At 59.1% G+C, this 112915-nt stretch carries 101 protein-coding genes, 5 tRNA genes and 1 pseudogene (2 of these 107 only partly in view); 50 read left to right on the top strand and 57 right to left on the bottom strand.

What is annotated here, in order from left to right; genetic code table 11:
- Together FJD34_RS21660 and FJD34_RS21655 are read left to right on the top strand one after the other, a co-directional pair.
- Window positions 1–103: the final stretch of a zinc-binding alcohol dehydrogenase family protein gene (locus tag FJD34_RS21660; RefSeq protein ID WP_090290696.1), read on the top strand. The gene continues 884 nt to the left of window position 1, outside the view; only the last 103 of its 987 coding nucleotides appear in the window; the start codon falls outside the window, past its left edge; its stop codon occupies window positions 101–103.
- A gap of 16 nt (window positions 104–119) precedes the next feature.
- Entirely contained in the window at window positions 120–602 is a 483-nt protein-coding gene (locus tag FJD34_RS21655; RefSeq protein WP_032859262.1) for a YybH family protein, read from the top strand.
- A gap of 131 nt (window positions 603–733) precedes the next feature.
- Here the strand turns inward: FJD34_RS21655 and FJD34_RS21650 are convergent, their stop codons facing one another.
- On the bottom strand, window positions 734–2473 hold the full coding sequence (locus tag FJD34_RS21650; protein ID WP_090290697.1) for a dipeptidase: 1740 nt from the start codon (window positions 2471–2473) through the stop codon (window positions 734–736).
- Between the two features lie 178 nt (window positions 2474–2651).
- Window positions 2652–3278, bottom strand: a complete 627-nt coding sequence (locus FJD34_RS21645; protein ID WP_090290698.1) for an alanyl-tRNA editing protein — start codon at window positions 3276–3278, stop codon at window positions 2652–2654.
- Between the two features lie 90 nt (window positions 3279–3368).
- Here FJD34_RS21645 and FJD34_RS21640 point away from each other — a divergent pair, with 90 nt between their 5' ends.
- On the top strand, window positions 3369–4301 hold the full coding sequence (locus FJD34_RS21640; protein ID WP_090290699.1) for a LysR family transcriptional regulator: 933 nt from the start codon (window positions 3369–3371) through the stop codon (window positions 4299–4301).
- 166 nt (window positions 4302–4467) lie between these two features.
- Here FJD34_RS21640 and FJD34_RS21635 read toward each other — a convergent pair whose 3' ends face one another.
- A complete protein-coding gene (locus FJD34_RS21635; RefSeq protein ID WP_032859267.1) occupies window positions 4468–4875 on the bottom strand; it encodes a PA2817 family protein in 408 nt (135 codons plus the stop codon).
- Window positions 4876–4950: 75 nt separating this feature from the next.
- On the bottom strand, window positions 4951–7398 hold the full coding sequence (locus FJD34_RS21630; RefSeq protein ID WP_032859269.1) for an acyl-CoA dehydrogenase: 2448 nt from the start codon (window positions 7396–7398) through the stop codon (window positions 4951–4953).
- A gap of 201 nt (window positions 7399–7599) precedes the next feature.
- Between FJD34_RS21630 and FJD34_RS21625 the strand changes: the two genes are divergently transcribed.
- From FJD34_RS21625 to FJD34_RS21610, 4 genes are all read left to right on the top strand, one after another.
- The gene (locus FJD34_RS21625) at window positions 7600–8259 is read left to right on the top strand and encodes a transglutaminase-like domain-containing protein (protein WP_032859270.1); all 660 of its coding nucleotides are present in this window, start codon (window positions 7600–7602) and stop codon (window positions 8257–8259) included.
- A gap of 44 nt (window positions 8260–8303) precedes the next feature.
- Window positions 8304–8921 (top strand): glutathione S-transferase family protein, encoded by a 618-nt coding sequence (locus FJD34_RS21620; protein WP_032859271.1) that lies wholly within the window; start codon window positions 8304–8306, stop codon window positions 8919–8921.
- A gap of 134 nt (window positions 8922–9055) precedes the next feature.
- A complete protein-coding gene (locus FJD34_RS21615; protein WP_032859273.1) occupies window positions 9056–9988 on the top strand; it encodes an ABC transporter ATP-binding protein in 933 nt (310 codons plus the stop codon).
- Complete coding sequence (locus FJD34_RS21610; RefSeq protein ID WP_032859275.1) at window positions 9985–10764, top strand: ABC transporter permease; 780 nt, start codon at window positions 9985–9987, stop codon at window positions 10762–10764. The genes FJD34_RS21615 and FJD34_RS21610 overlap by 4 nt, the downstream gene beginning before the upstream one ends.
- Before the next feature lie 206 nt (window positions 10765–10970).
- Here the strand turns inward: FJD34_RS21610 and FJD34_RS21605 are convergent, their stop codons facing one another.
- Complete coding sequence (locus FJD34_RS21605; RefSeq protein ID WP_032859276.1) at window positions 10971–11516, bottom strand: TetR/AcrR family transcriptional regulator; 546 nt, start codon at window positions 11514–11516, stop codon at window positions 10971–10973.
- A gap of 90 nt (window positions 11517–11606) precedes the next feature.
- Here FJD34_RS21605 and FJD34_RS21600 point away from each other — a divergent pair, with 90 nt between their 5' ends.
- The 3 genes from FJD34_RS21600 to FJD34_RS21590 all read left to right on the top strand — a co-directional run bounded on the left by FJD34_RS21600 (window position 11607) and on the right by FJD34_RS21590 (window position 15979).
- Window positions 11607–12791, top strand: a complete 1185-nt coding sequence (locus FJD34_RS21600; protein ID WP_090290700.1) for an MFS transporter — start codon at window positions 11607–11609, stop codon at window positions 12789–12791.
- A 92-nt stretch (window positions 12792–12883) separates the two neighbouring features.
- Window positions 12884–14038, top strand: coding sequence for a TDT family transporter (locus FJD34_RS21595; protein ID WP_090290701.1), 1155 nt, complete (start codon window positions 12884–12886; stop codon window positions 14036–14038).
- A 66-nt stretch (window positions 14039–14104) separates the two neighbouring features.
- Entirely contained in the window at window positions 14105–15979 is a 1875-nt protein-coding gene (locus tag FJD34_RS21590; protein WP_032859282.1) for an MFS transporter, read from the top strand.
- Window positions 15980–16065: 86 nt separating this feature from the next.
- Here FJD34_RS21590 and sugE read toward each other — a convergent pair whose 3' ends face one another.
- The 3 genes from sugE to rdgC form a co-directional block, all read right to left on the bottom strand.
- Window positions 16066–16380 (bottom strand): quaternary ammonium compound efflux SMR transporter SugE, encoded by a 315-nt coding sequence (gene sugE, locus FJD34_RS21585; protein ID WP_065943540.1) that lies wholly within the window; start codon window positions 16378–16380, stop codon window positions 16066–16068.
- A gap of 106 nt (window positions 16381–16486) precedes the next feature.
- On the bottom strand, window positions 16487–17443 hold the full coding sequence (locus tag FJD34_RS21580; protein WP_032859285.1) for a bile acid:sodium symporter family protein: 957 nt from the start codon (window positions 17441–17443) through the stop codon (window positions 16487–16489).
- An 89-nt stretch (window positions 17444–17532) separates the two neighbouring features.
- Window positions 17533–18453 (bottom strand): recombination-associated protein RdgC, encoded by a 921-nt coding sequence (gene rdgC / locus FJD34_RS21575; RefSeq protein ID WP_032859287.1) that lies wholly within the window; start codon window positions 18451–18453, stop codon window positions 17533–17535.
- A gap of 159 nt (window positions 18454–18612) precedes the next feature.
- On the opposite strand from rdgC, the gene FJD34_RS21570 reads away from it, so the two are divergent.
- The 4 genes from FJD34_RS21570 to FJD34_RS21555 all read left to right on the top strand — a co-directional run bounded on the left by FJD34_RS21570 (window position 18613) and on the right by FJD34_RS21555 (window position 20854).
- A tRNA-Val gene (locus FJD34_RS21570) sits at window positions 18613–18688 on the top strand.
- A gap of 19 nt (window positions 18689–18707) precedes the next feature.
- Window positions 18708–18784: transfer RNA gene (locus FJD34_RS21565), tRNA-Asp, on the top strand.
- Window positions 18785–18993: 209 nt separating this feature from the next.
- Window positions 18994–20361, top strand: a complete 1368-nt coding sequence (locus tag FJD34_RS21560) for a tyrosine-type recombinase/integrase (protein WP_090290702.1) — start codon at window positions 18994–18996, stop codon at window positions 20359–20361.
- Between the two features lie 127 nt (window positions 20362–20488).
- Window positions 20489–20854, top strand: a complete 366-nt coding sequence (locus FJD34_RS21555) for a histone-like nucleoid-structuring protein, MvaT/MvaU family (RefSeq protein ID WP_090290703.1) — start codon at window positions 20489–20491, stop codon at window positions 20852–20854.
- A gap of 149 nt (window positions 20855–21003) precedes the next feature.
- Here the strand turns inward: FJD34_RS21555 and FJD34_RS21550 are convergent, their stop codons facing one another.
- Window positions 21004–21867 (bottom strand): phage integrase N-terminal domain-containing protein, encoded by an 864-nt coding sequence (locus tag FJD34_RS21550; RefSeq protein WP_090290704.1) that lies wholly within the window; start codon window positions 21865–21867, stop codon window positions 21004–21006.
- Between the two features lie 1049 nt (window positions 21868–22916).
- Between FJD34_RS21550 and FJD34_RS21545 the strand changes: the two are divergent.
- From FJD34_RS21545 to FJD34_RS21490, 11 genes and pseudogenes are all read left to right on the top strand, one after another.
- Window positions 22917–23895 (top strand): annotated as a pseudogene (locus FJD34_RS21545) (IS5 family transposase).
- Between the two features lie 593 nt (window positions 23896–24488).
- Entirely contained in the window at window positions 24489–25073 is a 585-nt protein-coding gene (locus FJD34_RS21540; protein WP_090290705.1) for a hypothetical protein, read from the top strand.
- A 12-nt stretch (window positions 25074–25085) separates the two neighbouring features.
- The gene (locus FJD34_RS21535) at window positions 25086–32378 is read left to right on the top strand and encodes a S8 family serine peptidase (RefSeq protein WP_090290706.1); all 7293 of its coding nucleotides are present in this window, start codon (window positions 25086–25088) and stop codon (window positions 32376–32378) included.
- Between the two features lie 26 nt (window positions 32379–32404).
- Window positions 32405–34564 carry a type I secretion system permease/ATPase gene (locus FJD34_RS21530; protein ID WP_090290707.1) on the top strand — a complete coding sequence of 720 codons (2160 nt, stop codon included), beginning with the start codon at window positions 32405–32407 and terminating at the stop codon, window positions 34562–34564.
- 3 nt (window positions 34565–34567) lie between these two features.
- Window positions 34568–35992, top strand: a complete 1425-nt coding sequence (locus tag FJD34_RS21525) for an HlyD family type I secretion periplasmic adaptor subunit (protein ID WP_090290708.1) — start codon at window positions 34568–34570, stop codon at window positions 35990–35992.
- A gap of 56 nt (window positions 35993–36048) precedes the next feature.
- On the top strand, window positions 36049–37404 hold the full coding sequence (locus FJD34_RS21520; RefSeq protein WP_090290709.1) for a TolC family outer membrane protein: 1356 nt from the start codon (window positions 36049–36051) through the stop codon (window positions 37402–37404).
- A 373-nt stretch (window positions 37405–37777) separates the two neighbouring features.
- Window positions 37778–39052: a hypothetical protein gene (locus FJD34_RS21515; protein WP_090290710.1), complete on the top strand. Its 1275-nt coding sequence runs from the start codon at window positions 37778–37780 to the stop codon at window positions 39050–39052.
- 137 nt (window positions 39053–39189) lie between these two features.
- Window positions 39190–39834: a hypothetical protein gene (locus FJD34_RS21510; RefSeq protein ID WP_090290711.1), complete on the top strand. Its 645-nt coding sequence runs from the start codon at window positions 39190–39192 to the stop codon at window positions 39832–39834.
- Between the two features lie 53 nt (window positions 39835–39887).
- The gene (locus tag FJD34_RS21505) at window positions 39888–41366 is read left to right on the top strand and encodes a formylglycine-generating enzyme family protein (protein ID WP_157695974.1); all 1479 of its coding nucleotides are present in this window, start codon (window positions 39888–39890) and stop codon (window positions 41364–41366) included.
- A gap of 1243 nt (window positions 41367–42609) precedes the next feature.
- Window positions 42610–42685: transfer RNA gene (locus FJD34_RS21495), tRNA-Val, on the top strand.
- A 19-nt stretch (window positions 42686–42704) separates the two neighbouring features.
- A tRNA-Asp gene (locus tag FJD34_RS21490) sits at window positions 42705–42781 on the top strand.
- A gap of 87 nt (window positions 42782–42868) precedes the next feature.
- Here FJD34_RS21490 and FJD34_RS21485 read toward each other — a convergent pair.
- From FJD34_RS21485 to FJD34_RS21440, 10 genes are all read right to left on the bottom strand, one after another.
- Window positions 42869–43561: a response regulator gene (locus FJD34_RS21485; protein WP_032859288.1), complete on the bottom strand. Its 693-nt coding sequence runs from the start codon at window positions 43559–43561 to the stop codon at window positions 42869–42871.
- Complete coding sequence (locus FJD34_RS21480; RefSeq protein WP_032859289.1) at window positions 43561–46209, bottom strand: sensor histidine kinase; 2649 nt, start codon at window positions 46207–46209, stop codon at window positions 43561–43563. The genes FJD34_RS21485 and FJD34_RS21480 overlap by 1 nt, the downstream gene beginning before the upstream one ends.
- A 130-nt stretch (window positions 46210–46339) precedes the next feature.
- A complete protein-coding gene (gene kdpB / locus FJD34_RS21475) occupies window positions 46340–48409 on the bottom strand; it encodes a potassium-transporting ATPase subunit KdpB (RefSeq protein WP_090290714.1) in 2070 nt (689 codons plus the stop codon).
- Window positions 48410–48421: 12 nt separating this feature from the next.
- A complete protein-coding gene (gene kdpC / locus FJD34_RS21470) occupies window positions 48422–49075 on the bottom strand; it encodes a K(+)-transporting ATPase subunit C (RefSeq protein WP_090290715.1) in 654 nt (217 codons plus the stop codon).
- Window positions 49076–49085: 10 nt separating this feature from the next.
- A complete protein-coding gene (kdpA, locus tag FJD34_RS21465; RefSeq protein WP_090290716.1) occupies window positions 49086–50792 on the bottom strand; it encodes a potassium-transporting ATPase subunit KdpA in 1707 nt (568 codons plus the stop codon).
- A gap of 107 nt (window positions 50793–50899) precedes the next feature.
- On the bottom strand, window positions 50900–50998 hold the full coding sequence (gene kdpF, locus FJD34_RS28645) for a K(+)-transporting ATPase subunit F (protein ID WP_076964610.1): 99 nt from the start codon (window positions 50996–50998) through the stop codon (window positions 50900–50902).
- A 496-nt stretch (window positions 50999–51494) separates the two neighbouring features.
- Window positions 51495–52487: a tRNA dihydrouridine(20/20a) synthase DusA gene (dusA, locus tag FJD34_RS21455; protein ID WP_090290717.1), complete on the bottom strand. Its 993-nt coding sequence runs from the start codon at window positions 52485–52487 to the stop codon at window positions 51495–51497.
- Between the two features lie 91 nt (window positions 52488–52578).
- Window positions 52579–53127 carry a cytochrome b gene (locus FJD34_RS21450; protein WP_090290718.1) on the bottom strand — a complete coding sequence of 183 codons (549 nt, stop codon included), beginning with the start codon at window positions 53125–53127 and terminating at the stop codon, window positions 52579–52581.
- Window positions 53128–53270: 143 nt separating this feature from the next.
- Entirely contained in the window at window positions 53271–54161 is an 891-nt protein-coding gene (locus FJD34_RS21445) for an alpha/beta fold hydrolase (protein ID WP_090290719.1), read from the bottom strand.
- Entirely contained in the window at window positions 54158–55228 is a 1071-nt protein-coding gene (locus FJD34_RS21440; protein ID WP_090290720.1) for a sugar phosphate isomerase/epimerase family protein, read from the bottom strand. The genes FJD34_RS21445 and FJD34_RS21440 overlap by 4 nt, the downstream gene beginning before the upstream one ends.
- A gap of 109 nt (window positions 55229–55337) precedes the next feature.
- Here FJD34_RS21440 and FJD34_RS21435 point away from each other — a divergent pair, with 109 nt between their 5' ends.
- Together FJD34_RS21435 and mqo are read left to right on the top strand one after the other, a co-directional pair.
- Window positions 55338–55964 (top strand): TetR/AcrR family transcriptional regulator, encoded by a 627-nt coding sequence (locus tag FJD34_RS21435; RefSeq protein ID WP_090290721.1) that lies wholly within the window; start codon window positions 55338–55340, stop codon window positions 55962–55964.
- 275 nt (window positions 55965–56239) lie between these two features.
- A complete protein-coding gene (mqo, locus tag FJD34_RS21430; protein ID WP_065942544.1) occupies window positions 56240–57886 on the top strand; it encodes a malate dehydrogenase (quinone) in 1647 nt (548 codons plus the stop codon).
- Between the two features lie 116 nt (window positions 57887–58002).
- Here mqo and FJD34_RS21425 read toward each other — a convergent pair whose 3' ends face one another.
- The 4 genes from FJD34_RS21425 to ppnN all read right to left on the bottom strand — a co-directional run bounded on the left by FJD34_RS21425 (window position 58003) and on the right by ppnN (window position 60647).
- Window positions 58003–58377, bottom strand: coding sequence for a hypothetical protein (locus FJD34_RS21425; protein WP_065942543.1), 375 nt, complete (start codon window positions 58375–58377; stop codon window positions 58003–58005).
- A gap of 72 nt (window positions 58378–58449) precedes the next feature.
- On the bottom strand, window positions 58450–58845 hold the full coding sequence (locus FJD34_RS21420) for a PIN domain-containing protein (RefSeq protein WP_065942542.1): 396 nt from the start codon (window positions 58843–58845) through the stop codon (window positions 58450–58452).
- Window positions 58842–59099 (bottom strand): AbrB/MazE/SpoVT family DNA-binding domain-containing protein, encoded by a 258-nt coding sequence (locus FJD34_RS21415; protein ID WP_032859669.1) that lies wholly within the window; start codon window positions 59097–59099, stop codon window positions 58842–58844. Before FJD34_RS21415 ends, FJD34_RS21420 begins: the two co-directional genes overlap by 4 nt.
- 174 nt (window positions 59100–59273) lie before the next feature.
- Entirely contained in the window at window positions 59274–60647 is a 1374-nt protein-coding gene (gene ppnN, locus FJD34_RS21410) for a nucleotide 5'-monophosphate nucleosidase PpnN (RefSeq protein ID WP_032859320.1), read from the bottom strand.
- Window positions 60648–60975: 328 nt separating this feature from the next.
- Between ppnN and fabV the strand changes: the two genes are divergently transcribed.
- Together fabV and FJD34_RS21395 are read left to right on the top strand one after the other, a co-directional pair.
- Window positions 60976–62169, top strand: a complete 1194-nt coding sequence (gene fabV / locus FJD34_RS21405; protein WP_032859321.1) for an enoyl-ACP reductase FabV — start codon at window positions 60976–60978, stop codon at window positions 62167–62169.
- 210 nt (window positions 62170–62379) lie between these two features.
- Window positions 62380–63003: an HAD family hydrolase gene (locus FJD34_RS21395; protein WP_032859323.1), complete on the top strand. Its 624-nt coding sequence runs from the start codon at window positions 62380–62382 to the stop codon at window positions 63001–63003.
- Here FJD34_RS21395 and FJD34_RS21390 read toward each other — a convergent pair.
- Window positions 63000–63905 carry a LysR family transcriptional regulator gene (locus tag FJD34_RS21390; protein WP_090290723.1) on the bottom strand — a complete coding sequence of 302 codons (906 nt, stop codon included), beginning with the start codon at window positions 63903–63905 and terminating at the stop codon, window positions 63000–63002. The two genes, FJD34_RS21395 and FJD34_RS21390, sit on opposite strands and share 4 nt — an antisense overlap.
- A 98-nt stretch (window positions 63906–64003) precedes the next feature.
- Here FJD34_RS21390 and FJD34_RS21385 point away from each other — a divergent pair, with 98 nt between their 5' ends.
- Window positions 64004–65170: an aspartate aminotransferase family protein gene (locus FJD34_RS21385; RefSeq protein ID WP_065942539.1), complete on the top strand. Its 1167-nt coding sequence runs from the start codon at window positions 64004–64006 to the stop codon at window positions 65168–65170.
- On the opposite strand, the gene punR is transcribed toward FJD34_RS21385, so the two are convergent.
- Window positions 65162–66079 (bottom strand): DNA-binding transcriptional activator PunR, encoded by a 918-nt coding sequence (gene punR / locus FJD34_RS21380; protein ID WP_032859329.1) that lies wholly within the window; start codon window positions 66077–66079, stop codon window positions 65162–65164. The genes FJD34_RS21385 and punR overlap by 9 nt on opposite strands.
- Window positions 66080–66201: 122 nt before the next feature.
- Between punR and punC the strand changes: the two genes are divergently transcribed.
- A complete protein-coding gene (punC, locus tag FJD34_RS21375) occupies window positions 66202–67386 on the top strand; it encodes a purine nucleoside transporter PunC (protein WP_032859332.1) in 1185 nt (394 codons plus the stop codon).
- On the opposite strand, the gene FJD34_RS21370 is transcribed toward punC, so the two are convergent.
- Together FJD34_RS21370 and FJD34_RS21365 are read right to left on the bottom strand one after the other, a co-directional pair.
- On the bottom strand, window positions 67383–68216 hold the full coding sequence (locus FJD34_RS21370; RefSeq protein WP_032859335.1) for a hypothetical protein: 834 nt from the start codon (window positions 68214–68216) through the stop codon (window positions 67383–67385). The two genes, punC and FJD34_RS21370, sit on opposite strands and share 4 nt — an antisense overlap.
- A gap of 144 nt (window positions 68217–68360) precedes the next feature.
- Complete coding sequence (locus FJD34_RS21365; protein ID WP_090290724.1) at window positions 68361–69311, bottom strand: LysR family transcriptional regulator; 951 nt, start codon at window positions 69309–69311, stop codon at window positions 68361–68363.
- Window positions 69312–69483: 172 nt separating this feature from the next.
- Here FJD34_RS21365 and FJD34_RS21360 point away from each other — a divergent pair, with 172 nt between their 5' ends.
- A complete protein-coding gene (locus FJD34_RS21360; protein ID WP_090290725.1) occupies window positions 69484–70995 on the top strand; it encodes a nucleobase:cation symporter-2 family protein in 1512 nt (503 codons plus the stop codon).
- A gap of 141 nt (window positions 70996–71136) precedes the next feature.
- On the opposite strand, the gene FJD34_RS21355 is transcribed toward FJD34_RS21360, so the two are convergent.
- From FJD34_RS21355 to FJD34_RS21335, 4 genes are all read right to left on the bottom strand, one after another.
- A complete protein-coding gene (locus FJD34_RS21355) occupies window positions 71137–71886 on the bottom strand; it encodes an alpha/beta fold hydrolase (protein WP_090290726.1) in 750 nt (249 codons plus the stop codon).
- 132 nt (window positions 71887–72018) lie between these two features.
- Complete coding sequence (locus tag FJD34_RS21350) at window positions 72019–73293, bottom strand: MFS transporter (RefSeq protein ID WP_032859347.1); 1275 nt, start codon at window positions 73291–73293, stop codon at window positions 72019–72021.
- A 187-nt stretch (window positions 73294–73480) separates the two neighbouring features.
- Window positions 73481–74635: an acyl-CoA dehydrogenase family protein gene (locus FJD34_RS21340; protein WP_090290727.1), complete on the bottom strand. Its 1155-nt coding sequence runs from the start codon at window positions 74633–74635 to the stop codon at window positions 73481–73483.
- A 69-nt stretch (window positions 74636–74704) separates the two neighbouring features.
- On the bottom strand, window positions 74705–75562 hold the full coding sequence (locus tag FJD34_RS21335; protein WP_032859351.1) for an IclR family transcriptional regulator: 858 nt from the start codon (window positions 75560–75562) through the stop codon (window positions 74705–74707).
- Between the two features lie 282 nt (window positions 75563–75844).
- On the opposite strand from FJD34_RS21335, the gene FJD34_RS21330 reads away from it, so the two are divergent.
- Entirely contained in the window at window positions 75845–77077 is a 1233-nt protein-coding gene (locus FJD34_RS21330) for a CaiB/BaiF CoA transferase family protein (protein WP_090290728.1), read from the top strand.
- Window positions 77078–77092: 15 nt separating this feature from the next.
- On the opposite strand, the gene FJD34_RS21325 is transcribed toward FJD34_RS21330, so the two are convergent.
- Window positions 77093–77716: a hypothetical protein gene (locus tag FJD34_RS21325; protein WP_032859356.1), complete on the bottom strand. Its 624-nt coding sequence runs from the start codon at window positions 77714–77716 to the stop codon at window positions 77093–77095.
- An 82-nt stretch (window positions 77717–77798) separates the two neighbouring features.
- Window positions 77799–77874: transfer RNA gene (locus tag FJD34_RS21320), tRNA-Asn, on the bottom strand.
- 132 nt (window positions 77875–78006) lie between these two features.
- On the opposite strand from FJD34_RS21320, the gene FJD34_RS21315 reads away from it, so the two are divergent.
- The gene (locus FJD34_RS21315; RefSeq protein WP_050593321.1) at window positions 78007–78510 is read left to right on the top strand and encodes a hypothetical protein; all 504 of its coding nucleotides are present in this window, start codon (window positions 78007–78009) and stop codon (window positions 78508–78510) included.
- A gap of 10 nt (window positions 78511–78520) precedes the next feature.
- Here FJD34_RS21315 and FJD34_RS21310 read toward each other — a convergent pair whose 3' ends face one another.
- The 3 genes from FJD34_RS21310 to FJD34_RS21300 all read right to left on the bottom strand — a co-directional run bounded on the left by FJD34_RS21310 (window position 78521) and on the right by FJD34_RS21300 (window position 82271).
- On the bottom strand, window positions 78521–80728 hold the full coding sequence (locus FJD34_RS21310; protein ID WP_090290729.1) for a TonB-dependent receptor: 2208 nt from the start codon (window positions 80726–80728) through the stop codon (window positions 78521–78523).
- 165 nt (window positions 80729–80893) lie between these two features.
- Window positions 80894–81406 carry a G/U mismatch-specific DNA glycosylase gene (gene mug, locus FJD34_RS21305; RefSeq protein ID WP_090290730.1) on the bottom strand — a complete coding sequence of 171 codons (513 nt, stop codon included), beginning with the start codon at window positions 81404–81406 and terminating at the stop codon, window positions 80894–80896.
- Window positions 81399–82271 carry a LysR substrate-binding domain-containing protein gene (locus FJD34_RS21300; protein WP_090290731.1) on the bottom strand — a complete coding sequence of 291 codons (873 nt, stop codon included), beginning with the start codon at window positions 82269–82271 and terminating at the stop codon, window positions 81399–81401. The genes mug and FJD34_RS21300 overlap by 8 nt, the downstream gene beginning before the upstream one ends.
- A gap of 135 nt (window positions 82272–82406) precedes the next feature.
- Between FJD34_RS21300 and FJD34_RS21295 the strand changes: the two genes are divergently transcribed.
- The 4 genes from FJD34_RS21295 to FJD34_RS21280 are packed head-to-tail and all read left to right on the top strand — an operon-like array spanning window position 82407 to window position 86589.
- Window positions 82407–83459: an agmatine deiminase family protein gene (locus FJD34_RS21295; protein ID WP_032859365.1), complete on the top strand. Its 1053-nt coding sequence runs from the start codon at window positions 82407–82409 to the stop codon at window positions 83457–83459.
- A 4-nt stretch (window positions 83460–83463) separates the two neighbouring features.
- Window positions 83464–84372 carry an N-carbamoylputrescine amidase gene (gene aguB, locus FJD34_RS21290; RefSeq protein WP_090290732.1) on the top strand — a complete coding sequence of 303 codons (909 nt, stop codon included), beginning with the start codon at window positions 83464–83466 and terminating at the stop codon, window positions 84370–84372.
- 1 nt (window position 84373) lies between these two features.
- Complete coding sequence (locus tag FJD34_RS21285; RefSeq protein ID WP_032859367.1) at window positions 84374–85459, top strand: extracellular solute-binding protein; 1086 nt, start codon at window positions 84374–84376, stop codon at window positions 85457–85459.
- Window positions 85460–85479: 20 nt separating this feature from the next.
- Window positions 85480–86589, top strand: a complete 1110-nt coding sequence (locus tag FJD34_RS21280; protein ID WP_032859369.1) for an agmatine deiminase family protein — start codon at window positions 85480–85482, stop codon at window positions 86587–86589.
- On the opposite strand, the gene FJD34_RS21275 is transcribed toward FJD34_RS21280, so the two are convergent.
- From FJD34_RS21275 to FJD34_RS21265, 3 genes are all read right to left on the bottom strand, one after another.
- Entirely contained in the window at window positions 86586–87647 is a 1062-nt protein-coding gene (locus FJD34_RS21275) for a YkvI family membrane protein (protein WP_032859371.1), read from the bottom strand. The genes FJD34_RS21280 and FJD34_RS21275 overlap by 4 nt on opposite strands.
- 96 nt (window positions 87648–87743) lie before the next feature.
- Window positions 87744–88127: a RidA family protein gene (locus FJD34_RS21270; RefSeq protein ID WP_032859372.1), complete on the bottom strand. Its 384-nt coding sequence runs from the start codon at window positions 88125–88127 to the stop codon at window positions 87744–87746.
- 27 nt (window positions 88128–88154) lie between these two features.
- Entirely contained in the window at window positions 88155–89291 is a 1137-nt protein-coding gene (locus tag FJD34_RS21265) for an NAD(P)/FAD-dependent oxidoreductase (protein ID WP_090290733.1), read from the bottom strand.
- A 159-nt stretch (window positions 89292–89450) separates the two neighbouring features.
- Here FJD34_RS21265 and FJD34_RS21260 point away from each other — a divergent pair, with 159 nt between their 5' ends.
- Window positions 89451–90068: a helix-turn-helix domain-containing protein gene (locus tag FJD34_RS21260; RefSeq protein WP_050593322.1), complete on the top strand. Its 618-nt coding sequence runs from the start codon at window positions 89451–89453 to the stop codon at window positions 90066–90068.
- Here the strand turns inward: FJD34_RS21260 and FJD34_RS21255 are convergent.
- Window positions 90062–90499 (bottom strand): N-acetyltransferase, encoded by a 438-nt coding sequence (locus tag FJD34_RS21255; protein WP_032859375.1) that lies wholly within the window; start codon window positions 90497–90499, stop codon window positions 90062–90064. The two genes, FJD34_RS21260 and FJD34_RS21255, sit on opposite strands and share 7 nt — an antisense overlap.
- The gene (locus tag FJD34_RS21250; RefSeq protein WP_090290734.1) at window positions 90496–91182 is read right to left on the bottom strand and encodes an ArsR/SmtB family transcription factor; all 687 of its coding nucleotides are present in this window, start codon (window positions 91180–91182) and stop codon (window positions 90496–90498) included. Before FJD34_RS21250 ends, FJD34_RS21255 begins: the two co-directional genes overlap by 4 nt.
- A gap of 112 nt (window positions 91183–91294) precedes the next feature.
- On the opposite strand from FJD34_RS21250, the gene FJD34_RS21245 reads away from it, so the two are divergent.
- Window positions 91295–91795 carry a DUF2938 domain-containing protein gene (locus tag FJD34_RS21245; protein ID WP_065942527.1) on the top strand — a complete coding sequence of 167 codons (501 nt, stop codon included), beginning with the start codon at window positions 91295–91297 and terminating at the stop codon, window positions 91793–91795.
- On the opposite strand, the gene FJD34_RS21240 is transcribed toward FJD34_RS21245, so the two are convergent.
- From FJD34_RS21240 to soxR, 4 genes are all read right to left on the bottom strand, one after another.
- Entirely contained in the window at window positions 91776–93635 is a 1860-nt protein-coding gene (locus FJD34_RS21240; protein WP_032859381.1) for a DUF3857 domain-containing transglutaminase family protein, read from the bottom strand. The genes FJD34_RS21245 and FJD34_RS21240 overlap by 20 nt on opposite strands.
- 106 nt (window positions 93636–93741) lie before the next feature.
- Window positions 93742–94635: a bestrophin family protein gene (locus FJD34_RS21235; RefSeq protein WP_032859382.1), complete on the bottom strand. Its 894-nt coding sequence runs from the start codon at window positions 94633–94635 to the stop codon at window positions 93742–93744.
- 77 nt (window positions 94636–94712) lie between these two features.
- Window positions 94713–96011: an MFS transporter gene (locus FJD34_RS21230; protein WP_090290735.1), complete on the bottom strand. Its 1299-nt coding sequence runs from the start codon at window positions 96009–96011 to the stop codon at window positions 94713–94715.
- Window positions 96012–96151: 140 nt separating this feature from the next.
- Window positions 96152–96634 carry a redox-sensitive transcriptional activator SoxR gene (gene soxR, locus FJD34_RS21225; protein ID WP_090290736.1) on the bottom strand — a complete coding sequence of 161 codons (483 nt, stop codon included), beginning with the start codon at window positions 96632–96634 and terminating at the stop codon, window positions 96152–96154.
- A gap of 240 nt (window positions 96635–96874) precedes the next feature.
- Between soxR and FJD34_RS21220 the strand changes: the two genes are divergently transcribed.
- Both FJD34_RS21220 and FJD34_RS21215 read left to right on the top strand, forming a co-directional pair.
- Window positions 96875–97570 carry a tRNA (adenine(22)-N(1))-methyltransferase gene (locus tag FJD34_RS21220; protein WP_289345521.1) on the top strand — a complete coding sequence of 232 codons (696 nt, stop codon included), beginning with the start codon at window positions 96875–96877 and terminating at the stop codon, window positions 97568–97570.
- 54 nt (window positions 97571–97624) lie between these two features.
- Window positions 97625–97924: a DUF3144 domain-containing protein gene (locus FJD34_RS21215; protein ID WP_032859386.1), complete on the top strand. Its 300-nt coding sequence runs from the start codon at window positions 97625–97627 to the stop codon at window positions 97922–97924.
- A gap of 92 nt (window positions 97925–98016) precedes the next feature.
- Here the strand turns inward: FJD34_RS21215 and FJD34_RS21210 are convergent, their stop codons facing one another.
- From FJD34_RS21210 to FJD34_RS21190, 5 genes are all read right to left on the bottom strand, one after another.
- Entirely contained in the window at window positions 98017–98556 is a 540-nt protein-coding gene (locus FJD34_RS21210) for a P-loop NTPase family protein (protein ID WP_065942523.1), read from the bottom strand.
- A gap of 65 nt (window positions 98557–98621) precedes the next feature.
- Window positions 98622–99248: a glutathione S-transferase family protein gene (locus tag FJD34_RS21205; protein WP_090290737.1), complete on the bottom strand. Its 627-nt coding sequence runs from the start codon at window positions 99246–99248 to the stop codon at window positions 98622–98624.
- A 69-nt stretch (window positions 99249–99317) separates the two neighbouring features.
- A complete protein-coding gene (locus FJD34_RS21200) occupies window positions 99318–99485 on the bottom strand; it encodes a DUF2986 domain-containing protein (RefSeq protein WP_065942521.1) in 168 nt (55 codons plus the stop codon).
- Window positions 99486–99540: 55 nt separating this feature from the next.
- A complete protein-coding gene (locus FJD34_RS21195) occupies window positions 99541–100227 on the bottom strand; it encodes an MOSC domain-containing protein (RefSeq protein WP_032859391.1) in 687 nt (228 codons plus the stop codon).
- The gene (locus tag FJD34_RS21190; protein WP_032859393.1) at window positions 100224–100793 is read right to left on the bottom strand and encodes a MarR family winged helix-turn-helix transcriptional regulator; all 570 of its coding nucleotides are present in this window, start codon (window positions 100791–100793) and stop codon (window positions 100224–100226) included. Before FJD34_RS21190 ends, FJD34_RS21195 begins: the two co-directional genes overlap by 4 nt.
- 115 nt (window positions 100794–100908) lie before the next feature.
- On the opposite strand from FJD34_RS21190, the gene FJD34_RS21185 reads away from it, so the two are divergent.
- From FJD34_RS21185 to FJD34_RS21175, 3 genes are read left to right on the top strand one after another with little or no spacing between them, the layout of a single operon-like run.
- Window positions 100909–101139: a thioredoxin gene (locus FJD34_RS21185; RefSeq protein WP_032859394.1), complete on the top strand. Its 231-nt coding sequence runs from the start codon at window positions 100909–100911 to the stop codon at window positions 101137–101139.
- A 25-nt stretch (window positions 101140–101164) separates the two neighbouring features.
- Window positions 101165–101425 (top strand): Rho-binding antiterminator, encoded by a 261-nt coding sequence (locus tag FJD34_RS21180; RefSeq protein ID WP_032859395.1) that lies wholly within the window; start codon window positions 101165–101167, stop codon window positions 101423–101425.
- 10 nt (window positions 101426–101435) lie between these two features.
- Complete coding sequence (locus FJD34_RS21175; RefSeq protein ID WP_032859396.1) at window positions 101436–101669, top strand: hypothetical protein; 234 nt, start codon at window positions 101436–101438, stop codon at window positions 101667–101669.
- Window positions 101670–101820: 151 nt separating this feature from the next.
- Here the strand turns inward: FJD34_RS21175 and FJD34_RS21170 are convergent, their stop codons facing one another.
- From FJD34_RS21170 to FJD34_RS21155, 4 genes are all read right to left on the bottom strand, one after another.
- Window positions 101821–102819 (bottom strand): NADP-dependent oxidoreductase, encoded by a 999-nt coding sequence (locus FJD34_RS21170; protein WP_032859397.1) that lies wholly within the window; start codon window positions 102817–102819, stop codon window positions 101821–101823.
- Window positions 102820–102895: 76 nt separating this feature from the next.
- Window positions 102896–103765 carry an alpha/beta fold hydrolase gene (locus FJD34_RS21165; RefSeq protein WP_090290738.1) on the bottom strand — a complete coding sequence of 290 codons (870 nt, stop codon included), beginning with the start codon at window positions 103763–103765 and terminating at the stop codon, window positions 102896–102898.
- 47 nt (window positions 103766–103812) lie between these two features.
- Window positions 103813–104601: an SDR family NAD(P)-dependent oxidoreductase gene (locus FJD34_RS21160; RefSeq protein ID WP_032859399.1), complete on the bottom strand. Its 789-nt coding sequence runs from the start codon at window positions 104599–104601 to the stop codon at window positions 103813–103815.
- Between the two features lie 72 nt (window positions 104602–104673).
- The gene (locus tag FJD34_RS21155; RefSeq protein ID WP_090290739.1) at window positions 104674–105774 is read right to left on the bottom strand and encodes an alkene reductase; all 1101 of its coding nucleotides are present in this window, start codon (window positions 105772–105774) and stop codon (window positions 104674–104676) included.
- Between the two features lie 145 nt (window positions 105775–105919).
- On the opposite strand from FJD34_RS21155, the gene FJD34_RS21150 reads away from it, so the two are divergent.
- Window positions 105920–106495 carry a TetR/AcrR family transcriptional regulator gene (locus FJD34_RS21150; RefSeq protein ID WP_090290740.1) on the top strand — a complete coding sequence of 192 codons (576 nt, stop codon included), beginning with the start codon at window positions 105920–105922 and terminating at the stop codon, window positions 106493–106495.
- A 93-nt stretch (window positions 106496–106588) separates the two neighbouring features.
- On the opposite strand, the gene FJD34_RS21145 is transcribed toward FJD34_RS21150, so the two are convergent.
- The gene (locus tag FJD34_RS21145; RefSeq protein ID WP_090290741.1) at window positions 106589–107731 is read right to left on the bottom strand and encodes a pentapeptide repeat-containing protein; all 1143 of its coding nucleotides are present in this window, start codon (window positions 107729–107731) and stop codon (window positions 106589–106591) included.
- Between the two features lie 226 nt (window positions 107732–107957).
- Here FJD34_RS21145 and FJD34_RS21140 point away from each other — a divergent pair, with 226 nt between their 5' ends.
- Together FJD34_RS21140 and FJD34_RS21135 are read left to right on the top strand one after the other, a co-directional pair.
- Window positions 107958–108368 (top strand): VOC family protein, encoded by a 411-nt coding sequence (locus tag FJD34_RS21140; protein ID WP_032859404.1) that lies wholly within the window; start codon window positions 107958–107960, stop codon window positions 108366–108368.
- Window positions 108369–108455: 87 nt separating this feature from the next.
- On the top strand, window positions 108456–109448 hold the full coding sequence (locus FJD34_RS21135; RefSeq protein WP_090290742.1) for a transposase: 993 nt from the start codon (window positions 108456–108458) through the stop codon (window positions 109446–109448).
- Window positions 109449–109688: 240 nt separating this feature from the next.
- Here the strand turns inward: FJD34_RS21135 and FJD34_RS21130 are convergent, their stop codons facing one another.
- Together FJD34_RS21130 and FJD34_RS21125 are read right to left on the bottom strand one after the other, a co-directional pair.
- Window positions 109689–110483 (bottom strand): aminoglycoside phosphotransferase family protein, encoded by a 795-nt coding sequence (locus FJD34_RS21130; protein WP_032859407.1) that lies wholly within the window; start codon window positions 110481–110483, stop codon window positions 109689–109691.
- A 188-nt stretch (window positions 110484–110671) separates the two neighbouring features.
- Window positions 110672–111604, bottom strand: coding sequence for a LysR family transcriptional regulator (locus tag FJD34_RS21125; RefSeq protein ID WP_090290743.1), 933 nt, complete (start codon window positions 111602–111604; stop codon window positions 110672–110674).
- 109 nt (window positions 111605–111713) lie between these two features.
- On the opposite strand from FJD34_RS21125, the gene FJD34_RS21120 reads away from it, so the two are divergent.
- Window positions 111714–112799 (top strand): TauD/TfdA family dioxygenase, encoded by a 1086-nt coding sequence (locus FJD34_RS21120; RefSeq protein WP_032859410.1) that lies wholly within the window; start codon window positions 111714–111716, stop codon window positions 112797–112799.
- 4 nt (window positions 112800–112803) lie between these two features.
- Window positions 112804–112915, top strand: the 5' portion of a protein-coding gene (locus FJD34_RS21115) for a sulfite exporter TauE/SafE family protein (RefSeq protein WP_032859412.1). The gene runs 647 nt beyond the window's last position; 112 of the gene's 759 nt are visible here — the first part of the coding sequence; its start codon is at window positions 112804–112806; its stop codon lies beyond the right edge, outside the window.

Raw genomic sequence — 112915 nt, 5'->3', positions numbered from 1 at the left:
ACCGTCGATCCGCACGAAAACCTTCGATTTCGAACAGATCCCTGATGCTCATCGCCTGATGGAAAGCGATGGGGCCCTGGGCAAACTGGTTGTAAAACTCTGACATTAAGGAGTACATCATGCGGACTTCATTCCTGGCGCTGACCTTGGGCGCCTTGCTCCTCCCCGCCCTTGCCCTGGCCGCTCAACCGGCCCCTGAAAAAGAGGATGTGAAAGAGGCGGTCACAGCCCAACTGAACCATTATCAGGCGGCGCTGAACGCTTCTGACCTGGATCAGGTGATGGCGCTTTATGCACAGGACGCGGTGTTCATGCCGCAAAACAGTTTGCCGGCGGTCGGGCGTGACGCCGTACGCCAGGCCTACCAGCAGGTCTTCGCCGCGATCAAACTCAACATACGCTTTACGATTGACGAGATTCGACCGCTGTCACGGGATTGGGCTTTTGCCCGCACGCGCTCCAATGGCACCGCCACGCCACTGGCAAGTGCTCAACCTGGTGGTGCTGAAGGGAATCAGGAAATCTTCTTGCTGCATCGGGAGGCCGATGGGAAATGGCGTTTTGCGCGTTACATTTTCTCTTCTACCAACGCTCCCAGGTAGTTGCAAATGGAGGCCATGCCTCGGATGGCAGGCACACAAAAACGCCGCTCGGTTATGAGCGGCGTTTTTGTGTGTCAGCGATTCAAACTCGGGGAAATGGACCCGCCAACAGAGCGGATCCAGACAATCAGTCAGAGTTTCGGCAACTGCCCGATACGCCCCATCATTTCGGTGACGATCTGCAGGTCCAGCAGGAACTGCTCGGTGGTCTTGAACTCGTTGTCGGTGTGGCCGGTGTATTTGACTTCAGGTCGTGCCAGGCCGAATTGCACGCCGTTGGGCAGGTCATGCACGGATGTCGCGCCGGCTGAGCTGCGGAACTTGTGTTCCATGCCCAGGTTTTCCGCAGCTACGATCAGCAACGTCTTGACCCATTCGCCCTCGGGGTTACGGTACATCGGCGCGGCAATCGAGTAATCGAAGGCCGGTATGATGCGGTTCTTGATGCTCCAGGCGCTTAGTTTGTCGGCGATTTCTTTCTTGAGTTTTTCCGGCGACTTGCCTTTGGGCACTCGCAGATTTACCGCCAATCTGAAGGTTTTTTCATCCATTGCGACAAGGGTCAGGGATGCGGTCAGTGGGCCCATGAAGTCATCGGAGAAACCCACACCCAATTTGTTGCCCAGGTAGTCCAGGCCCCAGTTATCGGCGGAGTAGCGGGCGGCGTCGGTAATCTCGTTATGTTTGAGCGCAACTTTGCCGTTCAGGCTGTTGATGAAGTCCAGCATTCGCGCCACCGGGTTGATGCCCGACTCTGGCGTGGAAGAGTGAGCGGATACGCCTGTCACGGTCAGCTTGACTTCTTTGTCGACCACCTTGGCTTCGACCGTGAAATCATTGCCATTGGCCTTGACATAAGCAGTGCCGGCTTGCTGCAGGCTGGTGGCCAATTCGGCGGGTGTGTCGCTGTGCAGTATCGCGACTGACGTCGAAGGAATCTGGTTGGTTGCAAGGCCGCCGGTCATCGAGAGGATTTCGGCGCCATTGCCCTCGCCCTTACGCCGGGTGAAGGTGGCCATTACGGTGCCATAGCCTTTCTCGGCGATCACTACCGGGTAGCTGCCATCCAGCGCCAGGTTATAGGTGGGTGTCGGGTTGCGTTCTAGGTAGTAGGGGATCGCGTCGCCGGTGGTTTCTTCAGTGGTGTCAACCAGCAGCTTGAAGCTGCGTGCCAGCGGCAGTTTTTCTTCCTTGATCACCCTCATGGCATACAGTGTGACCACGATGCCGTTCTTGTCATCTTCGGTGCCCCGGCCATACATGCGGTCACCGACCAGGGTGACGTCGAAGGGGTCGAGTACGGTGCCGTCTTCCAGCACCCAGTTCTCTGGTGTCACCGGCACCACATCCGCGTGGGCATGAAGGCCGACGACTTCATCCCCCGTGCCCTCCAGGGATATTTCATAGACGCGGTTGTCGACATTGCGAAAGCTCAGGTTGAAGGATTGCGCCAAGGCCTTGATCTTTGCGGCAATCTTGAAAAACTCAGGATTTTCATGCTGGGGAACACCCTCGATTTGGACGGTTGGAATGACCACCAGTTCACGTAGGGACTCGGTGGCAGCTGCGCCGTATTTAACCCGTGTATAGAGCCCCAACAGGCGATAGACGTCGTTCTGCTGCTCTGCAGTCAGCACCTTATTGTTGAGAAAAGCCTCGATTGCCGGGCCCAGGTTGGCGGTTTTCGCCACATCGCTCTTAGCCAGGTTGCCGAGGAACGTACGGAAATCCTTGATCGAGGCGTCATTCAGGCTTTTGAGAATAGTCGCACTCTGCTGCGGGTTGATGCTGGCGACGGCAGACACGCTAACCGAAGACAGGCTGGCAATCATCAGAGTGGCAGCGGCCAAGTGTTTGAGGGAAAGGTTCATTGTTGGGGCATTCCTTTGCTGGTGGCTTGTAAGATGTTTCTGAAGTCTGTGTCGGAAACACTTCTAAACACTAGCAGCACTTTTGAGAGGGAGGGGCCTTTGATGGGGTATGTCCTATGGCAATATGCAAATGCCGCCTCTGGCCAATACTGGCATTCTCAGGTTTATCGCGGTTGAGTCAGTCCAGGCTGTAGCGCACCGACAGGGTGCCTTTTTTCTCGGACAGGCCGAGGATGGTGACCTGGCCCACTTGGGCAAGCGCTTGCACATGGGTGCCGCCACACGCGTAGGGCGGCAGGTCGCCAAAGCCGACTTCCCGGCTATCGCCGTCCAGCACCATGTGGCGTGGCAAGTCTGCGGCGATCCACTGGTTGACCTGGTCCTGCAGGGTTTCGGCCTCCATGACTTGCGCCGACTCGCCACGGATAAAGTTGATCTTGCCTTCGCCGGGCCAGTGGTGGGCCTTGATCGGCATCCAACCCAGGGTTTCGCCAGCGTTGCCGATCAAATGCCCGGCCGAATGCAGGCGCGTATGCAAGGCGCGCCGTTGTGCGTCGATGCGGGCCTGGGTGGGGCCCGGCGTGAGGGGGCGGTCGACGTAATGCACGATGCGCCCGGCTTCCTGCACGACTTTCACGACGGTGCTGTCCCCCAGCCAGCCGGTATCAAAGGGCTGGCCGCCGCCCTGGGGGTGGAAAATGGTCGATTGCAGTACCACTGCAAACTGCTGTTCATGGGGCGTGCACTCCAGCACATCGACATCGGCAACCAGGTGGTCGTGGGTAAAAAACAGGCGCTGGGTCATGGTCTACATCCGCATCAGGGTTCTACCGGGCAGTATAAATAGTGCTCGGATGAGTGATAATCCATTCAAATATCAATGGACCTGTGCGTCATGAGCATCAATCTTCCTCTGCCACTGCTGGGCGAAATGGCGATTTTCGTCAAGGTTGTGGAAACCGGCAGTTTCTCCGAAGCGGCGCGCCAACTGGGCGCTTCGCCATCGTCCGTGAGCCGCAGCATCTCGCGCCTGGAACAGGCCCTGGCCACGCGTTTGTTGCAGCGCACCACGCGCAAGTTGCGCCTGAGTGAGGGTGGCGAAGAAGTCTTCAAGCGCTGCCAGGAGATGGTCAACGCGGCGCGCTCGGTGATGGAAATCAGCGGCCAGTACACCCACGAGGCCGAAGGACTGGTGCGGGTCAGCGTGCCCAAGGCGGTGGGGCGGTTTGTGGTGCACCCGCACATGCCGGAGTTTTTGCGGCGTTATCCCAAGGTCGATGTGCAATTGATCCTGGAGGATCGGCAGGTGGATATGATCGATGACAATGTCGACTTGAGCATCCGTATCACCGACAGCCCGCCGCCGGGGTTGGTGGGGCGCCAGCTGTTGCCGATCGAGCATCTGCTCTGTGCCACGCCACAGTATTTGGCTGCGCACTGCACACCGCTGCATCCCCATGACTTGCTGGAACACAGTTGTATTTACCTGGGAGAAACCCCCGGGGACGCACGCTGGAAATTCCGCCAGGCAGGCAAGACGGTGACGGTCGGCGTGCGCGGCCGGTACGCGGCCAACCACACGGGGGTGCGGTTGGATGCGGTGCTGCAGGATGTCGGGATTGGCAGCTTGCCGTACTTCACCGCGCGGCATGCATTGGAGGAGGGGCGCCTGGTGCAGGTCTTGCCGCACTGGGATTTCATTGCCTCGTACCATGGGGATGCCTGGTTGCTGCATTCACCCACGCGGTACCTGCCGCCGAAGCTGCGGGTGTTTATTGATTATCTGGTGGAGTGCATGGCGAAGGAGCCGACGTTGCGCAGGCGGTAGGAACAATGCGGTCGAAAACAATATGGGAGCGGGCTTGTGTGGGAGCGGGCTTGCTCGCGAAAGCGGTGAATCAGTCGCTGGATGTGTTGAATGACACACCGTATTCGCGAGCAAGCCCGCTCCCACACAAGCCCGCTTCCACATTTGATATCCAGTGCTTTCGGGATCAGTGCTTGGACTGGTCGTGGGGCATGGCCAGCAGCTGTTTTTCCTGGTTCCAGTCGAACGGTTCGTCGTTCTGTTCGGCTTCGAAGCGGCGTTCTTCCAGGGCCTGGTACATATCCAGTTCATCGTCGGGCATGAAGTGCAGGCAGTCACCGCCGAAGAACCACAGCAGGTCGCGCGGTACCAGATGGGCAATCTGCGGGTAGCGCAGGATGACCTGGCTCATCATGTCCTGGCCCAGGTATTGGCTTTCGATCGGGTCGATGGGCAGCAGGGCCCGCAGTTCATCAAAGCGTTCCAGGAACAAGACGTGGCTTTCCTCGGGAACCTGTTCGGCTTCGCCGACGGCTACCAGGATGCTGCGCAGGTGGTCGAGCAAGACGAGATGATCGGCAACGACGTTGGACACGAGAGTAAGTCCTCAAAAGCAAAAACGGGCGCGAGAGTATATAGCTCTCGCGCCCGCTTTTATATGACCGCTGGCTTAACGGACCCTGCCGGGGGCCTGGGCCAGCTCCTCCTTGCTGAAGTCATCCACGTCGATCACCTTGCGTCGCGCCGCTTCAGCCTCACGCAGGGTCTGTGCTTCAGCCGCTTGCAATACGCCAGCTTCCAATGCGGCATCGATGGCGTGTTCCCCGGCGCGAGGCTTGACCTGGCCACTCTTGAGCGCGCTGTGGAGTTTTTTCTGCAGCGGGTGGCTGGCACCCAGCAGGTCGTAGGCCTGTTGCAACGCGCCCACCGGGTCTTCGGCTGATTGTGGGCGGTAGCAGCCAGCCAGTAGTTCTTCGAGGGTCGGATCGCCCTTGGCCCGGCCAATCACGGCGGCGACTTCGGCATCCAGTGCATCGGATGGGCCTGTATGGCGACGGCCGAACGGGAACACGATTACCCGCAGCAGGCAGCCCAGCACTTTATTAGGGAAGTTGCTGAGCAGTTCATCCAGCGCACGCTCCGACTGGCCGAGGCTTTCTTCCATGGCCCAGGCAAACAGCGGTTCCAGGTGATCCGGTGAATCCAGGTCGTGGTAGCGCTTGAGTGCCGCCGAGGCCAGGTACATGTGGCTGAGCACATCCCCCAGCCTTGCCGACAGACGTTCGCGACGCTTCAGCTCGCCGCCCAGCAGCATCATGCTCAGGTCAGCCAGCAGGGCAAACGCGGCGGCCTGGCGATTGAGCGCGCGGAAGTAGCCCTGGCTCAAGCGGTTGCCTGGCGCTTTTTCGAAGTGGCCCAGGCCGAGGTTCAACACCAGGGTACTGGCAGCGTTGCTCACGGCAAAGCCGATGTGCTGCATCAACAGGCCATCGAACTCCTTGAGCGCCTGGTCGCGGTCTTCACGACCGGCGAGGGCCATTTCCTTGAGCACGAATGGGTGGCAGCGGATCGCGCCCTGGCCGAAGATCATCAGGTTGCGCGAAAGGATGTTCGCGCCCTCCACGGTGATGAAGATCGGTGCCCCTTGCCAACTGCGCCCCAGGTAGTTGTTGGGCCCCATGATGATGCCCTTGCCGCCGTGTACGTCCATGGCGTGGCTGATGCACTCGCGGCCGCGCTCGGTCAGGTGATACTTGAGAATGGCCGAGAGTACCGAGGGTTTTTCGCCCAGGTCGACGGCGTTGGCGGTGAGCATGCGGGCGCTGTCCATCAGCCAGGCGTTGCCGCCGATGCGGGCCAGGGCCTCCTGGATGCCTTCGAAAGCCGACAGCGGCACATTGAACTGTTCGCGCACCTGGGCATATTGGCCGGTCACCAGGCTGGTGAACTTGGCGGCCCCGGTGCCCACCGCCGGCAGGGAAATCGAACGGCCTACCGACAGGCAGTTCATCAACATCATCCAGCCCTTGCCGAGCATCTCCTGGCCGCCGATCAGGAAGTCCAGGGGAATGAACACGTCCTTGCCGGAGTTGGGGCCGTTCATGAACGCGGCACCGAGTGGCAGGTGACGGCGGCCGATGTCCACGCCCGGGGTGTCGGTGGGGATCAGCGCCAGGCTGATGCCCAGGTCTTCTTCTTCACCCAGCAGGTGGTCCGGGTCATGGGCCTTGAAGGCCAGGCCCAGCAGGGTTGCGACTGGACCGAGGGTTATGTAGCGTTTTTCCCAGTTCAGGCGCAGGCCGAGGGTTTCCTTGCCTTCCCATTCGCCTTTGCAGATCACCCCGGTGTCGGGCATCGCACCAGCATCGGAGCCGGCCAGCGGGCCGGTCAGGGCAAAGCACGGGATGTCATCGCCACGCGCCAGGCGCGGCAGGTAGTGGTTGCGTTGCTCGTCGGTGCCGTAGTGCAGCAGCAGTTCGGCAGGGCCCAGGGAGTTGGGGACCATGACGGTGGAAGCGAGGTCGCCGCTGCGGGTCGCCAGTTTCATCGCTACCTGGGAGTGGGCGTAGGCCGAAAAGCCCTTGCCGCCGTATTCCTTGGGGATGATCAGGGCGAAGAAGCCATGTTGCTTGATATGGTCCCAGGCCGCCGCCGGCAGGTCCATGGCCTGGCCGATTTCCCAGTCGGTGACCATGGCGCACAGTTCTTCGGTCGGGCCGTCGATAAAGGCCTGTTCTTCTTCGGTCAACTGCGCCTTGGGGTAGGCCAGCAGTTTGTCCCAGTCGGGGCGGCCGCTGAACAGCTCTCCGTCCCACCACACGGTGCCGGCGTCGATGGCATCGCGCTCGGTCTCGGACATCGGCGGCAGCACTTTCTGGAACCAGTTGAACAGCGGTGCGGTGAAGTACTGGCGGCGCAGGTCGGGCAACAGCAGCGGCGCGGCGACCACTGCAATCAACACCCAGAAAACCAGTAGCAGCCAGCCCGGTGCATGGCTGAAGGCACCCATTGCCAACAGGTAGACGGCGACCACACCCAGGGCGGGCAGGGGCGCGGTGCGACGGTGTGCCAGGTAGGCAATGCCGAGCACCAGAACCAGTATCCACAACAACAGCATATTCAATCCTCCGTGAAACCAGGGGCAGAAGCACCCTCAGAGCTTAGTCGGCATCCGAAAAAGCGGTGCCTGAGGGTGTTACGTGTGTGGCGGGAAGTGCTCTCCAGTCACAGGCAGCAGGCGCCGACATTTGGCCGAATCGTCGTTATCCCTCGGTCGGGCCTGTGGTTAGACTCCAGGCTCGCCTCGGAGAAAATCCCCATGAATGCGTACTTGAGTCCCAGCCGCTTCATCGATAGTGACCACCCCACGGTGGTGGAGTTCGCCGAAAAACACCGCGGTGCGAGCCGCGACCCCCGTGACCAGGCAGTCAGTCTGTACTACGCCGTGCGTGAAGCGGTGCGCTACAACCCTTACACCTTCAGCCGCGATCCGCAAACCCTGGCGGGCAGTTACGCCCTGGCCACCGGGCAGAGTTATTGCGTGCCCAAGGCCACCCTGCTGGCCGCCTGCGCCCGGCATTGCGGCATACCGTCGCGTATTGGCCTGGCGGACGTGCGCAATCACTTATCGACCCCGCGCCTGATCGAGCTGCTCAAGAGTGATGTGTTCGCCATGCACGGCTACACCGAACTGTATCTGGACGGGCGCTGGGTCAAGGCCACGCCAGCGTTCAACAGTCAGCTGTGCGAATTGTTCGATGTGCCGCCACTGGATTTCGACGGGATCAATGACAGTGTGTTCCACCCCTTCAACCGCCAGGGCAAGCGCTCCATGGAGTACGTGGTGGACCATGGGCAATTTGCCGAGGTGCCCGAGGAATTCTTCTTTGCCCACCTGGAGAAATGTTACCCACACCTGTTTGGCGAGCAGTCGCCGCAGCTGTTAGGCGATATGCAGAGCGATTTGAGTCGCGGCTGAACCGGCGTATGCTGCCCCGGCATTCATCTATTCAGAGGTCGATCATGCTGAAGATCTGGGGTCGTAAAAATTCATCAAACGTCAGGAAAGCACTGTGGTGCGCCGAGGAACTGGGCCTGGACTATGAGGCAATTGATGCGGGCGGGGCTTTTGGCGTGGTCGATACCCCGCAATACCGGGCGCTGAACCCCAATGGCCGGGTGCCGATGATCGAAGATGGCGATTTTGTGTTGTGGGAATCCAACACCATCGTGCGCTACCTCTGCGCCAAACAGGCATCGAGTTGGTACCCAAGCGACCTGCAGGCGCGGGCCAATGCCGAGAAATGGATGGATTGGACCACCTCCACACTGGCCGAGCCGTTCAAGATCGTATTCTGGGGCGTGCTGCGCACCCCCGCCGAGAAACAGAACTGGGACAACATCCATGCCGGTCGCCAGGCCTGCATCGAGGCTCTGGGCACGGTGGAGCAGGCCCTGGCCACGCAGCCCTACCTGTCGGGCAACGAGATCGGCATGGGCGATATTCCCCTGGGCAGCTTTATCTACGCCTGGTTCGAGATGCCTATCGAACGGCCCTCGATGCCTAATCTGGAGGCCTGGTACCAGCGTTTGCAGCAACGCCCGGCCTATCAAAAAGCGGTGATGACCGCGTTGACTTAATACTGACTATTAATACGGGTGACTGTACTTGTGCGGCGCACGCAAGCACCATGCCTGCCGTGCCCCGCAGTTGTATTGCGTGCAGTGCGCCCTTATCTATTGTTTCTATTCCCTTCCTTGGTGCGTAATCCGATATGAGTTCCGCTCTGTCCATCCGGCAGCTAACCAAAACCTACGGCAACGGTTTCCAGGCCCTGAGTGGTATCGATCTGGATGTCGCTGAAGGTGATTTCTTCGCCTTGCTCGGCCCTAACGGCGCCGGCAAGTCCACCACCATTGGCATTCTCTCGACCCTGGTCAACAAAACCAGTGGCACGGTGAATATCTTTGGCCATGACCTGGATAAATCCCCGGCCGCGCTCAAGCGCAGCATTGGTGTGGTGCCCCAGGAGTTCAACTTCAACCAGTTTGAAAAGACCTTCGATATCGTGGTGACCCAGGCCGGTTACTACGGCATCCCGCCGAAAATCGCCAAGGAACGCGCCGAGCAGTACCTGACCCAGTTGGGCCTGTGGGACAAGCGCGACGTGCCATCACGCTCCCTGTCCGGCGGCATGAAGCGCCGCCTGATGATCGCCCGCGCCCTGGTGCACGAGCCGCGCCTGCTGATCCTCGACGAGCCGACGGCCGGGGTGGACATCGAATTGCGTCGCTCGATGTGGACTTTCCTCACCGAGCTGAACCAGAAAGGCATCACGATCATCCTCACCACCCATTACCTGGAAGAGGCTGAACAGTTGTGCCGCAACATCGGCATCATCGACCACGGCACCATCGTCGAAAACACCAGCATGCGTAACCTGCTGGGCCAGTTGCATGTCGAGACGTTCCTGCTCGACCTGAAGAACAACCTGTCCGTGCCGCCCCAACTGATCGGCTACCCAAGCCGCCTGGTGGACAGCCACACCCTGGAAGTGCAGGTCGATAAAGCCATGGGCATCACTGCGCTGTTCAGCCAGTTGGCCACGCAGAACATTGAAGTGCTGAGCCTGCGTAACAAAACCAATCGCCTTGAGGAGTTGTTCGTGTCCCTGGTGGAGAAAAATCTGGCGAAGGTGGCGGTATGAGTTCCGAGTTCCAACCCAACCTGGTAGCGCTTAACACCATCGTCTATCGCGAAGTGAAGCGCTTCATGCGCATCTGGCCGCAGACCCTGCTGCCGCCAGCGATCACCATGGTTTTGTACTTCGTGATCTTCGGCAACCTGATCGGCCGGCAGATTGGCGATATGGGTGGCTTCACCTACATGGAATACATCGTGCCGGGGCTGATCATGATGTCGGTGATCACCAACTCCTACGGCAACGTGGTGTCGAGTTTCTTTGGCAGCAAGTTCCAGCGCTCCATCGAAGAACTGATGGTCTCGCCGGTCTCGCCGCACACCATCCTGATCGGCTACACCCTGGGCGGCGTGCTGCGTGGCCTGATGGTCGGGGCGATTGTGACGGTGCTGTCGATGTTTTTCACCGACCTGCAGGTGCATCACCTGGGGGTGACCATCCTGGTGGTGGTACTGACGGCGACCATCTTCTCGCTGCTGGGTTTTATCAACGCAGTGTTTGCGCGCAACTTCGATGACATCTCGATCATCCCGACGTTTGTGCTGACGCCGTTGACCTACCTGGGCGGGGTGTTTTACTCGATCACCTTGCTGCCGCCGTTCTGGCAGACCGTATCGCTGGCCAACCCGGTGCTGCATATGGTCAACGCCTTCCGCTACGGGATCCTCGGCGTGTCGGATATCAAGATCAGCGTGGCGATCACTTTCATGATCGTGGCCACGGTGGTGTTGTATATCGGGTGCGCGCGGTTGCTGGTGAGTGGGCGTGGGATGCGGACCTAAGCATCCAGCCGGACAGGCTCAAAAATGTTGGGGTAGGCTTGTGTGCGGGCTTGCCCTAATGCCAGTCAGTTAAGCGGTCATCGCCCTCTGTAGGAGCGAGCTTGCTCGCGAAGGACGTCAACGATAACGCGTGTTTGCTAGATAACCGCGGCGCTCTCAAGTTCTTCGCGAGCAAGCTCGCTCCTACATTTGGATTTGTGTGTGGCTCAGGGCTGCAGGGCGATTTCGATTAGTTCATGCAGCTCTTCAATCTGCATCGGCTCGGTAGCAAATAGAATCCGAAATACTGTTGGCGCCGCCAGCAAGTTGATCAGCCGATCTACGCTGGGCAATGCCTGGCCGCTACCCTGGTAACGATCCAGGATCACCTGCAACTGCCCGCCCAGAATCGTCACGCAATACCCCGGCGTCTGGCTGCACTGCACGTCGCGCATCATGTTACGCCCCGGTTCCGAACTCATCTCGTCCAGGTATTGCTCGGCCCAGGCCCGCAGGTCGCCGCGCAAGCTGCCGGTGTTGGCCGGTTCGCTGTCCGGGCGCATGCGCGCCAGGGCGACGTCGGCGAGCAGGGCGGCCAGATCGCCCCAGCGCCGGTAAATCGTCGAAGGTGTCACGCCTGCGCGCGCGGCGATCTGGGGCACGGTCACGCTGGTGCGCTCTTGCTCCTGGAGCAACTGACGCACCGCCGAATGAACCGACTCTTGTACCCGGGCACTGCGGCCCCCCGGGCGGAGGCCTTCTTTTATCGCCATGCCAAAACCTTAACACAAAGAATTTGCTTTAAGCTCGATGCAGTAGCACACTGCGCAAAAGCAAAATATTAGCTTTAGCGGAGCGTGCCCATGTCCAGCGTCACTTCTCACCGTTTCAGCCTGGTGTTCCTGGCGATCACTCTGCTGACGTTTCTCGCGGCCTCCAGCGCGCCGACGCCGTTGTATCACCTTTACCAGGAAGGCCTGCATTTTTCCGCCGGTACCCTGACGCTGATCTTTGGGGTGTATGCCTTGAGCCTGTTGGCGGCGTTGCTGACGGTCGGCTCGTTGTCGGATCACCTGGGGCGCAAACCCGTGATCTTTGTCGCGTTGGTCCTGAATATGCTGGCGATGCTGCTGTTTATCCACGCGGACAGTGTCGCCTGGCTGATCGCTGCCCGTACCTTGCAAGGGTTTGCCACGGGCATGGCCACCGCCGTGCTGGGGGCCGCGTTGCTCGATACCGACCGCCAGCAGGGCCCGTTGGTCAACAGTGTCGCGCCGTTGCTGGGCATGGCCTGTGGCGCCATGGGCAGCAGTTTGCTGGTGGAGTTCGCGCCGCTGCCCACCCAGTTGATCTACTGGGCCTTGTTCGGGCTGATGCTGTTGCAGAGCCTGTCTGTCTGGCGGCTGCCGGAGAGTGTCAGCCGCATGCCGGGTGCGCTGGCTTCGCTATGGCCGACTTTGCACGTGCCGCCCCAGGCGCGCAGGGCCTTGTGGCTGTCGTTGCCGGTGGATATCGCCGTGTGGGCGATGGGCGGTTTCTACTTGTCGCTGGCACCGTCGCTGGTGCGGGCGGCGACCGGATCGACCTCCAACCTGATCGGTGGCGGTCTGGTCGCGGTGCTGACCTTGAGCGGTGCGCTGATGATCTTCAGCCTGCGCAATCGCCCGGCAGACAAGGTGCTGCGCCTGGGGGCAAGCCTGTTGGCTGTGGGTGTCGCGTTGATCCTCGGCGCTGTCCACAGCGCCAGCCTGCCGCTGTTTTTCTTCGCTACGCTGATTGCTGGCAGCGGATTTGGTGCAGGTTTTCTTGGGGCGGTGCGTAGCGTGGTGCCCCTGGCGTTGCCCCATGAGCGGGCCGGGTTGATGTCGGCGTTTTACGTCCTGAGTTACCTGGCGTTTTGCCTGCCGTCTTTGCTGGCAGGCAACCTGACCCGCAGTTTTGGCCTGATCGCGACCACTGACGGCTACGGTGTGGTGCTGATCATATTGGCGCTTGGCGCCTTGATTGGCCTGATGAGGCAAGCACCCGTCAAAGCTGTATATAGGTAAAACAGATAACAGTTAGAGATATTACCCGTTATATAGATATTCGTTCGGCTTCTATCATGGACTCAACCTCATACGAGGAAGAGGATTTAGCCATGACGTGCCCCAATAGCATCACCAGCAGTTACAAACCGTTCAGCCACCTGGCCGGCCCCAGGGAAGTGATTCGCCAGTTCACCCCCAACTGGTTCGCCGCCACCATGGGGACCGGCGTTCTGGCGTTGGCCCTGGCACAATTGCCGGTGCAACTGCCGGGCGTCTATGCCATCGCCGAAGGGCTGTGGCTGCTGACGATTTTCCTGTTTGTGTTGTTCAGCGGCTTATACGCGGCGCGCTGGGTGATGTTCTATGACGAGGCACGGCGGATTTTCGGGCACTCCACGGTCTCGATGTTTTTCGGCACCATCCCCATGGGCCTGGCGACCATCATCAATGGCCTGCTGCTGTTTGGCCTGCCGCGCTGGGGCGAGGGCGTGGTGCAACTGGCTCAAGCCCTGTGGTGGCTGGACGTGGCCATGGCATTGGCGTGCGGGGTGTTGATCCCGTTCATGATGTTTACCCGTCAAGAGCACAGCATCGACCAGATGACGGCCGTCTGGCTGCTGCCGGTGGTGGCCGCCGAAGTCGCCGCCGCCAGTGGTGGCTTGTTGGCGCCGCACCTGGCCGATGCCCATTCGCAACTGGTGATGCTGGTGACCAGCTACGTGCTCTGGGCATTTTCCCTGCCCGTGGCCTTCAGCATTCTGACCATCCTGATGCTGCGCATGGCCCTGCATAAACTGCCCCACGCCAATATGGCGGCGTCGAGCTGGCTGGCTCTTGGCCCGATCGGCACCGGCGCCCTGGGCATGTTGCTGCTGGGCCAGGACGCGCCGGCCATCTTCGCCGCCAATGGTTTTGCCGGGATCGGTGAGATTGCCGCAGGCCTGGGGTTGGTTGCCGGCATCACCCTGTGGGGCCTTGGCTTGTGGTGGATGTTGATCGCAGTGCTGATCACCCTGCGTTACCTGCGCGCCGGTATTCCGTTCAACCTGGGCTGGTGGGGCTTTACCTTCCCGTTGGGGGTGTATGCCCTGACCACGCTGAAACTGGGCAGTACCTTGCACCTGGCATTTTTCAGCGTGACCGGCAGCGTGCTGGTCGCCGCCCTGGCCCTGATGTGGCTGGTTGTCAGCAAGCGCACGGTGCAGGGTGCCTATAAAGGTGAGCTGTTTGTTTCACCGTGCATTGCAGGATTGGGGAATAAGTAAGCAGGATTAGGTAAAGTCGTGGCCTGAAAACCAATAAAGCCTTCAGGCCACGCAGGAACACGGACGATGAGTCACCCCTCGCAATTCACTTTGCTGCGCAAACGGCGCTTTTTGCCGTTCTTCATCACCCAGTCCCTGGGGGCGTTCAACGACAATATCTTCAAGCAGTCGTTGATCCTCGCCATTCTCTACAAGCTGGCCATCGAGGGCGACCGCTCGATCTGGGTCAACCTCTGCGCCTTGCTGTTTATCTTGCCGTTTTTCCTGTTCTCGGCCCTGGCCGGGCAGTTTGGCGAGAAATTCAACAAGGATGCGCTGATCCGCGCGATCAAGATCGGCGAGATCGTGATCATGGCCGTCGGCGCCGTGGGTTTCATGACCAACCACCTGGAACTGATGCTGCTGGCCCTGTTTGCCATGGGTACCCATTCGGCGCTGTTTGGTCCGGTGAAGTACTCGATTATGCCCCAGGCCCTGCGTGAAGAAGAGCTGGTGGGCGGCAACGGCCTGGTGGAAATGGGCACGTTCCTGGCGATCCTCGCCGGGACCATCGGTGCCGGGGTCATGATGTCCTCAACCCACTACGCGCCGGTGGTGTCCACCGCGATTGTCGCCATTGCCGTGCTGGGTTACCTGGCCAGCCGTGGCATCCCTCGCGCGGCGGCATCGAGCCCCGAGATGCGCCTGGACTGGAATATCTTCAGTCAATCCTGGGCCACCTTGCGCCTGGGCCTGGGGCAAACGCCCGCCGTGTCGCGCTCGATTGTCGGCAACTCGTGGTTCTGGTTTGTCGGGGCGATCTACCTCACGCAAATCCCGGCCTACGCCAAAGAGTGGCTGTATGGCGATGAGACCGTGGTCACCCTGATCCTCACCGTATTCTCGGTCGGTATCGCCCTGGGCTCGATGCTCTGCGAAAAACTCTCCGGGCGTAAGGTGGAAATCGGCCTGGTGCCTTTTGGCTCGTTCGGCCTGACGGTATTTGGCCTGTTGCTGTGGTGGCACTCTGGCGGCTTCCCGCAGAACGTCCAGGCCAATGACTGGCTGACGGTCTTGAGCTATGGCCAGGCCTGGTGGGTATTGGCCGATATCCTTGGCCTTGGGGTGTTTGGCGGTTTCTACATCGTGCCGCTGTACGCCCTGATCCAGTCGCGCACCGCCGAGAACGAGCGGGCGCGGGTGATTGCCGCCAATAACATCCTCAATGCGCTGTTCATGGTGGTTTCGGCGATTGTCACGATCCTGCTGCTGAGCGTGGCCAAGCTGTCGATCCCCGAGCTGTTCCTGGTGGTGTCGCTGCTTAACATTGCGGTCAATACCTACATCTTCAGGATTGTCCCCGAGTTCACCATGCGCTTCATGATCTGGCTGCTCGGCCACTCCATGTACCGCGTGCAGCATCGCAACCTGGAACATATCCCGGACGAAGGCGCGGCGTTGCTGGTGTGCAACCATGTGTCGTTTGTCGATGCATTGCTGATTGGCGGTGCGGTGCGTCGGCCGATTCGTTTTGTGATGTATTACAAGATCTACCGTTTGCCGGTGCTCAACTTTATCTTCCGCACGGCCGGGACGATTCCGATTGCCGGGCGCCATGAAGACCTGGAGATCTACGAAAAGGCCTTCCAGCGTATCAGCCAATACCTGAAGGACGGTGAGCTGGTGTGTATCTTCCCGGAAGGCAAATTGACCGCCGACGGTGAGATGAACGAGTTCAAGAGTGGGGTGACGCGGATTCTTGAGGAAACCCCGGTGCCGGTGATTCCCATGGCGTTACAAGGGTTATGGGGGAGCTTTTTCAGCCGCGATCCGAACAAGGGGATCTTTCACCGGATCTGGTCGCGGGTGACGTTGGTGGCGGGGCCGTCGTTGACGGTGGAGCAGGCGACGCCAGAGGCATTACAGGAACAAGTGCTGGCATTGCGTGGCACCACCCTGTAGGTGCCCGGCTTGCCGGCGATGGCGTCCGCAAATCCATTACGGGATTCAAGGGCCTCATCGCCGGCAAGCCGGCTCCTACAACAGCATCAGGCGCTGATCTTGAGACCAATCAACCCGGCAATGATCAACGCCACACTGGCCAACCGGAACAGCGCCATGGACTCGCCAAACAGGATAATCCCGGCGATCACCGTGCCCACGGCACCGACACCGGTCCAGATGGCATAGGCGGTGCCCAGCGGCAACTCCTTCATGGCCAGCCCCAACAGGCCAAGGCTGACGGCCATGGCGGCAATCGTCAGGGCGGTGGGCAGCGGTTTGCTGAAACCATCGGTGTATTTCAGGCCGACGGCCCAGCCAACTTCAAACAGCCCGGCGAAAAACAGAATGACCCAGGACATAAAGACCTTCCTTTTAGAAGTGGGGCCGTCCCCGGATTGAATGCTCAAACGAGTCGCGGGGTCGTCCCCGCGAAGGTGCGTAGAGTGCCGAAAAGCCCGCGTCCTATCAAGTTTCGGCGAGGGCCTTGCGGTCTTCTTTTTCGCTCATCCGGCGGAAATACGTCGACAGCAACGCCCCGGAAATATTGTGCCAGACGCTGAACAAGGCGCTGGGTACCGCCGCCAGCGGCGAAAAGTGCACGCTGGCCAGCGCGGCTCCCAACCCCGAGTTCTGCATGCCCACTTCCAGCGCCAACGACTTGCGTTGCGCCAGCGGCAGTTTGAACACATGGCCGGTGAAGTAACCGAGCAAGTAGCCGAAGCTGTTGTGCAGCATCACCACCGCCATGATCAGCAGGCCCGATTCGGCGATCTTCGCCTGGCTCGCTGCGACTACGGCTGCGACGATCAGCACGATGCTGACCACCGATACCAGTGGCAATACCTCAACGGCGTGCCGCACACGAGCCCCCAGCAGGCGTTGGGCTGCTACGCCAAGGACGATAGGCAGCACCACCACTTGCAGGATCGACCAGAACAACTCCATGAACGACACCGGCAGCCAGGCCGAAGCCAGCAGCCAGATCAGCGCTGGCGTCAGCAACGGGGCGAGGAGGGTGGTGATGGAGGATATGGCCACCGACAGCGCGAGGTCGCCACGGGCCAGCCAGGTCATGACATTGGAGGAGGTGCCGCTTGGGCAACAACCGACCAGGATCACACCGACGGCGATTTCCGGCGGCAGTTGGAAGACCTGGCACAGCAACCAGGCCACGCTGGGCATGATCACAAACTGTGCGGCCACACCCAGTGCCACACGCCATGGGTGGCGAGCGACCTCGGCGAAATCTTCAAGTTTGAGGGTCAGCCCCATGCCAAACATCACCAGACCCAGCAGCGGCACGATGGCGCCTTTGAGGCCGATAAACCAAGTGGGCTGCAGGAACGCAACCACGGCAAAGATCAGCACCCAGTAGGCGAAGGTATTGCCGACGAAGCGGCTCAGGGCGGCGAGTGCACGCATGGGGATGTCCTTATTATTAGAGTGCTGGGAGTGGCAACCCAATCAACTGTAGGAGCTGGCTTGCCAGCTCCTACATTGATCGTGCCTGTTTAGATACCTTGCGGGGTCTCTTCACCGCCGAGTGCTTCCACCAGCGCCGGCAGGAAGTCGCCAAAGGTCAGCATCATCAAGGTAAAGCTGGCATCCAGTTGGCCCAGGGCTTCGTCACCGCCGTCCTGTTCAGCCTGGTCTTGCAGCAGGTCTTCGAACTTCAGGCGCTTGACCGTCATCTTGTCGTCGAGCATGAAGGACAATTTGTCCTGCCAGGCCAGGGACAGTTGGGTCACGACTTTGCCGGTGCTCAGGTGCAGCTGGATTTCTTCGCCAGTCAGGTCCTGGCGCTTGCAGCGCACGATACCGCCGTCTTCGTGGGTGTCGCGCAGTTCGCACTCGTCGAGGACGAAGAAGTCATCGGCCGGTTTCTGGGTGGTGACCCAGTCGGTCATGACGGCGGTTGGCGCGGTTTTCACGGTCAGTGGGCGTACCGGCAGGGTGCCGATCACTTCACGCAGGGTCGACAGCAGGTCTTCGGCGCGCTTGGGGCTGGCCGAATTCACCAGGATCAGCCCCTGTTTCGGCGCGATGGCGGCGAAGGTCGACGAGCGACGGATAAAGGCACGTGGCAGGAACGCCTGGATGATTTCATCCTTGATCTGGTCGCGTTCCTTTTTGTAGACCTTGCGCATTTGCTCGGCTTCGATCTCTTCGACCTTTTCCTTCACCGCATCACGCACCACGCTACCGGGCAGGATACGTTCTTCCTTGCGCGCAGCGATCAGCAGGAAGTCACCGCTGACGTGCACCAGGGGCGCGTCTTCACCTTTACCAAAAGGCGCGACGAAACCGTAAGTGGTCAACTCCTGGCTTGCACAAGGGCGCGCCGGTTTGGTGGCCATTGCAGTTTCCAACGCCTCGGCATCAACAGGCAGATCTTGGGTCAGGCGATAGATAAGCAGGTTCTTGAACCACATGGGGTGAGTCTCTCCTTTATACAAAGTGGGGCATTATTCTCTTGATAGCGTCTGAGGCCAACCCTGCCTAAGCCATTGGAAGGGCTGAAAAAAAAGATTTAAGAAAGTGCTTGCCAGACTTGGGGTCGCTCCGTAGAATGCGCGCCACACCGAAACGAAGGGTGATTAGCTCAGCTGGGAGAGCATCTGCCTTACAAGCAGAGGGTCGGCGGTTCGATCCCGTCATCACCCACCATTCGCTTCATGTGTTACGCGCAGCGGTAGTTCAGTCGGTTAGAATACCGGCCTGTCACGCCGGGGGTCGCGGGTTCGAGTCCCGTCCGCTGCGCCATATTTGCTTCCACTAAGGCCCACTGAACGCCTGGAAGCACCGGAAATAGCGGCCTTTGGCCGCTTTTTTCGTTTATAGCGTTCCATCGGAATCCACCAGCAGCCAAGCATTTCCAGTACGTTAAATAGTACATCGCGAATGCCGGATTGTTTGTTGGTGTACCTCTTCACAAGAGGTATCTCGTTGCTCCAAGCAATGGGAGATTCATCGTGCCACTCACCGATACCGCCGTTCGTCATGCCAAGCCTTCCAGCAAAGACTATTCACTCGCCGATGGTCTTGGCTTGTCGCTGTTCGTCCCGATCCGGGGCAGTAAGCAGTGGCACTTCCGCTACAGCCTGCATGGCAAGCAACTTCGTATCTCCTTTGGAACCTACCCTGAGATCAGCCTAAAACAGGCCCGTGAGCGTCGTGACAGCGCTCGCGCTGCTGTTGCGCAGGATATTGACCCTCGTCAGACGCGCCGTCTGGAGCGGCAGCAGAGGGCGTCGGCTCGAGACAATTCGTTCGAGGCGGTGGCTGCCCGTTGGCATGAGTTTCGTAGCAAGAAGCTGACGCCTGGGCAAAAAGGCAGCTCTGGACAATCGAAGCGCTATCTTGACCGAGATATTCTCCCTGTCCTGGGGAAATTGACCATGGCCGAGATTACACGTCTGGATGTCCTGGGAGTCGTGCGCCGGATTGAAGGGCGGGGCGCTTTGGTGTCGGCAGGAAAATGCCGGACTTGGCTGAACCATATCTTTCGCTATGCAATGGCTGAGGGAATTATTGATGTCAATCCAGCTTCCGACTTAGACATCGTTGCTGAAACTCCGCCGCCGGTTCGTCACAATCCCCACCTGCAGTTGTCGGAGCTTCCTCGGTTTCTCAAGAGGCTGGAGGACTTTAGCGGAGCAACTACGACTAAGCTTGGTGTGCGCCTGTTGTTGCTTACGGGCGTCCGGACGGGGGAGTTGCGAGCTGCAACGCCAGAGCAGTTTGACTTGGAGAACGGGGTTTGGTTTATTCCCGCCGAGGGCGTCAAGCAGTTGCGTAATCGGGTGCGCAACAAGGGAGAAGTGATCCCCTCCTATATTGTTCCGTTATCCAGGCAGGCTTTAGAGATCGTCAGCTGCTTGCTTAAAGGTAAAGGTCGTGGTCGGCGTTATCTGCTGCCTCATCGGGTTGAGCCTCACGAGAAGATCAGTGAAAATACTCTGAATAGTGCTATCAGGCGGATGGGGTTTGTAGGTGAGCTCACTGGCCATGGTTTGCGAGGGACGATTTCCACCGCATTAAACGAACTAAATTTTAATAGCGGTTGGATTGAAGCCCAGCTTTCCCATGCGGACACCAATAAAGTGCGAGCCGCCTATAATCATGCTCAGTATGTCGTGCAGCGTCGCAGCATGATGCAGTATTGGGCGGATTTGCTTGATGCCTTAGAATATGGAACGTCAATGCCTGAGAAGCCCGTTGATGAAGGGGCGGTGTTACAGGTTTCTGTATCTAACATAGGTTCTGAAATGGAGCTCGAGGGATTGTCGAGTAATGAGCGCTTTCGTCACCAAAGCTTCAATCAGCTGGATGAGCGATGAGCTTATGGTGTTAAATATAAATTGATATTTTCCTGCATTTTGTTTTTAACAAGATGATCAGGGCTGGGTTTTTCAGGTCCGGCTGTCAAATCATAAAAGTCATTTATCGAAAAATATGAGGTGCTAAATGTCCCGTCTTGCAGCATTTCGTAAACTTGAGCGGCAGCTTGCTGACCAACTAGCAGAGCTTGAAGCCATGAAGGGCGATTCCGGCCTGAAAAAAGAGATGGAGTTCGAAAGCAAATTACGCGCGCTTTTGGCCGAGTACGGCTACAGCCTCAAAAATATAATCGACTTGCTCGACCCTCAAGCTGTTCGTCATGTACCGGCGCTCACGGCATCAAAGGCTGTCCGCAAAGCACGGGAAGTTAAGATCTACAAAAATCCAAACACCGGTGAGTTGATCGAAGCCAAGGGTGGTAATCACCGCCAGCTGAAGGAATGGAAAAGTGAATTTGGTGCGGATGCTGTGGAGTCGTGGCGCATTCAGTGATCTGACTCAAAAACAAAAAAGGTCCGGCGGGCTTTTTTTGTTTTTGAAATTAGCGATGATACAAATGCGATGTTCCTTTTAGAGTTGAGCTTGACTTAGATCTTCTCCGAGTTGGGTGCGAATATGAATCGCTTTAGTCCAGTCGCTACTTACCTGCCTAAATAAACTGCCGCAATTTCTGGGCGTTCATGGCCTAACTCTCGGCTGATCGTCTGGCGCGCCGTTTGATCTTGAGTACGCATCGTGGACGTCAGAGCTTGTCTGGTCGGCCCGCCTGCTGCCGGTGCTTTCCATCCCGTCAATACTTCATATCGTGCCTGCGCGTAACGATGACGCAAGCCATGCATATGACTTAGGCCGGCAGCCTTGCATTGCCCGTCATAGGTATGGCGCTGCTGAATGAACGTCTTGTGCGCTGGGATCAGTGACCCAGCCCCGGCCAATTGATGCGCCTGGTCAAGCACTGCGCGTTGTTCGGGGGTGGTGATCAAGACCGTGCGCTCGCGTCCACCCTTGGTCCATGAACCCTTGAGCGCAATGTGATCGCCTCGGTCAGCATAGCGTGGCTGAAACTTGATGGCTTCCTCACGGCGTAGCCCGAATACGGCTTGCAGCACCAAACTCATACGGACGTAGGGATCATTCACCTTATCCAATGCACCGCCCAACTCCTGCGCCTTGTTTTCGTTGGTCACATAACGCCGCTCCGGAATGCCGAGCTGGGTGTTGTCGGAAGGAATGATACCCGCTTTACCGATCTTCTCGGCCCACCAGCGCAGATGCGCCAGACGGTTCTTGAGTGTCCCTGCCGACAAGCCCTCAGCCTGCCAGCGCTCAACCAGTGCCTCGACATGTTTGCCCTTGAGTGAGGGCGCACGCATTTGCCTGAACCCCGCTTCGCGCAATTGACGGGCGACTAGGGTCAGACCTCGTTGCCGATCGGCCTGGGTGGCATGGCTGCCATCGCGATTGCGTTGGCAGAGTTGGCGTAGCGTGTAGGTGAGATCGTCCATCCAGTCCTCCTGCCAATGTTCTCTGTACGGGGTGCTGAGTTGAAATCCGGTGAGTGTTATTGCCAACTCGCCAAGGCGAGATCCCCGAAGGGCGAGGGCCAGGTGCTCAGATCACCTGTGGCCTCAAATGAGGCATCTGCCTTGCTTCCTGTGGGAAGGCCGGGCAGGGGAGTTGCTAATGAGCAGATGAAAAAGATGCGATTCGCTGTGATGAAGACCTCCGTGACAGTGAGTGGGATGGACGAGCAGGGGCTGTACCAGGCATTGCGCCAGTAGCCATTGCGGGGACGAAGCGGCGCCCCGTTGGGGCGGTAGGTTGACGTTGGCAGTACTGGACATGCCGAGGATAAAGAAGGCTCCCCCATGGGTAGGGGCGACGCACAGTGATGAGCCGAGTGCGTCTGGGATGGTTCCGCTCGAGGCGAGCTCAGCGCTTGCAGGAACCTGCGCTCTGGGCAACCGAGTGGGTACGGCAACGGCGAAGTGATTCGCACAAAGTAGTGCTTTCTGCCCTGCACCACGGGTTCCGGTGTTTAGACCCACCGGCAGGTCATTGCGGTTTCAGTGTGTCAGGGCATCGTCACGCAGTGCCAACGTAAATACGATGTGCGCCGTATCGTATTGTTGCTGCATTGCGCGGGGCCGTCACTGCGGCGTGCAGTGACGGCCCCGTGCGACGAGCCGAACTGCAGCAGTGGTGAAAAGGCACTTGCTGGCGCAGTCAAAATTGTTCGGGCGCAGAGGTTGTTTCTTTAAGCTAACGCGGCCGGTGGCCTTGTTGGCTGCCCGTTGACGGGCTGCCAGAGGCAGCCTTTCAACAGGCAGCTCCCCAGAGGCACGCGGGCGTGTAGTATCCACCTTGTTTTGAAATCGACTCGTGGCGACCACCGAGTATCAGATGGTGCCTAGTCGATGTGAGCGACGAGCCGCCCAGGCGAAAAAGAGGGGGAGATAGTCCTGCATACCTTGACTGATATATGTCTCGGGGAAACTCTGAAGAAGACTTCCAGATTTGGCAGAACGTCTGATCTCAACCGCCGAGATGCTTGATGAAGCAGATGACCTTCGTCGACACCTAGTATGCTGGCAAACGCAAGCAAACTCCGTAAGGAGTGTTTCCTGATCGAGATGGATCAGGTCGTACCCTGGAAGGAGTTGATCAATCTGATCGAGCCCCATTACCCCAATGGTGAAGGGGGCCGTCCGGCCTATTCGTTGATAGTCGTGCTGCGCATACATCTGATGCAAAACTGGTTCGGCAACGGCTAGCCGACGATGGAAGAAGCGTTGTGCGAGACAACAGTCTTGCGTCAGTTCGCTGGTCTAAATCTGGAACGTATCTCCGACGAAACCACCATCCTCAACCTTCGTCGTCTGTTTGAAAAGTACGGGTTGGTCAGCGGTATCCTGCGGGTCATCAACGGCTGTCTGGGCGACCGTGGGCTGATGTTGCGCCAGGGCATGGTGGTCGATGCAACGATCATTCATGCACCGAGTTCGGCCAAGAATAAGGACGGTAAACGCGCCCCATGAAATGCATCAGACGAAGAAGGGAAACCAACATTTCTTTGAAATGAAAGCACACCCAGCGTCGACGCCGAATCCGGCTTGGTGCATAGCCTAGTGGGCACCGCCGCGAATGTAGCGGACGAGACCCAGGTCGATCAGTTACTGAGAGACGAGGAACTTACGTGTGCGGGGATGCGGGTTGCACCTGAGTGGAAAAACGCCCAGAGCATCTGGACCGCAATATGATCTGGTCGATTGCCGCCCGGCTCAGCAGCTATAAAAAATAATGTGAAAAAGAGTTTGATTGGGCGAATGCAACGCAAGATCGAATACGCAAATGTGCAGATACGGGTCAAGTTTGAATATCCGTTTCGCGTGATCTAGCGTCAGTTTGGCTATCCGAAAGTGCGCTTTCGCGGCTGGTCGAAAAACATTGCTCAACAGGCAACCTTGTTCGCTATGTCGAATCTGCGGATGGAGCGAAAACGGCTGATGAGTATGGACGAGGTGCGTCTGTAATGCGGGCTGGTCGCCCTAAAGCAGCGCGATCAGAGGACGGAGCCATGAATTGCGGGCAAGAAAGGTCTGGTTTTCGATCGACTTATGATTTTTTGAGCCTCAAGTAGCGAGAGCATGAAAAATCGGTGGGTGCTTCAAACCTTCCTCAGCGTCCCTATCCGTCTTATCGAGTTCACCAGCGTCAATGCGTATGCGGTATCTACTCCTTGCGCATCTCTCTTGGATACGCTGGGGCCGTCAGCCGTGTTGCAGAGTTCTGATCATACGCTTGGCCTCTGATCATGGGGGGCCAGAAGACGAGCGTCAGCTAACTCGCTATGTCCGGCATACACTGGGAGGCCTTTCTAAAACAACCTCACGCTAACGGATGCATGTTGGCGCGCCTCAACGCCTCGATCTACAGGTACATGCCTTGGTTTATGAACTTTTTATGTCGAGGGTTCGGTTCGCGGTCTTGAGAGTTGTCTATTTATAGGATCGCGAGTAATCGAGAGGATCCGCTTCAGTTTTCGCCGGCGTGAAGCGTGCTATGGATATTAAGGGGTTGAGTTTTTGAGTAGGTGACAACGACTGATTGAAGTAAGTGGAGCATCATGTCTAAAAAAATTAGCCGTCAGCTCTCGTTTCGGGGGACGTGGGGTCCAATCAATATTGGATTAGTGGTCTATATGTCGCTGGGCTATTGTGTGAGGTATTTTTCTGAATTTGTTTTTGTGATCAGTAATGAAAGTGAATTTATTCGTTCTTTGACAAATACTATTCCGGCGTTGCAGATGGTGGACCGGGTAGCTCAACTTACTGGTGGCAATCCTGCGCCGATGAAGATGCTTGTCGCTTATGCGATTGTCGGCTCTTTGATATTGGCCGTCTGGTGTGTGTTCTGGTCTTTGCAGAAAGACATACTGCATGAAATGGCGTTTCGGTTTGAGTCCGATAGGCCTTCAAACCGGCGTTTGCTAATGTTGGTGCTAGTGATTGTGGTTTTATATGTTGCTTGCTTGCACGTAATGAATATGGAGAGGGTAAATGTTTCGCGGCAGGATGTTTCCTGGTTCTCCAGGTCGCTAAGTTCTGCAACGGTGATTATGTTGCTTAATGGGGGGGCGGCTGCTATATGTGTGATGGTGGCCCCAATATTGTATGTCGTTTTCTTTGTAAAGCCTAAGTTTACTAGTTAAGGAGCCTTCAATATGTCGATTGTGATGGAAGATAGCGAAGCAATTACGGTTGATATTTTTTTTGGAGGCTTAGGTAAAGCGGGAGAGGCCGTCACATCTCCTGCACAGACGGCGCTACTTGATGCATTTCAAGCGGCGGGCAATGTAAATGATCTGGCGGCACGCTTAGGCATCCCTATCCAGTTTCTTGCGGTCACCGGTGTCAAAGTTGTTTCAGCGTATGGATATGATGGCTATAAAATCAGCATTGCGATTAGATCTGATGATCCGAACGCTGTAGCTAAAGAGTTATTTACCACAGCTATCGGGAAAGTTGTTGGTGTGGGGCTTACTCCTTTATCAGCTCCGCTTATGAAACGTGGGTTAGGCGGTATCGCTGCTGGGGTCGCTATTCCTTTGGTCGGTGATGCTGTAGCTTCGAGTTATGCAGGAGGGGTCTGGGATGATCACGTTGCCAATAGCCAGTTTGGCTCATGGTCGACCAGTCAACTGACCGACACTTTTGGCATTGGAGTAAAGGTGACAGCAGGCACTGATGCCAGCAACAACAGGGGAGCCTTTGTGCCCCCCGCAAATCAGGTGCCCAACAGCCTACTTGCGATCAATCCCACTACAAACTCTCAGTCCATCTTTTTCAATCAATCACCCGTCTTGCAATTGCCCCCCATACAGATCACGGGCGACTATATCTACATTGTCCAACCAGGTGATTCGCTGTGGAAAATCGCTCAAAAAAACGGTTGGGACTTCAACGAGTTGAGAGATGTCAACTCCCAGTTGAGCGATCCGAACTTTATCCGCCCCGGTCAGGAAATTTTTGGCTTGCCCCCGGCATCCGTCGACAACAAGGTCGACATTCGCACTAATACGGGCGCAACCAGCTCTGTGTCGACGCAAGATGCTACAGCCGCCTTGAATGCCAATGGGACCTTTAGTTCCAGTGGCAATTATCTGGCAACTATGGACGCCTTTCGTCTTAACTTTGAGTCAACGTATGGCAGCGCACTGATTGGTGGTATCGGCACGGGCGGGTTTCGCCCAGGCGCAATGGGCCTGTCGAACATTGACAGCCAATCCTGGGGGCTTGAGTTTGCAGCACGGTCTCTAGGTGGCTACCAAGGCGGCAGCAGCCAATCTGGGCAAGTAGCACGTGCCGCAGGCGCCCTCACCAACTTCGGCCTTGGCCAACGCTTTATTCCCGCCGACCCAATGATCCTCGATTTGAATGGTGATGGTGTAACCCTGGTCAACTTTTCGGAAAGCACTGCGTTTTTCGATATCGATAACGATGGCGGCAGCCGTGAACAGACCGGCTGGGTCAAAGCGGTCGGCGCCGCTACTGATGGGATTCTGGTACACGACTTAAATAATGATGGGGTGATCAACGGTATCCAGGAAGCCCTGAGTGAGTACTACAACGGCGTTACGGGTACAGGCGGCAACACCGGTACGCGACCCTATGCCGATGGTTTCGTTGCGCTCAAGGCCCTTGATTCCAACGGAGATAATCTGTTTAACAATTTGGACGCAGGATGGTCGCAACTGCGGGTCTGGGTCGACCAGAATGGAGACGGACTCTCATTTATTGATAGCAATGACAATGGCATCAAGGATTCCACCGAACTGTCCGAGCTCAGAACCTTTGCCGAACTGGGCATCACCAGCATCAACTTGACCAAGTCTGCGCAGAGTGGCTTGGTCAATACTGGCAATGAAGTGTTGGCCACCGGCAGTTTTATTCGCAACGGCTTAACCGCAGCGGCGCAGGCCGTGCGATTTATTGCCAATCCGAGCGGAACGCAGTTCAGCAAAGGTTTGAATGGCACCACGCTGATCACGCAAGGATCCTCCGGCGCTTCCTCCGTGCGCTCCTTTGTTAGCGAAAGCAACACGAATCAGACGTTGTCCGTGACAACGTTGAACGTACAAAACATTTACGCCGGTGGCGGCAACGACTCGCTGGTGGGCGACTCCGGAGCGAACTGGCTGGTGGGTGGGTTGGGCAGCGACACATTCAGTGCTGGCGACGGCGATGATGTGCTACTGATCGATGCAGACGATGTACTTCAAAACATCCACGCCGGCGCTGGAACAGACGTGATACAGGTGGTTGGTGAGCGCGGTGTGGCCTTTGATATGGCGCAGGCACAAGCAGAGGTCTTTGTTGGAGGTACAGGGGCTGACATCGTTTATGGCGGTGGTCGACAAACGATGTTTGTCCGCGGTGGCGCAGGTGACGACATCCTCATTGGCGGTGGCGCGAATGATGTGTTGTCTGGCGACGACGGTGATGACCGAATTGAAGGCGGCGCCGGTAATGATCTGATTCGTGGTCATCGAGGTCGCGACCATTTAGCGGGTGATAACGCAGATGACGTGCTGGACGGTGGTCTTGAGGATGACGTTCTCGAAGGTGGTTCGGGTAATGATGTACTCATCGGCGGCGGCGGCGACGATACGTTTGATGGCGGTGACGGCATCGATGTCGCTGAATATTCCGGGTCCTATGCCGATTACCGAATCAGCAAGCTGAACTCCACTACCTGGCGTGTCGTTGATACTCGTAGCGGGCAGGATGGTGCCGACACGCTTTCCAATATTGAAAAACTCAGCTTTTCCGATGTCAGTCGGGTCGACTTGACGATAGGCAGCCCGCTGCCGGTTAAGGATATTCTGACCAGCAACAGTTCAGGGCAATTGCTCAGCCGTACGGTTGCCCAACTGATCAGCAAAGCCCAACTGCTGGGTAATGATCGGGATTGGGACAGTAACCTGAGCCAACTGGTCATTACCGAGGTCCTCGAAGCTCAGGGCGGTACCGTTAGTCTGAACACCAGCGGTGACGTGTTGTTCACACCGGATGCCAATTACACCGGTGTGATGAGTTTCAAGTATCGATTGAGCGACGAGGCCGGCCAGTTCACCAATGTGACTAACACGGCGACAGGCCAGACCGAGGCGATGAAAGCCGTCGTTTACTTGCAAACCCCCGATCTACCCAGTGACCCTCTGGCTGTCGAGCAATGGTATCTGTCCGACATCAACGTCATTCCCGTCTGGAAGGATTATACGGGGCTGGGAGTACGCATTGGTCAGTTCGAACCAGGTAGTCCTTACGCGACGGGCCCGGAGATATTCGACTATCGACACCCGGATCTGCAGCCTAACGCCGACAAGGCCTGGCTCAATACGTTGGACGCGCTGGGCAACAATAATACCCCTCAGACCGCCAGTAACCACGCCACGATGGTGGCGGGTGTAATGGTGGCTGCGCGCAATGGTCAAGGCGGGATCGGTGTAGCCTATAACGCCACGTTGGCCGGCCATTACATTCAGGGCGATGGGCTGGAGCTATCCCAGCTCAGTACGGAGATCAGCGCCGCTCTGGCCAAGTTCAAGGACTACGATGTCGTCAATAATTCCTGGGGCGCCGCGAGCAACTTCCTGATCAATGTGGCCCCTGCGGGTACCTTGCAGACCGGTATTCTCAATGCGGTCAGCCAGGGGCGAAATGGTTTGGGGACTGTAGTGGTCATGGCTGGAGGCAACGACCGTCAAGGTGGAGCCAACACCAACTACAGTGCACTCACCGCCAATCGTGCGGTGATTACCACAGGATCAATCAACGCAGCCAGTGATCTGGGAACGCTGCAACTGGGCATGAAACCCTTTAGCAATCCAGGCGCATCGATTCTGGTATCAGCGCCGGGTAGCAATATCGACAGCACCAGTCGTCAACTGATCGCCGACAACGGTTCTACATTGGGTTCGAACTATGCCACTAGCGAGGGCACCAGCTTCGCTGCACCTATCGTCTCGGGTGTAGTGGCGCTGATGCTGGAAGCCAATTCCCGACTGGGCTATCGAGATATCCAGAGCATCCTGGCAATGACCGCGACCAAGGTCGACGATCCCAATGGCACTGACTGGGTCTACAACAGCGCCAAGAACTGGAACGGTGGCGGCATGCACACCAGCCATGACTATGGTTTTGGTGAAGTGGATGCCCGTGCCGCTGTGCGCCTGGCCGAGACCTGGCACACACAAAGTGTCTACGTGAACGAGGTCAACCGTAGCGCAAGCAGCGGCGCACTCGGTGTAGCTATCCCCGACAACGGCTCTACGCTCTCTCGCACCTTGAGCATGGCATCGGGTCTGACAGTGGAAAGTGCTCAGGTCACGGTAACCTTGACCCATCAACACTGGGGCGACCTGATCATCAAGTTGATCTCACCGTCCGGTACTGAAAGCGTTTTGGTCAATCGTTCGGGCAAGGCCCCGGGAAGTGGGGCGAGCGATCGCGGTGATCCCATCTCAGGCACCATGAACTTCAGTTTCAACAGCACTCATTTGCGTGGTGAGGACAGCGGCGGCGTCTGGACACTTCAAGTAATCGATGCCGTCACCGGCGAGACCGGAACGATGAGTAATTGGAAGTTGGATCTGTACGGCGCGCTGGAGGGTGTTGATGACGTATATGTCTATACCAACGAGTACGCAAGCTTCGCGGGAACAGCGCGTAATACCCTGGCTGATAGCGACGGTGGTGTCGATATTCTCAATGCGAGCGCGGCCACCGGCAACAGTACGATCAATCTGAACGCTGGAGTGCTCAGTACTATCGCCGGCAAGTCGCTGACGATTACCGGAACTCTCGAAAAGGTCTATGCAGGGGATGGCAACGATACCCTTACCGGCAATGCTTTGGACAATGTGCTGGTGGGTGGGCGGGGCAATGACACACTCAATGGTGGCGCAGGCTCGGATCGGTTGGAGGGTGGCCAGGGCAATGATTCCCTGACAGGGGGACTCGCCGATGACCTGTTCATTGTCCGCCGTGAGGTGGGCAGTACCGACACCATTACAGACTTCAGCAGCGCTTCAGGAATCGAGAAAATAGTTCTGGTGGGGTTCACCGATGTGCCGGACTTCACCGCGATAACCCTGACGCAAGTTGGGACGCAGGTGAGGGTCAACCTGGGACAGGGGCAGACGCTGTTAGTGAACAACGCTACGGTGGCCGCGCTATCCGAGCAGAACTTCACCTTCATCACTACACCGCACTTCCTCGAAGAGTACGTCGCACGGTGGGTCAATCCACTACGCACCGCCGGCACTGCGGGGACCGACAACTTGTTGTTACCTGGCGGCGCTGATCTGAGTGCATTTGGTATGGGGGGAGACGATCTCATTTCTGCCATCTCACCTAATGATCTATTAGACGGTGGTGATGGCAATGATCAGCTTTTGGGAGATGAGGCAGGCTATACGCCTTACCCCGGTACTGACTGGATCGAAGGGGGCGCCGGCGATGACTTCCTGGACGGTGGTGACGGCGATGACATGCTCGTTGGAGGAAGCGGTCTCGACTCTATCTACGGCCAGGGCGGCAACGACTATTTGATCGGTGGTAGCGGCGACGATTATCTCGATGGTGGGGCTGGCGATGACATTGTCACTCTGGATGGCGATGCGGGGATGATTGATGGTGCCAGCTACGCATTCCTGGGTAATCGCGTGGGTGGCGCTGGAGGCGACATCTTCAGGGTGCTGACCAATGGTGGCGCGCAAGCAGGGCACGGTTCATCGGGAACTCAAATTGGTGCCTATAACCTGATTGTTGACTTCAACCCAAACCAAGCACGCGAACAGATAGATTTATCAGCGTTTTCGTGGGTGGGCTCTTTCAACGACCTCGCTTTTGAAGACTGGTCGGTGGGCTCAGTATCGATGGTCACGATTTCGTCCGTGCAGGGTACGACGGGGGCATACGTGACCTTGCACGGCATCAGCTCATCGCAGTTGCGCGCCGACCATTTCATCTATGCCAAGGGTATTGCGGGAAGTATCGAGGGAACGCTCGGCAATGACACTCTGACGGGCAACGCCGGGGCCAACACGATCGACGGACTTGCGGGCGCCGATAGCATGACCGGCCGTACCGGCGATGATACTTACATCGTCGATAACATTGGCGACCAGATTTATGAGTTACCCGGCGGCGGATACGACACGGTGCTTTCCAGCGTCGGTCACACGTTGAGTGCCAATGTTGAAGCACTGACATTGATGGGCAGTGCGTCACTCAACGGTACTGGCAACAACCAGCGTAACCGCCTGACCGGCAACGCCGGTAACAATCGTCTGGACGGTGGCGCGGAAGCGGACGAAATGGTGGGTGGTGCTGGTAACGATGTTTATGTCGTGGACAACCAACTGGATAGCGTCACGGAAAACGTCAATTCCGGCACCGATCGCGTTGAGGCATCAGTGTCATGGACGTTGGGCAAAAATATCGAAAACCTGACTTTGACTGGCACTACACATATCAACGCTACCGGTAACGAGGTGAGCAACACACTGATCGGTAATTCCGGCGATAACGTTCTTGATGGTGCGCAAGGCGCCGATACGATGGTCGGTGGGCTCGGCGATGATACTTATTATCTGGACCACACAGGCGACGTCGTGTCGGAAGCACTCAACAGTGGTTACGACACCCTGCATAGCAGCGTAAACGTGACGCTGGGCAACAATGTGGAAAAGGTGATGCTGTTTGGAAGCGCCGTCTCTGCAACCGGCAATTCGCTCGATAATTTCCTGATCGGCAACAGCTTGGCGAATACCCTTTCGGGTGCGGCCGGTGACGACACTCTGGATGGCCGTGAAGGCGCCGATGCGATGAGCGGCGGAGCAGGTAACGACACTTACTTCATCGACAATCTTGGCGATACCGTTACAGAGTTGGCGAGCGAGGGTGTTGACACTGTGGTTTCCAGCATAAGCCTCAACCTGGCCACGCAGGGAGGAGGGCAGTTGGAAAATGCGCTACTGACTGGCACTGCAAACCTCAACCTGGCAGGCAATGCACTGAATAACGTCCTGACGGGCAATGGTGGCAATAACACGCTGTCCGGTGGCGCCGGTAATGACACCTATACCCTGGGACGTGGTGACGGAACCGATCGAATTGTCGAGGCTGATGGAACCACAGGCAACACAGACATTGCATCCTTTGGATCTGGCGTTACCACCGAGCAACTCTGGTTCCGCCAGATCAGCAACGACTTGGAAGTCAGTATCATCGGGACCAACGACAAGCTCTTGGTCAGCAACTGGTACTTGGGTAACCAGAATCAGGTGGAGCAATTCCAGGTTTCGGATGGACAAGCTCTACTCAATACTCAGGTACAGAACCTGGTGCAGGCAATGGCAGCGTTTGCGCCACCTGCAAGTGGGCAGTTCTCACTTCCTTCCAATTATGCTTCGGTGGTGCAGCCGGTGATTGCGGCTAACTGGCAATGAGGGGCGAGCCCGAACATCCACGGCCCATGAAACAAATCGATGAGCAGGCCGGTGCCGGTGGGAGTGCGCCCCCAGACGAGGACGTCGTCGATACCGGCCTTCTCTGCCTGGCCATGCTTGCTCGCTATCACCAGGTGGCGGTCGATGTAGACCAGTTGGCCCATGAGTTTCGCGGCGATGCTCAGCGATTTGGCATGACTGAGGTGTTACTGGCGGCTAAGAAACTCGACCTGCGGGCTCGACGTCTGAGCACCCGAATCGAGCGTCTCGCTACCACGCCGCTGCCGGCGATGGGCTGTGACCGGGATGGCAATTTTTTCATCCTGGCACGGCATGACGCCGACAAGGTGCTGATCCAGGATCCTCGTCAACCAGGCCCCAGTGAATTGAGCCTGGAAGAGTTGCAACAACGCTGGGCAGGCGAATTGATCCTGGTTGCTTCTCGCGCCTCCATCTCCGGCGACCTGGCGAAGTTCGACTTCAGTTGGTTTATTCCCGCCGTCGTCAAGTATCGTCGGTTGCTGCTGGAAGTGTTTATTGTGTCCTTCGTCCTTCAGCTCTTTGCGCTGGTCACACCACTGTTCTTTCAGGTCGTGATGGACAAGGTGTTGGTGCACCGCAGTTTCACGACATTGGATGTGATTGCGGTCGGGTTGTTGGCGGTCGTCACCTTCGAAGTGGTGCTCAACGCGCTTCGCAGTTATGTGTTTGCCCACACCTCCAGCCGCATCGATGTGGAACTGGGTGCCAGGTTGTTCCGACACCTGTTGAATCTGCCGCTGGCTTACTTCCGCGCCCGTCAGGTGGGTGACTCCGTGGCGCGGGTACGTGAGTTGGAAAACATCCGTTCTTTCTTGACTGGCAACGCCATCACGGTGGTACTGGACCTGTTTTTCTCCATTGTGTTCCTGGCCGTCATGACCTACTACAGCGTCTGGCTGACGCTGATCGTGGTGGTCTCGTTGCCCTGTTATTTCCTCTTGTCCGTGGGTTTTACGCCGGCCTTGCGTGTGCGGTTGAACGAGAAATTCAACCGTGGTGCGCAGAACCAGTCCTTCCTGGTGGAGACCATCAGCGGTGTGGAGACACTCAAGGCCAGCGCCGTTGAACCGCAGTGGATACGTAAGTGGGACAACCAGTTGGCCGCTTACGTCAAAGCCGGGTTTCGCACCACCACCATCAGTACCGTTGCCAACGGCGGTGTGACGCTGATCAGCAAGCTGGTCACCGTCGGCACCATGTGGCTGGGTGCGCGCTTGGTAATTGATGGGCAGTTGACTGTCGGCCAACTGATTGCCTTCAACATGCTGTCGGGGAACGTCGCAGGCCCGGTGATGCGTCTGGCGCAACTATGGGCGGACTTCCAGCAGGTGGGCATTTCGATGCAGCGGCTGGGAGATATTTTGAATACCCGTACCGAAGTGCATACCCCCAGGCCGGCATTACCGCCTGTGCGTGGCACGATCGAGTTCGACAAGGTCGAGTTTCGCTACCGGCCAGGTGCACAGCCCGCATTGCGAGGTGTGAGCCTGGCAATCAAGGCCGGGGAAACGGTAGGGATCGTCGGTCGATCCGGTTCGGGTAAGAGCACCCTGACTAAGCTGGTACAGCGCCTGTACCAGCCGGAACAAGGTCGCGTTCTGGTTGATGGAGTGGACATCTCGACCATTGACGCCAGCTCATTGCGCCGCCAGATCGGCGTGGTGCTTCAGGAAAACGTGCTGTTCAGCCGCAGCATTCGCGAGAACATCGCCCTCAACGATCCCGGCACGCCATTGCAACAGGTCATCGCGGCAGCGCAGTTGGCCGGAGCCCACGAATTTATAGCCGAGTTGCCCGAAGGTTACGACACGATGGTTGGCGAGCAGGGTTCAACGCTGTCGGGCGGTCAGCGTCAGCGCATCGCTATTGCGCGGGCGCTGCTGTCCAATCCTCGCATCTTGATCTTCGATGAAGCCACCAGTGCACTGGACTATGAGTCCGAGCGCATCATCCAGCAGAACATGCGCCAGATCAGCCAAGGCCGGACTGTGCTGGTAATAGCCCACCGATTGTCAGCGGTGAAGGATGCTCATCGCATCGTTGTCATGGAACGCGGCGATATTGTCGAGCAAGGCACGCATGCCGAACTTATCCAACGAGAACAGGGGCATTACGCGGCCCTGCATCGCATGCAACAGGGGTAGTGCATGGCTTGGGGACAGACTTTCAGCGCTTGGGGCGATTTGTACAAGCGCTATGTCAGTGTGTGGGCGGCCGCTTGGCGCGAGCGCAAATCCTGGGAGCGCAAGCGGCATTCAGCTGACGAGGCGGAGTTTCTGCCAGCGGCTTTGTCGTTGCAGCAGAAGGCGGTATCGCCAGCGCCCAGAGTGGCAATGTGGTTGCTGATTGCTTTTGCGGTATTGACGGTGTTGTGGTCGGTCTTCGGTCGGGTGGACATCGTGGCGACCGCCCAGGGCAAAATCATTCCCAGCGAAGGGACGCAGGTGGTTCAGCCCATCGGTACGGCGACTGTTAAAGCCATCCATGTGCGCGAAGGGCAGTTCGTGCGGGCGGGGGATTTGCTGATTGAACTCGACAGCACCATCACTGGGGCTGAACAGCAACGCCTCGTCAACGAGTTACAGACCTGGACTCTGCAGGTCGCACGCGCCGAAGCCATGCTCGCGGCGATTAACGCAAAGCGCAAACCCGTGCTGGCGCAGACCAATGTCGATTCTCGGGCATCGGCGGATATGCAGCGCCTGGTAGAAGCGGAGTTCTCGGCAATGCAGGCCAAGCAGTTCGGCATTGATGCAGAACTGGCGCGCCGGCAGGCCGAGCATCGCTCAACGCTGGCTCTGGTGAGTAAACTGGAGAAAACCTCACCCATCGTTCGCCAGCGTGCCGAGGCCATGAAAGATTTGGCTGGCGAGCAATACGTGGCGCGCAATACCTATCTGGAACGTGAGCGCGAAAGTATCGAGCAGGAGTCGGACCTGGCGGTACAACGTAGTCGCTTGAAGGAAATCGAGGCCTCCATTGCGGAGGTCAAACAGCAGCGTGAAACACTCTGGGCAGATGCCCGGCACACCAGCCTCGAACGCTTGAACGAAGGCAGTCAGCATATTTCCTTGTTGGAGCAGGACTTGGTCAAGGCTCGGCAGTCCGAGCATCTGACTAGGTTGACCGCGCCAGTGTCCGGCACTGTTCAGCAGTTGGCCGTGCGAACGCTAGGCGGCGTAGTAACAGAGGCTCAGCCGCTGATGCTGGTGGTGCCGGAAGAAAAGGTGCTGGAGATCGAGGCTTTCCTGGAGAACAAAGATGTCGGCTTCGTGCTGCCAGGGCAGGAAGCCGAGGTCAAGATCGAGACCTTCCCCTACACCAAATACGGCATCGTGCCGGGCACCGTGACCTCGGTCTCCAGCGACGCGATCAATGACGAAAAACGCGGCCTGATCTACTCCATGCGGGTCGCCATGGCGCGCTCAAGCATTACCGTCAAAGGCGCCGACATTCGTTTAGCGCCAGGCATGGCCGTGACTGCTGAGATCAAGACAGGCAGGCGTCGAGTGATTGAGTATTTCCTCGATCCCCTGATGCAGTACGGCAGCGAAAGTATTCGGGAGCGTTAATGACTGACAGGATAGGCGTTAGCGGCAGATGGTGTTGGACGGTTCTGGCGCTTGCCATGTTCTGCCTCGAAAGCCAGGCGAGTAACCACGCGACAGGCCTGATGGAGGTCTACGGGTTGGCTTTGGAGTACGACCCCACTTACCACGCTGCGATGAAGGAGCGTGATGCGGGTCTTGGGGAGCGAGCGATCGGCCGGGCTGCGCTGCTGCCGAAATTGTCGCTCCAGTACCAAAGCGGCCGTAATGAATCCGAAGTCACCCAGCCTGGTTTTTTCGGGTCAACCACAACCGATCGAAGCTACCGTAGTTATTCGTCTTCGTTGACGCTTGAGCAACCGATTATCGACTATGAAGCGATCTCGCGTTACTACCGGGGTGTGGCCCAGGCGCACCATGCCGACGCCCGCTTTCGCAGTCGCAGCCAGGAACTTGCGGTACGCGTCACTCAAGCCTATACCGAGGCACTGTATGCCAATGATCAGATCGAACTGGCCCAGGCCCAGAAGCGTGCGTTTACTGAGCAGATGAAGCTCAATGGACGGCGTTTGCAAGTGGGTGAAGGCACCCGCACCGATATGTTGGAGACGCAGGCGCGCTACGATCTGGCGCAGGCCCAAGAGATCGAGGCACAGGATAATGCCGATGCAGCGATAAGAGATCTGATCGCGATGGTCGGACAACCCCTGAGTGCCCAGGACCTCGCACCTCTGGCCGAGAAGTTCGAAGTGCTGCCGTTGGAACTCAATAGGTTTGAGGCATGGCGCGACATTGCGCTGCTCAACAATCCGGAGCTGGCCTCGTTGCGCTACGCATTGGATGCCGCAGACGAGCAGATCGAACAAGCGCGCGCCGGCCACTTGCCTAAGGTCAGTCTCTATGCGACGGCGGGGCGCCAGAAATCGAGTTCGGAGTCCACTTATGATCAGCGCTATGTCACTAATAGTGTGGGTATTCAGGTCAGCGTACCGATCTTTGCCGGTGGTGGTGTATCGGCGGCGGTGGGACAAGCCGTCGACAACAGTGGCAGGCTGCGCTATGAGAATGACGCCAAGCTTAATGAGGTGATGAATGATTTGCGCAAGCAGTTCAACCTGTACAACAGCAGCTTCGCCAAAATGCGAGCGTTTCAGCTTGCCGTAAACTCGGCTCAGGAATTGACCGTGGCGATGAAGAAGAGCGTAGCAGGCGGGGAGCGCGTCAACTCCGATATTCTGGATGCTGAGCAGCGATACTACGACGCGCTACGCAATCTGGCCCAGGCGCGCTATGCCTACCTGACGTCGTGGCTGAAAGTACGCTTCCTGGCCGGCAAGCTCTCGGATGTGGACATAAGTATCTTGGCACAGTGCTTTGATGTCACACGACAACGCAACGGCGAACGTCGGCACGCCCAGCATCCGAAGTTCGATTGATTCTGACTGTCTGCCTATGAACTGCAGACAGTCAAGGGCCCCGATTTGGCGCCCTTGCTACAGAAATATTTCGGTAAAGAGCCTTAGGGAACGTCTTGCCTGTGAGGCGAGCAGTTTTCAAGGAGTCACTCGATGCCGCACCGAGATCAGCGAGCCATCGCCATGTCTGCCCGCATGCCACCGCTTAAGGTGATGTTGGAATTGAGCTTTGTGGTCGTGGTTCTGCTCGGCGTGAGGACCATGGATTTTTTGTCGAACACGGTCGCTGCAATGACGTGGTCTCTGGCAGGCGTGGCAACTGCGGTCGTGACCCCGTCGCAACGCCGATTGCCTCCAACACCTTTTGAGTTGTTAGAAAGAAAAGGAGAGAGAAATGGAACTGAGGACATTGTTCGCGTTGATCATTGGAGGCTTCTGCGGTCTGGTACATGCCCAGGTCCAAGTGCCATCCCCATCAACCTTCAGTATCACCAAACCCGTCGCCAAGCCCCAGACCAAGTTCACGCTCCTGGACGCCGAAGCACCGGCACCGCCATCAGAAGAGTTGATCGCTAAGTTCCTCACCGTACGCGAGGCCTTGTTCGATGCCCGCGGCATTGACGTGCCACAGTTGACAGACGACATCGTCGCAGCGATGAGTGATGCGGAGCTCTTGGGAAGGCAAGGCAAGTACCAGTTGGCATTGAATCGCTTGCTGACGCTGGAACGCTACATGCCGTTGGAAGAGATGCCCAGCCACCGGGTGCATGGATTCACCGGTTGGCTGTACGCCAGGTTAGGGAACGTAGAGCGGTCGCAGAAGCACGTTGCTTTGGCCAGCGCCTATCAAGCGTTGCTGACACAGCGCATCGGCAAGGGCGATACGCAAGACAATCCGCTTCGCACGGTACTGAGCACCGAGCCTGTTGAATGGTCCATTGCCCGTGGCGTGCGGGCTATGAATTTTAAGAGTTCTCTCTACAAGGGTCAGTTGGTATCTACCATGGACTTCGTGGAGCCGGTACCAAGTACCCAGCCAAAACGGCTTTACAGCGTACTTGACATCCGCACAAAGGCACTTGAACTGAAGCGATCAGAGCATTTCGGGAGCCTGCCACCGGAGAAGTTGAATTCGGAGCAACGCTCTTTGATTGAACTCGTACGGAACAAGCGTGAGCAGTTTCTCAGCGATCCTGGGCTTCGATATGGAGACCTGCGCACCCGTCTCGACGCAGTGCTGACAGAAGCAACCTCCCTGGAGGAGGCAGGTAAGCCGCGGGAAGCGCTGGCTAAACTGCGTGAAATCGAGGCACTACGTCCCATCCAGGACATTCCGACACCGCGACTGTGGAAGGTGTATGGCCGCCTCGCGGGCAAGACAGGTGAAGATGACCAACAGCGCGAAATGAACGGCCTGCTCTTCGGTGTCCAGCAAGCCATCGCCACCAGCGGTGATGCACGTAGTGCAGCAACCGCCATTCCCGTGATGTTCGTCGAAGAAGAGCACGACTGGCTTGTGGCGCGAAGGCTCACGGCAAAACGGCGCGCGCTGCAGGCCCACGGCACGGAGCAGTTCAATGTCTGGGGCGTGGAAGAACATGATGGCACACCGCACGACGTCTACTTCAACATCACCCGCATGACGGCGCTGGCCGGCGAGGAGCTATGAGAACCACGCGGAATGTACCGGGCGCGAAGCCCTGTGTACTAGAGTGCGCTAGCGTCTACGTCGGCGACAAAGTCTTTGCCCCTCACGTTTGGCACTATGTGCCGGAGCTGCCCCCAAGTGGCTTTTTTTGTCTTGGGATGGCCCGGCACTTCACGCTCGACATCTCGAACTTCAAACTGGTGCATCCGATCTCGCACCGTTTTGCTGAGGCTGACATGACGATGGACACTTGGACCGTTTTCAGACGCGGCGGCATGCTGGCGCTGCTCTTGCTGCTGGAAGGCTGCGGCCTAAACAGCGTGCGGCCGCTCCCAGCGGGCAGGCCGATCCGCGACAACAGCGCGGTGCTGGTTTACGGCGTGGGCATCGAAAGCAAGTGGCGTGCACAGCTGTGCTCGCTCCAACTGGACGAATACGACATCGAACGCCAAGTGGCAACTGGCAATTGCTACCGCTTTAACCACGCCGATGCTGTGTTTCCGGGCATGCCTGGACCGATCCACTACTTTGCCTTCGAGGTGCCGGCCGGACGCTATATCTACAGCGCCTTCAACAGTGGCTGCGAAGCCGATGTACGAAGGCAAGCCTATGCCGCGCCCGCGGGTCGCATAGTGTTTGTGGGCAATTTCGTCTACGGCAAAGACAAGCGCCTGGCGCTGCGCCGCGATCTCGCGACGTTTGAGCGCCAGCGGGACACCGTGCTACCTGAGCTCAAGGGCAAAGTCACCCTGGCGCAGGCCATGCAGGTGAAGCCGGCGGGGATGTTCATATGGGCGCCCTGATTCAGGACTTGCCGTCTTGTCCACAGGAACGTCATTTTCCAAGGAGCCGCGCCATGCGGGATCAGCACCATTGGTCTAGCTTCCTGAGAAGCTGGGCCATTCCGCTCATCAGTTGTTTCTTCTTCAGCGCCGCCGTATCGGCACAGACGCCTCTGGGCACACCCTCACTCACAGTCCAGCTAAAGCTCAAGCCTGGCAACTGGATCGATCCGCCATTCGGCGACCCCAAACGCATCGATGAATGGGCATTGAGCGCCATTCGCCGCGTGTCATGGGCATTCACATCCAAACAGTCCTTGACCGAGCCCAACGCCTGTGGTGTGCGCGCCATCCTGATGACGGCCCACGCCAAAACGTTCCGTCATCATGTTACCAACGAATCAGAGGCCAGTACTGCTGCCCGTGTGGTCGGAGGCAAACTTCTCAACGAATTTGCCGTATTTGACATCGATGTTTTTTCCGATGGTAGCAACGGCCGCATCTGGAGCTGGGGGAAAATCGATCAACGCCAAGCCATCCAGCTGTACATCGACGAGAACGATCCCATAGCGTTGACTCCCCGCTGCGCTGTCGATCATAGCAAGGACGTTCTGACTTGCGCCTTGGGCCATACCTTGCAGACCATCACACCACAACTGGCGCAGGCCAAACAGGTTGTGCTGACGGCCTGGATCGTGGACGAAGGCCCCAGGCGGTTCGAACTGAATGCCACGGATTTCAAGTCGAATCACGCGTCATGTGTCGATTTCGTTACCGTCAAACCCCGCAAAGAGGGCCAGCCAGATGCTTCGTTGCCGGCATGGTCGGAACCGGAGATGTTGGCCATTCCTGCCGGCACATTCCTAATGGGCGACCCGCCAGAAGGCAGGCGCTCCGGACGCAGTGAAAGACCGCAACGCGAGATACAGGTTGCCGCATTTGCTCTGGGCAAGAGCGAACTGACCTTCAACGACTGGGATGCCTGCGTGCACGATGGCGCCTGTAGTCACGTGCCCGACGATGAAGGTTGGGGCCGTGGCACACGACCTGTCATCCACGTCAGCTATCAGGACGTGACCGGGCAGTATCTCCCCTGGTTGAACAAAAAAACTGGTAAGCGCTTCCGTTTGCCCAGTGAAGCCGAGTGGGAGTATGCGGCCCGCGCCGGCACTGCGAGCCGGTATCTGACCGGTGCCTGCCTGGATGCATCGGTGACCAATGTGGATGGCCGCCGCCCTGCTAAAGGTTGCCCGTCGAGCCATTACCGCGGTGAAACCACGCCGGTCGGACAGTTCCCACCCAATGCGTTCGGCTTGCATGACATGGTAGGCAACGTTATGGAGTTGACCGAGGGTTGCTGGAATGACAGCCATGCCGATGCGCCGCCCAACGCAATAGCTCGCACTGACGGGGATTGCGGGCTGCGGGCGCAACGCGGTGGTGCATGGATAAGTTACGCGCAATACGCGACAGCCGGCTCGCGCGTACCGATCCTAGTTGCCGCATCGTACAAGACGACCGGCGTGAGGCTGGCGATATCGCCTGTGCAGTGAAACCAAGGGCAATCAGAAAGCGTGCCCGGGGCCTGCGGCAATAACCCATTCATGCCCTAGACATCACAGCCGCAGCAGAGCGTGACCCTGTTCCACTCGCGCACGGTCGAGGCCAACGTGTGCAGGTGATGCGTAGGTACGGTCAGATTGTTATTCTTGCGTCCGTGCGCGCTGCATGCGCGGCGAATACCTTGTTCGCGGCATTGATACCGTTCATACAGGCGGGTACACCGGGATATACAGCTGTTCAGAGTGCGCAATTCATTTTCGCGAACGGGCGATCCCCACGGCCTCTTTGATGATTTCGACTCCCATCCTTTTCTCGCCCCATCCGTTGCAGTTCGCGGATCTGCTTGAGTGCATAACTCAGCTCGAAGGCAGGCACTGAGCGCCGACCAGCTGCCGTCCTAATAAAGGTTGTGCCACCGGAGCAACTGATTGGCTATTGCAAAGAGCCGCCACCGAAACGTTTTGTTCTGGTTCAGGGCTCTCGTGAACCACGGCCAGTTTGCCCCAAGCCTCAGTAGCGCCGCTGCTCCTGGCAAAAAACTCATTACTCTTATCGTTACTGTTAAAAATAACCGTTTGCCTATCCCACATCGTCAGGGAGAAACGGTGTTCTGTCTTTAATGGGGCTCGTTCATACACTCAGCCGGAAGCTCCTTGATTACGGTACTCATCTACCTTTTGATTTGTGTGTTGTCAGTGCCAGATTATTAGTACATAATCCTGCATATAGAGGTGGCTTGAGTAGAAAAATTCAAGTGCTTTCAAGTGATTATAGGCAGAACGAGAGTCCCGTCCGCTGCGCCATATTCGGTAACCTGGAATACTGAACGCCAGGTGACCACAGAAAGCCCGCTCATTGAGCGGGCTTTTTGCTGTCTGGGGTTTACCTTCCTGCTTTTTGTAGGAGCGAGCTTGCTCGCGAAGAACCTGAGGGCGCTGTGTTTTTTCAGGATGCGCGCGTCATCGTTGACGATTTTCGCGAGCAAGCTCGCTCCTACAAAATGCCCTTGGTCATTTCCGATGACCGGGGGCGTTTTTTATTGGAGGTTTAGAAGTTCCAGGGTGTGGTGACCCTGAAGTTGCGCGGTTCACCGTAGGCGGCGCAGCTATAGAAGCCGATAAGCGCCGGTTTCAAGGGCGTACGCTGTTGTGGAAAAGATATTTCAAATAAATTGCATTTAAATCAACACATTGCGAAATTTTCGTATATGATGCGTCCCACACCGAAAGTGAAGGGTGATTAGCTCAGCTGGGAGAGCATCTGCCTTACAAGCAGAGGGTCGGCGGTTCGATCCCGTCATCACCCACCATTCGCTTGATGTGTTACGCGCAGCGGTAGTTCAGTCGGTTAGAATACCGGCCTGTCACGCCGGGGGTCGCGGGTTCGAGTCCCGTCCGCTGCGCCATATTCGGTAACCTGGAACGCTGAACGCCAGGTCACCACGCAAAGCCCGCTCACTGAGCGGGCTTTTTTGTGCCTGGGGTTTGCTGTTCTACAACCCCACCAGCCGGTAACCCACCTGCAGTTCGGTAATGAAATACTGTGGCTGCGCCGGATCCACCTCCAGCTTTTGCCGCAAATGCGCCATATGCACCCGTAGATAATGTGCGCGGTCGACGTAATCCAGCCCCCACACTTCCAGCAGCAACTGCCGGTGCGTCAGTACGCGGTTCTGGCCGCGAATCATTGCGCAGAGCAAGCGGTACTCAATGGGCGTCAAGTGTACCGGTTGGCCTGAGCGCCACACTTGATGGGTCGCCAGGTCGACTGCAATCTCGCCAAACGCCACCTTGCTGGTGGCCACCACGGTGCCGGTATGCCCATGCCGGCGCAGTTGGGCGCGGATGCGTGCGAGTAACTCGGGCACGCCGAACGGCTTGGTCAGGTAATCATCGGCACCCGCATCCAGGGCGGCGACTTTCTCTTCTTCACGGTCACGCGCCGACAACACCAGGATCGGCACCGCCAGCCAGCCACGCAGTTCGCTGATCAGTTGCTTGCCATCGCTGTCTGGCAAGCCAAGGTCGACAATCACCAGGTCCGGCTGACGGCTGGCGGCATGGATCAGCGCACGCTTGACGCTGTCGGCCTCGAACACCTGAAAGCCTTCATCTTGCAGGGCTATGCGTACAAAACGGCGGATATTGGCCTCATCTTCAACGATCAGAATGCGTGCAGTGCTCATTAGGGTTCCATGGCAGGCGGGGTGCCTGCGGGTAGAGTGAGGGTGAAATGCATGCCGCCCTTGCGGCCGGGGTTTGCTTCGATATGCCCGCCGTGGGCCTCGACGATGCGCTTGACCAATGCCAGGCCCAGGCCGATGCCGGCCACCGACGATTCCTGCTGGCCGCGCGTGAAGGGCTCAAACAGATTGGCCGGCGCGCAACCGGGGCCAGTGTCGCTGACCTCCAGCACAATGTGCTCGCCGGCCTGGCTGGCGGTCACGCTGATGGTGGTGCCTGGCGGGGTGTATTTGGCGGCGTTGTCCAGCAGGTTGACCAGCACCCGCTCGATCAGCAGCGCGTCGACTTCCACCAGCGGTAAGTTTGCGTCGAGCGTGGTGTGTACGCGGTGTCGCGCCAACGGTTCGCGCAATTGGCGCAGGGCGCTGCCGACGATTTCTTCCAGCAAGTGCCATTGGCGGTTCAGGCGCACGCCGCGCTCTTGCATGCGCGCCATGTCCAGCAGGTTTTCGATCAGCCGCTGCATGGAAGTGGCTTGTTCATGGATGCCGTGCAGCAGCTCGTTCAGTGGCCCCGGCGGGGCGTGGGGCAGGGCGGTCTCGGCGGCGCCGATCAGGGTGGTCAGCGGGGTGCGCAGGTCATGGGAAATCGCCGCGAGCAGGGTGTTGCGCATTTTCTCGCCTTCCATCTGCACCAGGGTGCTTTGCGCCACTTCGACGAAATGCACACGCTCCAGGGCAATCGCCAGTTGGCTCATGCAGGCTTCCAGCAGGCGGCGTTCCTGCGGGTCGTGCAAGCGATCGCGTTGGGCCAACTCCAGCACCAGCACGCCGCGCACGCGCATCGGCGCCTTGAGCGGCAAGTAGCAGCCCTTGGCCGCCGACAAGGTGTCGGTGCCGTGGCCGGCGGGGTGGCCGTGGTCGTAGGTCCATTGCGCGATGCTGTCGTCGATCGGCAGCCCACCGGCGCTCACGCTGTGTACACCATCGGCGGCGTCCGGCAGGGCCAGGCCCACCCGTGCTTCGAAGACGCCGCTGAAGGTGCGTAGCGCGACTTCGCTGATTTGTTCTACGGTCAGCGCCGCCGACAGGTCGCGGGCCAGGCGCGCCAGGGAAGTTGCGCGGCGCTCGCGTGCGGCGGCGGTGCGCGCTTCGTGCCGCAGGCGCGCGGTGAGTTGGCCGGTGATCAGGGCGATGCCGAGCATCAGCGCAAAGGTGAAGAAATACTGGGTGTCGTTGACGGTGAATGAATAGCGCGGCTGTACAAAAAAGAAGTCGAAACACAGTACTGCAAGCATCGCCGCCCACACGCCGGGGCCGCGTCCAAAGCGCAGCGCTACCAGCACCACCGTGAGCAAAAACAACATGACCACGTTGGCCAGGTCGAACACTTGCAGCAGCAGCGCGGCGACGGCGCTGGCGGCGAAGCAGGCCAGGCTGGCCCAGAGGTAGGCCAGGCGAGTGCCAGGCAGCGTTGCGGTTTTTTCGAGCGCGACGGGCTTGCTCGGCAGCAGGCCGTGGGCAATCACGATCTGATCGATTTGCGGGTGGTGGCGGCTGATCCGATCGCTGACCGACTGATGCCAGAACCGCCACCGACGGCGCGGATGATGGCCGAGTACCAGGCGATTGGCATTGTGCTCACGGGCACAGGCCACCAGGGCTTCGGCGACTTCCATGCCCGGCAGTGTGGCGGTATCGGCGCCGAACTCTTCGGCCAGGGCCAGGGCTTTCATCGCGCTCAGGTAGCGCTTGGCGCCGCGCCCCTGGGCCGAGGCGACATGGACGACAATCCAGTCGGCTTCCAGTTTTTGCGCCAGGCGCGCCGCTTCACGCACCAGGCGTTCATCGCCGGTATCACCGGCGATACCGACCAACAGCCGTTCGCGGGCCGGCCACAGGGTCTTGATCGACTGTTCGCGGCGGTACACGCGCATCTGCGTGTCGACCCGGTCGGCCGTGCGCCGCAGGGCCAGCTCGCGCAGTGCCAACAGGTTGCCCTTGCGGAAAAAATGCCGTGACGCGCGCGCCGCCGCCGGACCCAGGTACACCTTGCCGTCCTTTAAGCGTTGCAGTAGATCGTCTGGCGGCAGGTCGATCACCACCACTTCGTGGGCGTTGTCGAACACATGGTCTGGCACCGTTTCCCGCACGCGTATGCCGATGATCCCGCTGACCAGGTCATTCAGGCTTTCCAGATGCTGGACGTTGAGGGTGGCCCACACGTCGATGCCGGCGCTGAGCAGTTCTTCCACGTCTTGCCAGCGTTTGGGGTGGCGCGAGCCGGGCACGTTGCTGTGGGCCAGTTCGTCCACCAGTACCACGGTAGGATGGCGCAATAGGGCGGCATCGAGATCAAATTCGGTCAGGGCGAATTCACGGTGCAGGTGCTGGGCGCGGGGCAGTTGTTCGAGGCCGTGGAGCAGCTTGGCGGTTTCCTCGCGGCCGTGGGTTTCCACCACGCCGGCCAGCACATCGCGGCCCAGTCCGGCTTCACGGCGCGCCGCCGCAAGCATCGCGTAGGTCTTGCCCACGCCGGCGTTGGAGCCAAAGTAGATACGCAGCTTGCCGCGCAAGGCGGCCTGTTCTTCCTGTTGGACACGTGCCAGCAGGGCGTCGGGATCGGGGCGTTCGTTGTTTAAGGCAGGCATGTCATTCCTCTAGTTGTCTGTAGGAGCGAGCGTGCTCGCGAAAAACCTGATGGCGCCGCTGGGTGTCAGGTTTTCCGCGTTCTCGTTAACGCCCTTCGCGAGCAAGCTCGCTCCTACAGTGGATGGGGCGTTACACGAGGCCCAATCCCGTCAGCAGCATGTCGATCAGCTTGATCCCGGCAAACGGCACCAACACCCCGCCCAGGCCATAGATCAGCAGGTTGCGGTTGAGCAGCGCCGCCGCGCCGATCGCGCGGTAAGTCACGCCACGCAGGGCCAGGGGAATCAACGCGACAATGATCAGCGCGTTAAAAATCACCGCACTGAGAATCGCCGAGTTGGGGCTGCTCAACTGCATCACGTTCAATGCGCCGAGCTGTGGATAGGTCGCGACAAACGCCGCCGGGATGATTGCAAAGTACTTCGCCACGTCATTCGCCACGCTGAAGGTGGTGAGGGCGCCGCGGGTCATCAGCATCTGTTTGCCGACCTCGACCACTTCGATCAGCTTGGTCGGGTTGCTGTCGAGGTCGACCATGTTGCCGGCCTCCTTGGCGGCCTGGGTGCCGCTGTTCATTGCCACCGCCACGTCCGCCTGGGCCAGCGCCGGTGCGTCGTTGGTGCCGTCGCCGGTCATGGCCACGAGCTTGCCCTTGGCCTGGTAGTCGCGGATCAATTGCAGTTTGTCTTCCGGGCGAGCCTCGGCGAGGAAGTCATCCACGCCGGCTTCTACCGCAATGGCGGCGGCGGTCAGGCGGTTGTCGCCGGTGATCATCACGGTCTTGATGCCCATGCGCCGCAGCTCGGCGAAGCGCTCCTTGATGCCACCTTTGACCACGTCCTTGAGTTCCACCACGCCCAGCGCCGTGGCGCCGTCGCTGACCACCAGCGGTGTGCTGCCGCGCCGTGAGACTTCATCGACCTTGGCCTGCAAGGCTGTCGGAAAACTACTGCCCAAGGCCTCGACATGGCGGCGAATCGCGTCCGCTGCACCCTTGCGAATCGCCCGGCCTGCGGGCAGGTCGACACCGCTCATGCGGGTTTGTGCGGTGAAGTGCACAAAGCTTGCGCCCAGTTGGTTGATGTCCCGCGCGCGAATGTCGAACTTCTGCTTGGCCAGGACCACAATACTGCGCCCTTCCGGGGTTTCATCAGCCAGGGAGGCCAGTTGTGCGGCGTCCGCCAAGTCGGCCTCCTTTATTCCCGGCGCCGGCAAAAAGCTGCTGGCCTGACGATTGCCCAGGGTGATGGTGCCGGTCTTGTCCAGCAGCAACACGTCCACGTCACCTGCGGCCTCGACCGCCCGCCCGGAGGTGGCGATGACATTGGCCGACATCATCCGGCTCATGCCGGCCACGCCGATGGCCGAGAGCAGGCCGCCGATGGTGGTGGGGATCAGGCACACCAGCAGGGCCACCAGTACTGTGGCGCTGACCACTCTGCCGCTGCCGCTCATGGCCACGGCGAAGATCGAGTAAGGGCTCAGCGTGGCGATCACCAGCAGGAACAGCAGGGTCAAGCCCACCAGCAGGATGGTCAGGGCTACTTCGTTTGGGGTTTTCTGGCGCTTGGCCGACTCGACCATCGAGATCATGCGGTCCAGAAACGACTCGCCCGGGTTGACGCTGATGCGCACCACCAGCCAGTCCGACAGCACGCGCGTGCCGCCGGTGACCGAGGAAAAATCGCCACCGGACTCACGAATAACCGGCGCCGATTCGCCGGTGATCGCGCTTTCATCCACCGACGCCACGCCCTCGATCACGATGCCATCGAGCGGCACCAGGTCGCCGGCTTCGACCAGCACCACCTGATCCTTGCGCAGCAGCGACGCTTCGGTCGGCAGCCACGCCGCACCGTGCTTGGGTTGTTGCAGCAGCTTGGCCAATGTCTGGCGTTTCATCCCGCGCAGGCTGGCGGCCTGGGCGCGGCTGCGGCCCTCGGCCAAGGCTTCGGCGAAGTTGGCGAACAGCACGGTGAACCACAGCCACAAGGTGATGCTGAGGATAAAGCCACTGGGCGCTTCCCCCTGGCCACCCAGGGACTGGAACCACAGCAGGGTGGTGAGGATGCTGCCCAGGTAGACCACGAACATCACCGGGTTTTTCCATTGCGCCTGGGGCAGCAGTTTCTTCAGCGCATCCCCACACGCGGTGAGCACGATGGCGCGATCAAACAGAGGTAAACGAGCATTCTTCATAAGGGCAATCTCTTACTCACTGGCCGCAATAGGAGGCGATGGCAGGCGGGCGTCCAGCGCAAGGTTGAGTTGCAGCACATTGACCCGGGGTTCGCCGAGCAGGCCGAGAGTACGTGCGCTGGTGTGCTGGCTAACCAGTTGCAGCAGCTCGGCTTCGGGGATCTGCCGCAGACGTGCCACCCGTGGCAATTGCAGCCGCGCATTGGCCACCGAGATATGCGGGTCGAGGCCCGAGGCGGAGGCGGTGACCGCGTCCACCGGCACCTGGGCGTCGGCGGCCAGGCCGTTGGCCAGGCGATAGACCTGCACGCGTGCGGCCACCTGGTCCACCAGTTTCTGACTGGTTGGCCCCAGGTTGCTGGCGCCGCTTGCGCCGGCGTTATACGGCTGCGACACGCTTTTGCTCGGGTCTTGCGGGTCGGCGCCCAGGGTCATGCTCGGGCGGCCGTGGAAGTATTCCGGCCGGGTGAAGTGCTGGCCAATCAGGGTCGAGCCAATGACCAGCCCGTCGCGTTCAATCAGCGAGCCGCGGGCTTGGAACGGGAACATCAGTTGCGCGGTCACGGTGGTGAGCGCGGGGTAGGCGAACCCCGTCAACAGCATGAAAAACACCGCCGAAACCAGTACCGGGCGCAACAGCCCCTTGAATATCGATTGAGTCGTCATCTACGTGTCCTCAGTTGTACGTCTGGCCGGACAGCAACTGCAGTTGCTCCACCAGCGGGCCGAGCGCGAGCGCTGGCAAAAAGGTCAGGCCGCCAACCACCAACACCACGAACACCACCAGCAGCATGAACAGCGGGGTTGCGGTGGGGATGGTGCCGGCACCGGCCGGTACGGTCTTTTTCATCGCCAGGGAGCCGGCCACGGCCAGCATCGGCAGCATGGTGAAGAAGCGCCCGATCAACATCGCCAGGCCAATGGTGGTGTTGAAAAATGGCGTGTTGGCGTTCAAGCCGGCAAAGGCCGAGCCGTTGTTGGCGGTGCCGGAGGTGTAGGCGTACAACACCTCGCTGAACCCATGGGGGCCGAGGTTGTTGAGGCTGGCTATGGTGTCGGGCCACAGGGCGGCGAGGGCGGTGAAGCCGAGGATGCTGATGGGGTGCGCGAGCACCGAGAGCATCACCAGCTTGATCTCCCTCGCCTCGATTTTTTTGCCAAGGAACTCCGGGCTGCGGCCGATCATCATGCCCACCAGGAACACCGTCAGCAGGGCGTACTGGATCAGGTTGATAAAGCCCACGCCGTCACCGCCGAACACGCAGTTGAGCATCATCTGCGCCAGGGGCACGAAGCCACCCATGGGGGTCAGCGAGTCGTGCATGGTGTTGACTGAGCCAGTGGTCGCCGCCGTGGTGGTGGCAATGAACAGGCTGCTGTCGGCGATGCCGAAGCGCAGTTCCTTGCCTTCCATGTTGCCGCCGCTGTGCTCCAGCGACAGGGTCTGGTTGGCGCCGGCCTGGGTCAGCAGCGGGTTACCGTTTTGTTCGGCGCCGTAGACCAGGGCGAGGAAGCCGATGAACATCACCAGGAAGGTGCCGAAAAACACCCAGCCCTGACGACGTTGCAGCAGCATGCTGCCGAAGGTGTAAGTCAATGCCGAAGGGATCAGCAACATGCTGAGGATATGCAGGATGTTGGTCAGCGGCGTCGGGTTTTCGAACGGGTGCGCGGCGTTCATGCTGAAGAAACCGCCGCCGTTGGTGCCGATGTGCTTGATCGATTCAAAGCTGGCCACTGCGCCGACAATCAACTGTTGCTGCGCCCCTTCAAGGGTGGTGGCCAGGGCCTGGGAGGCGAAAGTCTGTGGCATGCCCTGCCAGACATACACCAGCGCCATGCCCACGCACAGCGGCAGCATCACGCGGTACAGCGTGCGGGTGAAGTCGACCCAGAAGTTGCCGATATCGCCCGAACTTGAGCGGCTCAAACCACGAATGAAACCGGCCGCCGCGACCACGCCGGAGGTGGCGCCGACGCACATCAGAAAGGTGATGACCGCCATCTGGCTGAAGTTCGACAGGCTGGTCTCGCCTGCGTACGCCTGCCAGTTGGTGTTGGTAATAAAGGACGCGGCGGTGTTGAACGCCAGGTCCGGCGTTTGTGCGGCTAGCCCCAGCGGGTTGATCGGCATAACCGCCTGCAAGCGCAGGACCCAGTAGCCCAGCAGCATCATCGCCGCGTTCGACAACAACAGCGCCGAACCGAAGCGGGCCCAGCCCATGGTTTCCTGTGGGTCGATGCCCAACAGGCGATAGGTATAACGTTCCGGCAAGGCATGGTGGGTCCCGGTGAATACCCGGGTCAGCCATTTGCCCATCAGTACGGCGAGCCCCGTCATTACCCCCAGGACCAGCGCAAATTCCAGCAGCGTGCTTAACATGTCGTGGCTCCGTTCAAATCTTGCCCATGGCGACAATGGCCATGGCAGTCGCAACAAAAAACACCAGGGAAAGGCTGATAAACATCAGGTCGTACATGGCCAGCTCCCTAGAATTTCTCTGCGCGAATAAGGGCGTAGCCCAAGTAAACGAACAGCCCCACAGCACATAAGCCGCTGGCGATATAAATGAACGTGAGTGTGAGCACGGTGTAACTCCCCTGAATGAATAAGCCGCAATTGCGGACGCGGGGAGGTTAATCCCTGGGGTATCAAGTTCTGGCACTGATTACACGAAGCGGTATTAAGACGACATATAGAAAAGTTATGTCGGGCGCACGAAAAAAAGGGATAGCCCGCCGCCCGGGTATCCCTTTAAACACTGGGGTGCTGCTGGTGTTGACGAGCCGCTTATTTGGCTTTCTTTTTCTTCTCGCCGCGGGTGGCGAGGTGTTCAAAGCAAAATGCGGCGGTACCGAAGAGCGCAATCATTGACAGGACGATCATGCCTAAAGTTGAACTTTCCACGATGACTTCCTACGGGTGTTGGGGGTAGGAAGTGACGGTAGAGTGTCTGGGCTTAGTGCTCAATAGAGGCGACGTAATCGTTATGGGGAATAGGGAATTTATATGAACTCTTTACGTGGGAGTGGGTAAGTTCACGGGACTTGCCCGCGACCCTCACCCATTTTACGAGCCGCCCGGTCAGCGGCCTTCCAGCAACGCCCCAGCCTGGTCCAACAAAGCCAACGGGTCGCTAGCTTTATGAATGTCCACCGACAACAACTGTCGAAACTTGCGCGCTCCAGGAAACCCAGTACCCAAACCCAACACATGCCGCGTAATGTGATGCATCGACCCTCCATTGGCCAAATGCTCAGCGATATAAGGCCGCAACTGCGCCAACGCCTCGGCCCGGCTGATGACCGGCGCCGTACTGCCAAACAAGCGCTGATCCACCTCTGCGAGCAAATACGGATTGTGATACGCCTCACGCCCCAGCATCACCCCATCAAACACCTGCAAATGCTCGTCGCATTGCTCCAGTGTCTTGATCCCGCCATTGAGAACAATCTCCAGCTCGGCAAAATCCCGCTTCAACTGCGCCGCTACGTCATAGCGCAACGGTGGAATGTCCCGATTTTCCTTGGGCGACAAGCCCTCCAGAATCGCAATCCGTGCATGCACGGTAAAACTGGTACAGCCCGCGTCTTTCACCTGTCCGACAAAATCACACAACTGAGCATAACTGTCCCGGCCATTGATCCCGATGCGATGCTTCACCGTAACCGGAATCGACACCGCATCACGCATCGCTTTCACACAATCAGCCACCAGGGCCGGGTGCCCCATCAGGCACGCGCCGATCATATTATTCTGTACCCGGTCGCTGGGGCAGCCGACGTTCAGGTTCACTTCGTCGTAGCCTGCATCCTGGGCCATGCGAGCGCAGGCGGCTAAATCTGCTGGAACACTGCCGCCCAGTTGCAACGCTAACGGGTGCTCGGCTTCGTTGTGGCGCAGGAAGCGTTCGTGGTCGCCGTGCAGGATTGCGCCGGTGGTGACCATTTCGGTGTAGAGCAGGGCGTTTTTGGAGAGTAGGCGCAGGAAGAAGCGGCAGTGGCGGTCGGTCCAATCCATCATGGGTGCAACGCTAAAGCGCCGAGAGAGTACGGGTGATGCAATGTGTAGGGGCATTGGGGTATCTGGATGGGGGCGGCGAAGGGCGATCAGTTTATCAGGATCGGAGTGGCCTCGTTGAGGCCAGGTATTGAGCGCCTCCGCATATTCAGTCGACACGGCCCGGTAGCATGCCTGTCAGTACCTTGTCTTTATCAATAAAGTGATGTTTCAGCGCTACAACCACATGCCCACCCACAAGGACTCCGCATAGCCAGGAGGTGTAGGTATGGATCGCCTTTGCCAGGTCATAGAGGCTTTTATCTGCCTCCACCAGCGGCGGCAGCAAGAATAAGCCCGCAACCAGAATGGGTTTGTCGGCGACCGAACTCCAGTACCAGCCGGATATCGGCAACCCAACTAGCGCGACGCTGTACAGCAGCAGATGGCCGATGAAAGCAGCACGCTTGACCAGCGGTGTCATCGTGTTTGGCATCGCTGGGGCTGGATGGGCCAGGCGCCAGGCGATGCGCAGGACGATAAGGAATAACAGCGTGCTGGCCATTGCCTTGTGTAAAAAGGTGAGTTGATGCTGTGGATTGAATTCATCGCGCCAGTGAACGGCCACGATCCCCACGACCCAGGCGACAATCCAGATGAGCGCCATGCCCCAGTGCAGCCACTTTGCCGTGGCCGTATAGCTTTTTGCCTCAGTCATCTGGATACGCGCCTCCCTTTTGAGAAGACGCGATTATCGACAATTGGGCCTGTCGGAAAACCGTAAAAACTCGATGATTCCCATCGGTTTTTCTGATTTCTGAATTTCCCGACTTTGCCCCGTTACTCGTCTGGCACGAAGTCTCAGACTTCAGGATGCGCCAGCAAAAAGCCGAGCAAGTGTTCCAAAAAAGCCTCCGGTGCCTCCTCCATTACAAAATGCCCACAATTCGTGATGATCGCCCCGCGCAGGTCAGTTGCGCGACCCTGGAGCGTTATCAGTGGCGCATCGTTGGTGGCATGTTCAGCACCGATGGCCAGTACTGGCATTTCCAGCATGCGGGTAGCGCGTTCGGTGTTTTGCCGGATTGTTTCGGGAATCGCGCGGTAATAGTCGAACCCCGCACGCAAGCCGCCGGGTGTCGAGTAGGCGCGAATGTAGACGTCGGAGGCGACGGCATCGCGGTGAAATGACCAGCGATCGAACATGAAGTTGAGGTAGGTTTCTTCCCGACCGGTAATCAGGGCCTCGGGCAGGTCCTGGATCTGGTTGAAGAGGAAGTGCCACAGGAAGATGTTGTGTTCCGGCGCGACAAAAATCGGTGGCGGTGGGGCCAGGCCGGGTATGACGGCTTCGGTTACGGTCAGTGTGCGCACGGCGTGTGGCTGGTCGCTTGCCAGGGCATAGGCTACCCACATGCCGACATCGTGCCCGACCAGGTGATAGCGTGAGATCCCGAGCCCCAGCATCGTCCGATGGAGCACGTCGGCAATATTACCGGTGTCGAAGCCCAGTGCAGGCCGGTCTGAGTTGCCAAGGCCGGGCGGGTCGACAGCAATGGCCTGGAAGCCCTGAAGTGCGAGGGCTTGCATGATATGCCGGAAGGCGTACCAGGTTTGTGGCCAGCCCGGGATCAGCAACACCGGCTCCCCGGTTCCGGCCACGACGCAGTGGATTTTCTTGCCGTCGATTCGCACATAGCGATGTGTGAAATCGTCGCCCGTACGCAGCGATCTGGCGGTGTGCGCGCTCATGGTCTTGCCTCGTGCTGCAGGCCGAGCATAGCCTGGATCTGCCGCTGATCGACCGGTGCACCGGCGAAGTTGTCAAAGGCCCGGTTGGTGACTTCAATGATGTGTCGATTGATAAACTCGACGCCTTCGCGGGCTCCGTCTTCCTGGTTTTTCAAGCAGCACTCCCATTCCAGCGTGGCCCAGCCTGGATAGTCGTATTGGGCCAGCTTGGAGAAAATGCCTTTGAAATCCACCTGACCGTCACCCAGTGAGCGGAAGCGTCCGGCACGGTCGGCCCAGTCGCTGTATCCGCCGTAGATACCCTGGCGGCCGGTGGCGTTGAACTCGGCGTCCTTGACGTGAAACATGCGGATGAACGACTGGTAAATGTCGAGGTAGCTCAAGTAGTCCAGTTGTTGCAATACGAAATGGCTGGGGTCGAACAGGATTCGGCAGCGCGGATGCTGGTCAACCCGTTCGTAGAAGCGCTCGAAGCTGGTGCCGTCGTGGAGGTCTTCGCTGGGGTGGATTTCGTAGCAGAGGTTGATGCCTTTCTCATCGGCGAGATCCAGGAGCGGTCGCCAGCGCCGGGCCAACTCATCGAATGCGGCATCGATAAGACCTTCTGGGCGCTGCGGGAAGGGGAATAGATAGGGCCAGGCGAGGGCGCCGGAAAATGTGCCCAGGTCTTCAAGACCGAGCCTTTGCGAGGCAGTGATGGTCAATTTCATGCGCTCGATCGCCCATTCTGTACGGGCCTGGGGTTTACCTCGCAGCGGCGCTGGAATGGAGGCGTCCCACAGGGCGTCATAGGCAGGATGAACCGCCACCAGTTGGCCAAAAATGTGGCTGGTCAGTTCACTGATCTGCAGGCCATGGTCGCCGAGCATGCCCTTGATGTCATCGCAGTACGCTTGGCTTTGCGCAGCCAGTTCGACATTGAAGAATCGGCTGTCCCACGCCGGAATCTGCAGCGCCTTGAAACCTTGTGTCCTGGCCCACTGGGCGATGTTCTCCAGGCTATTGAAAGGCGGCTCGGCGGCGCTGAATTGCGCCAGGTGCAAACTAGGTCCTTTAAGCGTACGCATCAGATTGTTCCTATTGTTTGTCGATCGACAAAGAATAGGCCTGCCCATTCATTACCGTCAACTCGATATGAGTTAAAGTGATGAAATCACACCCACAGGTAAGCAATTAATGGCCGGACGTCCGCGCGAATTTGATAGGGAAGCGGCATTGCAGCGCGCCATGTTGTTGTTCTGGGAGCAAGGGTACGAGGGCACCAGCATGTCGGCGCTGGTGGAGGCGCTGGGCATTGCCTCGGCGAGGATTTACGCCGCTTTTGGCAGCAAGCAGGCGCTGTTCCGTGAGGCGGTGGCTTTATATGAAAGCGGCGAGGGTGGCTTTGCCGACTATGCGCTGGCGCAGGCAGACCTGAGAAGCGCGATCAGGGGCATGTTGGACGATGCCATCAGCACATACACGCAATCGGGTCGTCCCGGCGGCTGCCTGGTGGTGAGTGCCGCAAGCAGCACCAGCCCGGACGGTGTCGAGGTTCAGCAATGGCTGTGTGAGCACCGCCGGCAACGTACCCAGTCGATTATCGACAGATTGCAATGCGGGCAGGAAAGCGGCGAGCTTGGCGAGGATGTCGATGTGCAGGCGCTGGGGGACTTTTATGCGACCTTTTTGCACGGTATTTCCATCCAGGCGAGGGATGGCGTTACGCCTGAGCGTCTTCGCCAGTCTGTCGAGGTAGCGCTGGGCCTGTTGCCAACACGACCACCAAGTCCAGAACAGACGCCCGATCCAGCCGGACCATGATATTCTGCGCGCCATCTTGGTCTATTCTCTCTCTGGTACGCACTCCCGAATGCGTACCGGCAGGGTAGCTGTCGCCGAGGTAGCTGAAGCCAATAATGATAAGAAGTCAGCGCAGAAGGGACATAAAAGTGAGGTCGATACGTCGGCCTTGTGTGCCCACCCTGCAGTTCTTGCGAGTACGGGAACCAGCAAAACATTGCCTGATGTTTTGTGAACAACGGTTGCCGGAAGGTCGAGGACGGTAGGGCGGAAGGCGTTTTATCATAGGTGCTACGATGTTTAAAAAAGTGAACACTGCCCTGCTGGGGCTGGCTTTGTCGATGGGGATTACTTCCGTTCAGGCGGAAGAGGCAAAGAAAGTTGATGTGCTGCTGATCGGCGGGGGCATCATGAGTGCGACCCTGGGTGTCTGGCTCAATGAGCTGGAGCCGCAATGGTCGATGGAGATGGTCGAGCGCCTGGACGGCGTCGCCGAAGAAAGCTCCAACGGTTGGAACAACGCCGGTACCGGTCACTCGGCCCTGGCTGAGTTGAACTACACCCCGGAAAACAAGGACGGCACCGTTGAGATCCCGAAAGCGGTCGAGATCAACGAAGCATTCCAGATTTCCCGCCAGTTCTGGTCGTGGCAGGTTCAGCAAGGCGTTCTGAAGAACCCGCGCTCGTTCATCAACTCCACTCCGCACATGAGCTTTGTGTGGGGCGATGACAACATCAAGTTCCTGAAGAAGCGTTACGAAGCATTGCAGGCAAGCCCGTTGTTTGCCGGCATGGAATACTCCGAAGATCCGGTACAGATCAAGAAGTGGGTTCCGTTGATGATGGAAGGGCGTGACCCGAGCCAGAAAATCGCGGCTACCTGGTCTCCGATCGGTACCGACGTGAACTTTGGCGAGATTACCCGTCAGTTCGTTGCTCACCTGCAGACCACGCCGAAGTTTGATCTGAAACTGTCGAGCGAAGTGCAGGACATCACCAAGAACGCCGACGGTTCGTGGCGTGTCAGCTACAAAAACCTGAAAGACGGCACCAAGACCGAGACCGACGCCAAGTTTGTGTTCATCGGCGCGGGCGGCGGTGCTTTGCACTTGCTGCAAAAATCGGGCATTCCTGAAGGCAAGGAATATGCAGGCTTCCCGGTTGGCGGCTCGTTCCTGGTAACCGAGAACCCAACGATTGCCGAGCAGCATCTGGCCAAGGCCTACGGCAAGGCTTCGGTGGGTTCGCCACCGATGTCGGTTCCGCACCTGGACACCCGTGTGCTGGATGGTAAGCGCGTGATCCTGTTTGGCCCATTCGCGACCTTCTCCACCAAGTTCCTGAAAGAAGGCTCGTACCTGGACCTGCTGACCAGCACCACCACCCACAACATCTGGCCAATGACCAAAGTCGGTATCCGCGAATACCCACTGGTCGAGTACCTCGCCGGCCAACTGATGCAGTCGGATGACGACCGCTTCAAGGCGCTGCAAGAGTACTTCCCGAACGCCAAGAAAGAAGACTGGCGCCTGTGGCAAGCCGGTCAGCGTGTGCAGATCATCAAGCGTGACGAAGAGCAGGGCGGCGTCCTGAAACTCGGTACCGAAGTGGTCAGCTCCGCCGACAACACCATCGCCGGCCTGCTGGGTGCATCGCCTGGTGCGTCCACCGCAGCGCCGATCATGTTGACCGTGCTGGAAAAAGTGTTCAAGGACAAGGTCGCCACCCCGGCCTGGCAGGAAAAACTGAAGCAGATCGTGCCTAGCTATGGCACCAAGCTGAACGGTAGCCCTGAGCGTGTTGCGCAAGAATGGGCCTACACCGCCAAGGTTCTGCAACTGACGCCTCCGCCTGCCATTCCTGCAATGCCCGCTCCGCAAGCGACCGAGGCTGCCAAGCCTGCGGCCGAGCCGAGTAAGCCGGCGGCTGATATCGCGCTGTAAGCGGTTGACCAGGTTCTGAAACAGGATTGAGTCGACACTTGAAAACCCGCTGAACCGGTAACGGTCAGCGGGCTTTTTGATTGCGGCTTTTTATCGAAGAGGTTTAGGGCTGGGCTCTAGCTCGGTTTTTTTGTTCCCAACAGCCGCACTTCCTTGAGCAACGCCGCCCCCAGTTGCTCGGTACCCAGTTCCTTGTACCCCACCGCCTTGATATCACCGTTCTGTTCCGCCTGGATGATGATCACTGGTGTCTCCTTGCCTGTACCCGCTTCGACGTGCAGGGCGTATTGAGGAATATCCATCTTGATCGGTGTACCTGCCGCCTTGCCTTTCACATTGATCAGAAACGCCGCACAACCATTGTCGACATCGTCGTTGGTGGCAGACCGCCCGCTGACGAAACAACTCTCGGGCAGGTCGGGCCAGGCGATGGTTTGCGCCTGGGCCAGGGCGGGTGTCAGGAGCAAGGCAGCGAGCAGAAGCGTGCGCACGTTGGGCGGTCTCTCAAGGGGCGGTGGAATACAGGTTTTACCAAAGCAGATGCATTGCAGCAACGCCAGGGATCAGTCCAGGCGTCGCATGCCGGTGGCCTTTGCGGTGTCGATATCAAAGGTGGCGGTGTATTCGCACCCGGCAGCGTGGGCACAGCGCTCGATCAGACAGTCGGCGAAATCAGCCTTGGTCGTGGTAAATCGGCGCACAGCCTGCCAGATGAGTTCGGTATGTTCGATGATCAGCTCACGGGTGCGCAGCAGGGTTTCCAGAACCGCCACCACTTGCGTCTTGGGGCATTGGTAGCAGCTTTGTAATACCCACACCAACTCCACCACCGAAACCAGGCTGACAAACCCCGGTGAAGTGGCAGTGAAGGATTCGATCAGGCTTGAGGCCTTGGCCGATTGAACCGGATCATCCTGGGTGACATAGCGCACCAGCACATTGGTATCCAGGCCTATCATCCAGCCTTCGCTCCCTGTGTGGCGATGGCCTGGTTCATCTGTTCAATGCTGACGGCCTGGGCGGGTTTGCGGATCAGGCCCTTGAGGTCCTGGACGCTATGGTTGGCGGCGATGATGGCAAACTTGCCATCTTCCATTTCGACAAACTCCACCCGGTCTCCGGTGTCCAGGCCCAATGCGGTCCGAACTTGAACGGGGATAGTGATTTGCCCTTTTGAGGTGAGTGTGGCGGTGGCCATAATGAAGATCTCCATCGGGATATTCCTTACCCTAGGGTAAGGAATGATGGAAGACAAGATCCGTTGGTCCATAGGTCGCTCTTTAGGTGTCGGTGGGTCGGAATAGATAAAACCTAGTCCGGATTCCTGCCAACGACACCTGTAAAAGGCCCTTAAAACACTACAACATATGACCTGGCAGTTTGCCTGTTACTGCACCACGCGATAGCACGGCACATACGCCGCTCCACCGGGCAATTTCATCCGGTGCTGTTCCACAAATGCCTTCAGCAGCTCATCCAGTGGCTTCATGATGGCCAGGTCGCCGTGGATTTCGTACGGGCCGTTTTGCTCGATAAGGCGGATGCCTTTGTCCTTGACGTTACCCGCCACGATCCCGGAGAACGCCCGGCGCAGGTTGGCTGCCAGCTCATGGGGCGGCAGCGCGTGGCTCAGTTGCAGGCTGGCCATGTTTTCGTGAGTCGGGTCGAACGGGCGCTGGAAGCCTTCGTCGATCTTCAGTAGCCAGTTGAAGTGGAAGGCGTCGTTGCGCTCGCGGCGGAATTGTTTCACGGCTTTTAAACCGGCAGTCATCTGCCGCGCGACTTCAGCGGGGTTGTCGATGATGATCTGGTAGTGGGCCTGGGCCGCCTCGCCCAGGGTCGCGCCGACAAACGCATGCAGTTGTTGCAGGTACGGCGCGGCCTGTTTTGGCCCGGTGAGGATCACCGGGAACGGCACGTCGCGGTTGTCCGGATGCATCAGGATACCCAGCAGGTACAGGAACTCTTCGGCCGTGCCCGCGCCGCCCGGGAAGATGATGATGCCATGGCCTACGCGCACAAAGGCTTCCAGGCGTTTTTCGATATCCGGCAGGATCACCAGTTCGTTGACGATCGGGTTTGGCGCTTCGGCGGCGATGATGCCGGGCTCGGTAAGGCCCAGGTAGCGCCCGCCGGTGATACGTTGTTTGGCGTGGGAAATGGTCGCACCCTTCATCGGACCTTTCATCACGCCAGGGCCGCAACCGGTACATACATCAAGGCTGCGCAGGCCCAGTTCATGCCCGACTTTCTTGGTGTATTTGTATTCTTCGGTATTGATCGAGTGCCCACCCCAGCACACCACGATCTTCGGCTCGACTCCGGGCCGCAGCGTACGCGCGTTGCGCAGCAGGTGGAACACGTAGTCGGTGATGCCCTGGGAGGTGCTCAGGTCGATGCGCTGGCTGTCCAGTTCGTTCTCGGTATAGACGATGTCGCGCAGGGCGCTGAACAGCATCTCGCGGGTACTGGCGATCATTTCGCCATCCACGAACGCGTCAGCCGGTGCGTTCAACAGCTCCAGGCGCACGCCACGATCCTGTTGATGGATGCGCACCTCAAAGTCCTTGTAGGCGTCGAGGATGGTCTTGGCGTTGTCGATATGAGCGCCGGTGTTGAGGATTGCCAGGGCGCACTGGCGAAAAAGTGTATAGATGCTGCCGGAGCCGGCTTCGCTCAGTTGCTGGACTTCACGTTGCGACAGCGTTTCGAGGCTGCCCTTGGGGCTGACGGAGGCATTGATGACTTGGCGTTGAGGCATTCTTATTCCCTGAAAGCGCAGCCACCGGGTGATGAACAGCCAGTGGCATGAGGATGACGAGCGCCGAATACGGTCGCACAGGACGGGCATTTTCCCTGCCCTACAGGCAGGACGCAAACTCCGTACAGCCTCATCATGCCGCAGAATGTGCTGAATCTGCGTTCATGTCGGAAAAATAGAGTGCCTTTCCCCGCTGTGGATTGGATTTTGAGAACAGAAGAATTGCGACTATCGTGACGCTTCGGTTTTTCGGACGTCATAGACCAGTACGATTGACGCCGTAATGGCCACCATTGGCCATCGGCACCTTGGAAGAGGCAGAAATTTTATGATCATCAAACCGCGGGTTCGTGGCTTTATCTGTGTGACCGCTCACCCTGTTGGCTGCGAAGCGAACGTCAAAGAGCAGATCGACTACGTGACCGAACACGGCGCCATCGAAGGCGGCCCGAAGAAAGTCCTGGTGCTCGGTGCGTCCACTGGCTATGGCCTGGCAGCGCGTATCAGTGCCGCTTTTGGTTGTGGCGCCGATACCCTCGGCGTGTTTTTTGAGAAAGAAGGCGAAGAAGGCAAGCTCAGCTCTGCCGGCTGGTACAACAGCGCCGCTTTCCACAAGTTTGCCGCGCAAAAAGGCCTGTACGCCAAGAGCATCAATGGCGATGCGTTCTCTGACGAGATCAAGCGCCTGACCATCGAAACCATCAAGAAAGACCTGGGCAAGATCGACCTGGTGGTCTACAGCCTGGCCGCGCCACGCCGTACCGACCCGCAAGGCGTGGTGCACAACTCCACCCTCAAGCCGATCGGCAAGGCTGTGACCCTGCGCGGGATCAACACCGACAAGGGCGTTGTGGTCGACACCACACTGGAACCTGCAACCCAGGAAGAAATCGACGGTACCGTCAAAGTGATGGGTGGCGAAGACTGGCAGCTGTGGATCGACGCCCTGCGCGACGCCGACGTGCTGGCCGAAGGCGCCAAGACCACTGCGTTCACCTACCTGGGTGAAAAGCTGACCCAGGATATCTACTGGAACGGCTCCATCGGCGAGGCCAAGAAAGACCTCGACAAGAAAGTCCTGACCCTGCGCGACAACCTCGCGGCACTCAAGGGCGATGCCCGTGTATCGGTGCTCAAGGCCGTGGTCACCCAGGCCAGCTCGGCGATCCCGATCATGCCGCTGTACTTGTCGCTGCTGTTTAAAGTGATGAAAGAGCAGGGTACCCACGAAGGTTGCATCGAGCAGGTCTACGGCCTGTTCAAGGATAGCCTGTATGGCAGCGAGCCTAAGCTGGACGCCGATGGCCGCCTGCGTGCCGACCTGGCTGAGCTGGAGCCGAAGGTCCAGGACGCCGTAGCGGCGCTGTGGAACCAGGTCACCGACGACAACGTCAACGAGATCAGCGATTTTGCCGGCTACAAGGCTGAGTTCCTGCGTCTGTTCGGTTTTGAGATCGATGGCGTGGATTATGAGGCCGACGTCAATCCGACCGTGAAGATCGAAGGCCTGGTCCAGGCTTAACCCTTTGTAGGAGCCGGCTTGCCGGCGAAAATCGTCAACGATTACGCGGGGTGCCTGGCGCCCCGTGGCGTTCTCGGGTTTTTCGCCGGCAAGCCGGCTCCTACAAAAAGCTCACATTTGGGAACCTTCCTACCTTTCCTTGCTTGCCCCTTCTTTACCTCGGTGTGCCAGACTGCGTCCGTTATCACACTAGGCTAACGGAGGATCTCCATGACGATTCGTGCAGTAGTTTTTGATTTCGGCGGTGTCCTGTTTGATTGGAGCCCACAGCACCTGTATCGCAAACTGATTACCGGTGACGAGGAGCGGCAATGGTTCCTCGACAACATCTGCACCCAGGCCTGGAATACTGAACAGGATGCTGGGCGCACCCTGGCCGAGGCCACCCGCACCCTGATCGCCAAACACCCGCAACATGAGGCCTTGATTCGGGCCTACTACGAGCGCTGGCATGAAATGCTGCGCGGCCCGCTCGCAGATGGCGTGGCGATTCTTGAAGACCTGCATGAAGCCAAAGTGCCGCTATTCGGCCTGACCAACTGGTCGGCTGAAACCTTCCCCTATGCCCGCGCCAACTATCCCTTCTTGAAGTACTTTCGCAATATCGTGGTGTCCGGCGAGGTCAAGCTGATCAAGCCTGACCCGGCGATCTACCGCGCGAGCCTCGATCAGGTGCGTGCTGATTTGCCGGACATCGAGCCTGAGCAAGTGGTGTTTATCGACGATGTGGCCGAAAACGCCAATGCCGCCAGTGCCTTGGGCTGGCGTGGCATTCATCACGTATCACCCGAGCAGACCCGCCGCCAACTGCAGGCCCTGGGGCTGAGTTTCTAGCGCGCCCATTGTTCGATCACGAAGTCGACAAAGGCCCGCAGTTTGGGCAGGCGATAGCGGTCCTGCGCATAGAGAAGATGCATCGAGCGCGAAGGTGACTGATAGCCTGGCAGCAGCGCCACCAGCCTGCCCGCCAGCAGATCGGCGCCGACCAGGGCGTCAGGCAGCATCACGATGCCCATGCCTTCGACGGCGGCACGATGCAGGGCCTGGGAACTGTTGATGGTCATGGGGCCGGACACGGCGACTTCAACTTCACCCTCGGGGCCCCGCAGGCGCCAGAGTTTGTCGGCGTTGCGCCAGTCATCGGTCGAAGGGTAGGCAAACGCGAGGCAGTCATGGTCCTGCAAATCCATGGGCTGCTGGGGCGTACCCCGGCGCGCCAGGTATTGCGGCGAGGCGCACAGGGTCATGGTGTAGTCCTGCAACGGCCGGGCGATCAGGCTGGAAGGTTGCAGCTCACCCAGGCGGATTGCCACGTCGAAGCCGCTGTCGATCAGGTCCATGGCTTGATTGCTCAGCACCACGTACAGCTGGATCTGTGGATAGCGCCGGGAAAACTCACTGAGCGCCGGTGCCAGGCGCTCGGCACCAAACGCCGGCGGGGCGGTGATGCGCAGCAGCCCTTGTGGCGCCTCGGTATGGATTTGCTCAGCCAACTGCTCGGAGTTGGCCACCAGCCCCAGCACCTCCAGGCAGCGCTGGTAATACAGGCCACCGAACTCGGTCAGGCTTTGCTTGCGGGTGGTGCGCTTGAGCAGGCTGACGCCGAGGCGCTGTTCCAGGGCGCGCAGGTGATTGCCGACCATGGTGGTCGACAGTCCACAGGCCTGGGCTGCCGCAGTCATGCTGCCGGCCTCCACCACTTTGACGTAGACGGTCATTGCCTGGAACAGATCCATTATCAACCCTTGATTCAAAGTCATTGCATATATGTGCAGTTTATCCAGCTTGAGTGGCTAACGATACTAAGGCCCTGACCCCGATGGAGCCCTATGCCATGACCGCCGCTTGCCTGATGACCACCTATCAACCCCTGGCCCTGAGTTTTACCCGTGGCCTGGGCACACGCCTGTGGGACCAGCAAGGCCGTGAGTACCTCGACGCCGTGGCCGGGGTGGCCGTGACCAATGTCGGTCACTCCCACCCACGGCTGGTGACGGCAATCAGCGAGCAGGCCGGGTTGCTGTTGCATACTTCCAACTTGTACGGCATTGACTGGCAGCAGCGCCTGGCGCAACGGCTGACCCAGTTGTCGGGCCTGGATCAGGCGTTCTTCAACAACTCCGGCGCCGAAGCCAATGAAACAGCGTTGAAACTGGCGCGCCTGCATGGCTGGAAAAAGGGCATAGAGCAGCCGCTGGTGGTGGTCATGGAGAATGCCTTCCACGGCCGTACCCTGGGCACCATGGCCGCCAGTGATGGGCCATCAGTGCGCCTGGGGTTTCAGCGTTTGCCGGGGGATTTCATCAAGATTGGCTTTGGTGACCTGGCGGCATTGGAGGCGCTGACCCGTGAGTTCGGCCCCAGGGTCGTCGCGGTGTTGCTGGAGCCGATCCAGGGTGAAAGTGGCGTGCAACTCGCCCCGCCGGGCTATCTGAAAGCCTTGCGTGCGCACTGTAGCCAGCACGGTTGGTTATTGATGCTCGATGAGATCCAGACCGGCGTTGGCCGTACCGGCACCTGGTTTGCCTTCCAGCAGGAGGGCATTGTCCCGGACGTCATGACCCTGGCCAAGGGGCTGGGCAACGGTATCCCGATTGGCGCCTGCCTGGCGCGTGCCCCGGTAGCCAAGCTCTTCACCCCCGGCAGCCATGGCAGCACCTTTGGCGGTAACCCACTGGCGTGCCGTGTGGGTTGTACGGTGCTGGATATCATTGAGGAGCAAGGCCTGCTGGAGAACGCCGCGCGTCAAGGCGAGCGGCTGCTGGCGCGGCTGCGGGTGGAATTGAGCGAGCACCCGCAAGTGCTGGCGATCCGTGGGCGCGGTTTGATGATCGGCATTGAACTGGCTACGCCGCAGCGCGACCTGGCCGAGCGGGCCGCACGGGAGCAGGGTTTGTTGCTCAATGTCACGCGGGGCAAGGTCATTCGCCTGCTGCCGCCCCTGACCCTGGATAGCAAGGAAGTGGAGATGATCGTGCGGGGCATCGCGCGGTTACTGTAAACCTGGCCCGTTCAGCCACTCCTGGTTCATCGTTTCGCTATCCCCCAGGTATTCCAGCAGCCAGGTCATGGCCGGGGACAGTTTGTTCTGCGCCCAGGCCACGCAGGACGGGCTGGCCGGGAAGGGCCGGGACAGTTGCAGGGCGGCCAGTTCGCCGCTGTCGATCAGCGGTTGCACCAAGTGCGCCGGAACCATGCCGACGCACAGCCCGTCTTGCAGGCAATCCATGGCCGATGCCCAGTTGGGGACTACCAGGCGTCGCTGGTTGTCCAGGGTCCAGGTATCGCGCTTGGGCAGGTTGCGCGAGGTGTCGGTCATACACAGTGATGCAAAGGGCCGCAGTTGATCGTCACTGAGTAAACCCTCGACCTGCGCCAGCGGATGCCGGGCGCTGACCACGCACAGCCAGTTCAACAGCCCCATGTCGCGAAACGTGAAGTGGCTGGCCACCGGCACCGCACTGGTGGCGCCGATCACGATGTCGGTGCGCTCGTCCGCCAGGGCGTCCCACACCCCGTTGTACACCTCGTATTCCAGCAACAATTCCACTTCCGGGAACTGGCGATAGAAATCCAGTACCAGTTGCCGGCACCGCTGCTGCTTGACGATGGAATCCACCGCCACTTTCAACTGGCCGCTCCAGCCATTGGCCACCTGCTGGCACAGACGGCGGGTACCGAGCATGGTTTTCATCACGCCGCGGGCTTCGTCGATAAACAGGCGGCCGGCAGGTGTCAGTTCCACATCACGGTGGCGGCGGATAAACAACGGCACCGCCAACCATTCCTCGATCTGTCGTACTGTGTAGCTGATGGCCGAGGGCACGCGGTGCAGTTCCTGGGCGGCGGCGCTGAAGCTGCCGTGACGCGCCACCGCATCCACCACATCCAGGGAGTATTCGGACCACATGGGTTCTGCCTTCAAAAATATTGATAAGAGTGTCCAATTATTATCGCTTCACAGGGCGGCTGTCAGCTTCATAATAGGCGCCAGTCAGCAAATTGTTTGATGGCAGGACCTACAAGGCTTCAATGAAAAACTCTTTTGGTTTCACCTGGTACCTGGCGGGGCTGAGCATGCTCGGCTACCTGGCCATGGATATGTACTTGCCCGCGTTCGGCGCCATGGGCGAACACCTGCAGATTTCACCCGGTGCGGTGGGCGCCAGTCTGAGCATCTTCCTCGCCGGTTTTGCCGTGGGGCAACTGCTCTGGGGGCCGCTGTCTGACCGCCTGGGGCGCAAGCCAATCCTGCTGGCCGGCCTGAGTCTGTTTGTGCTCGGCTGCCTGGGGATGTTCTGGGTCGAGACCGCGCCGCAACTGCTGGCGTTGCGGTTTGTGCAGTCGATCGGGGTGTGCAGCGCCGCTGTCAGTTGGCAGGCGCTGGTGATTGACCGTTACCCGGCCGACAAGGCGCATCGGGTGTTTGCCAGCATCATGCCGCTGATGTCCCTGTCACCGGCGCTGGCGCCGCTGTTGGGCGCGGTGGTGTTGAATCACTGGGGCTGGCAGGCGATCTTCGCCGTGTTGCTGGGCGTCTCGCTGTTATTGCTGGTGCCAACGTTGTTGCTCAAATCCATGCCCAAACGCCTGGCTGGCGACGGCGAAAAAGCCCGGTTGGGCTACGGGCAACTGTTCAAGTCGCGGGTGTTCACCGGCAACGTGATGATCTTTGCCGCATGCTCCGCCAGTTTCTTCGCCTGGCTGACCGCATCGCCGTTTATTCTCGGTGGCATGGGTTACAGCCCCAATGACATTGGCCTGAGCTATGTCCTGCCGACCCTGGCGTTTCTGGTGGGTGGCTACAGTTGCCGCAGTGCCTTGCAACGGTTCCAGGGCAAAGTCCTGTTGCCCTGGTTGCTGGTGGCGTACTGCATCAGCATGGTGGCGCTGTATCTGGTGGCGACCCTGACGGTGCCGACACTGACCACCTTGCTGATTCCGTTCTGCCTGATGGCCCTGGTCAACGGCGCCAGCTACCCGATTGTGGTGGCGAATGCGCTGATGCCTTTTTCGGAAAACTCCGGCAAGGCTGCCGCGCTGCAAAACACCCTGCAACTGGGCTTGTGCTTTGTCGCCAGCCTGCTGGTGTCGTCGCTGATCGAGGAACCCTTGCAGATCACCGCAATCGTGATGCTGGCGACCGCGCCGCTGGCAGTGCTGGGGTATTGGCTGGCGCGGCCCAAGTCGGATGAGTCGGAGCTGGCGGCGGCTTAAAACGTCACTTCCATGTTCACGGTTGGTGTCGAGGTGCGGCTACCACGGCCGCCATCCACACCGAACTTGTTATGCCAGTATTCGTAGCCCACGCCCAGGTACAGGTTGGGCTTGACGCTTTTGCCTGGCCGTACCGCGACCATCAGCGCGGTGCGCATCAGGGTCTCGGCCGCAGTGTCGCGACTGTTGTAGTCGTGGCCCTTGTCTCCGACATGGTTGATGAACCCCTGGAATTTTGCGCCATGGTTGCCGATCTCGAACGGGCGCATCCAGGTCAGGTTGAGCATGTAGGTGTCGTCGAAGGTGTGGTTCGGATCCTTCGCCCCGGGGATGCCGGAATGGTTGTTTTCCTTGTAGTACATCAGGCTCAGGTCCAGCACCCCGACCGTGTTGAACTTCAGGGTCGGCCCGATCACCAGGGCGCGCTTTTTCGCCGAGGCCAGGTTGTTGTTGCGGTTGGCGTCGAACCCCAGGGTCAGCGCGTAATCCTTGATCAGCCCCGTGCCCAGCGGCTGGTCAAATATCCGTGACGCATACAGCTGGTGCCGATAGACCGCATACACTTCACTGCCGCCGTGATCGGTGCCCTTGCGCGGGTCGCGGCTGTCGGACAGGAACACGTCGAGGTTGAGGAAGTTACTGCCGTACTGGTAGCCGCTGGCGTGGGTGAAGCTGTAGATGCGTTTGCTGAAGTCGTCGGGGTTGTTCGGATTGGTGAACTGTTGCCCGTAGCGAAATCCTACGCTGTTGTTCATCCACTCCACCGCGACAGCCTCCCCGCCGCCGAGGAGGGTGAATAATACGGTTGCGCCGTGCAGTGCCTTTTTCATTGTTTTAATTCCTTTGGCGTTTTGGCTCTTGGCAGCCGTGCAAGGGCTGCCGGGCGCAGTATCGGCACAACCGCGGTGACGCTCAAAGAACAGAATGTCGACTGGGCCGCTGCCGAATCGGCAGCACTGAAGTTGGCCGCAAGGTCAGGAAATGCGTGGTGTACAGGGTAATTCCTCGCGTTCACGCAAAGCGATTTCCTCGCTGATCAGGTGGGCCATCGACTCGACTGCCGTAGGCAAATCCCGACCCTTGCGCGCATACAGCCCCAGGTCGCTGAACATTCCGCCCTGATCACTCAGGGGGATATGCAGCAACTCACCCCTGGCCAAATCGGCCTCGATCCCGATCCGCGTCTGGAACGCCACCCCTAACTGCTGACGCGCCAACTGCCGCGCCAGTTCCATGGAGTTGCTTTGCAGCAACGGCTTGTGCGCAGCCGGCGAACGCTTGTGCAGCGGGGCGATCAAGTGATGGATCGACAGCTCGCTGTTGGCCTGGATCACCCCGTGTTCAGCGCACAGGGTGTAGCTGACGCTGGCGTGGGAGGCCAGTGGGTGACCCGGAGCCACCAACGCACCGAGGCGGAAATGGCCGACACACAGTTGCGTGGTTTCTGCGCTGCGCGGCAGGGCAAAAGCCAGCCCCAGGTCCGCCTGGCCGTTGATCACCGCTGCCGGAATCGATTGTGAACCCTGCACGGTCACACCGATGGTCACCGCCGGATAGCGCTGGCGCATGCGCTTGAGCACGGCCGGCAACAACTCCACCGTGGCGCCTTCCACCGTGGCGATTTCCACATGCCCGGTCTGCACTTGGTTCAATCCTTCCAGTTCGCCGCGTACCCGTTCCACATCCTGCAGCACCAGGGTCACATGGCGGGTCAGGATTTCCCCGGCAGCGGTCAGGCGCAGCCCGCCGGGCAGGCGTTCGAACAGAGGCGTGCCGACTTCGCCTTCAAGCTTGAGAATTTGCCGGTTCACTGCGGACGATGCCACGTTCAGCCGGCGTGCGGCTTCGCGGATCGAATGGCAGCGACGGACCATATCGAAGTAGCAAATGGCCGCAGAGTGAATGCGCAGCGTGCGGTTGAGCATTTTTTTCAGGTCCTTGTGGGCACGGCTTCAAGCCTTGGGGCAGGGCGGCTGAATGGATTTTTGTAACGTCGATGGCAGGTATCTTGTGGAAATGATTGTATACAACTCTATGGACATCCAATCTTTCTATTGCATACAGTGAGCGCACAACAAAAACAGAGATCCCCTCACCATGACTATCCCGAAGGCGTCACCGCAACGGCCAGAAGATGAGAATCTTGGCGTCGCTGCCAACATGGCTTACGGCCTGCAGCATGTACTGACCATGTACGGCGGCATCGTCGCCGTGCCGTTGATCGTTGGCCAGGCGGCCGGGTTATCTCCAGCCGATATTGGCCTGTTGATCGCGGCGTCGTTGTTTGCCGGTGGCCTGGCCACGTTGTTGCAAACCCTGGGCCTGCCGTTTTTTGGCTGCCAGTTGCCGCTGGTGCAAGGGGTGTCGTTTGCCGGCGTGGCGACCATGGTGGCGATTGTCGGCAGCGATGGTGCGGGCGGTGTGCCGGCGATCCTTGGCGCGGTGATGGCCGCGTCGTTGATCGGGTTGCTGATCACCCCGATCTTTTCGCGAATTACCAAGTTTTTCCCGCCCCTGGTGACCGGGATCGTGATTACCACCATCGGCCTGACGCTGATGCCGGTCGCCGCCCGTTGGGCCATGGGCGGCAACAGCCGTGCCGCGGATTTCGGCAGCATGCCGAACATTGGCCTGGCGGCCATCACCCTGGTGCTGGTGCTGCTGTTGAGCAAGGTGGGCAGCGCCACGATCTCGCGCCTGTCGATCCTGCTGGCGATGGTGTTTGGTACGCTGATCGCAGTGTTCCTGGGCATGGCGGACTTCTCTACCGTGACCCAAGGCCCGATGATCGGTTTCCCCACGCCGTTCCATTTCGGCATGCCGACCTTCCATGTGGCCGCGATCCTTTCCATGTGCATCGTGGTCATGGTGACGCTGGTGGAAACCTCGGCGGATATCCTCGCGGTGGGCGAGATCATCGACACCAAGGTTGACTCCAAGCGCCTGGGCAACGGCCTGCGTGCGGACATGTTGTCGAGCATGTTCGCGCCGATCTTCGGCTCGTTTACGCAAAGCGCCTTCGCCCAGAACGTCGGCCTGGTGGCGGTGACCGGGGTCAAGAGTCGTTATGTGGTGGCCACGGGCGGCCTGTTCCTGGTGATCCTTGGCCTGTTGCCCTTTATGGGCCGGGTGATTGCGGCGGTACCGACCTCGGTACTGGGCGGCGCCGGGATCGTGTTGTTCGGCACCGTGGCGGCCAGTGGGATCCGTACGTTGTCCAAGGTCGATTACCGCAACAACATGAACCTGATCATCGTCGCCACCTCCATCGGTTTCGGCATGATCCCCATCGCCGCACCAAGTTTCTACGATCAGTTCCCCAGCTGGTTCGCCACCATTTTCCACTCGGGGATCAGCTCCTCGGCGATCATGGCGATCCTGCTGAACCTGGCGTTCAACCACTTCACCGCCGGTAACTCAGACCAGCAGTCGGTGTTCGTCGCCGGCACCGAGCGTAGCCTGTGCTTCCAGGATGTGGCGGCACTGCGGGATGGGGATTACTTCAGCAAAGGCAAATTGTTCGATGCCGACGGTAAGGAAATTCCGGTGGTGGCGAACTCGCAGCACAAAGCGACGGCGCCGGGCAGGGCTGAAACCAGCGAGGTTTAGCCCGAACACCACGCACTAAATGTGGGAGCGGGCTTGCTCGCGAAAGCGGTGGATCAGTCGGTACATCCGGCGACTGAAAAACGGCTTTCGCGAGCAAGTCGAATCGTCGCACCGCCGCTCCCACATTTGATATGTGTGGTTTCAACATCGGGGGTGACAGGCCTCATCCAAAAACTTCACCACTGTGCCCATGCAAGCCTGGCGCTCTTCGGCATGGGGCATATGGCTGGAGTCTTCGAACAACGCCTCGCGCACATCGGCGATTTCATCGAGGAACACCTTGAATTCCAGTGGTATGACCTGGTTATGGCGCCCGCAAATCATCAGGGTCGGTACTCGGATCTGCGTTAGCTGGCCAATCCTGATCGGGCCGTGCAGGGCGTTGTACACCGTAGGATCGGCCGCCATCTGGGCGAAGGTGCGTGCCACTTCTTCGGGCCACGGGTTGATCCGGCACAGAGGCTGGTCATCGAAGCCAGCAGCCAGGTTGGCGGCGATAAGTGCGCACAGGCCCTTGGGTTGGCGAATCGCGTGTTCACTGCCGAGCCTGGCGCCCCAGGCGTGCCCGAGGATCGCGTAATGGTTGCTGATGCGCAGATGGTCGAGCAGGTTGTCCAGCTCTTCGAGAAACAGCTCAACCGTCCAGAAATCGGCGGGCTGGTGGGGCAGGTGGGTGGAATGGCCATTGCCCAGTTGGTCGTAATGAATCACCGCATGGCCACTGGCAGCTACGTCCTTGAAGGCGTCCAGATAGTCATGGGTACCGCCGGGGCCACCATGGAGGATGACCAAGGGGGGCTTGCCGCTGTCGAGGTTCCCGGTCACGCGATACCAGGTCTGGTAGCCGCGAAAGGCGGCGTAGCCCTGGTGGGTCTGTTCGATGAATTCCATTTCCGGCCCTGCCATCAGCAATTGGTCGGGACACGATAGTGTGAACAAAACGTTTAAGTAACTGGCAAAACGGCTAGGTTTTCCTGCTGACCCAGGTGGGAACCGGTAACCCGGCTCCCGCCCAGGTTTGGCTTATTGCTTCTGCGGATCAAACTGCTTGTCACGGATAAACAGCGCCGGGATCACCCCGCAGATAAAGTACGCCGCGCCCATCACCATAAAGCCCACGCCAATCGAGCCGTGGGACGCCAGGAAGCCAATGGCCGCCGGCGCTACTGCCGCGCCAACCCGGCCGATGTTGTAGGCGCCGCCCACGGCCGAGCCGCGGAATTTCGCTTCGAAGCTTTCGGTCATGTAGGTCGCATTCACGCCGTAGGGAATGCCGTACAGGAAGCCGAAGGCAATCAGCAGCCAGAGGATGTTGTCCGGGCTCTGGTACAGCACGATCACCGGCAGGAACACCGCCGTGCCGAGGGCACCGAAGGCAAACACCACACGCCGACCCAGGCGATCAGCCGCGAGGCCGGCGAGGATCTTGCCGAAAATCATCGCCGCGTAGGTACCGACCATGTAGCTGGTCATCGACTTGAAGTTCATCCCCAGTTCGCCTTCCAGGTAGGACGGCATCCAGTTGTTGACCCCGTAGTAGCCGAACTGCAGGAAGCCTGCGGTCAGCGCCCAGAGCAGGAACATGCGGCTGGCCCTGGGGTCGCTGAAGATCAGCTTGAACATGCCATCGGGCTTTTTCGCCGAAACGCGCTGGATGCCTTCGGCTTTTTCCCGCGCACGTTCGGCCTGGGCGTTGAGCCAGGCCTGGGGTTCTGGCACCAGGCGCTGCATCAGTACGGCGAGGATCACCGGGATGATCGCCACGTAGAACAGCCAGCGCCAGCCGTGGTCCGGCAGGATCCAGCCGGCCAGCAAGGTGGCGACGATGTAACCCACCGACCAGCCGGCCTGCAGGGTGCCGAGCACGGTGGTGCGGTAGCGGGTCGGTACGTATTCGGCCATCAGGGTATTGCACGCGACATACAGTGCGCCCAGCCCGAGGGAGGCGAAAAAGCGGGTGGCCGCGAACTGCCAGTAGCTGTGGGTCAGGCCGAGGATCGCGGTGCCTACCGAGAACAGCACGATGCTCCACACCACGGTCTTGACCCGGCCAAAGCGGTCACAGGCCCAGCCCCCATAAATCCCGCCGACCGCCATCCCGGCCAGGGTGAAACTGCCCAGGCTGCCAGCTTCGACACTGGTCAGGCCGAACTCGGCCTTCAGGCTGCTGAGGCTGTAGGAAAGTAGCATCAAGTCTGCGCCGTCGATCAAAAGACCGAGGAAGCAGAAGATGAAGACAATGATCCACAGGTTGTTTTTTGCGGGCGACAACGCCCCCGTCGATGTGGCGACTTCCATAGCGATACCTTGTTGTAGTTGTAGGGCACTGGTTATGGGTGTTGCATGAACAATGAATATCTACTGTGGGAGCGGGCTTGCTCGCGAAAGCGGTGGGTCAGTTAATAAAAAGTTGACTGACACTGCGCCTTCGCGAGCAAGCCCGCTCCCACACAAGCCCGGTTCCCCCCAAAGGGTTGTGTGGGGTTTAGCGCTGGGCCTCGCGAATCATGTTGCGCGCGATCACCAACTGCTGGATCTGCGTGGTGCCTTCATACAGGCGGAACAGGCGCACATCGCGATAGAACCGCTCGATCGCGTATTCGCTCACATAGCCCGCGCCGCCGTGGATCTGTACGCAACGGTCAGCCACGCGACCGCACATTTCCGTGGCGAACATTTTTGCGCAGGAGGCTTCGGTGCCGATATTCAGGCCCTCGTCACGCTTGCGCGCGGCGTCCAGCACCATGCAGCGGGCCGCATAGATTTCAGCCTTGCTGTCGGCGAGCATGGCTTGGATCAACTGGAACTCGGCAATCGGCTGGCCGAATTGCTTGCGGTCGATGGCGTAGTGCAGGGCATCGTCGAGCATGCGCTCTGCTGCACCGACGCTGATAGCCGCGATATGCAGCCGACCCTTGTCGAGTACCTTCATTGCCGTCTTGAAACCCACACCCTCGATGCCGCCGATCAGTTGCTCGGCAGGCACCCGTACATTGTCGAAAATCACGTCGCTGGTATGGGCGCCTTTCTGGCCCATCTTATGGTCGCGCTTGCCCAGGGACACGCCCGCCGTGTTGCGCTCGATGATAAATGCGCTGATGCCACCGGAGCCCTTGATGTGCGGGTTGGTGCGGGCCATCACCGTGAAAACCCCGGCGTGGGGCGCGTTGGTGATAAAGCGCTTGGTGCCATTGATCACGTAATGCTCGCCATCGCGCACGGCGGTGGTTTTCAGCGAGGCGGCGTCAGAGCCGGAATCCGGTTCGGTCAGACAGAACGAACTGAGCAACTCGCCGCTGGCAAGCTTGGGCAAGTAGTGTTGTTTCTGCGCCTCGGTGCCGTCCAGCAGAATGCCAATGGCGCCGATGCCATTGTTGGTGCCGAAGTAGGAGCGGAACGCCGGCGAGGTGTGACCCAGCTCGAAGGCAATGCTCACTTCTTCTTCCATGGTCGCGCCCAGGCCGCCATAGGCTTCGGGCAAGGTCAGGCCGAACAGGCCCATGTCCTGGAATTGCTGGACGATATCCGCCGGGATTTCATCAGTCTCGGCGACTTCGTTTTCCCGGGGGATCAGCGCTTCGTTGACGAACTGGCGAATGGAGTCCAGCAGCAGGTCAAGCGTTTGCGGGTCTCGGATCATGTACATTCCTCGGCGGCCCGTTCGGCGGGCCTGTTGTATTGAATCTGCCGAGGCCATGCACCGATCTGTCTAGCGGGCGGCGGCCTCGATGTTATTGACCATGTGCTTGAGACGCGGCCCGATGTCGTCTTCGAGTTTTTCCCGGGAAAGGTGAAAACTCGGCCCGCCACAGTTGAACGTCAACAGCCCATGTTGTGAGTGCAGCATGGGCACGGCGATGGCGTTGACATCGCGGTGCCACTCACCGATCGACATGCAGTAGCCGAAGTCGGTGTAATCCCGGAACGCGCGCTCCAGCCCTTTGCGAATCTTTGGCCAATCCTCCGGATGGCGCTGGCGGATATGCTCAAGCATGAATTCACGCTCGTTCCCCGGCATCGCCGCCAGGCACGCGCGCCCCGCAGAACTCAAGTGCAGCGGCAAGCGCGTGCCGACCTGGCGGCGCATGGTCATGTTCGCTTCGCCCTGGACCACGTCCAGGTACACCATGTCCAGGCGGTCCCGGGTAGCCATCGCGACGGCGGCCTGGGCGTACTTGGCCATGGTCTCCATCACCGGGTGGGCCACGGCCCGCACCGACAGGTTGGAAAGCATCGCGTAACCAAACGCCATCACGCCCACATTCAACTGGTACCGGCCCGACTGCGGCAGGTGCTTGAGGTAACCCAAGCGGGTCAGGGTGTGGGTCATGCGGGTAATCGTCGGTTTCGGCAGGCCGGTCTTGCGCGCCAGCTCCTGATTACTCAACACGCTTTCGCTAGGGGTAAAGCAGCGCAGCAACTCCAGGCCACGGGCCAGTGCCGTGATGAACTGGCGATCCTTGTCTTCCTCCTCTTCGGTGTTCATCGGATCCACCAGCAGGTGTTCGAAAGCAGTGCTGCCTGCAGGTGTCTCTGGTGTGTTCGGGTCCTGGCTTCGACGGCGCATGGTAGACATCCTTCTTTTATAAAATCAACAAAACAAAACCATATTCCGCAGTGCGAAACAACTGGAATTGTTGAGTTTTAACGGTGTCTTTATATTTATTCGTTTTTAAACAGTCACTTAGGATTATTTTTATTGGTGTTTTAGGTTTTTACGTTTACATCCTCCATGCCGCTACATATGATTTGTGGAAAATGCGAAATGTTATTTCGCACTGCAAAATTAGTAATGGGTTTTTAATCTATAATCCACAGTCGGCGATACAGACCTTCAGGAATAAAAACAATGGGTGCTTTAACAGGTTTGCGGGTACTGGATTTGAGCCGGGTATTGGCCGGTCCCTGGTGTGGCCAGGTGTTGGCGGACCTGGGCGCAGAAGTGATCAAGATCGAACGCCCGCACAGTGGCGACGACACACGAGGCTGGGGGCCGCCGTGGATGAAGACCGACACCGGCGAGTCGTCCGGGCAGGCGTCGTATTACCAGTCCACCAACCGTGGCAAGCTGTCGGTGGCCATCGACCTGGCCAGCGCCGAAGGCCAGGAACTGGTGCGGGCGCTGGCGGCCAGCTCCGATGTGCTGATCGAGAACTACAAGGCCGGCTCCCTGGCGCGCTACGGCCTGGACTATGCGACTCTGGCCGAGGTCAATCCACGTTTGGTGTATTGCTCCATCACCGGTTTCGGCCAGACCGGCCCACGTGCCGAAGAGCCCGGTTACGATTTCATCATCCAGGGTATTGGCGGGCTGATGAGCATCACCGGCGAGCGTGATGATTTGCCGGGTGGCGGCCCGCAAAAGGTCGGCGTGGCATTTTCTGATCTGATGACCGGGCTGTATTCCACCGTGGCGATCCAGGCCGCGCTGCTCAGCCGCGAACGCAGCGGCGTCGGCCAGCATATCGATATGGCCCTGCTGGATGTGCAAGTCGCGACCCTGGCCAACCAGAGCATGAACTACCTGGCCTCTGGCAAAGTACCCCAGCGCTTTGGCAATGCCCACGCCAACATCGTGCCGTACCAGGTGTTCCGTGCGGCCGACCGCGACTTCATCATCGCCTGCGGCAACGACAGCCAATTTATCGCGTTGTGCCAGAGCATCGGCCTGCCACACCTGCCGGATGATCCGCGCTTTCGGCGCAATGCCGATCGCGTTGCTCATCGCGCCGAGATCGTCGAGCTGTTGTCGGCGCACTTTCTTGGACGCACGGCGGATGAGTGGGTCGCCTGTATCCATGCCTCGAAAGTCCCGGTGGGCGCGATCAACAACATCGCCCAATCCCTGGAAGAGCCACAGGTAATCGCCCGCGAACTGATGGTGAAGATTCCCCATCCGCAAAACCCTGACTTCGCCATGGTCGGCAGCCCGATCAAGATGTCCGGCACCCCGGTGGAGTACGTGCGACCGGCGCCGATGTTGGGCCAGCATACGGATGAGGTGTTGGCGGGGCGGTTGGGGTTGTCCAGTGAGCAGTTGGGGCTGTTGAAGAGCAGTGGGGTGATTGAACAGTTACCGTAACGAGGGCGCGCGTGGTCACCGCTGCAATATTTTGCCCAACGCGCCCATGTCCATGGCTTCATTCATGCTCAACGGGCCGGAAAAGGTGAAGGGTTCCTTGTAGAGCGATTCATAGTGCATCTCCACAAACACGTCATTCCTTTGCAGGAACAGGCTCATTTGCAGCAGGCACAAGGGGCCGAACTGCGTGCTTTTAGTCGGCTCCAGAATCACGATGTCATTTCCAGGCCTGACCGCTGCGCCTTCGGTAGGCCAGCCTTTGGCGAAACACTCGGGATTCAATCGCGCTTTCTCCAGCACGGCCGGCCAGCGACTGTCCCCCAGCCCGTCGAACTGCTTGTCGCCGACGCGAACAGTGAACGACGTGATGATGCCCGGCCCAATCCCTTCGTTGGATAAGTACAGTCCGCTTTTTTTCGCCGTCAAATGCGGTGTAATCATCAGGTAGGGCCGTACGGAAAGGCGGTTGTGCTCGCGCATCAGGTCCAGTTGCCAGAAGGAAATCGACGCGGCGGCAATGGAAATCACCACTGCTGCCAGGGAAAGGAGGGTGCCGGAGGAAAGCGTGGGCTTTTTCGGTGTCAGTGTGGCGGTGGGGCGGCGCGGTTTGAAAAAGGGATGGTCATGCAGTTTTTTCACGGGTCGACTCCTTGTCGATAGGGGTACACGAGAAATTTCGGGCAAAAAAAAGCCTGCATTTCTGCAGGCTTCTTCTAGTGTATGGCTCCACGACCTGGACTCGAACCAGGGACCCAATGATTAACAGTCATTTGCTCTACCAACTGAGCTATCGCGGAATGCGGCGTATCTTACTGATTGAAAAGGATAAGTCAAACGTTTCGTGTTTTTTGTGCCTGTGCATGGCAGGGTACGCAACGGATTGCCTATCGCCGCAATACCTTCGGTGCCGAGTGCCCAAGGAAAAGTTCATGAGTTTCAGTTGGGTAGAGTTAGCTTTTGGCGCGATGGTGATCATCGCCCAGGGCCTGTCGTTTTGGTTCATGTATTGGTTGTTTAAAAAGCTACGAAAACCCAAGTCGGCAGCGCCTGCCTACGCCCTTGACACTGGTCTTGATGGTAAGGCGATTCCAGTGTTGGCGACGTTCACCGGGTTGAGGCGTGTTCCTTGGGTGGCTGTGGCTTCCAATAGTCTTAACCCGATGTTTCGCCTTGACGGTCAGCAGTTGTTTTACCGGGTTTTTCGGCAAAAGCAGCGCATGTTTCACGATATTTTGCTGGTGGACACGCGCAGCGCCTATGGCACCTTCAACCTGATTTTTGAATTCACCGACTCGCCGTTCACCTTCATCGTGAACCTGGGCAGTGCATCGCGAGTGGCTTATGTCCTGAGTCTGCTGCCCAGCAGCGTCCCGCTTTCCGAGCGGGCGCAGGCGGCGTGCCTGGGCGAGCCCCCGCGTGAGCGGGGGGTATGAATGGTTCTGATCAGAACGAGTAGGTCGCCGAAGCAATCGCTGAGCGCGCATCGCCGTATTCAATAGCCGAGGAGCGTGCAGCGTTGCCGTTCTGCTGGCGTACTCGCTCGACATAGTCCTTGTTGAACAGGTTATTGACGTTCAACTGCAGCTCCAAATCGTCGTTGACCTGATAACCCACCATCGCGTTGTGCACCCAGAAGGCATCCAGCTTGGCGGTGGTGCTGGAGGTTACATTGCGTTTGCTGGCATATCGCGCACCATAACCGACAGACCAGCCAGCCGGCAGTTCATAGGTTGTCCACAGGTTGAATGAGTGCGGTGGCGTATTTCCCAGGGCTTGGCCTTTGCGATCATTACCGGCTGGCGTGTTGGCGGCATCCAGGGTTTCGCTGTCGAGGAAGGTGTAGTTGGCGAACACATCCCACAGTTCAGTGACGCGACCGGTCACGCCGAGTTCGAAGCCTTGCACGCGTTGTTTGCCGGCCAACTGGGTGGAGCCGTCAGACATCGTTTCGCGAGCGTTGGTTTTTTCGACACGAAACAGCGCGGCATCCAGCTCCACGCGTTTGTCCAACAGTTCCCATTTGGTACCCAGCTCCCAGGTCTCATTTTTCTCCGGCGCCAGGTTTTCGGTCGCCGCACTCAAGCCGCCGCCGTTTGATGCCAGGTTTTCTGCCGATGGGTTGAAAGAGTTGCCCCAGGCAACATAGAAGCGACCGTTCTCGGTCGGCTTGTACACCAGGCCGGTGCGGGCACTCAGTTTTTCGTCGGTGGAGGACAGGCTGGAGGTTTGTACGTGGGTGCCTGTGTATCCGTTTGCCCGGCCTTCGATCTTGTCGTAACGCAGGCCCAGGTTGAGGTCCCATTGCTCATGCAGGGCGATGGAGTCGAACAGGTACAACGCTTTGTCGGTCAGTTTGGTTTCGGTGTAACCGCTGGTGGTTTTGTTGACCGGGCCACTCCAGTGGCCAGGCGGATTGCCCAGGTCATAACCGTTGCCGGGGTACAAAGAGGTACCGAGGCCATGGTTGTAGGTTTTCAGGTCCAGGGTTTCACGGGAGATTTCAACACCGGTCACCAGGTCATGGCGCATTCCGGCAAGTTGAAAGTTGCTGATCAGGTTGGTTTGGTTGATCCACATTTCGGTGATGGCATCACGTCCATAAGCTTGTGGGCCAGCCGGGCGGTAGCGGCCCGCTGGCACGCCGCCGGTGTTGACGTGCGAGGCCGACACGATGGTATCGCGGTCAGTACGGCTGTAGCGTGTGAGGTTTTGCAGGCGCAGGTTGTCGTTGAAGTCGTGTTCAAAGTTGGCGGTGAAGGCGCTTTGTTCGAACTTCTCCTTGTCGAGATTCTTCCAGCCGAAGTAAGCATCGCGGTCAACGCCGGACAAACGTTTGCCGTCGAGCGCCGGGACGCCGTAGTCCGGCAAATTGTCATCGACTTGGTGAAATGCACTGAGGGTAAGGCTTGTAGATTCGTTGAAGCCCAACCGCAGCGACGGCGCGATCCCCCAGCGTTCCCGATCGATCTCTTCACGGCCGGCGACGTCGTTCTGATGCCCCATCAGGTTGAGGCGCACCGCGCTGTTGTCGCCTACACCCTCAAGCGGCTGGTTGGTGTCCAGTGTCAGACGGTAGTAGTTGTCAGTGCCAATACTGCCGCCAAGGCGGGTGAATGCCTGATCCTGAGGCTGTTTACTGATGATATTGATGCTGCCGCCTGTGGTGCCGGCACCGCCGAATACCGAGTTGGGGCCTTTGATCACTTCCACTTGTTCGACGTTGAACGTATCGGTGCGGCTGGTTTGCGCACTGTCGCGCAGGCCATCGATCTGGATGTTGCTGTTGGCAGAGAAGCCACGGATGTTAATGCTGTCCCCAGATCCGCCACCCCCTTCACCGGCATTGAAGGTAATGCCCGACACGTTGGACAGCACCTGGCGCAGGCTCAGTGCCTGCTGCTCCTGAATCACTTTGGGCGACACCACGGTGATGGTTTGCGGCGTATCGAGTAGCGGGGCCACATATTTACTCGACGCCGAGTGCTCGGTCCTGGAGTCTTTGCGCGCGGCTTCGATCTTGATGCTATCCAATTGCAGGGCCTTCTGGCCTTCGGCGGCGATAGCAAAGCCGGAAGACGAGGCGATGGCAACGCTGATGGTAGAAGCCAGAAGGTGACGCTGTGGGAGCGGAGGGGTGGTGCCGACGCGCATGGGAACTATTCTCAATTATTAAAATGAGAATGAATACTATTTGAGAATTTATGCCAAAAGCTGTTTTGGCATAAAATGTTACATATTGAGGTGTGGCTATGGGAACTTTGCATCGGTCGCTTTCGGGTGAAGCGGCTTTATCAAGGCACTTGTGAGAGATGTTGGTTATCTGCCATCCATTGCCTGGCGCAACTGACGGTAGGCATCCACCAGTTGGTCCAGCGTAAAGGCGAGGTTTCTGCCACTGGGATTAGGCAGTACCCACACCGCAGCATCCCCCAACGTCCTGGATTGAAGTCCCCACGCGACCTCCCGCTGGCCCGACAACGCGCAATAACCCGCCTTACCCAGAAACGCCACATAGCGCGGGGCGTTGCGGCGGATCTTGTGTTCAAACCCTTCGGCCGCCGCCTTGAACTCATCCAGCGATAACTGATCCGCCCGCGCCGTTGGCCGCTCTACCACCGTGGTCAGCCCGCAGCCGTACTGCAAGATCGTCCGATCCTCCTCGGGGGGCACTTGATGCGGGGTAAACCCGGCCAGGTGCAGGGTGCGCCAGAAGCGGTTGCCGCGCCCGGCGAAGTGATGGCCCTGGGCAGCGGCGAGCATGCCGGGGTTGATCCCACAAAAGACCACCGCCAGCCGATCAGCCAGAATGTCTTCCAGACCTTCACTCATCCGAGCCTCCAGGCGTCAGGTTACCTATCAGCCACTGGCTGAAGCTGCGCGCCAATGGGTCGTTTTCGCTGTCACGGTGGGTCAGCAAGGCCCAGTTGGGGCCGCGAATGGTCGCCTCGACCAAAGGTTGCAGCAGGCCATTGTCCCGCGCGTGCTGGCTCAGCAATTGGCTGACCAGCGCGATGCCCAGGCCGCCGCAGGCCGCGTCCAGCAACAGGCCGGGATCGGAAAAATTCAGGCCCTGGTCCTGCTGGCCGACATCGATCCCGGCCTCCACCGCCCAATGGCTCCAGTCCATTTCCCGCTCGCCATGCAGGGTCGTGCGCTGTTCGCGGGGCAGGGTCAGTACGCTGGGATGGGCGGCGGGATACAGGCAGTCGGCATGCAGCACTTTGAAGCTGCATTCGGCCTGGGCGCTGATGTCATCGCGCACGGCAAGGTCGATGGTCTGGGTGGCCATGTCCGGCACTTCATCGGTGCTGAACAGCCATAAGTCCACGTCCGGATGGCGCCGGCGAAAATCCCCCAGGCGCGGCAGTAACCAGTGGCGGGCAAAGGCGGGCGTGGTGTTGAGCACCAGTTGATTGGCCTTGCGGTACTGCCCCAGTCGACGCACGCCCACCGACAGTTGCTGCAACAGGGCCTGGGTGGTGCTGAGGAAATCATGGCCGGCATCGGTCAGGGCGACGCTGCGCCCATTGCGAAAGAACAACGGCTGTTCCAGGTACGCTTCCAGGCTGCGGATCTGCTGGCTGATGGCCGATTGGGTCAGGTGCAGTTCGTTGGCAGCCTTATGAAAACTGCCCAGCCGCGCGGCTGCTTCAAAGCCACGCAGTGCCCCCAGGGGCGGCCAGTGCTTAAGCATGCTGATAAGTTTTTCTAATCATTTTCCAGCAAAATCCATCGTTTGTTTGGCGGTTTGGCCAAACGTAGCATGGATCCCCATAGCGTGTACGCCGTTTTTGGTGAACACAAAGGCTTAACTCAGAAGGGGGTTTTCATGCTGCATAACGAGATGCCACACAGCGGCTGGTGGATGCCGGCGGAATGGGCCCGGCATGCCGCGACCTGGATGGTCTGGCCCCATAACCAGGCGCTCTGGGAATCCGGGTGGCGCGTGACCCTGGCCCAGGTGCAGGAGGATTTTGCCCGGGTCGCCAATGCCATTGCACGCTTCGAGCCGGTGAAACTGGTGGTTGACCCGTCTGCACTCGACAGTGCCCAAGCCCTGTGCGGCCCCAACATTGAACTGATCGCGCTGGCGGTCAACGACAGTTGGTGCCGCGACTCCGGCCCCAGTTTCATTGGCCACTCGCAACTGGGCCTGGCCGGTGTCAGCTGGCGTTTCAACGCGTGGGGCGGCAAGTCGGCCCATGACCTGGATGAGGGCCTGGCCCGGCGTACCCTTAACCATTTGGGCCTGCCTTGTTTCGGCACGCCGTTGAGCAATGAAGGCGGGGCAATTCATGTGGACGGTGAGGGCACGCTGATCACCACCGAATCGGTGTTGCTCAACCCCAACCGCAACCCGGGCATGAGTAAAGCCGAGATGGAGGCGATCTTTGCGCGCTGGCTGGGGGTGACAAAAACCATCTGGTTGCCGGGGGATCCGCAGTCTGTCACCGGGGACATGACCGATGGCCATGTCGATGGCGTATGTGCCTTTGCCCGACCTGGCGTGTTGCTGGTCGACGCCACCCATGATCAGGGCTCGGTGTACGCCGAGGTGGCCAGGGAAAACCGCCGCGCCCTGGAGTTGGCCACCGATGCCCAGGGCCGCCGGTTCGAGTTGATCGAGCTCTATGAAGCCAGCGAGGCAGTGGATGCCGACGCCGAGGTGTTTTGCGCGTCCTACACCAACTTCTACATTGCCAACGGCGCGATCATCATGCCGGCCTATGGCATCGCGGCGGATCAAGTGGCGGCTGATGTGCTGGCCCAGGCATTCCCAGGTCGTGTGGTGGTGCCGGTGCGCATCAATCACCTGGCCCATGGCGGCGGCGGTGTGCATTGCATCACCCAGCAACAGCCGGCCTGGCCGGTACAGGGGTGATGCCATGACTCTGTTGAGCATCGCCACTACCCAGATGCCCTGCACCTGGGACTTGCAGCACAACCTTGAGCAAGCCGAGCGATTGGTGCGTGAAGCGGCGGCCCAGGGCGCCCAGGTTATCCTGCTGCAAGAACTGTTCGCCACGCCGTATTTCTGCATCGAACAACAACACAAACACTTGGCTCTGGCCGAGGAGTACCGCCACAGTAGGGTGCTCAAGCGCTTCGCCGCGCTGGCCAGGGAACTGGGAGTAGTGCTGCCGTTGAGCTGGTTCGAAAAGGCCGGCAATGCCTACTTCAATTCATTGAGCGTGGCCGATGCCGACGGGCAGTTGCTGGGGGTGTATCGCAAGACCCATATCCCCAATGCCATCGGCTATCAGGAGAAGGAATATTTCAGCCCCGGCGACACCGGCTTCAAGGTCTGGGACACCGCGTTCGGCCGCCTCGGCGTGGGCATCTGCTGGGACCAGTGGTTCCCCGAGACCGCACGTTGCCTGGCGTTGCTGGGGGCTGAGGTGTTGCTGTTTCCCACCGCCATCGGTTCCGAGCCCGGTTGTGCCAGCCTGGATTCCCGTGACCATTGGCAGATGGCCATGCGCGGGCATGCTGCCGCGAATCTGCTGCCGGTGGTGGCGGCCAATCGTGTCGGCCGGGAAGTGGCGACCACCGATGCGAGCTTGCAGATGGACTTCTACGGTTCGTCGTTTATCTGCAATCACAAAGGCGCGCTGCTGGCCGAGGCCGACCGTGACAGCACCGGCGTGCTGGTTCAGCAGCTGGACTTGGCGGCCATGGCCGAAGAGCGCCTGACCTGGGGCATCTACCGAGACCGCCGCCCGGACATGTATGGCGGCTTGCTGACCCAGGACGGTCGCCACCTGCACCCACGCTGGCAGACCCAAGGGGTATGACATGAAGCTGATCCACTGCACCCTGGCCCTGAGCATCGTCATCCCGACGGTACAGGCCGACGAAAAGATCCTGCGCCTGTACAACTGGGCCGACTATTTTGCCGAAGACACCCTGGCCCGCTTCACTGCCGAAACCGGGATCCAGGTGATCTACGACGTGATGGAGGGCAGCGAGACCCTGGAGGCCAAGTTGATGGCCGGTGGCAGTGGCTACGACCTGATCTTCCCCGGCGACACCGTGGGCGAGCGCCTGATGCGTGCCGGCAGTCTGCAACCGCTGGATCCGGCAAAACTTGAGGCGCTGGATGATATCGAGCCGGGCCTGCAACAGCTGCGCAGTCATTATCGAGCCTCCAATCAGGCTACCGTGCCCTACACCTGGGGCACGATTGGCCTGACCTATAACGCGGAGCAGATCCTACAGCGCATGCCGAATGCGCCGGTCAACAGCCTGGACCTGTTGTTCAAGCCTGAATTGGCCCGCCAATTTGCCGACTGCGGTATCTCGCTGATCGACTCGCCGGATGAAGTGCTGGCCGTCGTGCTCATCTACCTGGGGCGCGAGCCGCGCAGTGCCAAGCCCGAGGACCTGGCGGCGGCCAGCGAACTGTTGCTCAAGCTGCGGCCCTCTATCCGCAAGTTCCAGTCGCAGCCGGTGAGCGACCTGGTCAATGGCAACCTGTGCCTGTCCCTGGGCTACAGCGGCGACATGACCCAGGCGCAACGGGCGGCCGATGCGGCGGGTAAAAAAGCCCAGTTCCAGTACCACATTCCCCGCGAGGGCACGACGGTGTGGATGGACACCATGGCCATTCCTGTGGATGCGCGGCATCCGGAATACGCCTACGCGTTCATCAACTTTGTCATGCGCCCGGAGAACATGGCGGCCATCAGTAATTTCACCGGTTACCCCACGGCCAATGCCAAGGCCCGCGCCAGCGTTGAGCCGGCCATGCGCAACAACCCGCAGATTTACCCGGATGACGCCACTTTCAAGCGGCTGGTGGCCGGGCAGGACATTCCCCAGGCCGACATGCGTGCACGCATGCGGGTTTGGACTAAATTCAAGACAGCCATCGGTCAATGATGGTTCACACAGAGGTACACATGAGCACACGTCGCCAATTCATCAAACAGGCCGCGGTGGTGGCCAGCCTGGGCGCCGTCGCGTCCATGGGCTTGCCTGTGCAGGCGGCGCTCCAGGGCCGCTGGTTCATGCCCGATGAGGGCGAGAAACACCAGCGCGCCTTTATCGCTTTTGGCGCCCAGGAGGCGATTCACGAAGACTTCACTCCCGCTGTGCAGGACGCCCTGGGCCGTATCGCCCGGGCCATTGCCGAGTACGAGCCAGTCACGGTGTTCTGCCGCGAAGAGGAGCGCGAGCTGGCCGAGGAAAAATGCGGCACCCGCAATATCACTTTCGTCCACGCCGAACTGGATGACATCTGGATGCGTGACACCAGCGCCAACTTTGTCGTGGATGACCAGGGCCAGTTGGGCGCGGTGGACTTCAACTTCAACGGCTGGGGCAACAAGCAGCAGCACGCCGACGATGCCGAACTGGCGGCTCACGTTGCCGAACTGGCAGGCGCAACCTATATCCGCAGCGAACTGGTGGGCGAGGGCGGTGCCATCGAAGTGGACGGTCATGGCACCGGGATCATGACTGAAAGCAGCTGGATCAATACCAACCGCAACCCTGGCTGGAGCAAGGCCGATGTGGAGGCCGAACTGAAAGCCCGGCTGGGCTTGCGCAAGATCATCTGGTTGCCGGGCATCAAGGGCAAGGACATTACCGACGCCCATGTCGACTTTTACGCACGCTTTGTCACGCCGGGCGTGGTCATCGCCAACCTGGACACCGACCCTGAGTCCTACGATCACAAAGTCACCTTGGCCCACTTGGACATTCTCAAGCAGGCCACCGATGCCGATGGCCGGCCATTGCAAGTACACACCGTGTCGCCGCCGCTCAACCCACGCAGCAACCGCTTTAGTCGTGACAACCCGGATTATGCGGCGGGTTACATCAACTATTTCGTGATCAATGGCGCAGTGATTGCGCCAGAGTTTGGCGACAAGGTCGCCGACCGCAAGGCCTTCGACCTGCTGTCCAGGCTCTACCCGGGGCGCAAGGTGGTGCAGCTCAATATCGATGCCATCGCCGCAGGCGGCGGTGGCATTCACTGCGTGACCAGCCACCAGCCTTGGGTTTAGCCCGTTGCCCCGGCAAGGCGCCCGAGGCGCAACCAGCCAATCAACACGGCGGCGATCAGCAAGAAGCCCAGGTAGCCAAACAGCGGATACACCTGGCCGACCAGGCTGATAAAACCGATCAGGCTGCCGGCAAAGGCCAGCACCGCGAAGGCGGCCGAACCGATACGGAATGTGCGGGTGCCGGGTGGCAGCAGGCGGGCCGAGAAAGAGTACAAGGTGCCGACGGCGGTGTTGAGGATCATCAGGAAGATAATCACCGCCATCAGCAGCCCGAGGGCTGGAGAGACTTCGCTGGCGATGGACAGCATTGGCATCGGCAGATCCGCCACGCTGTCCAGGCGCGACAACAGTCCCAGGCTCATGACCAGCATCAGCAGGCCCAGGATGGCGCCGCCGAGAATTCCGCCCCAGATCGCCTGTTTTTCGCTTTTCGCCGCGCCGCCCATGATCGCCAGGATCGGTACGCCGGCCACGATGTTGTAGGACACGTACAGCAATGCACCGAGCAGCCAATGGCTGGCACCGGCACTCTGGCGGCTGGCCAGTTGATCCAGCTCTGCGAAGCCCTGGCCACGGGTGGCAACGCCGTAGAGCGCTACACCGACGGCTGTGAGGATCAAAAACGGCGTGACCGAGCCGATCAGGCCGATGACCTTGTGCACGTCCAGGCACACGATAACGATCACCACCAGGGTGACCGCCACGCTGCCCAGTGTGGCCGGGATGCCGAACTGCTGTTCCAGCAATGCCCCGCCGCCCGCCAGCATGACCACGGTGACCGCAAACATGAAAAAGGTGATCATCAAGTCGACCAACACCCCCAGGTGGCGCCCGCACAGTGCATACACCACATCTTTATGGGAGGTGGCGCGCAGGCGGCTTCCCATGCCCGCCAGCGCCATGCCGAGGAAGGTGAACAGTACGGCGCTGAGCACCGCACCGAGTAATCCCCACACGCCGAAATCGACGAACATCAGCAACAGTTCCCGGCCCGAGGCGAACCCCGCACCGACGATCACACCGACAAATGCACCGGCAATCTTCAGACTTTCTTTCATGACGACTTCCCTTGAATTGTTGTTGTTAAGGGGCGTGCGAGCTTGCTTGTGAAACACCTCAACGAAACGCGTTGCCTTGAGGCTTTTCGCCAGGTATCAGCGGGTTGGCGGGCCGACCCAGGCCTGGACTTCGATTTCTATATCGACCCCCAGCGCCAGTTGCGCCCCGACGGTGGAGCGCACCGGGAAACCTTGTTTGAAGTAGCGCGCATACACCTCGTTGAAACCGGCGAAGTGCTGCATGTCCGACAGCCACACCGTAGCCTTTACCACTTGGTCAAACCCCACGCCGCATTCGGCCAGGGTTTCGCCGATGCGGCTCATGACGGCTTCGGTTTGCAGCTGGATATCGCCGCGTACCACTTCACCTTTCGGGTCCATGGGCACTTGCCCGGAGAGGTACAACAGATCGCCCACCCGAATGGCTTTGGAAAACGGGTAGGGCAGGTGGCTGGGATAACGCTGGAGACTTTCTGGCATGACAGGGAACCTCGGCAGAGTGAATGATCAGCGCAAGCGGGCGGGAGCCAGGCGCTGGGGTTCGACGCCCTGGCGCCGCAGCGCCTCAGGCAAGGGTTGATCGAGCAATAGGGCATAGGCCAGTTGCGAGACCCCGGCCGCCGACTGAATGCCATAACCGCCTTGGGCGGCGAGCCAGAAGAAGCCTTCACAGCGCTCGTCCCAGCCCACCACCAGATCGCCATCGGCCACGAACGAGCGCAGGCCGGCCCAGCTGTGGCGTGGCCGGCGAATGCTCAGGGAGGTGGCGGCTTCGATGTGGTAAATCCCGGTGGCGATGTCCAGCTCTTCGGGCATCACGTCTTGTGGCGGGACCGGGTCGGCGTTGGCCGGTGAGCCCAGCAGTTGGCCGGCGTCGGGCTTGAAGTAAAAGCTTTCATCGATGCCGATAACGGCGGGCCAGCGTGAAAAGTCCAGGCCTTCGGGACCGTCGAAGGTAAAGGCGGTACGGCGGCATGGTTGCAGGCCGATCGGTGCTACGCCGCATTGTTGCGCCACCTGATCGGCCCAGGCGCCAGCGGCGTTGACCAGGTTGCGAGCTCGCAATTGTCGGCCGTCGGCCAGTGTCAGCAGCCAATGCCGGCCCTGGCGGATGGCGGTGCTCAACTGCGCGTCACACTGCAAGACACCCCCAGCACGACGCATGGCCCGCAGGAAACCCTGGTGCAGCGCATGCACATCAAGGTCGCGGGCCTCGGTTTCAAGCATGGCGCCGGCGATGATTTCCGGACGCAGGCAAGGCACCAATGCCAGCGCCTGTTCGCAATCCATCAACGAGACATTGGCCGTGTTTGCCTGATGGCCGTCGAAGGTTTTTTGCAGTAACGACTGCTGCTCGTGACTGGCCACATACAGGCAGCCGCGTGGCTCCAGCAGCGCGTGCTCGGTAAAGCCTGCCGGTGGCTGCTCGTAGAAGGCCCGGCTGGCGCGGGTCAGCGCTTGAGTCTGCGCAGTGCCGTAGGTTTCCATGAACATGGCGGCAGACCGGCCGGTAGCGTGATACCCCGGCTGGCTCTCACGTTCGAGCACCACCACACTGGCTTCGCCGGCCAGGCGATAGGCCAGTGACGCGCCCGCAATACCGCCGCCGATGATGGCGAAATCGAAACAATCACTGTCCTGCATGCCGACGTCCCTTGTGTGTGCGAATGAAGTTTTTCTCGTTTTTGATAATTCTCACATAAGAGAAATGTAGGATATGAGAATTTTCCAGTCAAGCCTTCGTCGTGGGTTAATATTCCGGCCCTAGTCCCCGCACCGTTTTTTGTACGACAGAGAGACCGCATGAGTTCCGATCAGACAGCGCCCGCTTCGTGTTCCCCGGACCATCCGCTGATAGATCGCAGCCAGGTCGGCGCGCGTTTGCGGGGGATCCGCAAAGACCAGAAGCTGACGCTCAAGCAGTTGTCCGAGCGTTCGGGCGTGGCGCTGTCGACCCTGTCGAAGATGGAGTTGGCGCAGGTCTCGGTGAGCTACGAAAAGCTGGCGGCGGCGGCGCGTGCGCTGGGTGTGGATATTGCGCAGTTATTCAGCCCGGTGAAGGCGCTGGCGAACCTGCTCCAGCCCACAGTGGTCAGCACCGCCATTGATAGCGCGGCGGGCTACAGCACGGGCAATTACGATTACCACCCGATGGCAGGGGACTTCCCCGGGCGGCGCATGACGCCGATGTACGCGCGCATCTTCGCCCGTGAACTGACCCAGTTTGACGACTACATCCGCCATCCCGGCCAGGAGTTTGCGGTGGTGCTGTCCGGACGGGTGCGGATTCAATTCGAAACGGGCGAGTCCATCAGCATTGGCTGCCGCGAAACCGCTTATTTCAACAGCGGCATCGGTCATATCTACCTGGCGGAAAGCGAGGCGGACGCTGAAGTGATGGTGGTGATGACGGATTACTGAGGCGCGCTGGCGCCACTGCTCATCAAGTATTCCACTTGGCCGCTGTGTTCATCGACCTGTTCATGGGTGACTACAAACCCTTGCGACAGGTAGAACTGGCAGCTGGCGGTGTTGTTTTTATACACCGCCAGGGTCAGCACGGGGCGCTGCTTCCTGGCGTGAGCCATCAAGCGTTTACCGATGCCCTGGCCCTGGCAGTCGGGGGCGACAAACAGCGCGGCCATCTGGTTATCGAGCAGCGAGTAGAAACCCACGACCCTTGAGTCGCGCTCCATGACGTAGGTTTCTGAGGCCGGGATATACAGGTTGCGCATGTTCTCGACCTGCGATTGCCAGAAGGCGGGGTCGATAAAGTCGTGGGCGATGAGCGAGGCATCCAGCCAGATTTGCAGGACGCAGTCGAGGTCTTTGGGTTCCAGGAGTCGGATCATTTTTCCAGTCTTGCAGGGGGTTGTTCGACACTCAGGCCGGCCGCTTTCCAGTCGTCAAACCCGGCGCGCAGCCGGCGCGCGGGTAAGCCATGGGCGTGCAAGGTGTTGATGGCATCGGTGGACAGTACGCAATAAGGCCCGCGGCAGTAGGCGACCACGTGCTTGCCTTTGGGCAGCTCGGCCAAACGCTGTTGCAGGGCCTGCGCCGGGATGTTGAGCGCACCGGGCAAGTGCCCTGAAGCGAACTCATCTTCGGGGCGCACATCCAGCAGCACCACGCTCTGGCTTTGCATCTGCATCAGCAGCTCCTCGATGGAGATGCCCTCCAGGCGCTCACGTCGCGAAAGACTGTCGAGGGCGACCTCGCGTATCTCGGCATGCTGGAACGCCAGGAAACCCCGCAATGCTTCCAGCAAAGGTGTCACCGGCCCGGCCCCCAGGCTGTACAGCACACGTTTGCCATCGCGACGCGTCTGCACGATGCCCGCGCGCTTGAGTTGCTGCAAATGCTGCGAGGCATTGGCGACAGACACGCCGGACAGTTGCGCCAGTTGTTCGACAGAGCGTTCTTCCTGGGCAATGTGCTCCAGCAGTGCCAGACGATGGGCATGGCCCAGGGTCCGGGCGATGTCTGCCAGGGCGGTGAAGTGATCGGCGGGGAATAGGGGGCTTGACGGTTTCATGGCAAAGATCCTAGCATCGGCCAAACATTCAATCAATTAATTGAATGTTTGTCTGGGTGACGCCTAAGCCTCTCTGCTGCGTTCACCGTCCACGATCAGAAGGAAGCGCGGCATGCTTGAGTTTGTTGGGTATTCGGTGGTTATCGGGGCCGGTGCGACCCTGGTCATGGATCTTTGGGCATTGTTGCTCAAGCGTTGCCTTGGCGTGCCGTCCCTGGATTTTTCCATGGTCGGTCGCTGGGTCGGCCACCTGCCGCGTGGGCGCTGGATGCATGCCGGTATCGCCCAATCACCAGCGGTGTCGGGGGAGGGATTGTTGGGTTGGGTCACCCATTACCTGATCGGGGTGTTCTTTGCGGCGTTGCTGCTGTTGATGGTGGGGCTTGAATGGGCGCGACAGCCGACGTTGCTGCCGGCCCTGGCCTTTGGTGTGCTGTCAGTGGTCGCGCCGTTCTTCGTCTTGCAACCGGCGATGGGCGCCGGCATCGCGGCGTCCAGAACCCCCAGGCCTAATACTGCGCGGTTGCGCAGCACGCTGGCCCATGGGGTGTTTGGGGTGGGTCTGTACCTGGCCGCCTGGGCGCTGGTCCTGCTTACAGGGTCTGCACGATGATCTGGCTCTTGAGGTCGTTGACCATGCTTTCAATCACCGGCTTCATCGCCTTGAAGTCCTCGGGGCTGCATACCGTATTGGCATGGGCGAACTTGAAATGGCGGGTGATCAGCACCGTATTGCCTTCCTTGGCGTAGGTCGCCTGGTAGTCAAAGCCGGCCTGTTGCAGGGACTGCGGCTTGGGCACGGCGAGGACGCTGACTTCCTTGGGAAACTCGAAGCGGGCCTGCTCCTGGGTTTCTCCCGAGAGGCAACCGAAGCCTTGGGTGCGGTCTTTTTCGGAGGCAAAGGCAAACACGTTCTGCGCAATGCCGCCGACCAGGCTGCTGAGTGCTGGTACACCGGTTGGGCCTGGCAGGTTGACCAGGTTGTCGGTGCGCCCTTCAAGGGTGTTCTTGAACGGGTTGACTTCATCTTGCAGCGAGTCGCTTTTGAACGTGCCCTGGCCCGTTTGCCCGTACCAGCCGAGGACGTTACGGATCATCGAGTCGCGGTCAGCCGGCTTCATGGCATTGAGCAGGTAGCGATTGAATTCCGAGCCCCAGCCTTCCACGGTGGTGGCATGCACAAAGTCCGCCGCACCGTTGCTGTCGACCTTGAACAGCAGGTCGTTGCTGACCTTGCCGGTTTGCGCGGCCGGGGTCTTGGCCAGTTCGCCGGATTGCGTCAACAGCACTGGCTTGCCCAGCACGGGGATTGGCAGGTAACCGGCGGCGATGGCCGTGGCGGTCGAGTCCAGGTACAGATCCAGGGCCGGCACGTAGGTGATCGCATGGTTGAGCACGCCCAGGGTAGGCACTTTGGCCAGGGTGTAGCTGTTACCCAGGTTGACCAGCACCGGCGAGCTTTCAATTGCCACTGCGCGCAGCATGGCTTCAAGCAGGGCCACGTGGTCCTTGCAGTCGCCATAACGGTTATCCAGCACGGCCTGGGCTGGATGCGGCACCACACCGCCCGCGCCGACATACACCGCCACATAACGAATGTTCTTGCGCACCCAGTCGCTCAGGGCCAGGGCCTTGCTGTGCGGGGTGGTCAGGTTGGCCGTGAGTTGCTTGGCCAGGGCGGTAATGGCCGGCGTGACCTCTACCTGGGCCCTGGCTTCATAGGCCTGGGCAAAGTCCTTGTAGCTGGCGAAGGTCGAGACCGCGAGGAACTGGCCGTAATCGACATAGGACACGGCGCCGGTTTCAATACGCGCCTTTGCCTGCGGTACGTAGTCCCAACGGTACACCTTGCGCCCGGCGGCGGCGGCCGGTGTGCTTGCCTTGAAGCCCCGGGCGTCGACAAACAGCGGCTTGTCGGCCGGCAAGTCGTAGCTCAGGCTCAACTGTTCGGTGTCGTAGAAGTCCGGCACGAAGAAGTCTTCGAACTGCTGGGGGAACAGCGCCGTGGTGCGCTGGCGCTGGTAACGCAGGACCAGCCGGTCACCGACCGCCACCTGCGGGAAAATCACCACCTTGACCCGTGAGTCCTGGAACATCGGCGCCTCGGAAGAGGCCGTCTCCTGCTGTTCCTTGATCTGCTCGGCGCCCACCTTCACCTGGCGGCCATCGGCCTTCTGGGTGAAGGCTTCAAGCACTTCGAGGGTTTCCAGGGAGCGGTTGTAGCTCAGCGAACGTTGCGCATTATTCTTGATCGCCCGCTCTTCATTGATCCGTGTCACCAGTTCAATGGTCTGGACGAAACTGCCATCGGCATTGATCACGTAGGATTGTTGATTTTTTTCGAAGGTGGCCGAGTGGTCGGTTTCATCGGTGGCGGCCTGGACCGTCAGTGAACAGGCCGCCAAAAGCAGTACGCCCAGCAGGCGCAGAGGGGGCAGGTAAGAGCCTTGCATAGAGATCCTTCTGACTAATGCGACGCTTACCGGGTGAGGGCATCGCGATAAACGAAATGTTTAATGCGACGCATTATTATATAGAGGTTCAAAAAATGCAGGCTTTTTAATGGCCCCTGCGCACATCCCCCAACGAATCACGCTGCATCGACTGCAGGTTTTTCTCGATGGTTTCGCAGATGGCTTCGGTCTGGATCTGGTGCTCGCTGGAGCGAAACGGGCTTTGCAGGTCGGTGCCGATGCGTTCGATGGCCAGCAGCATAAACCCCACCACCGTCGAGGCCAGCGGGGTGAACCAGCCCAGGGACTCCACCAGCCCCACCGGCACGATCAGGCAGAACAGCGAAATAAACAGCCGTGGAAAATACACATACGGGTAGGGCAGTGGTGTATTGGCGATGCGCTCCATGCCGCCCTGGCTGTTGGACAACTCGACCAGGGTGGATTCGAGCCGCGCCAGGCGAATGCTGTCCAGGCGCCCGGCCTTGTACTCCCGGGCCAGCAGGGCGGCAGAGCCGGTGAGGATGTCGTTGGCAAAGTTGTTGGTGGCACCGTTGCGCGCGAACTCATCCATGGGAATAAACGCCCGCACTTCCTCCGGGCACGGCTCACCCCGCAGGTGTGCGGCCAGGCAATTCACATAGGCCACGTGGCGGCGCAGCAGGGTCGACTTGATCGGGTTGACCTCGCTGTCGGGGTCATCGAGCAACGTCAGTACCTGCCGCGCAAAACTGCGCGAATTGTTGACCATCGAGCCCCACAGCGTGCGCGCTTCCCACCAGCGGTTGTAGGCGCTGGTGTTACGAAAACTGATCAGCACCACCAGCGCCGAACCGAGCAGCGTCAGGGGCATCAGCGGCAGGTTGATCTTGGCGTTGAGGAACAGCATGAAGTCTACGGTGACCGCAATGTCCCAGAGCAGCAGCCAGAACAATGCCCAGCCTACATACCCCATGGTCTTGATAATCAGCCGGTACTTTTTGACGATGGCAGCTTTCAAACACAAACCTCCGAGCGGGCGAAAAGCATCAGTGCCCTAGCTCGGACGGTGTTTGCGCAAGAAAGGTTCGTCGTTTTTCAGGCTTCGTGCAGGGAAATGCGCGAGGTTTCCGGCAGGGCCAGGCCACCGGCCAGTGCGAGCAAGGCCACGGCAATCAGGTAAAACGCCGGTGACAGGTTGCTGCCGGTGGTGCTGATCAGCCACGTTGCCACCAGTGGCGCAGTGCCGCCGAAGATCGTGTAGGCCATGTTGTAGGTGATCGCCGAGGCGGTGTAGCGCGTGCGGGTCGGAAAGGTTTCCGAGAGCAGGGCGGCCGTGACCACGCCACACAACACCGCCCCCACCGCCAGCAGCATCACGCCGACGATGGACGCGGCGAACGAGCCGGAACTGGCCATCAGGAACGACGGATACACCACCACCATCAACAGCCCGCAGGCGGTCATTACCGTGACGCGCCGCCCGACGCGGTCGGAATACCAGCCGGCTGCCGGGCATATCGCCGCGGCGAAGATCAGCGCAATCAGCGACACCAGCAGCGCTGTCGCCCGGCTCAGGCCACCGGCCACTTGCAGGTACGTGGCAAAGTAGGTGGTGAACATATAAAACGACAGCGCCGTCAGCGACACAAAGGCGCCCAGGCAGCAGATCGCTGCGCCATGGTTGCGCAGGGTTTCCTTGAGCGGCGAGTGGGCCACGGCATGTTCTTGCTTTACCGCTTGGAACGCCGGGGTTTCATCCAGCCGCCAGCGCAGGTACAGGCCCACCAGGCCCAGCGGCGCGGCGATCAGGAACGGCAGGCGCCAGCCCCAACTGCCCATGGCCTCGGCCGACAGCGAGGCTTCCAGCGCATAGGCCACCACCGCTGCCGAGGCGAAGGCGGCAAAGGTCGACACCGGGATAAAGCTGCCGTACCACGCCCGTTTATCACTGGGTGCGTGCTCCATCAGGTAGGCACAGGCCCCGGCGTATTCACCGCCGGCGGAAAAGCCCTGGGCGCAGCGGATCAGCGACAGCAGGATCGGCGCCGTGACCCCAATCGCGGCATAGGTGGGCAGCAGGCCGATCAAGGTCGTCGCCCCGGCCATGAGCAAAATCGTCATCGCCAGGGTGCGCTTGCGGCCAATGCGATCGCCGAGCATGCCGAAGAAAATCCCGCCCAGGGGCCGAAAGGCAAAGGCCACGGCAAACACCGCGAATGTCTTGAGCAGCGCCACGCTGGCATCACCGCTGGGGAAAAACTGTTGGGCGATGGTGGTGGCGAGAAAGCCATACACGGCGAAGTCGAACCACTCGACAAAGTTGCCGATACCGGCGGCGACAATGACTTTTCTCAGGGTTTGCGGCGGGACCTGTTCGGTAGATGAGCGCGTCATGGCGGGGCCTCGGCATTTCGTCAGTAAGCCCTCGATTATCGGGAAAGCGCCTGGGGCGGCTTACTTCAAAAGTGTCATCGGCATAGTCAGCACCGACCTACGGCCCATGGATTGCACTGTAGGAGCCGGCAAGCCGGCTCCTACAGGGTGGGTTGCGCCCGGCTGGCACGTTCGAGGATCCTCGGCCCCGGTCCTTCCTGGCTCAAGGTATCGCCGGGGTTGCGCAACGGGCAGTCGCTAAGCGACAGGCAGCCGCAACCAATGCAGTTGTCCAGGCTGTCGCGCAAGGCTTCCAGGGTTCTGATGCGTTCGTTGAGGTTGTCGCGCCAGGCGGAGGACATTTCCCCCCATTGTGCGGCGGTCAGTTTGCTGTTCGGTGGATAGCGGCTCATGGCGCGCTTGATTTCTTCCAGGGGGATCCCGGTACGTTGCGCCACCTTGATGATCGCAATGCTGCGCAGCACCAGCGACGGGAAGCGCCGTTGGTTGCCGGCGTTGCGCGTGCTGGCGATCAAACCCTTGGCCTCATAGAAGTGCAGGGTGGAGATCGGTACGCCGCTGCGTCTGGCAACCTCGCCGATGGTGAGCGAGCGCACACCGTCCGGGTTCTTTTCTGCTGCCATGGGGGTTATCCTCAGGTTAAGTTGAGGTTTTATAGTCCCGCCCGTTCTTTGCTGCAACCGCTTTCTTTGCCTACCACTCAGGAGGGCCTGCAACTGACCCACTGGGTGCTGGTGGGCTGGGTGCAGTTGGGGTTTGTGATGCTCAATGTGCGTTGGGTTTAGTGCTTTACCCTGCGCCGATCACCGCGCATCATGCGCCGCCGGCACCCATGTCAGTGGTGCCGTGAAAAGGAACAGCAGTTGAACCCACACACATTGTCCATGCGTCTCGAACGCGTGGCGGCGCAAGTACCGACCGGTGCGCGCCTGGCTGACATCGGCTCGGATCACGCCTACCTGCCGGTGGCGTTGATGAACCGTGGCGCGATTGTCGCGGCGGTCGCCGGCGAGGTGGCTGTGACACCGTTTCGCGCCGCCCAACGCACCGTGCACGACAACGGCCATGAGCTGCACATTCACGTGCGCCTGGCCGATGGCCTGGCGGCAATCGAGCCGGCAGACCGGATCGATGCAGTCAGCATCTGCGGCATGGGCGGTGAGACCATCCGCGATATGCTCGACCGCGGCAAGGCGTACCTCAGCGGCCGGGAGCGCCTGATCCTGCAACCCAACGGCGGCGAGCAACCGCTGCGCCTGTGGCTGATGGACAACGGTTACCGCATCCTCTGTGAGGAGCTGCTGCGGGAAAACCGCTTCGACTACGAAATCATTGTTGCCGAGCGCGGTACACCGGTGAGCTACAGCGCCGAACAACTGTACTTCGGTCCCTTGCAGATGCAGGCCCGCAGCCCGGCCTTCCTGGCCAAGTGGCAGCGCCTGTTGCGCTACAAGCAACGGACCCTGGGCCAACTCGCCGAGGCGCGACAGGCGCTGCCCGAGCAGAAGGTGCAGGAGTTGGCGCAGGAGGTACGCTGGATCACGGCGCTGTTGGTGTAGATCAGCTTCCTCAGAAATGCTCCAATACGCCATCCTCCAACCCAGGTGCCCCGCATGCCAGACGCTACAGACCAAGCCTTCTACGACCGCGCGGATGCGCATATCGAGCTGTCGAACGAACAACTGAAAATCCTCGAAAACCTTGGCCAGGTCAGTGCTTCGATGATGTTCGGCACCACCCGTTTCAATGCCTGGGCGAGTGCGCGCAACTTCAAGTCCGGTGCCGAAATGGCGGAGGCGCGCGAAGCGATGTTGAAGTACTTCTGTGAGCAGTACCGGATGATGCTGGAAGATAATCTTGATGATCACATCAACAACTTCAGCCAGTACATGACGGCCCCGAAACCGCAGTGATCCCTGTAGGAGCTGTCGAGCCCCGGCGAGGCTGCGATAGCGGTAGGTCAGGCCACATCAATGCTGGCAATGCCGCCGCCAGTGCAGCCTCACTAGCGCTCGATCGCGCCGATACCTGATACGGACAGACTGTCGAGAAACTCCGCCACCTGCTGGTTACCGCGCAAATGCACCGTAGGAATCTGCGGCCCCACCGCCAGGCGCATCGCCTCGATACCCGGCCGGTAGCCGCGATCAAAGTTCCACACAAAATCCAGAAACGTCAGGAACTCCCGGTCGAGCTTATCGGTACAGCCCACCGGCCGGTCCGCGCGAGGACGTTTCAGGGCGCTGCGAATAAGGACCCGGGTGAAGCAGGTCAGGCGCGGTGTATCCAGCCAGATGATCAGGTCGGCACGGGGCAGGCGCAGGTCGAAGGTGCGGCGGGCGTAGTTGCCTTCACACACCCAGGTGTCCGACGCCACGGCTTCGCGGACCCGGGTGCGAAACTGTTCGGCGTCGGTCTCGACCCAGTTGGGTTCCCAGAACAGCGTGTCCAGGTGCACAACGGGCAGGCCGAGGCGCTCGCCAATGGCGCGGGCGAGGGTGGATTTGCCGCTGCCGGCGTTGCCCAGAATTACAATCCGTTGCATGGAGACGTCCTGAAAAAAGCCGGCAATTATGCCGGCTTCAGAAGGGGAGTCAAACGCCCGGCTATTTACTTGGCAAACGCATATTCCCCGCCCTGTTCCAGCGCCTTGCGATACGCCGGGCGGTCCTGGAACCGCCGCACCCACGCCGCCAGGTTCGGATACGCCTGCAGCTTGCCCTGGGCCTTGGCGATTTCGCCAATAAAGCTCATCTGGATATCTGCGCCGCTCAGCTCATCGCCCAACAGGTAGGGCGACTGCGCCAGGGCGTTATCCAGGTAGCCCAGGTAGTTGGCCAGTTCCGACTCGATCCGTGGATGCAACGGCGCGCCGGCCTCACCCAGGCGGCCGACGTACAGGTTGAGCATCAGCGGCAGCATCGCCGAGCCTTCGGCGAAGTGCAGCCATTGCACGTATGTGTCGTAGTCGGCGGTGGTCGGGTCTGGTTGCAGGCGGCCCTGGCCGTGGCGACGGATCAGGTAGTCGACAATGGCGCCGGACTCGATTACCACGCGCGGCCCATCTTCAAGCACCGGCGATTTGCCCAGCGCGTTGATCGCCTTGAGCTCCGGTGGTGCGAGGTTGGTCTTTGGGTCGCGCTGGTAGCACTTGAGCGAGTAGGGCAGGCCGAGTTCTTCGAGCAGCCAGAGGATGCGCTGCGAACGTGAGTTGTTGAGGTGGTGAACAATCATCATGGGAAGCTCCGCCGGGCGAGAGTGGGGTGTCTGATAGCAGACTGCTGCGCCGGCGTAGAGTGCCCTGAATCAGTTGGGCGTGTCAGGGGAAATCGTTGCGTCCGGCGCGGGTTGTGCTTCCAGCTTCAAACGATCGGCCTTGCTGATGTACTTGTCTTTGCTTTTGGGGGCCAGTTTGGCATTGGCCTTTTGGGCGTTTTTTTTCAAAATCTGATTGAGTTTCTTACGACGGTTCATGCTTTCTACTCAGCGCGTTGATGCGGGGATGATATCAGCTCCTATAGGGGGGCGCTCAGCCTTGCAGGCGCGGGCCCCAGTCCTCGGTCATGCCTTTTTCCAGGCGCCGTTCCAGCGTACGCCGCCATGATGGCACCAACGGCAGCGCCAGGCATTCGCGCAACAGCTCGGTCTCCACTCGCTTGTCGAACAGCACGGCGGACAAGCGTGCCAGTGACCAGTCGGCAAAGGGCCGTTCGACCAGTTGCAGGCGATCGCCCGCGCTCACCACGCCTTCCTCCAGCACCCGGTAGTACCAGCCGGTGCGCCCCGACTGCTGCACGCGCAAGGCCAGGTTGGCCACGGCGAAGCGGTCGCTGAGCTTCCAGCACGGCATGCGTCCCTGGGACACCTCAAGCAATGCCGTCCCGGCCTGAATGCGATCACCCAGGCACACGTCATGCTCGCTCCAGCCGGTGGTACTGAAGTTCTCGCCAAAGGCCCCCGGCTGCATCAGCAAGGGATGAGCGCCCAATTCGTCGGCCCAGCGGGCGTAGTGCTCAAGCGGGTAGTGGTGAATGGCTTTTTCCACCCCGCCATGCACGCGCAGGTCGCCCTGTTCGTCGCCGTGAAGGCCTAGGGTTGCGACCTTCAGTTGGCCGTGTCGCGGCTGTTTGTCGATGGCGCTTTGGGTGCCTGGGCGGGTGAAAGGCTGCGCGCGGCCGGTGAGCAGGGTGTCGAGGCAAATAGTGGGCAGGCTCATGCAGGGACCTCCGGTGTTTGATGTTCACGACAGATCAATGCGGCATCGCTCGGCGCCAGGGGCTCCTGGGTCAGGCCGCAAAACGGCTGGTTATTAACCTGCTGATGGAAGCGACAGGTGCTGCACAGACCGAAACTGGGCACATCCGCGCTGCGCTGCACTTCGCGCAGCAACTCGCCCAGCAGTGTCTCCAGTTGCAGGCCGCGCACGCCCATCCGCGCCTCACCTGCGGCGAGGAAGTGCGGTGGCAACAACGCGTCCAGCAGGCTGCGCGCGGTGTCCGTCAACTGCAGGTGAACGCTGCGCTTGTCGTGCGCATCCTGGGTCTTGACGATCAGCCCCTTGGCCTCCAGCGCCTTGAGCGACTGCGACACCGTGCCTTTGGTCAGGCCCAGGTAGTCCGTCACGCCCAACGGCGTATTGGAGTAGCGGTTGCAGCGTGCCAGGTACATCAGCGCGCTCAACTGGATGGGTTGCAATTCGGCCAGCAGCGGGTGCTGGCGGAACCAGATGCGGCTGAGGCTGGCGAGCCTTTCAAGCAGATCAAAAAGGGTGGTGTCGGACATAAGTCGCTCCTGTCGACACATAGTATCGACTAAATACTATATTGACAAACGCCAAGATGCGCGCAATTCTTGTTTAGGTATCGATTCGATACTAATTGAATGAAGGAGACTCAAAATGTCCACTGCACGCTTCTACCATGCCGGCTGCTCTGTCTGTGTTTCTGCCGAACAGACCCTGCTCAACCTGCTGGACCCGGCACTCAAGGTCGAGGTCGTCCACCTTGGCGAACAACCCCAGCGCATCGCCGAAGCCGAACTGGTCGGGGTCAAGTCGGTCCCGGCGTTTGTTCACGACGGCCAGGTGCTACACCTGAATTTTGGTGCCTCCATTGACGATCTGAAGTAAGGCGCTGCCAGCCAGGAGAACCACCATGAACGCGTATCAGCCCCTGAACTGCGATGTGCACGATTACCTGGAGATCGCCTGCCTGCACGGCTACCGCCTGCAGGTTGAACTGATCGACGGGCGCAGCTACGCAGCCAGGGCGCTGACTACGCGTACCGCGACAAGCAAGGAAGAGTTTCTCGTACTGTGCAGCGACAGCGGCCAGTTCGAGGTGCGTCTTGACCAATTGCTGGCCATTACCCCGCTCGACGATAATGCCCGTTTCGGCCGTATCGAGCTGACATAGAGAGAACAGGATGAATAGATACCGACTGATGGTTAGCCGCAACAACCGGCTGGCAGGGCATTTCGAATCCGCCACCCCCTGGGCGCTCGACGCCGTGCAAGACATCGCACGCTGCCTGGCGGATGCCGGTTACGACATTGAGTTCCAGGTCGCCGATGGCGAGCGCCGGCTGCTTGAAAGCGGCCCGGAAGGGGTTCGGGTGCTGCACAGCGAACCGATCTTCAAGAAGGCCGTCTTGCCCTAGGTGGCAAGGCCACGGACAAATCGATCCGGCCGGCGGTATTGGCCTGAGCCCGATGCACGCCATTCGGGTTCACTGCTGACCTCTGGTTCAGGCGCTGGAATGTGATGCTTGACGGCATGTACGTTATCGACGGACATTTTTTGGCGTGCGTTTATTTGATTGTTAAGGTGACTTTGCCTTTTGATCTACCCTGCTCGACGTATCGCAACGCCTCAGCAGTCGATTCAAAGGGGAAGGAACGATCGATGACCGGTTTGATGACGCCCGCTTCGATAAGCGAGGTGATTTTTTGCAGTTGTATCCCGTCGGCACGCATAAACAAAAATGCATAGCTCACCCCATGCTTGCGGGCTTTTCTACGAATACCGCTGCTCAGCAGGCGCATGACTTGCCTGAGCATCCAGGACAAGCCTTGCTCCTTTGCGAACGCTGCTGTCGGTGGCCCAGAGAGGGAAATGAGCTGTCCGTCGGGCTTGAGAACCTCGACTGATTTCATCAGTACATCGTTGCCCAGGCTGTTCAACACCACGTCGAAGTCGTGTAATTGGCTTGTAAAATCTTGCTTCTTGTAGTCGATGACCACATCCGCCCCGAGCGCCTTCACCCATTCGACATTCGCCGTGCTGGTGGTCGTTGCAACGAAGGCGCCGAGGTGTTTGGCGAGCTGGATGGCAAACGTGCCGACACCGCCAGATCCGGCATGAATCAACACCTTCTGGCCTTTTTTCACCTGGGCGGTCTCAACCAGCGCCTGCCAGGCCGTCAAGGCGGCCAAGGGGACGGATGCCGCTTGGGCCATGTCAAGGTTCGAGGGTTTGAGCGCGAGTGCGTTTTCGTTCACGGCGATCAGTTCGGCAAACGTCCCGATCCGATCCTCGGGAGGGCGTGCATAGACTTCGTCGCCCGGCTTGAATCGTTTCACCGCCGCACCGGTGCTAACGACCACTCCGGCGAGGTCATTGCCCAATACCAATGGAAAGGTATAGGGCAGGATCAGTTTGAATTCCCCGGTTCTGATCTTCGAGTCCAACGGATTGACGCTCGTTGCATGCACCTGGACCAGAACGTCATGCACACCGACCGCAGGGTCGGGCACTTCGCCAATCATTCCGTTTTGCTTGCCGTAGCGGTCGATAAAAAATGCCTTCATGTTGCAGTTGCTCTTGTCGGTTGAATGAGAAAGGGGCGCGCCCCGGCAACGTTGATGCGATGAGGCATTCAAGCTGTCAGGCGCCGAGGAACGCCAAAGCCTTGGCCACGAAATCGGTAGGGTACTGAAAAATACTGCCGTGCCCGGCGTCCTGATAAATGATCAGTTGCGCGTTGGGGATTCGCTTTGCCAGCTCAAGCGAGTTGACCGTAGGCACCATGATGTCGTTGTCCCCGTTGGCGATCAGCGTCGGCATCTGTAGGCGACCGAGCGCTTGCGGCGCCTGTTTGCCCCACGCCGTAATGGCTTTCAATTGCCGTAAAAACGCACGGGGTGTCGGACCTTTGTCCCGGTCTTGGCGGCGCTCTTTCAATCGTTGCAAATACTCAGACGCGGCGCGTTGCCCGTTGGCCGTGCGGGTAAAGAATAGATAGAATTTTGGATCGCGTAGCGTCAGCAGCCCCTTGATCATTAACGGCCAGGTCACCGAGCCGACGTTGTCGATGCCTGCGCCGCCGGCCGGCCCGGTGCCGGTGAGGATCAGCCGGTGAACGCGTTCGGGCGCTTTCAGGGCGATGTCTTGAACGACGAAGCCTCCGAGTGAAAAGCCGAGCAGGTCAACCTTGTCCAAACCCAGCGCACGAATAAAGCCGATGCCATCGTCAGCCATCTCACCGACAGTCAACGGCGCGGCGCCACCCGAGCCACCGATACCGCGGTAATCGGTGATGATGACGCGCCGGTTTTTTGCCAGGCCGTCAATGATCCTGGGGTCAAAGTTATCCAGCACTGCCCCCCAATGGTTGAACATGACCAGCGGGACCCCCTCCCTGGGGCCTAGGTCACGATAGGCGAACGGTATCCCGCCAATCAGAATCGACTGGTTCGCCGCGTTGATAAATGACGGCTGCGGCCCAGGGAGATGTCTTGCAGCTATAAACGTCATGTTTATTCTGTCCGCTTGCGAGGTGAGGCTGACCTGCTCGACATGAGTCAGGCTTGAGTCAAATAGCGTTGCGCCACGGCGGACTGCCTGATTTGCGACAAAAGCCCCTGACGTGCGGTTTGCAGGGCATCCCAGCGCTCGCCTTCTTGCAGCGCAGGAATGGTCACCGGTTCGCGACGGTCGAAGCCGAGCAGGGCGGCATCGACCAGATCACCCACTTCCATGATTTCGCTCAAGGTATTGATGTCGATACCGGCGCGATCCCAGATCTCCGTGCGAGTGGCGGCCGGTAGTACGGCTTGTACATAAACACCCTGAGGTGAAAGCTCCAGGCTCAGGCCTTGGGAAAGGAACAGTACGAACGCCTTGGTCGCACCATAGACCGTCATGCCGAACTCAGGTGCCAGGCCCACCACCGAGCCGATGTTGATGATCGCGCCTTCACCTGCTTTGGCCAGGCGTGGCGCGATGGCGCTGGCCAGCCGCACCAGCGCGGTGGTGTTGAGGGCCACCAGTTGCGCAACGCTGTCGGTGCTTTGCTCGATGAAGGTGCCGGACTGTGCGGCACCGGCGTTGTTGACGAGGATGCCGATGCGCGCGTCATCGCGCAGGCGCGTTTCGACGGTGTGCAGGTCGCTGAGGTGAGTCAGGTCGGCCTGAAGCACTTCAATGGCGACGTTGTGTTCGCCACGCAACTTCGCCGCGAGCGCTTCCAGGCGCGAGTGGTCGCGGGCGACCAACACCAGATCGTGCCCGCGTTGGGCGAAACGCTCGGCGTAAACTGCGCCGATGCCAGTGGAAGCGCCAGTGATGAAAACGATAGGGCGAGTAGTCATGATGTCAGCTCTTTGCCAGGAACATGGATTGGGGTTGATACAGGAATAAAACCAGGCTCGATCAGCCAGTGCCTAGTTGGCGGCAGCCCCTGATTCGGCCAGCGTCGGGTAGTCGATGTATCCCGCCGCACCGCCGCCGTAGAGTGTCGAGGGGTCGAAGGCAGACAGTGGCGCACCGCTCTTGAGTCGCTCGACCAGATCAGGGTTGCCAATGAAGGGGCGACCGAAGGCGATCAGGTCGGCTTTGTCATGCGCAAGGCGTGCCGTGGCCAGGTCCAGGTCATAGCCGTTGTTGGCGATGTAGGTGTTCTTGAAGCGCTGGCGCAAGGCGTCGAAATCAAAGGGCGCCACGTCGCGTGGCCCACCGGTCGCACCTTCGACAACGTGCAGATAAACGATGTCCAGAGCATTGAGTTGGTCGACGATGTAATCGAACTGAGCCTGTGGATCACTGCTCGATACACCATTGGCCGGCGAGACAGGCGAAAGACGAATGCCCGTGCGATCAGCACCAATCTCGGCGGTCACGGCGGCCGTCACTTCCAGCAGTAGGCGCGCACGGTTTGCGATCGAGCCACCGTAGGCATCCGTACGCAGGTTGGCGCCGTCCTTGATGAACTGATCCAGCAAATAGCCGTTTGCACCGTGGATTTCCACGCCGTCAAAGCCTGCCGCAATAGCGTTTGCTGCCGCTTGGCGGAAATCGTTGACGATGCCCGGCAGTTCGTCAGCGTCCAGTGCTCGCGGCTCGGAAGCGTCCTTGAAGCGATTGTTGACGAACACCTTGGTCGCGGGACGAAGCGCGGAAGGGGCTACCGGCGACGCGCCCTGCGGTTGCAAATCCACGTGAGAAACACGGCCCACATGCCACAGCTGTAGGAAAATTTTCCCGCCCTTGGCGTGCACGGCATCGGTGACCTTGCGCCATCCTTCTATTTGAGCCGCTGTGTAAATGCCTGGGGTGTCCTGATAACCCTGTCCCTGCTGCGAGATTTGCGAGGCTTCGGAAATGAGCAAACCCGCACTGGCCCGCTGGCTGTAATAGGCAGCAGCAAATTCACTGGGCACAAAGCCTGTGCCTGCGCGATTGCGCGTCAATGGCGCGAGAACCGCGCGGTTTGACAGCGGCAGGGCGCCAAGTGTGTAAGAGGTAAACAGATTCAGGTCGCTCATGGGTGTTTATTCCGTGCCGGGAGTAAGTGGGCATATCGCTGGTATTTAGGATGATGATCGAAATCTAAACTGTCAACAACTTTGATTATGATCAACATCTATGTATGATCGGCCGATGAATTGCAGCGGTAGAGGGGTATCGAACATGCGAGTGTCCAAGGCTCAGGCCCAGGCAAATCGGGAGCACATCGTCGAAACGGCCTCAGTTGTGTTTCGCGAGCGCGGTTTTGATGGTGTCGGCGTGGCCGACCTGATGGCCACCGCCGGGTTCACCCATGGCGGTTTCTACAAACATTTCGGTTCGAAGGCTGACCTGATGGCCGAAGCCTCGGCCAACAGTCTTGCGCAGTCATTGGCCTGCGCCCAAGCAATGAGCGTGAAGGATTTCATTGATGTGTACGTGTCCAGGGATCATCGCGACGGTCGCTCCACGGGTTGCACCATGGCGGCGTTGTGCGGTGACGCGGCGCGTCAGTCGGGCGATTTGAAATCGGCATTCGCTGAAGGCATCGAGCGCACGTTGCAAACACTCGGCGAAAAATACCCGACCGGGCCGGATACTGCGCCGGGTGAGGCGAGGGTGAAAATGATCGACCTACTGGCGCGCGCGGTCGGCGCGATCATGCTATCGCGCGCCTGCCCTGACGACTCGGCGCTGGCCGATGAAATTCTGGTGGAGTGTCACGCGCAAATGACCGCATCATTATCGATTCAGCCGTAGGTTCGTTTCGTAAAAGGAAATAGAGGGTTGTCAGCACAAGGTGTGCTGACTGGCTTCATTTCGTCTTTGGCCGATAGCTGCCGCCCAATACATCTAAACCGAAGTAGTCTCATCCACTGCCGGAGTTTTATCAGCATTAGAAGCATGGAAAGCAAATTGGACCTCTGCTCTCTTTGGATGCTTTATCAGCCCCTCTGAAGGACCGTCAGATGTGAATAGATTAGACAATACCGTGAGCAACGCCCCTAATATGACATAACCGAACAAAACGTGAGTTATTACTAGCGCCTGAGATAGCCAGTTTGATTTGTTGGCAGCAATATCTCCGTAGCCAAGAGTGGTCATGGTGACGACAGAGAAATACAAGCTCTGAACTAGAGTTAAATCGTTTCCCGCATCCCCCGATGTTGATGCAGGTATTAGCCAGTAAATGAGTGCATAGAACAAGCACACGATCAGGAATGACATTAATACCTGTCGTGGAGATCTACCATAATCCGATGCCATCCAGAACAATTTAACTAGGAGGCTTTTTATTTTTCCGTTTTTCTCATACCAGGCAGCCCAGTTATGCCTACGGTTACAGTACTGAAGCGTTTGACGAAGGCCAGCAGAGTAACAGGCGCTTTCAAAACTTACTGTTCTAAAGTCTGTTTTATTTGAAACATTTGCAAGATGAAAATAAGTTCCAGTTGTAAATTTTGCATTGGAAAAATTTGTCCCGCACAGATTGAATCTCAACTCCCCCTCTAGAAGTGGATTTCTTCCACCGCCTTGGAATTGTGCATCCGAGAGGTCTGCCGCATAGAAGCTACAATCTTGAAATCTAGAGTTGGAGAAGTTGGCTAAAATTAAACGGCTTCCTTGAAAGCTTGCTTCATCGAAATTGCAAATTTCGAAGGAAGTATTGGCCAGTTGCGCGCGGTCAAAAATAGATCCTTTAAATATAGATCCAGTCGCATTGATACCGGTCATTTCGGCATTCAAGAAAATGCAATCGGACATATTGACACCTTCTAACGTTGCACCCTTTAGGTTGGCGTCACAAAAAGTTGCGCCTTTGCCATCGGCATTTATGAAGGTGGCGCCAATAATTTTTATGCCTTCAAGATTCGACTCTCGCAAATCGATAGTTTCTTTGGTTTTAGATGCATAATCGTTCCATTCTGAAAAGTCTTCTTTTTTGGAGCACTCTATTATTAATTTATATTGTTCTGGGTTGAAAGTCTTATTCATAGTCTATTTATGGCTTCTGCGTTAACTTGCAGTTACTGATGTCATGATGATGGCGCAAATCCAGAACATACGTCAAATTGAGGTTCATCTTAGGCATGGAGCATGCTCGCGTCTCACACTGATCGTTCGCAACCCTCCTCGAATGACCGCAGCGGGTCGATTGTGTTGAAAAAGTCGACGTTGGTATGCTCACCCCCTCTCATCGACTTGTTTTGGATAGGTGCTCATGTTGACTGGCTTGAATCACCTTACGTTGGCGACTGCGAACCTTCCTCGCAGTATCGAATTTTATGTGGGGCTACTCGGTTTTAGGCTGGCTGCTCGCTGGGAAACGGGGGCCTATCTTACCCTTGGCGATCTCTGGCTTTGTTTGTCTTTCGATGAGAACTGTGCATCGAAAAAACACCCTGATTACACTCACTATGCGTTTTCGGTGGGGCAGGACGATTTTGAAGGAGTAACTGTTTGCTTGCGGTTACGGAACGTTATCGAGTGGAAAACCAATTCGAGCGAGGGTGACTCGTTTTATTTCTCAGACCCCGACGGGCACCGACTGGAAGTGCATGTCGGCAGTCTGGCTTCGCGGCTTGAGCAATGTCGGCGCCATCCATACGCAGGTATGGAGTTCTTTGACTGACAGTTTTTGATCGATTTATTGAGCAAGTAGCTCTCCTACCGGGCTTGCGGCAAAATATACACATCGGCCAGCGGGAGCGTACGCAGCATGATGGGACAGTTATCGAGTGGGCAGGATCGACTGTTTTACTCGTTCAACCTTGAAGATCACATCCCCGCCAATCACCTTCTGCGTAGCATTGATCGGTGTCTCGATCTGAGCGACTTGCGCCATTACCTCGCCGATTTTTACAGCCCGATTGGGCGTCCGTCGATTGATCCCGAACTGATGATCCGCATGCTGATTGTGGGCTATTGCTACGGCATTCGCTCAGAGCGTCGGCTGTGCGAAGAGGCCCATTTGAACCTGGCGTATCGCTGGTTCTGCCGGTTGAGCCTTGAAGATGAAGTCCCCAATCACTCGACCTTTTCCAAAAATAGACACGGACGTTTTCGGGACAGCGATCTGTTTCGCTGGCTGTTCAATGAAGTGCTGCGTCGTTGCATGGGCGCCGGCCTGGTCAAGGGCGAAGGCTTTGCCGTGGACGCCAGCATCATCAAGGCGGATGCCAGCTGGCAGCGCGGTGTACCGGGTGATGAGCCGGTCAACTGGAGCGATCCGGCCCTGAGCACCCGCGCCGTGCGTGAGTATCTTGAGGCACTCGATGAAGAGGCCGAGGAATACCGCTGCCCAGCCGGCAACGTATTACGCAGCGAATGGCGAGCCTTCAAGAACGAGCGTTCGCACGTCACCAAAGCCAACACCATCATCTTCCGCTCCCGGCAAACCGACTGCGCGAACTGCCCGATGAAAGCCAAGTGCTGCCCGAACACTACGTTTCGCAAGATCGCTCGCAGCGTCCATGAAGCCGCTCGGGATGTGGCTCGGCGCATCGCCGCGACGCCGGAGTACGTGCGCTCTCGCCACGAACGTAAGAAGGTCGAAATGTTGTTTGCCCACCTCAAGCGCATCCTGAAATTGGGTCGCTTACGACTACGTGGCATGAGTGGCGCGACCGATGAGTTCACGCTGGCCGCCGCGGTGCAGAACCTGCGACGGCTGGCCAAATTTACATCTCAAGGGCCACCGGTCACGGGATAGGTGCGCCTGCACCAAGCAAAAAACCTCAAACCAACCCAATAACAGAGCAGCAAAGGTCAACGAAGGGCCGAGAAACCACTCAATGTGGTGAGTAGGTTCTCCGGTGGTAGCCGTGCCTGAGTTCAGGCGAACTGAAAATCCGACTTTTTCAACACAATCGGCCAGAGGCAGCCGGCATCAAACAACTGCACTCACCCAAAACGGACAGAAAATTACTCTGACAGGCCCCTACCGTAAAACTCACAAACCAAGCGCCAACGTTGCAAGCTTCGCCACCTCAAGCGGGGTAGTCGGGTCAATGTCGTCTTCGAGCATCCAGGCTGCTGACAAGCCGGTCCACGCGAGCACCCATTGCAATAACCTGCGGTGATCAATGTCGCCGGCCTGTCTCACGATTTCGATCCGACGCGCGAAGCAACCCGGCGCCAAAGCGCTTTGGCTATCGGGATTGCAGAAAATATTCGCGAAATCAAAACCGCGCTCACCGTACAGTCCCTTAGGGTCGATAGCGAGCCAGCCCTTAGGGCCGAAGTCCAATACATTGGCGTGGTGGATGTCACCATGCAGTACCCCGACGTCGCGCGGGGCATCCAGGAGTTCGCGAGCGGTTTTTGCAGATTGCTCAAAGACTCCTCGGTGGGTTGCCGCTGCGCCCCATAGGGCTTCGAACCGTTGCAGCAGTGGAACTAAAGCAGGAGCCGGTTTTGTACGTGGCGTGTGAAGGCGGCCGGCCACAGCACAAAGAATGCGAGTAGCCTCATCATCCTGGCCGCCGTTCACCATGTGCATGAGTGAGCGCGCGCCGCTCGCGCGTTCCATCAGCAAGGCTTCGCCATCCTGCGCCAACACGGGCGCTGCTCCCTGACCGTCCCACCAAGCCATGAGCCGATTGCCCGCTTGCTCTTCTGGCTCTTGCGAGATTTTGAGCATGGCTGGCGTGCCGTGGTAGCGAACAGGAAGTAGATTGCCATTCAGCGAGGTGAAAGCATCACCGTCGATGGTCAGCTCCCATCGTTTCAAATATTGATCAAACATAAAGGCATCAACTTTTCGCTTTGTCTGGAGCAATCATTATGAAGGCTTGAGGCATAAGACTGAATGTCGGCTTTATCCTCGGCGGAGCATCTTGCCGATGCTCGCCTGCGGTAGCCGAGGGTGGGTTTGCGCGTATTAGCGTCTGATCAATTGCCAAGTGAGCGGACAGGGCGGAACGACCCGTAACCTCATATTAGTGCTGAGCCGCGTTTACATTCCAGGCTTTCACCTAAGCCACGGATCATCTCCATCAATGCCTTCACCCGCAGCGGCAAATTTCCGGCCGGGTACACCGCGTGCATCTGTGGGCTTTCACCGCTACTGGAGGTGAGCTTGTACTCAGGACAAACCCGGAACAGGCGGCCCGCTTCCACTTCGGGCTCCGCCATCCAATCCGCCAAGCGGGCGATCCCGACGCCCGCCAGGGCTGCCTGGAATACCGCCAGACCGGAGCTGAAACGGAATTTTGGGTGAACCCGAAAGCTGATGGCCTGCTCCTCACTGCGAAAATTCCACTCCTTGAGAATCCGCGGCGCCGTATGCAGGATCAGCGAATGTGCCTCCAGTGCCTCGATGGAGTCGGGCATGCCGTTGCGCTCCAGGTAGCCGGGGCTGGCATACAGATAACGTGAGTAACTCCAGAGCGCAAAGCCGATCAAGTCGCTGGATTGTGGAAACGCGCCGCGAATCGAGAAGTCCAGCTTGCTCTTGGCCGGGTCGATGATCTCATCGGTGAAGATCACATCGATGTTAACGTCTGGATAACGCTCGCAGTATTGCGCGATCAACCGGGGCAATACCCCGTGTCCGAGAAACTCGGGGGCGGAAAAACGGATCCAGCCGGAGGCCAGGCCGCTGAGACCGGCCAGGTCTTCATCCACCTCGCGTTGCAGTTCGAGCATTTTGTACGCGTGGGGCAATAAGCATTCACCCGCTTCGGTCAAGCTCACGGCATTGGACGAGCGATTGAATAACTTGAGCCCCACACTTTCCTCCAGGGCTTGAACGGCACGGGTCAGCGCACTGGGGGAGCGCCCCAGAGTCCGTGCCGCGACGACGAAGCTGCGCTTGCGAGCCACGGTCGCGAAGGCTTCAAGCTCCCCCAACATATTCAATGCCATTCTCCACCTCATTGCATTTTTCACAACGCGGCATTGCAACACAAAAACGGCCCTTCCGTTAACCTTCCCGTTCAACCCACAAGGATGGGGCAAACAGGAGCGCAAGGACGTGTCGAAACTGGATGAAGTAATCGGGAAAGCCGCAACGGGTGTTGATGAAGTAGTTCATGAATGGCTGGAAAAAAAATCAGTGACTTCGACCCGACGGGAGATACCGCAAATTCATCTGTCGCTCGAAGAACAACGCACACTTCAGGCCGGTCTGGCATCGCTGGACGTGACCGATAGCGCCTCGGGTATCCGCCACATGCCGGCCCTGGGGCTGTTGCTGGAAAGTGCCCTGTGCACCGAGAAAATCCAGCAGCTACGCAATTTTCCACAGGCCCCTGAAGTGGCGATGATCGTCAGGGGGCTGCCGCTGGACCCGCAACTGCCGGCCACGCCCTATGACCTGGAGCCGGGTATCGAGAACTTGTCGATTCTGGCCGGGGCTATTTTGTCCGTGCTGCAAACTCTGCAAACCCGTCCGCTGGCGTACGAGGGTGAAAGCAGCGACACAGTGTTCCGTCACGTATCGCCCAAGCACAAGCGAGAGACCGAAAAGAGCTCCTATGGCTCGCGCGCGGATCTGGACATGCATGTCGACAATCCTCACCTGCCTTTGACCTGCGAACCCGTCTCGCAGTTGTCGGCCTGTCCGGAGTACCTGTCCCTGACCGGCCTGCGCTGCGAGCTCGACGTGCCGACGCGCATCGTCGCCATTGACGAGGTGCTGGCCATTCTGCCGGCCTACGTCGAAGAAGAATTGTCACGACCGAACTTCACCGTTCGCCGACCGGCCTCCTTCGGCAAACAGGGGAATGTGCTGGAAAATGTCCCCTTGCTGTACAGAAGCGCAACCGATGGCCTGTATTGCCGCTACAACAAAGCGAGTGTCGAAGCGACCTCGGCCAATGCGCGGTTTGCCCTCCAACTGTTCGCCGCCGTCGCCAATCATCCCGATGTCGTGCACCACATACTGCTGCAGCCAGGGGACATGCTGATCTTCAAGAACCAGCAAACCCTGCATGCCCGGGATGGTTTTACACCCCGCTACGACGGCCGTGATCGCTGGATGTTGCGTGTCTTCGGGGTCAATGATCCGGCACGCGTGGTGCCGCTGGACCCTCATCAACCCTACATAGTCAGAGCCTGATTTCATGGTCGATATTGTCATCCTTTGCGTGTTCGCCTTCGCCGCCGGCCTGATCGATGCGGCGGTGGGCGGCGGCGGACTGATCCAGATTCCCGCGCTATTCAACGTGCTACCCA

This window comes from Pseudomonas brenneri (assembly GCF_007858285.1).
GTDB lineage: Bacteria > Pseudomonadota > Gammaproteobacteria > Pseudomonadales > Pseudomonadaceae > Aquipseudomonas > Aquipseudomonas brenneri.
Note: the sequence above shows the minus strand (reverse complement) of the source record. Positions and strands in the feature narration are given on the sequence as shown.

What these genes read in the sequence shown, in the direction of transcription:
- FJD34_RS21540 (WP_090290705.1), top strand. Translation starts at nt 24,489, where the DNA reads ATGTCTAAAAAAATTAGCCGTCAGCTCTCGTTTCGGGGGACGTGGGGT.
- FJD34_RS21300 (WP_090290731.1), bottom strand. Translation starts at nt 82,271, where the DNA reads ATGCTTAAGCACTGGCCGCCCCTGGGGGCACTGCGTGGCTTTGAAGCA.
- FJD34_RS21645 (WP_090290698.1), bottom strand. Translation starts at nt 3,278, where the DNA reads ATGACCCAGCGCCTGTTTTTTACCCACGACCACCTGGTTGCCGATGTC.
- FJD34_RS21200 (WP_065942521.1), bottom strand. Translation starts at nt 99,485, where the DNA reads ATGAACCGTCGTAAGAAACTCAATCAGATTTTGAAAAAAAACGCCCAA.
- FJD34_RS21365 (WP_090290724.1), bottom strand. Translation starts at nt 69,311, where the DNA reads ATGCTCAACCGCACGCTGCGCATTCACTCTGCGGCCATTTGCTACTTC.
- FJD34_RS21610 (WP_032859275.1), top strand. Translation starts at nt 9,985, where the DNA reads ATGAGTTCCGAGTTCCAACCCAACCTGGTAGCGCTTAACACCATCGTC.
- FJD34_RS21155 (WP_090290739.1), bottom strand. Translation starts at nt 105,774, where the DNA reads ATGAGCGACCTGAATCTGTTTACCTCTTACACACTTGGCGCCCTGCCG.
- FJD34_RS21280 (WP_032859369.1), top strand. Translation starts at nt 85,480, where the DNA reads ATGAGCACACGTCGCCAATTCATCAAACAGGCCGCGGTGGTGGCCAGC.
- soxR (WP_090290736.1), bottom strand. Translation starts at nt 96,634, where the DNA reads ATGGCAGCAGAAAAGAACCCGGACGGTGTGCGCTCGCTCACCATCGGC.
- FJD34_RS21630 (WP_032859269.1), bottom strand. Translation starts at nt 7,398, where the DNA reads ATGCTGTTGTTGTGGATACTGGTTCTGGTGCTCGGCATTGCCTACCTG.
- FJD34_RS21450 (WP_090290718.1), bottom strand. Translation starts at nt 53,127, where the DNA reads ATGACTGAGGCAAAAAGCTATACGGCCACGGCAAAGTGGCTGCACTGG.
- FJD34_RS21615 (WP_032859273.1), top strand. Translation starts at nt 9,056, where the DNA reads ATGAGTTCCGCTCTGTCCATCCGGCAGCTAACCAAAACCTACGGCAAC.
- FJD34_RS21335 (WP_032859351.1), bottom strand. Translation starts at nt 75,562, where the DNA reads ATGCGCCGTCGAAGCCAGGACCCGAACACACCAGAGACACCTGCAGGC.
- FJD34_RS21440 (WP_090290720.1), bottom strand. Translation starts at nt 55,228, where the DNA reads ATGCGTACGCTTAAAGGACCTAGTTTGCACCTGGCGCAATTCAGCGCC.
- FJD34_RS21170 (WP_032859397.1), bottom strand. Translation starts at nt 102,819, where the DNA reads ATGAAGGCATTTTTTATCGACCGCTACGGCAAGCAAAACGGAATGATT.
- FJD34_RS21340 (WP_090290727.1), bottom strand. Translation starts at nt 74,635, where the DNA reads ATGATCCGAGACCCGCAAACGCTTGACCTGCTGCTGGACTCCATTCGC.
- kdpB (WP_090290714.1), bottom strand. Translation starts at nt 48,409, where the DNA reads ATGAAGAATGCTCGTTTACCTCTGTTTGATCGCGCCATCGTGCTCACC.
- dusA (WP_090290717.1), bottom strand. Translation starts at nt 52,487, where the DNA reads ATGCCCCTACACATTGCATCACCCGTACTCTCTCGGCGCTTTAGCGTT.
- FJD34_RS21600 (WP_090290700.1), top strand. Translation starts at nt 11,607, where the DNA reads ATGTCCAGCGTCACTTCTCACCGTTTCAGCCTGGTGTTCCTGGCGATC.
- FJD34_RS21145 (WP_090290741.1), bottom strand. Translation starts at nt 107,731, where the DNA reads ATGAATAAGACTTTCAACCCAGAACAATATAAATTAATAATAGAGTGC.
- sugE (WP_065943540.1), bottom strand. Translation starts at nt 16,380, where the DNA reads ATGTCCTGGGTCATTCTGTTTTTCGCCGGGCTGTTTGAAGTTGGCTGG.
- FJD34_RS21655 (WP_032859262.1), top strand. Translation starts at nt 120, where the DNA reads ATGCGGACTTCATTCCTGGCGCTGACCTTGGGCGCCTTGCTCCTCCCC.
- FJD34_RS21650 (WP_090290697.1), bottom strand. Translation starts at nt 2,473, where the DNA reads ATGAACCTTTCCCTCAAACACTTGGCCGCTGCCACTCTGATGATTGCC.
- ppnN (WP_032859320.1), bottom strand. Translation starts at nt 60,647, where the DNA reads ATGCCTCAACGCCAAGTCATCAATGCCTCCGTCAGCCCCAAGGGCAGC.
- FJD34_RS21125 (WP_090290743.1), bottom strand. Translation starts at nt 111,604, where the DNA reads ATGGCATTGAATATGTTGGGGGAGCTTGAAGCCTTCGCGACCGTGGCT.
- FJD34_RS21195 (WP_032859391.1), bottom strand. Translation starts at nt 100,227, where the DNA reads ATGAGCCTGCCCACTATTTGCCTCGACACCCTGCTCACCGGCCGCGCG.
- FJD34_RS21295 (WP_032859365.1), top strand. Translation starts at nt 82,407, where the DNA reads ATGCTGCATAACGAGATGCCACACAGCGGCTGGTGGATGCCGGCGGAA.
- FJD34_RS21420 (WP_065942542.1), bottom strand. Translation starts at nt 58,845, where the DNA reads ATGATAGGCCTGGATACCAATGTGCTGGTGCGCTATGTCACCCAGGAT.
- FJD34_RS21260 (WP_050593322.1), top strand. Translation starts at nt 89,451, where the DNA reads ATGAGTTCCGATCAGACAGCGCCCGCTTCGTGTTCCCCGGACCATCCG.
- FJD34_RS21370 (WP_032859335.1), bottom strand. Translation starts at nt 68,216, where the DNA reads ATGAAAAAGGCACTGCACGGCGCAACCGTATTATTCACCCTCCTCGGC.
- FJD34_RS21580 (WP_032859285.1), bottom strand. Translation starts at nt 17,443, where the DNA reads ATGCGTGCACTCGCCGCCCTGAGCCGCTTCGTCGGCAATACCTTCGCC.
- FJD34_RS21535 (WP_090290706.1), top strand. Translation starts at nt 25,086, where the DNA reads ATGTCGATTGTGATGGAAGATAGCGAAGCAATTACGGTTGATATTTTT.
- fabV (WP_032859321.1), top strand. Translation starts at nt 60,976, where the DNA reads ATGATCATCAAACCGCGGGTTCGTGGCTTTATCTGTGTGACCGCTCAC.
- FJD34_RS21390 (WP_090290723.1), bottom strand. Translation starts at nt 63,905, where the DNA reads ATGGATCTGTTCCAGGCAATGACCGTCTACGTCAAAGTGGTGGAGGCC.
- FJD34_RS21590 (WP_032859282.1), top strand. Translation starts at nt 14,105, where the DNA reads ATGAGTCACCCCTCGCAATTCACTTTGCTGCGCAAACGGCGCTTTTTG.
- FJD34_RS21480 (WP_032859289.1), bottom strand. Translation starts at nt 46,209, where the DNA reads ATGCCTGCCTTAAACAACGAACGCCCCGATCCCGACGCCCTGCTGGCA.
- rdgC (WP_032859287.1), bottom strand. Translation starts at nt 18,453, where the DNA reads ATGTGGTTCAAGAACCTGCTTATCTATCGCCTGACCCAAGATCTGCCT.
- FJD34_RS21505 (WP_157695974.1), top strand. Translation starts at nt 39,888, where the DNA reads ATGCGGGATCAGCACCATTGGTCTAGCTTCCTGAGAAGCTGGGCCATT.
- FJD34_RS21270 (WP_032859372.1), bottom strand. Translation starts at nt 88,127, where the DNA reads ATGCCAGAAAGTCTCCAGCGTTATCCCAGCCACCTGCCCTACCCGTTT.
- FJD34_RS21550 (WP_090290704.1), bottom strand. Translation starts at nt 21,867, where the DNA reads ATGGACGATCTCACCTACACGCTACGCCAACTCTGCCAACGCAATCGC.
- FJD34_RS21255 (WP_032859375.1), bottom strand. Translation starts at nt 90,499, where the DNA reads ATGATCCGACTCCTGGAACCCAAAGACCTCGACTGCGTCCTGCAAATC.
- FJD34_RS21165 (WP_090290738.1), bottom strand. Translation starts at nt 103,765, where the DNA reads ATGACGTTTATAGCTGCAAGACATCTCCCTGGGCCGCAGCCGTCATTT.
- FJD34_RS21190 (WP_032859393.1), bottom strand. Translation starts at nt 100,793, where the DNA reads ATGTCCGACACCACCCTTTTTGATCTGCTTGAAAGGCTCGCCAGCCTC.
- FJD34_RS21525 (WP_090290708.1), top strand. Translation starts at nt 34,568, where the DNA reads ATGGCTTGGGGACAGACTTTCAGCGCTTGGGGCGATTTGTACAAGCGC.
- FJD34_RS21515 (WP_090290710.1), top strand. Translation starts at nt 37,778, where the DNA reads ATGGAACTGAGGACATTGTTCGCGTTGATCATTGGAGGCTTCTGCGGT.
- FJD34_RS21415 (WP_032859669.1), bottom strand. Translation starts at nt 59,099, where the DNA reads ATGGAGATCTTCATTATGGCCACCGCCACACTCACCTCAAAAGGGCAA.
- FJD34_RS21520 (WP_090290709.1), top strand. Translation starts at nt 36,049, where the DNA reads ATGTTCTGCCTCGAAAGCCAGGCGAGTAACCACGCGACAGGCCTGATG.
- FJD34_RS21205 (WP_090290737.1), bottom strand. Translation starts at nt 99,248, where the DNA reads ATGATGATTGTTCACCACCTCAACAACTCACGTTCGCAGCGCATCCTC.
- mqo (WP_065942544.1), top strand. Translation starts at nt 56,240, where the DNA reads ATGTTTAAAAAAGTGAACACTGCCCTGCTGGGGCTGGCTTTGTCGATG.
- FJD34_RS21445 (WP_090290719.1), bottom strand. Translation starts at nt 54,161, where the DNA reads ATGAGCGCGCACACCGCCAGATCGCTGCGTACGGGCGACGATTTCACA.
- FJD34_RS21180 (WP_032859395.1), top strand. Translation starts at nt 101,165, where the DNA reads ATGAACGCGTATCAGCCCCTGAACTGCGATGTGCACGATTACCTGGAG.
- FJD34_RS21605 (WP_032859276.1), bottom strand. Translation starts at nt 11,516, where the DNA reads ATGGCGATAAAAGAAGGCCTCCGCCCGGGGGGCCGCAGTGCCCGGGTA.
- kdpC (WP_090290715.1), bottom strand. Translation starts at nt 49,075, where the DNA reads ATGACGACTCAATCGATATTCAAGGGGCTGTTGCGCCCGGTACTGGTT.
- FJD34_RS21265 (WP_090290733.1), bottom strand. Translation starts at nt 89,291, where the DNA reads ATGCAGGACAGTGATTGTTTCGATTTCGCCATCATCGGCGGCGGTATT.
- FJD34_RS21385 (WP_065942539.1), top strand. Translation starts at nt 64,004, where the DNA reads ATGACCGCCGCTTGCCTGATGACCACCTATCAACCCCTGGCCCTGAGT.
- FJD34_RS21285 (WP_032859367.1), top strand. Translation starts at nt 84,374, where the DNA reads ATGAAGCTGATCCACTGCACCCTGGCCCTGAGCATCGTCATCCCGACG.
- kdpA (WP_090290716.1), bottom strand. Translation starts at nt 50,792, where the DNA reads ATGTTAAGCACGCTGCTGGAATTTGCGCTGGTCCTGGGGGTAATGACG.
- FJD34_RS21230 (WP_090290735.1), bottom strand. Translation starts at nt 96,011, where the DNA reads ATGACGCGCTCATCTACCGAACAGGTCCCGCCGCAAACCCTGAGAAAA.
- mug (WP_090290730.1), bottom strand. Translation starts at nt 81,406, where the DNA reads ATGAGTGAAGGTCTGGAAGACATTCTGGCTGATCGGCTGGCGGTGGTC.
- FJD34_RS21435 (WP_090290721.1), top strand. Translation starts at nt 55,338, where the DNA reads ATGGCCGGACGTCCGCGCGAATTTGATAGGGAAGCGGCATTGCAGCGC.
- FJD34_RS21350 (WP_032859347.1), bottom strand. Translation starts at nt 73,293, where the DNA reads ATGGAAGTCGCCACATCGACGGGGGCGTTGTCGCCCGCAAAAAACAAC.
- FJD34_RS21315 (WP_050593321.1), top strand. Translation starts at nt 78,007, where the DNA reads ATGAGTTTCAGTTGGGTAGAGTTAGCTTTTGGCGCGATGGTGATCATC.
- FJD34_RS21355 (WP_090290726.1), bottom strand. Translation starts at nt 71,886, where the DNA reads ATGGAATTCATCGAACAGACCCACCAGGGCTACGCCGCCTTTCGCGGC.
- FJD34_RS21210 (WP_065942523.1), bottom strand. Translation starts at nt 98,556, where the DNA reads ATGCAACGGATTGTAATTCTGGGCAACGCCGGCAGCGGCAAATCCACC.
- FJD34_RS21140 (WP_032859404.1), top strand. Translation starts at nt 107,958, where the DNA reads ATGTTGACTGGCTTGAATCACCTTACGTTGGCGACTGCGAACCTTCCT.
- FJD34_RS21160 (WP_032859399.1), bottom strand. Translation starts at nt 104,601, where the DNA reads ATGACTACTCGCCCTATCGTTTTCATCACTGGCGCTTCCACTGGCATC.
- FJD34_RS21150 (WP_090290740.1), top strand. Translation starts at nt 105,920, where the DNA reads ATGCGAGTGTCCAAGGCTCAGGCCCAGGCAAATCGGGAGCACATCGTC.
- FJD34_RS21175 (WP_032859396.1), top strand. Translation starts at nt 101,436, where the DNA reads ATGAATAGATACCGACTGATGGTTAGCCGCAACAACCGGCTGGCAGGG.
- FJD34_RS21360 (WP_090290725.1), top strand. Translation starts at nt 69,484, where the DNA reads ATGACTATCCCGAAGGCGTCACCGCAACGGCCAGAAGATGAGAATCTT.
- FJD34_RS21625 (WP_032859270.1), top strand. Translation starts at nt 7,600, where the DNA reads ATGAATGCGTACTTGAGTCCCAGCCGCTTCATCGATAGTGACCACCCC.
- FJD34_RS21530 (WP_090290707.1), top strand. Translation starts at nt 32,405, where the DNA reads ATGAAACAAATCGATGAGCAGGCCGGTGCCGGTGGGAGTGCGCCCCCA.
- FJD34_RS21485 (WP_032859288.1), bottom strand. Translation starts at nt 43,561, where the DNA reads ATGAGCACTGCACGCATTCTGATCGTTGAAGATGAGGCCAATATCCGC.
- FJD34_RS21185 (WP_032859394.1), top strand. Translation starts at nt 100,909, where the DNA reads ATGTCCACTGCACGCTTCTACCATGCCGGCTGCTCTGTCTGTGTTTCT.
- punR (WP_032859329.1), bottom strand. Translation starts at nt 66,079, where the DNA reads ATGTGGTCCGAATACTCCCTGGATGTGGTGGATGCGGTGGCGCGTCAC.
- FJD34_RS21310 (WP_090290729.1), bottom strand. Translation starts at nt 80,728, where the DNA reads ATGCGCGTCGGCACCACCCCTCCGCTCCCACAGCGTCACCTTCTGGCT.
- FJD34_RS21640 (WP_090290699.1), top strand. Translation starts at nt 3,369, where the DNA reads ATGAGCATCAATCTTCCTCTGCCACTGCTGGGCGAAATGGCGATTTTC.
- FJD34_RS21395 (WP_032859323.1), top strand. Translation starts at nt 62,380, where the DNA reads ATGACGATTCGTGCAGTAGTTTTTGATTTCGGCGGTGTCCTGTTTGAT.
- punC (WP_032859332.1), top strand. Translation starts at nt 66,202, where the DNA reads ATGAAAAACTCTTTTGGTTTCACCTGGTACCTGGCGGGGCTGAGCATG.
- FJD34_RS21245 (WP_065942527.1), top strand. Translation starts at nt 91,295, where the DNA reads ATGCTTGAGTTTGTTGGGTATTCGGTGGTTATCGGGGCCGGTGCGACC.
- FJD34_RS21555 (WP_090290703.1), top strand. Translation starts at nt 20,489, where the DNA reads ATGTCCCGTCTTGCAGCATTTCGTAAACTTGAGCGGCAGCTTGCTGAC.
- FJD34_RS21620 (WP_032859271.1), top strand. Translation starts at nt 8,304, where the DNA reads ATGCTGAAGATCTGGGGTCGTAAAAATTCATCAAACGTCAGGAAAGCA.
- FJD34_RS21595 (WP_090290701.1), top strand. Translation starts at nt 12,884, where the DNA reads ATGACGTGCCCCAATAGCATCACCAGCAGTTACAAACCGTTCAGCCAC.
- FJD34_RS21135 (WP_090290742.1), top strand. Translation starts at nt 108,456, where the DNA reads ATGATGGGACAGTTATCGAGTGGGCAGGATCGACTGTTTTACTCGTTC.
- FJD34_RS21240 (WP_032859381.1), bottom strand. Translation starts at nt 93,635, where the DNA reads ATGCAAGGCTCTTACCTGCCCCCTCTGCGCCTGCTGGGCGTACTGCTT.
- aguB (WP_090290732.1), top strand. Translation starts at nt 83,464, where the DNA reads ATGACTCTGTTGAGCATCGCCACTACCCAGATGCCCTGCACCTGGGAC.
- FJD34_RS21215 (WP_032859386.1), top strand. Translation starts at nt 97,625, where the DNA reads ATGCCAGACGCTACAGACCAAGCCTTCTACGACCGCGCGGATGCGCAT.
- FJD34_RS21130 (WP_032859407.1), bottom strand. Translation starts at nt 110,483, where the DNA reads ATGTTTGATCAATATTTGAAACGATGGGAGCTGACCATCGACGGTGAT.
- FJD34_RS21510 (WP_090290711.1), top strand. Translation starts at nt 39,190, where the DNA reads ATGGCCCGGCACTTCACGCTCGACATCTCGAACTTCAAACTGGTGCAT.
- FJD34_RS21275 (WP_032859371.1), bottom strand. Translation starts at nt 87,647, where the DNA reads ATGAAAGAAAGTCTGAAGATTGCCGGTGCATTTGTCGGTGTGATCGTC.
- FJD34_RS21250 (WP_090290734.1), bottom strand. Translation starts at nt 91,182, where the DNA reads ATGAAACCGTCAAGCCCCCTATTCCCCGCCGATCACTTCACCGCCCTG.
- FJD34_RS21330 (WP_090290728.1), top strand. Translation starts at nt 75,845, where the DNA reads ATGGGTGCTTTAACAGGTTTGCGGGTACTGGATTTGAGCCGGGTATTG.